100 protein-coding genes and 3 tRNA genes (1 of these 103 running past the window's edge) are annotated in these 115,343 nt (G+C 54.5%); 66 read left to right on the top strand and 37 right to left on the bottom strand.

The window, feature by feature from the left end:
• Positions 1-312: the 3' end of a transporter gene (locus MUU51_RS03005; RefSeq protein WP_258967073.1), read on the top strand. 318 nt of this gene lie to the left of the window's left edge; the window shows 312 of its 630 coding nt (coding positions 319-630); its start codon lies off the left edge, out of view; it ends in the stop codon at positions 310-312.
• A gap of 236 nt (positions 313-548) precedes the next feature.
• Positions 549-1,169 (top strand): LysE family translocator, encoded by a 621-nt coding sequence (locus tag MUU51_RS03000; RefSeq protein ID WP_159773836.1) that lies wholly within the window; start codon positions 549-551, stop codon positions 1,167-1,169.
• Here MUU51_RS03000 and MUU51_RS02995 read toward each other — a convergent pair.
• The 6 genes from MUU51_RS02995 to MUU51_RS02970 all read right to left on the bottom strand — a co-directional run bounded on the left by MUU51_RS02995 (position 1,156) and on the right by MUU51_RS02970 (position 6,598).
• Positions 1,156-1,785, bottom strand: coding sequence for a DUF1109 domain-containing protein (locus MUU51_RS02995; RefSeq protein WP_258967072.1), 630 nt, complete (start codon positions 1,783-1,785; stop codon positions 1,156-1,158). The genes MUU51_RS03000 and MUU51_RS02995 overlap by 14 nt on opposite strands.
• Positions 1,772-2,341: an RNA polymerase sigma factor gene (locus tag MUU51_RS02990; protein ID WP_159758427.1), complete on the bottom strand. Its 570-nt coding sequence runs from the start codon at positions 2,339-2,341 to the stop codon at positions 1,772-1,774. The genes MUU51_RS02995 and MUU51_RS02990 overlap by 14 nt, the downstream gene beginning before the upstream one ends.
• A 54-nt stretch (positions 2,342-2,395) precedes the next feature.
• Positions 2,396-3,619 carry a protein-disulfide reductase DsbD family protein gene (locus MUU51_RS02985; protein ID WP_258967071.1) on the bottom strand — a complete coding sequence of 408 codons (1,224 nt, stop codon included), beginning with the start codon at positions 3,617-3,619 and terminating at the stop codon, positions 2,396-2,398.
• A gap of 35 nt (positions 3,620-3,654) precedes the next feature.
• Positions 3,655-4,218: a peroxiredoxin gene (locus tag MUU51_RS02980; protein WP_159773830.1), complete on the bottom strand. Its 564-nt coding sequence runs from the start codon at positions 4,216-4,218 to the stop codon at positions 3,655-3,657.
• 163 nt (positions 4,219-4,381) lie between these two features.
• The gene (locus tag MUU51_RS02975) at positions 4,382-5,260 is read right to left on the bottom strand and encodes an aldo/keto reductase family oxidoreductase (RefSeq protein WP_258967070.1); all 879 of its coding nucleotides are present in this window, start codon (positions 5,258-5,260) and stop codon (positions 4,382-4,384) included.
• A 108-nt stretch (positions 5,261-5,368) separates the two neighbouring features.
• Positions 5,369-6,598: an amino acid permease gene (locus MUU51_RS02970; RefSeq protein WP_258967069.1), complete on the bottom strand. Its 1,230-nt coding sequence runs from the start codon at positions 6,596-6,598 to the stop codon at positions 5,369-5,371.
• A gap of 218 nt (positions 6,599-6,816) precedes the next feature.
• On the opposite strand from MUU51_RS02970, the gene MUU51_RS02965 reads away from it, so the two are divergent.
• From MUU51_RS02965 to wzz(fepE), 4 genes are all read left to right on the top strand, one after another.
• Positions 6,817-7,998, top strand: a complete 1,182-nt coding sequence (locus MUU51_RS02965; protein ID WP_159773818.1) for an acetyl-CoA C-acetyltransferase — start codon at positions 6,817-6,819, stop codon at positions 7,996-7,998.
• Between the two features lie 333 nt (positions 7,999-8,331).
• Complete coding sequence (gene kduI / locus MUU51_RS02960; RefSeq protein WP_159773816.1) at positions 8,332-9,168, top strand: 5-dehydro-4-deoxy-D-glucuronate isomerase; 837 nt, start codon at positions 8,332-8,334, stop codon at positions 9,166-9,168.
• 60 nt (positions 9,169-9,228) lie between these two features.
• Positions 9,229-9,990, top strand: coding sequence for a 2-dehydro-3-deoxy-D-gluconate 5-dehydrogenase KduD (gene kduD, locus MUU51_RS02955; protein ID WP_159773814.1), 762 nt, complete (start codon positions 9,229-9,231; stop codon positions 9,988-9,990).
• Positions 9,991-10,335: 345 nt separating this feature from the next.
• A complete protein-coding gene (gene wzz(fepE) / locus MUU51_RS02950) occupies positions 10,336-11,460 on the top strand; it encodes an LPS O-antigen length regulator Wzz(fepE) (protein WP_258967068.1) in 1,125 nt (374 codons plus the stop codon).
• 58 nt (positions 11,461-11,518) lie between these two features.
• Here the strand turns inward: wzz(fepE) and MUU51_RS02945 are convergent, their stop codons facing one another.
• Positions 11,519-11,842, bottom strand: a complete 324-nt coding sequence (locus MUU51_RS02945; protein ID WP_159773810.1) for a cupin domain-containing protein — start codon at positions 11,840-11,842, stop codon at positions 11,519-11,521.
• A 135-nt stretch (positions 11,843-11,977) separates the two neighbouring features.
• On the opposite strand from MUU51_RS02945, the gene MUU51_RS02940 reads away from it, so the two are divergent.
• The gene (locus MUU51_RS02940) at positions 11,978-12,670 is read left to right on the top strand and encodes an aspartate/glutamate racemase (protein ID WP_258967067.1); all 693 of its coding nucleotides are present in this window, start codon (positions 11,978-11,980) and stop codon (positions 12,668-12,670) included.
• On the opposite strand, the gene MUU51_RS02935 is transcribed toward MUU51_RS02940, so the two are convergent.
• Positions 12,657-13,604 (bottom strand): LysR family transcriptional regulator, encoded by a 948-nt coding sequence (locus MUU51_RS02935; protein ID WP_159773806.1) that lies wholly within the window; start codon positions 13,602-13,604, stop codon positions 12,657-12,659. The two genes, MUU51_RS02940 and MUU51_RS02935, sit on opposite strands and share 14 nt — an antisense overlap.
• Positions 13,605-13,849: 245 nt before the next feature.
• On the opposite strand from MUU51_RS02935, the gene lysA reads away from it, so the two are divergent.
• Positions 13,850-15,112: a diaminopimelate decarboxylase gene (gene lysA, locus MUU51_RS02930; protein WP_159773804.1), complete on the top strand. Its 1,263-nt coding sequence runs from the start codon at positions 13,850-13,852 to the stop codon at positions 15,110-15,112.
• Here the strand turns inward: lysA and MUU51_RS02925 are convergent.
• Entirely contained in the window at positions 15,082-16,116 is a 1,035-nt protein-coding gene (locus MUU51_RS02925; protein WP_258967066.1) for a LacI family DNA-binding transcriptional regulator, read from the bottom strand. The two genes, lysA and MUU51_RS02925, sit on opposite strands and share 31 nt — an antisense overlap.
• 300 nt (positions 16,117-16,416) lie before the next feature.
• Here MUU51_RS02925 and MUU51_RS02920 point away from each other — a divergent pair, with 300 nt between their 5' ends.
• From MUU51_RS02920 to MUU51_RS02905, 4 genes are all read left to right on the top strand, one after another.
• Positions 16,417-17,748 (top strand): PTS sugar transporter subunit IIC, encoded by a 1,332-nt coding sequence (locus MUU51_RS02920; RefSeq protein WP_258967065.1) that lies wholly within the window; start codon positions 16,417-16,419, stop codon positions 17,746-17,748.
• 7 nt (positions 17,749-17,755) lie between these two features.
• Positions 17,756-19,183: a glycoside hydrolase family 1 protein gene (locus tag MUU51_RS02915; RefSeq protein ID WP_258967064.1), complete on the top strand. Its 1,428-nt coding sequence runs from the start codon at positions 17,756-17,758 to the stop codon at positions 19,181-19,183.
• Positions 19,184-19,285: 102 nt separating this feature from the next.
• On the top strand, positions 19,286-20,059 hold the full coding sequence (locus tag MUU51_RS02910; protein ID WP_159774047.1) for a GntR family transcriptional regulator: 774 nt from the start codon (positions 19,286-19,288) through the stop codon (positions 20,057-20,059).
• Positions 20,056-20,508, top strand: a complete 453-nt coding sequence (locus tag MUU51_RS02905) for a GNAT family N-acetyltransferase (protein WP_159758394.1) — start codon at positions 20,056-20,058, stop codon at positions 20,506-20,508. Before MUU51_RS02910 ends, MUU51_RS02905 begins: the two co-directional genes overlap by 4 nt.
• On the opposite strand, the gene galR is transcribed toward MUU51_RS02905, so the two are convergent.
• Entirely contained in the window at positions 20,496-21,512 is a 1,017-nt protein-coding gene (gene galR / locus MUU51_RS02900) for an HTH-type transcriptional regulator GalR (RefSeq protein ID WP_159773796.1), read from the bottom strand. The genes MUU51_RS02905 and galR overlap by 13 nt on opposite strands.
• 622 nt (positions 21,513-22,134) lie before the next feature.
• Between galR and aas the strand changes: the two genes are divergently transcribed.
• Both aas and lplT read left to right on the top strand, forming a co-directional pair.
• Positions 22,135-24,294, top strand: a complete 2,160-nt coding sequence (gene aas / locus MUU51_RS02895) for a bifunctional acyl-ACP--phospholipid O-acyltransferase/long-chain-fatty-acid--ACP ligase (RefSeq protein ID WP_258967063.1) — start codon at positions 22,135-22,137, stop codon at positions 24,292-24,294.
• On the top strand, positions 24,287-25,480 hold the full coding sequence (lplT, locus tag MUU51_RS02890; protein ID WP_258967062.1) for a lysophospholipid transporter LplT: 1,194 nt from the start codon (positions 24,287-24,289) through the stop codon (positions 25,478-25,480). The genes aas and lplT overlap by 8 nt, the downstream gene beginning before the upstream one ends.
• Positions 25,481-25,532: 52 nt before the next feature.
• Here lplT and MUU51_RS02885 read toward each other — a convergent pair whose 3' ends face one another.
• The 4 genes from MUU51_RS02885 to mutH form a co-directional block, all read right to left on the bottom strand.
• A complete protein-coding gene (locus MUU51_RS02885) occupies positions 25,533-26,573 on the bottom strand; it encodes an NADP(H)-dependent aldo-keto reductase (RefSeq protein WP_159773790.1) in 1,041 nt (346 codons plus the stop codon).
• Between the two features lie 140 nt (positions 26,574-26,713).
• On the bottom strand, positions 26,714-26,932 hold the full coding sequence (locus tag MUU51_RS02880; protein ID WP_110511502.1) for a YgdI/YgdR family lipoprotein: 219 nt from the start codon (positions 26,930-26,932) through the stop codon (positions 26,714-26,716).
• A 127-nt stretch (positions 26,933-27,059) separates the two neighbouring features.
• On the bottom strand, positions 27,060-27,770 hold the full coding sequence (locus MUU51_RS02875; RefSeq protein ID WP_159773788.1) for a TerC family protein: 711 nt from the start codon (positions 27,768-27,770) through the stop codon (positions 27,060-27,062).
• Between the two features lie 68 nt (positions 27,771-27,838).
• On the bottom strand, positions 27,839-28,525 hold the full coding sequence (mutH, locus tag MUU51_RS02870) for a DNA mismatch repair endonuclease MutH (protein WP_258967061.1): 687 nt from the start codon (positions 28,523-28,525) through the stop codon (positions 27,839-27,841).
• A gap of 684 nt (positions 28,526-29,209) precedes the next feature.
• Between mutH and rppH the strand changes: the two genes are divergently transcribed.
• The 12 genes from rppH to recD all read left to right on the top strand — a co-directional run bounded on the left by rppH (position 29,210) and on the right by recD (position 47,537).
• On the top strand, positions 29,210-29,743 hold the full coding sequence (rppH, locus tag MUU51_RS02865) for an RNA pyrophosphohydrolase (protein ID WP_258967060.1): 534 nt from the start codon (positions 29,210-29,212) through the stop codon (positions 29,741-29,743).
• A gap of 12 nt (positions 29,744-29,755) precedes the next feature.
• Positions 29,756-32,002, top strand: coding sequence for a phosphoenolpyruvate--protein phosphotransferase (gene ptsP, locus MUU51_RS02860; RefSeq protein WP_159773784.1), 2,247 nt, complete (start codon positions 29,756-29,758; stop codon positions 32,000-32,002).
• 180 nt (positions 32,003-32,182) lie between these two features.
• Positions 32,183-33,058 carry a prolipoprotein diacylglyceryl transferase gene (gene lgt, locus MUU51_RS02855; RefSeq protein ID WP_159773782.1) on the top strand — a complete coding sequence of 292 codons (876 nt, stop codon included), beginning with the start codon at positions 32,183-32,185 and terminating at the stop codon, positions 33,056-33,058.
• A gap of 6 nt (positions 33,059-33,064) precedes the next feature.
• Positions 33,065-33,859, top strand: coding sequence for a thymidylate synthase (gene thyA, locus MUU51_RS02850; RefSeq protein ID WP_159773780.1), 795 nt, complete (start codon positions 33,065-33,067; stop codon positions 33,857-33,859).
• Positions 33,860-34,022: 163 nt separating this feature from the next.
• Positions 34,023-34,493 (top strand): prepilin peptidase-dependent protein, encoded by a 471-nt coding sequence (locus tag MUU51_RS02845; RefSeq protein WP_159773778.1) that lies wholly within the window; start codon positions 34,023-34,025, stop codon positions 34,491-34,493.
• A complete protein-coding gene (locus MUU51_RS02840; protein WP_258967059.1) occupies positions 34,484-35,041 on the top strand; it encodes a prepilin peptidase-dependent protein in 558 nt (185 codons plus the stop codon). The genes MUU51_RS02845 and MUU51_RS02840 overlap by 10 nt, the downstream gene beginning before the upstream one ends.
• Before the next feature lie 14 nt (positions 35,042-35,055).
• Positions 35,056-35,445 (top strand): DUF2509 family protein, encoded by a 390-nt coding sequence (locus tag MUU51_RS02835; protein WP_235033666.1) that lies wholly within the window; start codon positions 35,056-35,058, stop codon positions 35,443-35,445.
• Positions 35,430-35,750 carry a prepilin-type N-terminal cleavage/methylation domain-containing protein gene (locus MUU51_RS02830; RefSeq protein WP_159773772.1) on the top strand — a complete coding sequence of 107 codons (321 nt, stop codon included), beginning with the start codon at positions 35,430-35,432 and terminating at the stop codon, positions 35,748-35,750. The genes MUU51_RS02835 and MUU51_RS02830 overlap by 16 nt, the downstream gene beginning before the upstream one ends.
• A gap of 29 nt (positions 35,751-35,779) precedes the next feature.
• Positions 35,780-39,148, top strand: a complete 3,369-nt coding sequence (gene recC, locus MUU51_RS02825) for an exodeoxyribonuclease V subunit gamma (RefSeq protein WP_258967058.1) — start codon at positions 35,780-35,782, stop codon at positions 39,146-39,148.
• A 126-nt stretch (positions 39,149-39,274) separates the two neighbouring features.
• Positions 39,275-42,163, top strand: coding sequence for a pitrilysin (gene ptrA / locus MUU51_RS02820; RefSeq protein WP_258967057.1), 2,889 nt, complete (start codon positions 39,275-39,277; stop codon positions 42,161-42,163).
• A complete protein-coding gene (recB, locus tag MUU51_RS02815; protein WP_258967056.1) occupies positions 42,160-45,699 on the top strand; it encodes an exodeoxyribonuclease V subunit beta in 3,540 nt (1,179 codons plus the stop codon). The genes ptrA and recB overlap by 4 nt, the downstream gene beginning before the upstream one ends.
• On the top strand, positions 45,699-47,537 hold the full coding sequence (recD, locus tag MUU51_RS02810; RefSeq protein ID WP_159773764.1) for an exodeoxyribonuclease V subunit alpha: 1,839 nt from the start codon (positions 45,699-45,701) through the stop codon (positions 47,535-47,537). The genes recB and recD overlap by 1 nt, the downstream gene beginning before the upstream one ends.
• 54 nt (positions 47,538-47,591) lie before the next feature.
• Here the strand turns inward: recD and argA are convergent, their stop codons facing one another.
• Positions 47,592-48,923, bottom strand: coding sequence for an amino-acid N-acetyltransferase (gene argA / locus MUU51_RS02805; RefSeq protein WP_258967055.1), 1,332 nt, complete (start codon positions 48,921-48,923; stop codon positions 47,592-47,594).
• A gap of 226 nt (positions 48,924-49,149) precedes the next feature.
• Here argA and amiC point away from each other — a divergent pair, with 226 nt between their 5' ends.
• Positions 49,150-50,403: an N-acetylmuramoyl-L-alanine amidase AmiC gene (gene amiC, locus MUU51_RS02800; protein ID WP_159773760.1), complete on the top strand. Its 1,254-nt coding sequence runs from the start codon at positions 49,150-49,152 to the stop codon at positions 50,401-50,403.
• A 117-nt stretch (positions 50,404-50,520) separates the two neighbouring features.
• Here the strand turns inward: amiC and MUU51_RS02795 are convergent.
• From MUU51_RS02795 to MUU51_RS02785, 3 genes are all read right to left on the bottom strand, one after another.
• A tRNA-Met gene (locus MUU51_RS02795) sits at positions 50,521-50,597 on the bottom strand.
• Between the two features lie 51 nt (positions 50,598-50,648).
• Positions 50,649-50,725, bottom strand: a tRNA-Met gene (locus MUU51_RS02790).
• Positions 50,726-50,784: 59 nt separating this feature from the next.
• A tRNA-Met gene (locus MUU51_RS02785) sits at positions 50,785-50,861 on the bottom strand.
• Positions 50,862-51,058: 197 nt separating this feature from the next.
• Here MUU51_RS02785 and mltA point away from each other — a divergent pair.
• Entirely contained in the window at positions 51,059-52,162 is a 1,104-nt protein-coding gene (mltA, locus tag MUU51_RS02780) for a murein transglycosylase A (RefSeq protein WP_159773758.1), read from the top strand.
• A gap of 18 nt (positions 52,163-52,180) precedes the next feature.
• Positions 52,181-52,987, top strand: coding sequence for a tRNA cyclic N6-threonylcarbamoyladenosine(37) synthase TcdA (gene tcdA, locus MUU51_RS02775; protein ID WP_110511444.1), 807 nt, complete (start codon positions 52,181-52,183; stop codon positions 52,985-52,987).
• Here the strand turns inward: tcdA and csdE are convergent.
• On the bottom strand, positions 52,984-53,427 hold the full coding sequence (csdE, locus tag MUU51_RS02770; RefSeq protein ID WP_159773756.1) for a cysteine desulfurase sulfur acceptor subunit CsdE: 444 nt from the start codon (positions 53,425-53,427) through the stop codon (positions 52,984-52,986). The genes tcdA and csdE overlap by 4 nt on opposite strands.
• Positions 53,428-54,633 (bottom strand): cysteine desulfurase CsdA, encoded by a 1,206-nt coding sequence (gene csdA, locus MUU51_RS02765; protein ID WP_258967054.1) that lies wholly within the window; start codon positions 54,631-54,633, stop codon positions 53,428-53,430. It lies immediately after the preceding gene.
• Positions 54,634-54,824: 191 nt separating this feature from the next.
• Here csdA and MUU51_RS02760 point away from each other — a divergent pair, with 191 nt between their 5' ends.
• The 4 genes from MUU51_RS02760 (at position 54,825) to rlmM (ending at position 57,831) form a co-directional block, all read left to right on the top strand.
• Entirely contained in the window at positions 54,825-55,052 is a 228-nt protein-coding gene (locus MUU51_RS02760) for a YgdI/YgdR family lipoprotein (protein ID WP_159773751.1), read from the top strand.
• Positions 55,053-55,405: 353 nt separating this feature from the next.
• Entirely contained in the window at positions 55,406-56,323 is a 918-nt protein-coding gene (gene gcvA / locus MUU51_RS02755; protein ID WP_125352118.1) for a glycine cleavage system transcriptional regulator GcvA, read from the top strand.
• 19 nt (positions 56,324-56,342) lie between these two features.
• Complete coding sequence (locus tag MUU51_RS02750; protein WP_258967053.1) at positions 56,343-56,738, top strand: DUF423 domain-containing protein; 396 nt, start codon at positions 56,343-56,345, stop codon at positions 56,736-56,738.
• Positions 56,731-57,831 (top strand): 23S rRNA (cytidine(2498)-2'-O)-methyltransferase RlmM, encoded by a 1,101-nt coding sequence (rlmM, locus tag MUU51_RS02745; protein WP_258967052.1) that lies wholly within the window; start codon positions 56,731-56,733, stop codon positions 57,829-57,831. The genes MUU51_RS02750 and rlmM overlap by 8 nt, the downstream gene beginning before the upstream one ends.
• A gap of 72 nt (positions 57,832-57,903) precedes the next feature.
• Here rlmM and xni read toward each other — a convergent pair whose 3' ends face one another.
• From xni to queF, 5 genes are all read right to left on the bottom strand, one after another.
• Positions 57,904-58,659 (bottom strand): flap endonuclease Xni, encoded by a 756-nt coding sequence (xni, locus tag MUU51_RS02740; protein ID WP_258967051.1) that lies wholly within the window; start codon positions 58,657-58,659, stop codon positions 57,904-57,906.
• A 112-nt stretch (positions 58,660-58,771) separates the two neighbouring features.
• Positions 58,772-60,139, bottom strand: a complete 1,368-nt coding sequence (locus tag MUU51_RS02735) for an L-serine ammonia-lyase (RefSeq protein ID WP_159773744.1) — start codon at positions 60,137-60,139, stop codon at positions 58,772-58,774.
• Positions 60,140-60,190: 51 nt separating this feature from the next.
• A complete protein-coding gene (locus MUU51_RS02730; RefSeq protein WP_159773742.1) occupies positions 60,191-61,477 on the bottom strand; it encodes an HAAAP family serine/threonine permease in 1,287 nt (428 codons plus the stop codon).
• A gap of 457 nt (positions 61,478-61,934) precedes the next feature.
• Entirely contained in the window at positions 61,935-63,299 is a 1,365-nt protein-coding gene (gene ppnN / locus MUU51_RS02725) for a nucleotide 5'-monophosphate nucleosidase PpnN (protein WP_159773740.1), read from the bottom strand.
• Positions 63,300-63,415: 116 nt separating this feature from the next.
• Entirely contained in the window at positions 63,416-64,261 is an 846-nt protein-coding gene (queF, locus tag MUU51_RS02720) for an NADPH-dependent 7-cyano-7-deazaguanine reductase QueF (protein WP_258967050.1), read from the bottom strand.
• 68 nt (positions 64,262-64,329) lie between these two features.
• Here queF and syd point away from each other — a divergent pair, with 68 nt between their 5' ends.
• The 4 genes from syd to MUU51_RS02700 all read left to right on the top strand — a co-directional run bounded on the left by syd (position 64,330) and on the right by MUU51_RS02700 (position 67,089).
• Positions 64,330-64,875, top strand: coding sequence for a SecY-interacting protein (gene syd, locus MUU51_RS02715; RefSeq protein ID WP_258967049.1), 546 nt, complete (start codon positions 64,330-64,332; stop codon positions 64,873-64,875).
• A 642-nt stretch (positions 64,876-65,517) separates the two neighbouring features.
• The gene (locus MUU51_RS02710; protein ID WP_159773734.1) at positions 65,518-65,847 is read left to right on the top strand and encodes a YqcC family protein; all 330 of its coding nucleotides are present in this window, start codon (positions 65,518-65,520) and stop codon (positions 65,845-65,847) included.
• Positions 65,847-66,629, top strand: a complete 783-nt coding sequence (gene truC / locus MUU51_RS02705) for a tRNA pseudouridine(65) synthase TruC (protein ID WP_159773732.1) — start codon at positions 65,847-65,849, stop codon at positions 66,627-66,629. The genes MUU51_RS02710 and truC overlap by 1 nt, the downstream gene beginning before the upstream one ends.
• 16 nt (positions 66,630-66,645) lie before the next feature.
• Complete coding sequence (locus MUU51_RS02700) at positions 66,646-67,089, top strand: flavodoxin (RefSeq protein ID WP_258967048.1); 444 nt, start codon at positions 66,646-66,648, stop codon at positions 67,087-67,089.
• Positions 67,090-67,179: 90 nt separating this feature from the next.
• Here the strand turns inward: MUU51_RS02700 and barA are convergent, their stop codons facing one another.
• A complete protein-coding gene (gene barA, locus MUU51_RS02695) occupies positions 67,180-69,927 on the bottom strand; it encodes a two-component sensor histidine kinase BarA (protein ID WP_159773730.1) in 2,748 nt (915 codons plus the stop codon).
• A 57-nt stretch (positions 69,928-69,984) separates the two neighbouring features.
• Between barA and rlmD the strand changes: the two genes are divergently transcribed.
• The 6 genes from rlmD to queE all read left to right on the top strand — a co-directional run bounded on the left by rlmD (position 69,985) and on the right by queE (position 78,495).
• Complete coding sequence (rlmD, locus tag MUU51_RS02690; RefSeq protein ID WP_159773728.1) at positions 69,985-71,283, top strand: 23S rRNA (uracil(1939)-C(5))-methyltransferase RlmD; 1,299 nt, start codon at positions 69,985-69,987, stop codon at positions 71,281-71,283.
• 51 nt (positions 71,284-71,334) lie between these two features.
• Positions 71,335-73,566: a GTP diphosphokinase gene (gene relA, locus MUU51_RS02685; protein WP_159773725.1), complete on the top strand. Its 2,232-nt coding sequence runs from the start codon at positions 71,335-71,337 to the stop codon at positions 73,564-73,566.
• Positions 73,567-73,651: 85 nt separating this feature from the next.
• A complete protein-coding gene (gene mazG / locus MUU51_RS02680) occupies positions 73,652-74,443 on the top strand; it encodes a nucleoside triphosphate pyrophosphohydrolase (RefSeq protein WP_159773723.1) in 792 nt (263 codons plus the stop codon).
• Between the two features lie 223 nt (positions 74,444-74,666).
• Positions 74,667-76,304: a glutamine hydrolyzing CTP synthase gene (gene pyrG / locus MUU51_RS02675; RefSeq protein WP_159758308.1), complete on the top strand. Its 1,638-nt coding sequence runs from the start codon at positions 74,667-74,669 to the stop codon at positions 76,302-76,304.
• 80 nt (positions 76,305-76,384) lie between these two features.
• The gene (gene eno, locus MUU51_RS02670; protein ID WP_159773721.1) at positions 76,385-77,680 is read left to right on the top strand and encodes a phosphopyruvate hydratase; all 1,296 of its coding nucleotides are present in this window, start codon (positions 76,385-76,387) and stop codon (positions 77,678-77,680) included.
• A 143-nt stretch (positions 77,681-77,823) separates the two neighbouring features.
• Positions 77,824-78,495 carry a 7-carboxy-7-deazaguanine synthase QueE gene (queE, locus tag MUU51_RS02665; RefSeq protein WP_159773719.1) on the top strand — a complete coding sequence of 224 codons (672 nt, stop codon included), beginning with the start codon at positions 77,824-77,826 and terminating at the stop codon, positions 78,493-78,495.
• A gap of 38 nt (positions 78,496-78,533) precedes the next feature.
• On the opposite strand, the gene MUU51_RS02660 is transcribed toward queE, so the two are convergent.
• Together MUU51_RS02660 and MUU51_RS02655 are read right to left on the bottom strand one after the other, a co-directional pair.
• A complete protein-coding gene (locus tag MUU51_RS02660) occupies positions 78,534-80,012 on the bottom strand; it encodes an FGGY-family carbohydrate kinase (RefSeq protein WP_258967047.1) in 1,479 nt (492 codons plus the stop codon).
• Between the two features lie 27 nt (positions 80,013-80,039).
• Positions 80,040-81,341: an MFS transporter gene (locus MUU51_RS02655; RefSeq protein ID WP_258967046.1), complete on the bottom strand. Its 1,302-nt coding sequence runs from the start codon at positions 81,339-81,341 to the stop codon at positions 80,040-80,042.
• 344 nt (positions 81,342-81,685) lie between these two features.
• Here MUU51_RS02655 and MUU51_RS02650 point away from each other — a divergent pair, with 344 nt between their 5' ends.
• The 5 genes from MUU51_RS02650 to MUU51_RS02630 all read left to right on the top strand — a co-directional run bounded on the left by MUU51_RS02650 (position 81,686) and on the right by MUU51_RS02630 (position 87,017).
• Positions 81,686-82,471 carry an SDR family oxidoreductase gene (locus MUU51_RS02650; protein ID WP_159758298.1) on the top strand — a complete coding sequence of 262 codons (786 nt, stop codon included), beginning with the start codon at positions 81,686-81,688 and terminating at the stop codon, positions 82,469-82,471.
• A gap of 85 nt (positions 82,472-82,556) precedes the next feature.
• Positions 82,557-84,011, top strand: coding sequence for an FAD-binding oxidoreductase (locus tag MUU51_RS02645; RefSeq protein WP_258967045.1), 1,455 nt, complete (start codon positions 82,557-82,559; stop codon positions 84,009-84,011).
• 54 nt (positions 84,012-84,065) lie between these two features.
• Positions 84,066-85,421 (top strand): MFS transporter, encoded by a 1,356-nt coding sequence (locus MUU51_RS02640; protein ID WP_258967044.1) that lies wholly within the window; start codon positions 84,066-84,068, stop codon positions 85,419-85,421.
• Positions 85,399-86,181: an adenine nucleotide alpha hydrolase family protein gene (locus MUU51_RS02635; protein WP_258967043.1), complete on the top strand. Its 783-nt coding sequence runs from the start codon at positions 85,399-85,401 to the stop codon at positions 86,179-86,181. The genes MUU51_RS02640 and MUU51_RS02635 overlap by 23 nt, the downstream gene beginning before the upstream one ends.
• Positions 86,178-87,017: an FAD-binding protein gene (locus tag MUU51_RS02630; protein ID WP_258967042.1), complete on the top strand. Its 840-nt coding sequence runs from the start codon at positions 86,178-86,180 to the stop codon at positions 87,015-87,017. The genes MUU51_RS02635 and MUU51_RS02630 overlap by 4 nt, the downstream gene beginning before the upstream one ends.
• Here MUU51_RS02630 and MUU51_RS02625 read toward each other — a convergent pair.
• The 4 genes from MUU51_RS02625 to queD all read right to left on the bottom strand — a co-directional run bounded on the left by MUU51_RS02625 (position 87,014) and on the right by queD (position 89,584).
• Positions 87,014-87,589 (bottom strand): glycerol-3-phosphate responsive antiterminator, encoded by a 576-nt coding sequence (locus tag MUU51_RS02625; protein WP_258967041.1) that lies wholly within the window; start codon positions 87,587-87,589, stop codon positions 87,014-87,016. The genes MUU51_RS02630 and MUU51_RS02625 overlap by 4 nt on opposite strands.
• Before the next feature lie 19 nt (positions 87,590-87,608).
• Positions 87,609-87,881, bottom strand: coding sequence for a ferredoxin family protein (locus tag MUU51_RS02620; protein ID WP_258967040.1), 273 nt, complete (start codon positions 87,879-87,881; stop codon positions 87,609-87,611).
• The gene (locus tag MUU51_RS02615) at positions 87,872-89,140 is read right to left on the bottom strand and encodes an FAD-dependent oxidoreductase (protein ID WP_258967039.1); all 1,269 of its coding nucleotides are present in this window, start codon (positions 89,138-89,140) and stop codon (positions 87,872-87,874) included. Before MUU51_RS02615 ends, MUU51_RS02620 begins: the two co-directional genes overlap by 10 nt.
• A gap of 81 nt (positions 89,141-89,221) precedes the next feature.
• Complete coding sequence (gene queD / locus MUU51_RS02610; RefSeq protein WP_110511417.1) at positions 89,222-89,584, bottom strand: 6-carboxytetrahydropterin synthase QueD; 363 nt, start codon at positions 89,582-89,584, stop codon at positions 89,222-89,224.
• A gap of 443 nt (positions 89,585-90,027) precedes the next feature.
• Here queD and cysJ point away from each other — a divergent pair, with 443 nt between their 5' ends.
• From cysJ to cysH, 3 genes are all read left to right on the top strand, one after another.
• Entirely contained in the window at positions 90,028-91,833 is a 1,806-nt protein-coding gene (gene cysJ / locus MUU51_RS02605) for an NADPH-dependent assimilatory sulfite reductase flavoprotein subunit (RefSeq protein ID WP_258967038.1), read from the top strand.
• Positions 91,833-93,545, top strand: coding sequence for an assimilatory sulfite reductase (NADPH) hemoprotein subunit (cysI, locus tag MUU51_RS02600; protein WP_258967037.1), 1,713 nt, complete (start codon positions 91,833-91,835; stop codon positions 93,543-93,545). The genes cysJ and cysI overlap by 1 nt, the downstream gene beginning before the upstream one ends.
• Before the next feature lie 98 nt (positions 93,546-93,643).
• Entirely contained in the window at positions 93,644-94,378 is a 735-nt protein-coding gene (cysH, locus tag MUU51_RS02595; RefSeq protein ID WP_258967036.1) for a phosphoadenosine phosphosulfate reductase, read from the top strand.
• Positions 94,379-94,416: 38 nt separating this feature from the next.
• Here the strand turns inward: cysH and MUU51_RS02590 are convergent, their stop codons facing one another.
• Positions 94,417-95,469, bottom strand: a complete 1,053-nt coding sequence (locus tag MUU51_RS02590; RefSeq protein WP_258967035.1) for an aminopeptidase — start codon at positions 95,467-95,469, stop codon at positions 94,417-94,419.
• Between the two features lie 236 nt (positions 95,470-95,705).
• Here MUU51_RS02590 and cysG point away from each other — a divergent pair, with 236 nt between their 5' ends.
• The 11 genes from cysG to MUU51_RS02535 all read left to right on the top strand — a co-directional run bounded on the left by cysG (position 95,706) and on the right by MUU51_RS02535 (position 104,559).
• Complete coding sequence (gene cysG / locus MUU51_RS02585) at positions 95,706-97,121, top strand: siroheme synthase CysG (RefSeq protein WP_509908844.1); 1,416 nt, start codon at positions 95,706-95,708, stop codon at positions 97,119-97,121.
• Between the two features lie 22 nt (positions 97,122-97,143).
• Positions 97,144-98,052, top strand: coding sequence for a sulfate adenylyltransferase subunit CysD (cysD, locus tag MUU51_RS02580; protein ID WP_258967034.1), 909 nt, complete (start codon positions 97,144-97,146; stop codon positions 98,050-98,052).
• Positions 98,053-98,061: 9 nt separating this feature from the next.
• Positions 98,062-99,492, top strand: a complete 1,431-nt coding sequence (cysN, locus tag MUU51_RS02575) for a sulfate adenylyltransferase subunit CysN (protein WP_258967033.1) — start codon at positions 98,062-98,064, stop codon at positions 99,490-99,492.
• Entirely contained in the window at positions 99,492-100,097 is a 606-nt protein-coding gene (gene cysC, locus MUU51_RS02570) for an adenylyl-sulfate kinase (protein WP_258967032.1), read from the top strand. Before cysN ends, cysC begins: the two co-directional genes overlap by 1 nt.
• A gap of 42 nt (positions 100,098-100,139) precedes the next feature.
• Positions 100,140-100,466, top strand: coding sequence for a DUF3561 family protein (locus MUU51_RS02565; RefSeq protein ID WP_110511409.1), 327 nt, complete (start codon positions 100,140-100,142; stop codon positions 100,464-100,466).
• Positions 100,467-100,617: 151 nt separating this feature from the next.
• Positions 100,618-100,941: a cell division protein FtsB gene (gene ftsB, locus MUU51_RS02560; protein WP_159758264.1), complete on the top strand. Its 324-nt coding sequence runs from the start codon at positions 100,618-100,620 to the stop codon at positions 100,939-100,941.
• Positions 100,942-100,961: 20 nt separating this feature from the next.
• Entirely contained in the window at positions 100,962-101,672 is a 711-nt protein-coding gene (ispD, locus tag MUU51_RS02555) for a 2-C-methyl-D-erythritol 4-phosphate cytidylyltransferase (RefSeq protein WP_258967031.1), read from the top strand.
• Positions 101,672-102,154, top strand: a complete 483-nt coding sequence (gene ispF, locus MUU51_RS02550; protein ID WP_159773687.1) for a 2-C-methyl-D-erythritol 2,4-cyclodiphosphate synthase — start codon at positions 101,672-101,674, stop codon at positions 102,152-102,154. The genes ispD and ispF overlap by 1 nt, the downstream gene beginning before the upstream one ends.
• Positions 102,148-103,197: a tRNA pseudouridine(13) synthase TruD gene (gene truD, locus MUU51_RS02545; protein WP_258967030.1), complete on the top strand. Its 1,050-nt coding sequence runs from the start codon at positions 102,148-102,150 to the stop codon at positions 103,195-103,197. The genes ispF and truD overlap by 7 nt, the downstream gene beginning before the upstream one ends.
• The gene (gene surE, locus MUU51_RS02540) at positions 103,178-103,939 is read left to right on the top strand and encodes a 5'/3'-nucleotidase SurE (RefSeq protein WP_258967029.1); all 762 of its coding nucleotides are present in this window, start codon (positions 103,178-103,180) and stop codon (positions 103,937-103,939) included. Before truD ends, surE begins: the two co-directional genes overlap by 20 nt.
• Entirely contained in the window at positions 103,933-104,559 is a 627-nt protein-coding gene (locus MUU51_RS02535) for a protein-L-isoaspartate(D-aspartate) O-methyltransferase (protein WP_159773683.1), read from the top strand. The genes surE and MUU51_RS02535 overlap by 7 nt, the downstream gene beginning before the upstream one ends.
• A gap of 105 nt (positions 104,560-104,664) precedes the next feature.
• Here the strand turns inward: MUU51_RS02535 and MUU51_RS22165 are convergent, their stop codons facing one another.
• On the bottom strand, positions 104,665-104,796 hold the full coding sequence (locus MUU51_RS22165) for a peptidase (protein WP_246316661.1): 132 nt from the start codon (positions 104,794-104,796) through the stop codon (positions 104,665-104,667).
• Here MUU51_RS22165 and nlpD point away from each other — a divergent pair.
• Together nlpD and rpoS are read left to right on the top strand one after the other, a co-directional pair.
• The gene (gene nlpD, locus MUU51_RS02530; protein WP_374684782.1) at positions 104,738-105,856 is read left to right on the top strand and encodes a murein hydrolase activator NlpD; all 1,119 of its coding nucleotides are present in this window, start codon (positions 104,738-104,740) and stop codon (positions 105,854-105,856) included. The genes MUU51_RS22165 and nlpD overlap by 59 nt on opposite strands.
• Positions 105,857-105,914: 58 nt before the next feature.
• Positions 105,915-106,907, top strand: coding sequence for an RNA polymerase sigma factor RpoS (rpoS, locus tag MUU51_RS02525; protein WP_159773679.1), 993 nt, complete (start codon positions 105,915-105,917; stop codon positions 106,905-106,907).
• A 129-nt stretch (positions 106,908-107,036) separates the two neighbouring features.
• Here rpoS and mutS read toward each other — a convergent pair whose 3' ends face one another.
• Positions 107,037-109,598 (bottom strand): DNA mismatch repair protein MutS, encoded by a 2,562-nt coding sequence (gene mutS / locus MUU51_RS02520; protein WP_159773677.1) that lies wholly within the window; start codon positions 109,596-109,598, stop codon positions 107,037-107,039.
• Between the two features lie 217 nt (positions 109,599-109,815).
• On the opposite strand from mutS, the gene MUU51_RS02515 reads away from it, so the two are divergent.
• Together MUU51_RS02515 and MUU51_RS02510 are read left to right on the top strand one after the other, a co-directional pair.
• A complete protein-coding gene (locus MUU51_RS02515; protein ID WP_159773675.1) occupies positions 109,816-111,093 on the top strand; it encodes a tyrosine-type recombinase/integrase in 1,278 nt (425 codons plus the stop codon).
• Positions 111,094-111,615: 522 nt separating this feature from the next.
• Positions 111,616-112,647 (top strand): LacI family DNA-binding transcriptional regulator, encoded by a 1,032-nt coding sequence (locus MUU51_RS02510; protein ID WP_159773673.1) that lies wholly within the window; start codon positions 111,616-111,618, stop codon positions 112,645-112,647.
• A gap of 152 nt (positions 112,648-112,799) precedes the next feature.
• Here the strand turns inward: MUU51_RS02510 and MUU51_RS02505 are convergent, their stop codons facing one another.
• Positions 112,800-113,840: a nuclear transport factor 2 family protein gene (locus tag MUU51_RS02505; RefSeq protein ID WP_159773671.1), complete on the bottom strand. Its 1,041-nt coding sequence runs from the start codon at positions 113,838-113,840 to the stop codon at positions 112,800-112,802.
• Between the two features lie 177 nt (positions 113,841-114,017).
• Positions 114,018-115,064: an ester cyclase gene (locus tag MUU51_RS02500; RefSeq protein WP_159773669.1), complete on the bottom strand. Its 1,047-nt coding sequence runs from the start codon at positions 115,062-115,064 to the stop codon at positions 114,018-114,020.
• Positions 115,065-115,343: the final 279 nt, after the last annotated feature.

Raw genomic sequence — 115,343 nt, 5'->3', positions numbered from 1 at the left:
ATTGTGATTGCTTACACAGCAAGACATCCTCGCAGGACATTGGCTGAACTTTCACGCTATCCGCTTACGCCTTACTACGGAATGATGATTTCCGGGTTGCTATGTATTTTAGTCTTTTCAAGATTGTTCGGTATGCACTCGCTATGGGAATCGGCGCTCGGAGATGAGTATCTTCGGGTGGTGAAAAACATGGTTGAAGAAGGCGCTGAGTCGTTCGGTTATACGTTGTGCCTGACAGCAAGCATCGCTTATTACTTCTACCAGCTTAGAGCAGAGCGTAGTTTGAACGAGCAACCACCAACGGTCTCATAGAAAACAGGGGACATTGCGCCCCCTGTTGTCATTTCTTTAAGCGATACGCCCGCCAACCACTAACAGTTTTTAAATCGCACATGATGCGCGCAGCGAATCTGTGAACGCCGAATGAGATAGAAAAACGACGTTTTCTGTCGGGCATGATGACGACATTTTCGCGATATCATTCTTGAGTTTTGATGTTGCCACATTGTTAATTTTTGCGTAATCTCCACGCTTTCGGAGACGTAAAAATGTCCGTCACAGATTCCCTCCTCGCATTCACTTTCGCCGCAGCGTTATTAACGCTGACCCCCGGGCTTGATACTGCATTAATTCTACGAACGTCGGTTGCCGAAGGCGGCAAAAAAGCCGTCCATGCGGCGCTGGGCATCGATCTGGGCTGCTTTATCTGGGGGGCTCTGGTGGCGTTTGGCCTTGGCGCGTTGCTGGCGGTGTCGGAGCTGGCATATACGGTGCTGAAATGGTGCGGAGCAGCATATCTGTGCTGGCTGGGTATTCAGCTGCTGCTGCGCCCGCGACAGCGTTTTACCTTGCAGGTTGAAGGCGATGTGCGCAGTAGTAACTGGTTTTTGCGCGGAATGTTGGGCAATGTGCTGAACCCAAAGATGGGCGTGTTTTACGTCTCGTTTCTGCCGCAGTTCATTCCTGTCGGGCACTCGCCGATTGTCTGGACCTTCCTGCTGGTCTCAATTCACGTCTGTCTGGGGACATTGTGGTCGCTGACGCTGATTGTGGCATCGGGCTATGCGGCAGATGTGCTAAAAAAACAGGCGGTGGTGAAATGGATGGATCGCGCAACCGGCGCCGCGTTCCTGCTGTTCGCGGCGCGTCTGGTGCTCAGTAAGCGCTAACCCAACGCCAGCCTAGCGCTACCGTTGCACCGATGATGGTGACAATCGCCGCAAGGTGCATCAGGAAATCTTCCGGGTGCAGATGCACCGGATGGCAGAACGTCAGCAGCGCGAGCGCCATCGCCGCCACGCCGGTGCCGGATAGCGCCAGGCTGCGCAGCGGATTTAACGTGCGGGTCCTGCGCAGATAGCCAATGACCAGCGCTACCATCGGCACGCTGACCGTGACCATAAATGTGTAGCAGTGGGTATCATGCAGGCTGCTGGCGGACAACGGCGGGTGGCCAATATTCACCAGTACCGACCCCAGCCACACCATCGCCAGCACCATCAGCCAGCGCATATTCAGCGGGCGGCGTCCGGCAATACTCAGAGTGAACGCCGCATTGATCGCCAGCAAGCCAAAGGTAAACGCCAGCCCCAGTTGCGTCATCGCCCACGCCGCACCCGGCTGCGACCAGTCGGTGGCGGTGCGCTGAAGCAACAGGCTCGCCAGGGCACCCGTGGGCAGGGCCAGCAGTACCCAACTCACCACGCGCCAGCGTACCGGCAGAGTGCGTTTTATGGGGGCCGCGCTTCGGCTGAGTTTTTCGATTAACGCCTCATGACTGTCCATGATGGGCTCCATAACGACGAAGATTGTTCAACGCCCGGTGTAGCAGCGATTTGACCGCGCCGACCGTCAGATTATTGGCCTGAGCGGCTTCGGCGAGGCTCATTTCCTGTAAATGCACATCTTCCACCAGCTGACGCTGGCGCGCGGGCAGCTGGTTTAAAAATCCGTCCAGCTCCTCGCCGACGTCCAGCATCTCAGCCTTGAGGGCCAGTGCGTTGTCGGGCACGTTCAGCGTTGCCTCATCCTCAACCACTTCCCTTCGGTCGCGGCGTCCGCGACGGCGCAGGGCATCAATGGCGCGGGCCTGAGAAATCGCCATCAGCCAGGGCAGAAAAGGGCTGGCGGGATCGTAGGTATGCCGAATCCGGTGCAGAGTGAGCAGCACGTCCTGAATCACGTCTTCGGTCAGCACCTCGTCGTCCACCTGTTTGCGGACTATCGCGCGAATGACCGGCACCAGCGTCTGCAACAGCTGCGTATACGCCTGCCGGTCACCTGCCTGGGCGCGCGCCATAAACGCAGGCCACGCATCGCGCGGGACTTCCACCTTACCCATATTCCGCCTTGCTGCTTGACGCCGGAACGGTCTGGCGCGCCGCTGCTGCGGAGATCACGCCTTTTTCCCGGCCGCCTGATTAAGGGCGTTGACCACAATGCTCGGGGTCAACACCTGAGGCAACACTTTCGGTGCGCCGCCGTCGGCAGGATATACCACGTACATCGGCAATCCGCCCTGACCGAACTGGCTGAGCGCGTCATCGACATCAGCATTAAACTTAGTCGAATCTGCCACCATATACAGCGTGCCGGTGCGCGCCAGTGCCTCTTTCACGGCCTGGGTCGACAGCGAGGTTTTATCGTTCACTTGACAGGTGATGCACCACGACGCGGTAAAGTTAACGAAAATGGCTTTACCGTGCCCCCGCTGATCCGCCACGGTTTGCGGCGTCCATTTGATTGGCGCGGTGCTGACGGTGGTTTCGACGGATTCAACTGGCTTCATCACGCCCGGGAGCGGCAGCAGAATCGCAACCAGCAGCGCGACAGTGACGGCGTACATCACCCGATAACCGCGTCCGGCGAGATGCCGACGCTGGGCAATCCCGTACAGCCAGGCGGCGAAACTCAGCACCACCGAACCAGCCAGCAGAGTGCCGAGCGCCGTAGTACCAGCCTGTTGCGCCAACACCCACACCAGCCACGCAAACGCCCCCAGCATCGGGAACGCTAACGCATGTTTGAGGGTGTTCATCCACGCCCCAGGGCGCGGCAGACGTTTGGCCAGCGCCGGGAACAGTGAAATCAGCGTAAACGGCGCGGCAAACCCCAGCGCCAGCGCAAAGAATATCGCCAGGGAAACGACCGGAGGTTGAACCAGCGCGTAGCCGATAGCGCTCGCCATGAATGGGGCCGAGCACGGCGTGGCGACGATGATCGCCAGTGCACCGGTCAGCGCCGAGCGCATAAACGCCCCGCGTCCGAGGGAAATTTCCCCCGCGCGCTGGAGCGATAAGCCGACTTCAAACACGCCGAGCAGGTTCAGCGCCGCACCGAGAATGACCAACGCCAGCAGGGCAATCACCAGCGGCGACTGAAGCTGAAAGCCCCAGCCAACCGCCGCGCCACCGGCCCGCGCCGCCAGTAATATTCCGGCCAGCATCATCATGGTGACGATGACCCCGAGCAGGAAGCCGAGGCCCTCGCGGCGGGCGCTGGAAAGATCGCCGTCATGGCGGATCAGGCCGAACGCCTTTAGCGAAATCACCGGAAATACGCACGGCATAAAGTTGAGAATAATGCCGCCTAAAAAGGCGGCGAACAGGGCGGTTAGCATAGCGCGTCTCTATTTGCTTTCAGGAGTGCCAGCGCTCAGGAGTGCGACTGGGCGTACTGTTTCACCGCATCCATGGTTTTCTGGATGTGGGCGTCCGGGTTACGGTCGGTGTAGCTCAGCAGGATTTTTCCGTCCGGCGCAATGACAAACGAAGTGCGGTCAGACAGCGTTTTACCGCCCATTTGCATTTGCGTCTGGTACTCCGCGGCGACTTTCGCGCCCGGATCGGCGGCGACCGCAAATTTGTTACGGCATTCCAGCTGGGAGAATTTCCCGACCTGATCGACGTTCCCGGCGGTGACACCAATCACCGTCGCGCCCAGCTTTTTAAAATCATCGGTAGCTTCAGCGAAATCATGGGCTTCCAGCGTACAGCCTTTGGTGAATGCCGCCGGGAAGAAGTAGAGCACCACCGGGCCTTTTTGCAGGGCCTGCTGCAGTGAGAAGGTCAGCGGTTTACCCGCCAGCGCACCTTGCAGCTGGAAAGTGGGCGCCTGAGCACCCGCCGGTAGAGCGGCGTCAGCGTTGAACGCCATCAGCGAAAGGCCAAAGGCCGCGGCGGCGGTCAGCAGAGATAAGCGATGTTTTACAGCAATCATGGTCAGCTCCAGTCACGTAAGGGAAAAGGTCTTCTCCTACAGTTCGCCGGAGGTGATGAAAAAGTTACGCTGGCGTAAAAAAATAGTGGGCGAGGGCGTTGGGATGCGGAAATAAACGTGTGCCGTCGGCATGTAAACCAGACGGCACAACGGGGGGAGTGACTTAGTGCTGCGCTGCCTGTGGCAGGTTATTCAGCACGTCCAGCGCCTCTGACCGCAGCGTGAGCGCGGCGGCGGCAAGGTTCTCATTCAGATGACCGAGTGAGGACGTGCCTGGGATCAGCAGGATGTTTGGCGAACGTTGTAGCAGCCAGGCTAGCGCGACCTGCATTGGCGTGGCATCGAGGCTGGCCGCAATGTCGTTGATTTCCTGAGATTGCAGCGGTGAGAAACCACCGAGCGGGAAGAACGGGACGTAGGCAATGTTCTTCGTCGCAAGGCTGTCGATCAGTGCGTCATCGTGACGGTTCGCCACGTTATAGAAATTTTGCACGCAGGCGATGTCGGTCATTTTCATGCCGTCTTCCACCTGTTTTGCGGTGACGTTGCTCAGACCGATATGGCGAATCAGGCCACGGTCTTTCAGTTTAATCAGCGTTTCCAGCGGTTCTTCCAGTGAACCTTCTGCCGGGCCATGCACGCTAATCATGCTGCGCAGGTTGACCACGTCCAGCACATCCAGACCGAGGTTACGCAGGTTGTCTTCGACTGCCTGAGTCAGCTCCGGCGCAGACAGTGCGGGCAGCCAGTTCCCTTGTTCATCACGACGGGCGCTGACTTTGGTCACGATGGTCAATTCCTGCGGATAGGGATGCAGCGCTTTTTTGATCAGCTGATTGGTCACGTGCGGGCCGTAGAAATCGGAGGTATCAATGTGGTTCACGCCTGCGTCGATCGCAGCCTGCAGGACTTTTACCGCCATCTCAGGGTCTTTCGGCGGGCCAAACACACCCGGACCGGCGAGCTGCATCGCACCGTAACCCAAACGCCAAATTTCGCGATTGCCAAGAGTAAAGCTGCCGGACTGTTTAACGCTGGACATATTAGTTTCCTCATTATGGCTTTAGCGGTTAAGTGTAAACCGATTGCCTGAGGAAAGTGGGTAAGAAAGTTTAACGGAATGTGCGGCAGTCACCTGCCGCATCAGAGATTAGCCGAAGAACATCACCGAGACGCAGAGTAAACCGACAATCAGGGTGATAAAGCTGCCGACCGAGCGATACGGTTTTAGGGCCGGGATCAGGTACGTGGAGAGCGTTGGCATGATGAACAGGATCATCGCAATCAGCGGGCCACTGATGGCATAAATCATCGAGATGGCATTCGGATTAATGCAGCACACCACGAAGGTCAGGGTAGACACCAGCAGAATCGAGGTCGCGCGGTTGAAGGCGCGGCTTTTACGAATGCCCGCCTGGTTCAGCGTCGCCCGCACGATTTCACTCGCTCCTTCAATCACGCCAAAATAGGTACCGAGGAATGATTTCGACATCGCCACGATAGCCACAATAATGCCGGATACCGCCAGCCAGTGCGGTGCCGCAGGCATCATTGCCAGCGCGGAAAGAATGGTCACACCCTCGTTTTTGGCGTTGGTGATGTAGCCTTCCGGAATCGCCAGCAGGCAGCTGATTACGAAGAACAGCACGCTCAGGCAGATGATGAGATAGGCAACCCGCATAATTTTTTTGCATTTATCCATTGCCTCATCGCCGAACTTTTCGCGTCTGTCGATGGCGAATGTCGAGATAATTGGCGTATGGCTAAAAGCGAAAACCATCACGGGGATTGAGATCCACACCTGGTGCAGCGTGTGTGGGGTGAACGTCAGTTGGCCGCTGAACATCGCCGGTTGCCAGGAACTGGTCAGATACAGCGACAGGAACAGGAAGTAGCCAATCAACGGGAATACCAGGAAACCCATCACTTTTAGCGTCGCGTGGCGGCCCATCAGGAAAATCAGATTCAGCACCAGCACCACCGCCAGACTCACCAGCATCCGCACCCCGAGCGTCACCGTTATATGCTGAGCCAGCTGTTCGGTGAGGGAGTTAGTAATGGCGACCGCATAAATCAGCACCACCACGAAGAAGGCGATGAAATACAGGGCAGTGATCAGATTGCCAATTTTCTTGCCGTAGTAGTGGTTCACCGCACCGGTGATCCCGATGTTGGCTGGCAGGTTAGCGGAGAGAATAAAGCGACACAGCGCGCGGTGCGGCCAGTAGGTTAATGGCCACGCGACCAGGGCCGTAATCAGGAGCACCATTGCCCCTGCGGAGCCTAACTGAATCGGTAGAAACAAGGTGCCCGCACCCACCGCAGTACCATATAACGCGAAACTCCACAGAGTTTCGTCTTTTGACCATAGTTTTGACATTTTTTGAATATTTAAACCGGATAACTAAAAAACAGCGGCGAGTTTACCTTATTTCAACCAGGGCGGGGGAGGGAGAATTGGGGTTAGTTATTCAAGGTAAAATGAATGTTATATGACGGTCATTTTCTTTGTGATAAAACTCACTTTTTTTAAACAATTACGATAATTGTTGATAACAACGCTCTACTATAGCGCTGATTATTTGCGCTGAGGTCGGGATGAAAGATGTCGTTATCGTAGGTGCAGTTCGAACGCCGATTGGTTGCTTCCAGGGCGCATTGTCGTGCTTTACGGCCGTTGAACTGGGAAGTGTGGTGGTGAAAGCGCTGGTGGAACGTACCGGACTGGATCCCATGGAAGTGGATGAAGTGATCCTCGGACAGGTGCTGACGGCAGGCGCCGGGCAAAACCCTGCGCGCCAGTCCGCAATTAAAGGCGGCCTGCCCAATACCGTTTCTGCGATAACCATCAACGACGTTTGCGGCTCGGGGCTGAAGGCGCTGCATCTTGCGACCCAGGCCATTCAGTGCGGCGAAGCCGATGTAGTCATTGCAGGTGGCCAGGAGAACATGAGCCGCGCGCCGCACGTGTTAACCGACAGTCGCACCGGTGCGCGTCTGGGCAACAGCCAACTTATCGACAGCCTGGTCCACGATGGGTTGTGGGATGCATTCAACGACTATCATATGGGTGTGACGGCGGAAAACCTGGCGCGTGAATACGGTATTTCACGCGAGCTGCAAGACGCCTGGGCGCTCAGCTCACAGCAGAAGGCACGCCGGGCGATTGATTCCGGGCGTTTCCGCGATGAAATTGTGCCGGTGGTAAATCTGCAGAAAAACGGTCTGGCTCAGGTGGTGGATACCGATGAGCAGCCGCGCACCGACGCCAGCGCCGAAGGGCTGGCGCGCTTGATGCCGGCGTTCGACACACTCGGCTCGGTCACTGCGGGCAACGCATCGTCCATTAACGACGGCGCGGCGGCGGTGATGATGATGAGTGAATCCAAAGCGATGGCGCTTAATCTGCCGATTCTGGCGCGGATCCGCGCGTTCGCCAGCGTCGGCGTTGACCCAGCGTTAATGGGCATTGCCCCGGTTTACGCCACGCGTCGTTGCCTGGATCGCGTGGGCTGGCAGTTGAACGACGTTGATCTGATTGAAGCCAACGAAGCTTTTGCCGCGCAGGCGATTTCGGTCGGCAAAGTGCTGGAGTGGGATGAAAAACGCGTCAACGTCAACGGCGGGGCGATTGCGTTGGGCCATCCGATTGGCGCATCCGGCTGTCGTATTCTGGTGTCGCTGGTGCATGAGATGATCAAGCGTGATGCCCGCAAAGGGCTGGCCACGCTGTGCATTGGCGGCGGGCAGGGTGTGGCGTTGGCCGTCGAGCGCGAATAGCGTCTCCTTTATTGATTGCCCGGTGGCGCTCCGCTAACCGGGCCAACGACTTTCCTCTTCTGTACACATCTTTGTTTTTACACTCTCTTTCTTTAATGCGTGCGATCTCTTTTAAAGATTGCATAACGTAATGTTTTTAAATCAATTTACTAATTTCGTGTTGCTGGCTATTCGCCCGTAACGTGATCGCATTTGCATTTCTGGTATTTTAATGCAGAAAAAATGAAACGCTGTTTTATTTGCAATTGAAAAGACTCTGGCAGAGGATTAAGATGACCTCAACGGAAAAGCAAAACCGCTTTTCAAAATGAATCACTTTTGCTGGAGGTTAACGTGGACATCAGACAAAGCATCCACAGCGCGCACGCCAAAACCCTCGATACCCAAGGGCTGCGCAACGAATTTTTAGTTGAACAAGTATTTGTCGCGGATGAATACACGATGGTTTACAGCCACATCGATCGCATCATCGTGGGCGGGATTATGCCGGTGGCGAAGACCGTCTCCGTCGGTGGCGAAGTGGGCAAGCAGCTGGGTGTTAGCTATTTCCTCGAACGCCGTGAACTGGGTGTGATTAACATTGGCGGGCCTGGCACTATCACGGTCGACGGCAAGTGCTACGAAATCGGCCATCGCGATGCGCTGTACGTCGGTAAGGGGGCGAAAGAAGTGGTGTTCGCCAGCGTCGATTCGGTAAAACCGGCGAAGTTTTACTATAACTGCGCGCCAGCACACAGCACCTTCCCGACCAAAAAAGTGACCCCTGCCGATGTGGCACCGGTGACGCTCGGCGATAACCTCACCAGTAACCGTCGCACGATCAATAAATACTTTGTACCGGACGTTCTGGAAACCTGTCAGCTCAGCATGGGCCTGACCGAACTGGACCCGGGCAATCTGTGGAATACCATGCCGTGCCATACCCATGAACGTCGGATGGAAGTCTATTTCTATTTCAACATGGCCGATGACGCCTGCGTGTTCCACATGATGGGACAGCCACAGGAGACGCGGCATATCGTGATGCACAACGAACAGGCGGTGATTTCACCGAGCTGGTCTATTCACTCAGGCGTGGGCACTCAGGCTTATACATTCATCTGGGGTATGGTTGGCGAAAACCAGGTCTTCGATGATATGGACCACGTTGCTGTGAAGGATCTGCGCTAGGTCGCGGACAGCCAATAAACTTGCCTGTCTGAAACAGGCGCGAAATGATAAGGACTTACTATGATTCTCGACACATTCTCACTGGCAGGCAAAGTCGCGGTAGTCACCGGCTGTGACACTGGTTTAGGGCAGGGCATGGCGATTGGTCTGGCAGAAGCGGGCTGCGATATCGTCGGTATTAACATCGTCGAGCCGACTGAAACGATGGAGCAAGTCACCGCCCGCGGTCGTCGCTTCCTGAGCCTGACCGCCGATCTACGTAATATCGACGGCATTCCTCAGCTGCTGGAGCGCGCGGTGACCGAGTTTGGTCATATCGATATTCTGGTTAATAACGCCGGTTTGATTCGTCGTCAGGACGCGATTGAGTTCAGCGAGAAAGACTGGGATGACGTCATGAACCTGAACATCAAAGCCGTGTTCTTCATGGCGCAGGCAGCGGCGAAGCACTTCATCAGCCAGGGTAACGGCGGCAAAATTATCAACATCGCCTCAATGCTCTCTTTCCAGGGCGGGATCCGTGTGCCGTCTTACACCGCATCGAAAAGCGGCGTGATGGGCGTCACTCGTCTGCTGGCTAACGAATGGGCAAAACACGGGATCAACGTGAATGCGATTGCGCCAGGTTACATGGCGACCAACAACACTCAAATGCTGCGTGCCGATGAACAGCGCAGTGCCGAAATCCTCGACCGTATCCCTGCGGGCCGTTGGGGTTTGCCATCTGATCTGATGGGCCCGGTCGTCTTCCTGGCCTCCAGCGCCTCAGACTACATCAACGGTTATACCGTTGCGGTAGATGGCGGCTGGCTGGCGCGATAATCTCTCAGATTTTGAATGATAGCCCCACTGAATAGTGGGGTTTTTCGTATATTCACACGATAAATGCAATGGGCGTAAATCGACGGTGCGAATTTATACGCATTTTTATTGACAACAAGGGTCTGATTTTTGCGCACAGAGCTATGTGCATTAAAACAAGTAGCGGTATTAATCAACTACGTATTTGCGTAGGTATTCTCCGGGGCACGGAAAACAAAGCGCCAGTGCCTGGCTTGCCCCTGTGTAGTGTGCAATAGCGGATTTTCTGAAATTAAATGTTTTCAGAAAATTCTTGAGGGGATATATTGGAGCGAAATTACCTCCCTACGCAACGACCCGTACACTATGTCAACTATGGATATTAAACCGCAATCGGACGCTATTATTCCTTTCCCCCGTCCTGACAATGGGCATGAAATCGATCTCCTGGCGCTAGTAGACATCCTATGGCGCGCGAAAAAACGCATTCTGGGAACCGTCTTCAGTTTTGCGCTGATGGCGCTGGCGATTAGCTTCTGTGTGCCTCAAAAATGGACCAGCAGCGCGGTGATCACCTCGGCTGAGCGTACCCAACTGGTTCCGCTCAACACGCTTCTCGCCACGCTGAAGGTGCTGAACGTGGATATCAGCGTCGACAGCGCCAGTATTTTTAATCTCTTCATCAAGAAATTTAACTCTTCCGTAATGCTGGAAGAGTTCGTGAAATCATCACCGCAACTGATGAGCCAGTTCGACGGTGTCGACGTTGAACCCGCGGAGCTGTATCGCGCTGTGGTGGCGGTTTCTGAGAAAATGAAAGCCGTAGATGATGCGAGCAATAAGAAAGAACCCACGACGCCGTATCATACCTGGACGCTCTCTTTTACCGGTCCGCAGCCTGAAGAAACGCAAAGTATTCTGGCTGGCTACATGAAGTTCGTCGCGGATAAAGTGGTCAAACAGACCATGTCGAATATCAACGAAACCGTGGCGATGAAAATCCAGGTCGAAAAACAGCGTCTGGAGTTGGATCGCGCGAAGCTGGAATATGAAAAAGAGACCAAAATAAAACGTCTCAATTATTCTTTGCAGGTGGCAAAAGCGGCGGGAATTAATAAACCCGTGTACAGCAATGGCCAGACGATAAAAGACGATCCGGATTTCTCAGTGACCCTCGGCACCGACGGGATCAATAAGAAGCTGGAAATCGAAAAAGCCATGAGCGATGTCTCCGAGCTGAATGCCGAAATTCTTAACCGCGACTATCGCTTAAAAAAAATTGAGCAGCTGAATATTCAGAACGTTCAGTTCCCTGTCGTCAATTATCAGCTGTCACCGTCTTTGCCGGTGAAAAAAGATGGCCCAGGAAAATCGCTGATCGTACTGCTGGCGGCTCTGCTGGGCGGGATGATTGGCTGTGGCGTGGTGCTGTTCCAGCACGCTCGTGAATCTCGTCTGGCGCCACGGCTACTTGAGGAAAAAACGGCATAAGCGCGCGTTTTTCCCGGGTAAAAAAATCAGCAAAAAGAGAAGGGTAACCTTCTCTTTTTTATGACAGAAAATCTTCACGTATTGGCGTGAAGGTATCGAGCAGCACACCGGCTTTCAGGCACACGCAGCCGTGCATTATGTGGGGCTGTTTGTAGAGCGTATCCCCGGCGCGGACAATCTGCGTTTCATCGCCAATAGTAAATTCAAATTCGCCGGACAGCACGGTGGTCAGTTGCTCATGAGGATGATTGTGCATCGGCCCTACGGCCCCGGTCTCAAAATGCACTTCTACCGCCATCATTTTGCCACCGTGGGCCAGGATCCGACGGCTCACGCCGCTGCCCAAATCTTCCAGTATGGTGTCTTTATGCTGTACAAACATAGTCTGAACCTCAGAGTGAAACATTGTTTCATTCAACTTATCGCAGCCAGCCAGAAATGAAAACTTATGCGTGGAGAAGTGGAAAGTTGATCACAACTCTGTTTCACTGTCGAAAACACTGAAAAAGGAGATTCCATGAAAACGATTGGCCTGCTTGGCGGTATGAGCTGGGAATCGACGATCCCTTACTATCGTCTGATTAATGAAGGGATCAAGCAGCGCCTGGGCGGCCTGCATTCGGCGAAGATCCTCATGCACAGCGTTGATTTTCAGGAAATAGAAACCTGCCAGTCATCGGGTCAATGGGATAAAGCGGGCGAGATCCTCGCTGAAGCGGCGGCAAATCTGGAAAGCATTGGCGCCGAAGGCATCGTGCTTTGTACCAATACCATGCACAAAGTGGCCTCACACATCGAGCTACGCTGCGGCGTACCGTTTTTGCATATCGCTGATGCCACCGGGCGTGCGATTGAAAAACAGGGCGTTAAAAACGTGGCGCTGTTGGGCACGCGCTACACCATGGAACAGGATTTCTATCGAGGACGCCTCGAACAGGCATTTTCGCTGAACACGATTATTCCCGATGCCGACGAGCGCGCGCGTATTAACCAGATAATCTTTGAAGAGCTGTGCCTGGGTCAATTCACCGAGGTGTCACGCGCATACTATTTACAGGTGATTGAACGTTTGGTCGGTGAGGGCGCTGAAGGCGTCATCTTTGGCTGTACCGAAATTGGTCTGCTGGTGCCGACAGAACGCAGCCCCATTCCCGTGTTTGATACTGCGGCGTTGCACGCCTCCGACGCCGTTGACTTTATCCTTTCCTGACGCGGTTGAGCATCTCCTCCAACGGCGTGACCAGCGACGGCATGCCGTTTTGCAGGTGCGTGATAAACGCATCGACAAGCGCTGAGCCCGGTCGGTGCAGTGGACGAATCAGGCTGACGGTGAAGGGGACATCCACGCTGAATCGGCGGATCGCGATGCCACTGTTGTCTCCACCGTAGGCATAGTCCAGCGCGGTAAACGGGTTGACGACGGAAATCCCTGTGCCCGCCCGCACCATCGCGCAAATGGATGCCGCGCTGTGGGTTTCTACTACCATCCGCCGGTGCACGCCGTGTTCGGTAAACAGGCCGTCGAGCAACTGGCGATAGCTGTCCGTTCTGGACAGGCTGATGTAATTCTGGCCTTCAAAATCCTGCGGCGTGAGAACGGTTTTCTGGGCTAACGGATGCGCCGCAGGCAGCACGCATACTTCATTCATACTCAACAGCGGCGTACGTTCGGTGCCCGGCGGCGTGTGCAATGTTTCTGTCAGCCCTAAATCGTGGCGCTGAGCCGATAGCCACTCCTCCAGCAACGGCGACTCTTGGGGGACAATTTGCAGGCTGACATCCGGGTAGCGAGCGAGAAATGGCTGCAACAACGCCGGGAGAAAAGACTGCGAAAATACCGGCAGACACACCACCGATAGCTCGCCCTGACGAAATTCCCGCAGGCTTTCCGCGGTGCTGAGAATTCTGTCCAGCCCGTACCACGAGCGTTGCACCTCTTCGAATAGCCGCAGCCCCTGCACCGTCGGGTGCAAACGTCCACGGTTGCGCTCAAACAGTTTTAGGCCCAGCACTTTCTCAAGCCTGGCAAGCTCCCGGCTGACGGTTGGCTGAGAGGTGTGCAGCATCGCCGCGGCTTCCGTCAGGTTGCCAGTGGTCATCACCGCATGAAAAATTTCGATGTGGCGCAAATTTACGGCGGGCATGGTAATTCCTTTCATGACGTTATCTATACCCGTCGCCCTTCAAGTTGCAGGGGTGTTGGCTGCTCTCATTCACCCGAATCACTTACTTGAGTAAGCTCATCGGGATTCATTCGATTGCCGCCTACCTGCATCTTGAAGTTACTTGGGTCTATATCAATTTTGCATGAAGTCTGGATAAAACGATATTTTTTATTCGACAAGCGCTGTGGCGTAATCGGTTAAAAGCAAATACACCGGAGTTCACCATGCCACGCCCACTGAATACGACTGAAACTGACCTCAATGCCGAGAACCTGCTGCGCCTGCCTGCCGAGTTTGGCTGTCCGGTGTGGGTTTATGATGCGGAGATTATCCGCCAGCAAATTGCGCAGTTGAGCCAGTTCGACGTGGTGCGCTTTGCGCAGAAAGCCTGCTCCAATATCCACATCCTGCGCCTGATGCGTGAGCAGGGCGTGAAGGTGGATTCCGTTTCATTGGGTGAAATCGAACGAGCGCTGGCGGCGGGATACGATCCTGAATCACACCCGGACGATATCGTGTTCACTGCCGATATGATTGACAACGCGACGCTCGCCCGCGTAGCTGAGCTGAAAATTCCGGTGAACGCCGGTTCGGTGGATATGCTGGCGCAGCTCGGGGACGTTTCGCCGGGGCATCGCGTATGGCTGCGTGTGAACCCGGGCTTTGGCCACGGTCACAGCCAGAAAACGAACACCGGCGGCGAAAACAGCAAGCACGGCATCTGGTACAGCGACCTGCCGGATGCGCTGGAAGTCATTCAGCGTTATCAACTGACGTTGGTGGGCATTCACATGCACATCGGCTCCGGGGTGGACTATGGTCATCTTGAGCAAGTGTGCGGCGCGATGGTGCGTCAGGTTGTTGAGTTTGGGCAGGATCTGGAAGCCATCTCAGCTGGCGGCGGCCTGTCGATCCCTTATCGTTACGACGATGAGACCATCGATACCCAGCACTATTTCGGTCTGTGGAATGCTGCCCGCGAGCAAATCGCTAAACATCTTGGTCACCCGGTGAAACTGGAAATCGAGCCGGGGCGTTTCCTGGTGGCGGAATCCGGCGTGCTGGTGGCGCAGGTGCGTAGCGTGAAAAACATGGGCAGTCGTCATTTTGTGCTGATTGACGCAGGCTTTAACGATTTGATGCGTCCATCGATGTATGGCAGCTATCACCATATTTCCGCTCTGGCGGCGGACGGTCGCGATTTGTCGCAGGCTGAGAAGGTTGAAACGGTGGTGGCAGGCCCGCTGTGTGAATCCGGCGACGTATTTACCCAGCAGGAGGGCGGGAAAGTGGAAACGCGTGAACTGCCGCAGGTGGTACCGGGAGATTATCTGGTGCTGCATGACACCGGGGCGTACGGCGCGTCGATGTCTTCCAACTACAACAGCCGCCCGCTGTTGCCGGAAGTGCTGTACGACAACGGCAGCGCGCGGCTTATCCGTCGTCGTCAGTCCATTCAGGAACTGCTGGCGCTGGAACTGTTCTGATAAAACGGGCCAGTTGTGACCGAGTCGCGCAGCACCAGTTTTCCGGTGAACGGCGGCAGGGTTTCGATAGGCAAATTGTTGGCGAGTTTAATTGCCTGATCGATAGCGGTGGTTATCATGTTGTCGATAGGCAAATAGACCGTTGAAAGCCCCGGCTCAAGCCATTTTGCGCTGGGGGCATCATCAAATCCGAACAGAGAAATATCCTGCGGAATTCGTAAGCCCGCCTGATGCAGCGCCTTCGATGCCCCTAACGCCATATCATCGTTACAGGCAAACAGCGCGCTGAACGTCGCGTTTTCCTCCAGCAACTGCAGGCACAGCTCGTAGCCGCGCGTCATCCCCGAATCTCCGTATTTCACTTTGTCAGGATCCCAGGCAATGCCGTGCTTTTCCAGCGCGCTGCGGTAGCCTTGCAAGCGTGCTTTACCGGTTGGCGTATGAATTGGCACGGTAATACAGGCGATATCGCGATGGCCCTGAGAAATCAGGTATTCCACTGCCTGAAATGCGGCCTCCTGCTGCTCGAAGAACACGCAGCGATCGCGGGCCTGGCTCAGGTCGCGGTTGATAACCACCACCGGCATGTCGATGGAGTTAATCAGCTTCATGATTGCCTTTTCGCTCATAAAGCGGGTGTAGAGCACAATGGCGTCACACTGGCGGTCGGCGAGCATTTGCACCGCCTGTTCTTCACGTTCTGGCGTGTCGTGGCCATCGGTGACGATAAGCTGTTTACCGTGAGTTTCCGTCTGACGCGAGGCCTGTTGCAGCAAACGTCCGAAGTAAAAACCATCAAACGTCGAGACCACCAGGCCGATGCTGTTACTGGTGCGATTCGCCAACGAGCGCGCCAAAAAATTAGGGCGATACCCCAGTTCTTCCATGGCTTTATACACCTGCTTACGGGTGCTTTCTTTTACCTGACCTGTGCCGTTCAGTACGCGGGAAACGGTCGCTTTTGACACGCCAGCGCGTAGTGAGACATCCAGCATTGTTGCCATTGTTGATTCCTGATACGCCATGATGGTTGCAGTTTATCACAGACATTCAGGGGCATATCGTCTGCGTTCGTTACAAATAACCATCGCGATCACGCTTTTGACAGCGTTTCGCTGAAATATCCCTGCCAAAAACTGCGTGGTATGCCAATGCTGTGAATTGGTATTTATTTGGAATGCCACATCGCTCTGTGAGACCTCAGTCACAGAACTTTGTCCAACACCTCGCTATTTTTGGTATGCCAAATGGACCAAGGCTGTAAACCCATTTTGATAAAAGCCCACATTTGAGGTATCACCTTTATGGCATTTCAGGAAAAGCTCATCGATTCTCTGGGAAGTTTCGCCACAAAATTCAATAGCTACCGCTATATCATGGCGATTAAATCTTCCTTTATAACCCTCATGCCGGTGATCATCGTCGGCGCCTTTTCAGTACTGATTTCCAATATGGTGCTGGACCCGAAAAACGGTCTCGCCAGCTTCCAGTCCCTGTCATTCCTGGCGGCACTCAAGCCGATAACGGGGGCTATAAACTACGCCACGCTTAATTTTCTCAACATCGGCGCGGTGTTTTTAATCGGCATCGAACTGGGCCGTATCAACGGTATCAAAACGTTGTTCCCCGGCCTGCTGGCGGTGATTTGCTTTATTTGTGTGACGCCGACCACCGTAGAAATGATGGTCGACGGGCAAATGCATCAAGTGAAAGACGTTCTGCTGCGTCAGTTCTCTGACACCCGCAGCCTGTTCCTCGGCATGTTCATCGCGATTCTGTCGGTAGAAATCTACTGCTGGCTGGAAAAACGCCCGGGCCTGAAGATCAAAATGCCGGATACCGTGCCGCCGAACGTTTCGGCGTCGTTTTCAGCGCTGATCCCGGCGATCATCACCACCACCGTGATTGCCACCTTTGGTTTCGTTTTCCATCAACTGACCGGTATGTATCTTTATGATGCGGTGTATCAGGTGGTGCAGCAGCCGCTGGAACGCGTGATGCAAAGCCTGCCAGGTATTCTGCTGCTGATGTTTGTCGCCCAGCTGTTTTGGGTGATCGGCATTCACGGCAATCAGATGATTAAGCCTATCCGCGAGCCGCTTTTGTTAGGGGCGATCACCGTCAACATGAGTGCGTTCGAGCAGGGCAAAGAGGTGCCAAACATCATCACCATGCCGTTCTGGGATGTGTACATGAGCATCGGCGGGTCCGGCCTGACCATTGGCCTGCTAATTGCGGTGATGATTGCCAGCAAACGCAAAGAGATGAAGGAAATCGCCAAGCTGTCGATGGGCCCCGGCCTGTTCAACATTAACGAACCGGTAATTTTCGGCATGCCGATTATGCTCAACCCGATCCTGGCGATCCCGTTCATTATCACTCCGCTGGTGACCGGCTCCATTGGCTATTTCGCTACCGCCGCGGGGTTCGCCGGCAAAGCCGTCGTGATGGTGCCATGGACCACGCCGCCGTTGATCAACGCCTGGCTGTCCACCGCCGGTTCCATGGGCGCGGTCATTACCCAGCTGATTTGTATTGTCACCTCGATCATTATTTATCTGCCGTTCGTGAAAATCGCCTCCCGCCGTGCCGAACAGGCGCAGTTACAGGCGCAACAGGCCACCGAGAACGCATGAGGACGCCATGAGCCAGAAAACAGTTACTATCCCACAGGATTTCATTCTCGGCGCTGCGGCTTCCGCATGGCAAACGGAAGGCTGGAGCGGCAAAAAAGAGGGCCAGGATTCCTGGCCAGACCTTTGGTACAAAAACGACAGGCATGTCTGGCACGACGGCTACGGCCCGGCGGTCGCCACCGATTTCATCAACCGTTTTCGTGAAGATGTGGCGCTGATGAAACAGGCTGGGCTGACCCACTATCGCACCTCGATTAACTGGTCGCGCTTCCTCATCGATTATGAAAATGTCACCGTTGATGAAGAGTATGCCTCTTATTACGATGCGCTGTTTGAGGAGCTGAACGCCAACGGCATCACGCCGATGATTTGCCTCGAGCACTATGAGCTGCCGGGCTATTTGCTGGAAACGTATGGCGGATGGGCGTCGAAAAAAGTGGTCGACCTTTTTGTGGGCTACGTCGAAAAAGTCTTCGAACGCTATCATCATAAAGTGACGCGCTGGTTTACCTTCAACGAACCGATTGTGGTGCAAACGCGGGTCTATCTCGACGCGCTGCGTTGGCCGTACGAGCAAAATACCGGCACCTGGATGCAGTGGAATCACCACAAAGTGTTGGCGACGGCGCGGGTGGTGAAACTGTTCCGTGAGAAAGGCTATCGCGGCAGCGTAGGCTGTATCCTGAATCCGGAAGTGACGTACCCGCGTTCGCGAGCGATGCACGATGTGCGTGCCGCTGAGCGCTATGACTTGTTCTACAACCGGGTGTTTCTTGACCCGATGGTGAAAGGCGAGTATCCGCCTGAACTGCTCACGCTGCTGGAGCAGCACCATGTGGCGTGGGATCACACTGAGGAAGAGCTGGAGATTATCCGCGCTAACACCGTCGACGAGCTGGGGATCAACCTCTATTACCCACATCGTGTCAAAGCACCGTCGCGCGCGTGGCATCCGGAAACCCCATTCCATCCGGCGTATTACTATGAGCCGTTTGAACTGCCGGGGCGGCGGATGAACAAATCGCGCGGCTGGGAAATCTACCCGCAAATCGTGTACGACATGGCGATGCGTATCAAAGATGAGTACCGCAATATTCCGTGGTTCGTGGCGGAAAGCGGGATGGGTATTGAAAACGAAGGCCAGTTCCGCAACAGCGATGGCGTGATTGAAGACGACTACCGCATCAATTTCATTAGCGAACACCTCTGGCAGACGCTGCGGGCAAAACAGGACGGTGCCAACTGTCACGGCTACATGCTGTGGGCGTTTACCGACAACGTTTCACCAATGAATGCCTTCAAAAATCGCTATGGGCTGATTGAAATTGACCTCGCCAACAACCGGGCGCGGCGTGCGAAAAAATCAGCGAGCTGGTTCCGCAAGCTGCGTGATTCCCGATCGCTCACGCTAAATATCGACGATGAACTGAAATAGCGGCGCTCCTGCAGTTGCATGAATTTTGCTACTATAGCCGCCGGTCAGACCGTCAGGAGCGGCGGTCTGTGCATCCACCCGCAAGCAGACACAGGTGATATTGTGGAAAAGGCCGCTGTTCCGCCGGAAAAAAAACCTTACCAGGAAATTGGTGAAGACTTACGTGCCCAGATTATGCAGGGCCTGTACCCGGTGGGTTCCCGGCTGCCGCCCGAGCGTAACATTGCGGAAAAGTATGGCGTCAGCCGGACTATCGTGCGTGAAGCGCTGCTGATGCTGGAGTTGCAGGGAACCGTTGATATTCGCCAGGGGTCGGGCGTGTACGTAATGCGTATTCCGCAGGAAAACGACAGCGAAGAAGAGCAGATGCTGAACAGCGACGTCGGGCCGTTTGAGATTTTGCAGGCGCGTCAGCTACTTGAAAGCAACATTGCGGCTTTCGCCGCGAAAATGGCCACCCGGGCTGACATCGACAATCTCAAGCGGATTATCGAGCAGGAACAGCGCGCGATTGCGGCTAACGACACCACCCAGGACAACAGTAAAATGTTCCACCTGGTGCTGGCTGGCGCGACGCAAAACCAGATGCTGCTGACCACCGTTGAGAAAATCTGGCTGCAAATGGACAGCAGCCCGCTGTGGCAACAGTTCAACGTGCATATTGCCAGCCGCGCCTACCGCCTGAAATGGCTCGGCGACAGGCAAACCATTCTGGCGGCGCTGCGCCGTCGCGACGTAATGGGTGCCTGGCAGGCAACGTGGCAGCACCTCGAGAATGTGAAAAACAGCCTGTTGGAACTCTCTGACGAGGATGCGCCCGATTTCGACGGCTATCTGTTTGAATCTGTACCCATTTTTCAGGGGAAATTGATGTGAAAGTCCAGCCGCTGCATGACGTACCGCAGCACAGCCGCCAGGTCATCGACTGGCTCTGGCAGGCGTTTGGTGGCGTGGCAATGCCGCGCGAGTTTTTCGCCAGTATCATTGAGCACAGTCAGACGCCCGATGCGCTGCCGCTCACCTTTGTGCTGACCGACGGCGACACGCTGTTGGCGACGGTGGGTTTATGGCGCTGCGACCTGATCAGCCGTCAGGATCTTTTCCCATGGATGGCGGCGCTGTACGTCGATGAATCGGTGCGAGGGCAGGGCATTGCGGGCAGGTTGCAGTCGCATGTGATTGATTACGCGCGTGGCAAAGGCTATTCGCAGCTGCATCTCTATTCGGCGTGTCGTGATTTCTACGAGCGTTTTGGCTGGCAGTACATCGGTGATGGCATTGAGTATCCGGCCACCACCGTGCATCTGTATCGCTACGAGCTTTGAGTTTCCACTGGTGAAATCACTGAATGACGGCGCACCAGCGTCGGGCTGAACAGGTGGGTGATTTCCGGCAGGGGGCGTTTATCAGCCAGCGCCAGCGCCAGTTCTGCGGCCTGAGTCGCCATGGTGACGATCGGATAGCGTACGGTGGTCAGGCGCGGCCGCACATAGCGTGAAATCAGCACGTCATCGAATCCAATCAGCGAAATTTCCCCCGGAACATCAATGCCGTTGTCATTCAGCACGCCCATCGCTCCCGCGGCCATCGAGTCGTTATAGCAGGCGACAGCAGTAAAGTTTTTGCCGCGGCCCAGTAGTTCGGTCATCGCTTGTTCGCCGCCGCTTTCATCCGGCTCGCCGAACGTCACCAGCCGCTCATTGCACGGTAAACCGCTCTCTTTCAGCGCATCGTAATAGCCCTGCAAACGGTCTTCGGCGTCGGAAATAGCGTGGTTAGAACAGAGATAGCCAATTCGCGTATGACCTTGTTGGATCAAATGACGGGTGGCGAGCCAGGCGCCGTAACGATCGTCGAGCGCCACGCAGCGCTTTTCGAAACCGGGCACGATCCGGTTGATCAATACCATGCCAGGGATCTGTTTCATCAGTCCAATCAGTTCTTCATCGGGCAGTACTTTGGCATGTACAACCAGCGCCGCGCAGCGATGGCGAATCAATTGCTCTATGGCCTGGCGCTCTTTTTTCTCGTTATGGTAGCCATTGCCAATTAACAGGAAGTTACCGGTGTGATACGCCACCTGTTCAACGGCTTTTACCATCGCACCAAAGAAGGGATCGGACACATCGCCTACCACCAGACCGACGGTTTCCGTCGACTGCTGCGCCAGCGCGCGTGCGTTGGCGTTTGGATGATAGCTGAGCGTTTCCATGGCGGAAAATACTGCCTGACGCGAGGCATCGCTGGCTTTGGGAGAGTTATTGATAACCCGGGAAACGGTGGCAACAGAAACACCTGCCATCCGGGCCACATCCTTTATTGTCGCCATAACATGCCTTTTAAGAGGGAAAACGGTTACACCTGTTCAGTGTTACGGAAAATCCAGTGTTGTTCAAGGTTAAGCGCGGGCCGTCTGCTGCAAATGTGATGCGAAAGGGCGTATGGCGTGAAAAGTTACACAGCACGTCACTGGCAATTGAAAATGGAAAAGATGAATCCAAACCTTTAGTTACACTTTGCGATTAGCTGTTGCGATTGATCGCTGGAGGATTCATCAATCTGATTGATACTCTGATTATCCCAGAGGTATTGATAGGTGAAGTCGACCCTTAGGGGAAGGCCACTTGATTACACCAACCTGCGCAGATGCGCAGGTTTTTTTTGCCCTAAATTTCATATCTGTAACAGTAACCGATGTTCGTAACACATCGTTGCACTTCGGCTCATTCCTTTGCGTTTTCCCGGTGGCGAGCTTTGCGCGCAAAAGCCACAATCAAAGTCCCAGAGGTATTGATTGGTGAGAATTTTTTAGTACGATTTTCGTACTTCTCTACTTGCACCGACCTGCGCAGATGCGCAGGTTTTTTTTACCCAAAATTCAGCCCCCTCCTGCTTTCCTGTCGCATCTCATGTACCCTGCAAAAAGTGATTTTTTGCAAAATGGAGTTGATATGCTGTTGGGCTTTTTTCGATTTCTTTTCAGAGTGATGTTTCGGGTTAAAGTCACAGGAAATGCGGCTGCTTTGCGTCAGCCGAAGGTGCTTATCACGCCGAACCATGTCTCTTTTATTGACGGCATTTTACTGGCGCTGTTTTTACCCGTGCGTCCGGTATTTGCGGTCTATACCTCTATCAGCCAGAAGTGGTTTATGCGCTGGCTGGCACCGCTGATTGATTTTGTGCCGTTGGACCCGACCAAACCGATGTCTATCAAGCATCTGGTGCGTCTGGTTGAGCAAGGGCGCCCGGTGGTGATTTTCCCGGAAGGGCGCATTTCCATCACCGGCTCGTTGATGAAAATCTACGATGGCGCGGGCTTTGTGGCGGCAAAGTCGCAGGCGGTAGTGGTCCCGATTCGTATTGAAGGTGCGGAACTGACGTTTGCCAGCCGACTGAAAGGTCTGGTGAAACGCCGCTTCTTCCCGCAAATCCATCTGCATATTTTGCCCCCGACGTCACTGCCGATGCCGGAAGCGCCGCGTGCGCGCGATCGTCGTAAAATCGCCGGGGAAATGCTGCATCAAATCATGATGGAAGCCCGCATGGCGGTGCGTCCGCGTGAAACGCTCTATGAAGCGCTGCTGACTGCCCAGCATCGCTATGGCGACAGAAAACCGTGCATAGAAGACATCAATTTCCAGCCGGATAACTACCGCAAGCTGCTGACCAAAACGCTGTTCGTGGCGCGTATTCTGGAAAAATACAGCGCCAAGGGCGAGAAAATTGGGCTGATGTTACCGAATGCCGGGATCAGCGCGGCGGTGATTTTCGGGGCCATTGCCCGCGGGCGTATCCCGGCAATGATGAACTACACCGCTGGCATCAAAGGGCTTTCCAGCGCGATTACCGCGGCAGAAATCAAAACCATATTTACCTCCCGACAGTTCCTCGATAAAGGGAAACTGTGGCATCTGCCGGAGCAACTGACCCAGGTGCGCTGGGTGTTTCTGGAAGATTTAAAAGGCGACGTGACGCTGACTGACAAGCTGTGGATCTTCGGCCATCTGCTGGCCCCGCATCTTGCGCAGGTAAAACAGCAACCGGAAGACGCGGCGATGGTGCTCTTTACTTCGGGTTCAGAAGGTCATCCGAAGGGCGTGGTGCACAGCCATAAAAGCATTCTGGCCAACGTCGAGCAGATTAAAACTATCGCCGACTTCACCGCCCGCGACCGCTTTATGTCGGCGCTACCACTGTTCCACTCTTTCGGCCTGACCGTGGGGCTGTTTACGCCACTGCTGACAGGGGCGGAGGTGTTCTTGTATCCAAGCCCGCTGCATTATCGCATTGTGCCGGAGCTGGTCTACGATCGTAACTGTACGGTGCTATTCGGAACGTCCACGTTCCTTGGCCACTACGCGCGTTTTGCCAATCCGTATGATTTCCATAAAGTGCGTTACGTGGTCGCCGGTGCCGAAAAGCTCCAGGACAGCACGAAGCAAATCTGGCAGGACAAATTTGGCCTGCGCATTCTGGAAGGCTACGGCGTAACCGAGTGCGCACCGGTGGTGTCGATCAACGTGCCAATGGCGGCAAAACCGGGCACGGTTGGCCGCATTCTACCGGGCATGGATGCGCGACTGCTGGCGGTGCCGGGCATTGAAGAAGGCGGGCGTTTGCAGTTGAAAGGTCCGAACATCATGAACGGCTATCTGCGAGTGGAAAACCCCGGTGTACTGGAACAGCCGACGGCGGAAAATCATCTTGGCGAGCTGGAAAATGGCTGGTACGACACCGGCGATATCGTGCTGTTTGACGAGCAGGGCTACGTGAAAATTCAGGGTCGTGCCAAACGCTTCGCGAAAATCGCCGGAGAAATGGTATCGCTGGAAATGGTCGAGCAGCTCGCGCTGTCGGTATCGCCAGACAAGCTTCACGCCACGGTGATAAAGCAGGATGCGAGCAAAGGTGAAGCGCTGGTGCTGTTTACTACCGACACAGAACTGACGCGTGACAAACTGCAGCAGCAGGCACGGGCCAGCGGAATACCGGAACTTGCGGTGCCGCGTGATATCCGCTGTCTTAAACAGTTACCGCTTCTCGGCAGCGGCAAACCCGATTTTGTCGCCCTTAAAGAGCAGGTTGATCAGGTGGAAAAACCGAATGAGTGAGTCAGTGCACACTAACACTTCACTACGCTCGAAAGGGATGATGGCGGTGCTCTGCGCCCAGTTTCTGTCTGCCTTTGGCGATAATGCGCTGCTATTCGCCACCCTGGCGCTGATGAAGGAGCAATTCTACCCGGACTGGAGCCAGCCGGTTCTGCAAATGGTGTTTGTGGGCGCTTACATTCTTTTCGCGCCATTTGTCGGGCAGTTTGCCGACAGCTTCCCGAAAGGCCGGGTGATGATGGTCGCCAACGGTATGAAATTGATCGGCGCGGCGTCTATCTGCGTGGGTGTAAACCCGTTTATCGGGTACACGCTGGTGGGCGTGGGCGCGGCAGCCTATTCACCAGCGAAATATGGCATTCTTGGCGAGCTAACCACCGGTGACAAACTGGTTAAAGCTAACGGGATGATGGAATCTTCGACTATCGCCGCGATTTTGCTGGGCTCAGTCGCGGGTGGCGTGCTGGCCGACTGGCACGTGCTGGCGGCGCTGGGCGTATGTGCGCTGGTTTACGCTGGAGCGGTTGTCGCCAACCTGTTCATCACTCGTTTACCTGCGGCGAGAAGCGGGCAGTCCTGGCGTTTCAATGCCATGACCCGCAGTTTCTTCTCGGCCTGTAAAACGCTGTGGCACAGCCCTGAAACCCGTTTTTCGCTAGTGGGCACCAGCTTGTTCTGGGGCGCGGGCGTCACGCTGCGTTTCCTGTTGGTGCTGTGGGTGCCGGCTGCGCTGGGGATAACCGACAACGCGACGCCGACGTACCTGAATGCGATGGTTGCCGTCGGGATTGTGGTCGGTGCGGGGGCTGCGGCGAAACTGGTGACGCTGGAAACCGTGGCGCGCTGTATGCCTGCGGGCATTTTGATTGGTATTGCGGTGGTGATTTTTGCGCTACAGCACGCGCTGCTACCGGCGTACGTTCTGCTGTTGCTGCTGGGGATCTGCGGTGGCTTCTTCGTGGTGCCGCTGAATGCGTTGCTGCAGGAGCGCGGGAAACACACGGTGGGCGCGGGGAATGCGATAGCGGTGCAAAACCTCGGCGAAAACAGCGCGATGCTGATTATGCTCGGCCTTTACTCGCTGGCGGTGATGGTGGGGATTCCGGTGGTAGGCGTTGGGATTGGTTTCGGTACGCTGTTCGCGGTCGCGATTATCGTGCTGTGGGCCTGGAAAGGTAAGGTGTAGCTTCTCTCTCTAACCCTCTCCCGATGGGAGAGGGTATCAGGCCACACAATGTTTACGGTGCCGGGTAGGTATAGACCTTATGCACCGCGTCAATTTCTGCCAGAACCTCTTCGCTCAACTCAAGGTGCAGACTTTCCACGTTGGTTTTCAGCTGCTCCATGGTGGTCGCACCCAGCAGGGTGCTGGCGACGAACGGCTGACGACGCACGAAGGCTAACGCCATCTGAGCCGGATCGAGGTTATGACGTTTCGCGATATCCACATACGCCGCTACCGCTTTCTGCGACTGCTCGCTGCTGTAACGCGTAAAGCGGCTGAACAGCGTGTTGCGCGCTCCGGCCGGTTTCGCACCGTTCAGGTATTTTCCTGTCAGCGTACCGAAAGCCAGGCAGGAATACGCCAGCAACTCCACCCCTTCATACTGGCTCACTTCTGCCAGAGCCACTTCATAGCTGCGGTTCAGCAGGCTATATGGGTTCTGAATCGTGACGATACGCGGCAAGTCGTGTTTATCGGCAAGGTGCAGATAGCGCATCACGCCAAACGCGGTTTCGTTAGAGACGCCGATATAGCGGATTTTTCCCGCACGCTGGAATTCGGTCAGCGCTTCGAGAGTTTCCAGCAGGGTGATAACGGGCTGTGACTCCGTCCACTCGTAGCCAAGCTTACCGAAGCAGTTGGTCGCACGCTGAGGCCAGTGCACCTGATACAGGTCGAGATAGTCGGTTTGCAGACGAGTCAGGCTGTTATGCAGCGCATCGCGAATATTTTTGCGATCGAGCGCCTGGTTCGGGCGAATACCGCTGTCGTTATTGCGCGTTGGGCCGCTGACTTTTGAAGCCAGCACTATTTTTTCACGGTTGCCGTGCTTCGCCAGCCAGTTGCCGACGTAGGTTTCGGTCAGACCCTGCGTTTCCGGGCGCGGTGGTACGGGATACATCTCTGCTACGTCAATCAGGTTAATGCCCTGAGCAACGGCGTAATCGAGCTGTGTATGGGCGTCGGCTTCGCTGTTCTGTTCACCAAACGTCATAGTGCCCAACCCAAGAGTACTGATTTCCAGTGAGCTGTGGGGGATACGGTGATAGTGCATAGCCGTTTTCCTTTTTTTAAATCAACAACGTCAGGAAGGGCGCAACAGGCGTCCTGACAAAGGAACATAAACATGGCAGATGCGAGGAAAAAGCGGAAGTAAAAAATCAAAAAAGGCCAGACGAGCTGACCTGTATTCTTTTAGCGCTTAATGATTTGAGAAACATCGTCACGGTTGATCTGCATGCTGTTACCTTGCTGATCTTCGTAACTGATAAGGCCGGTGTCGTCATCCACTTCTGGTTTTCCATCCGTCAGAATCATTCGGCCATCTTTCGTTGCCATCACGTAGTCACTGCTGCAACCGGAAACGGCAAATGCCAGTCCCACTGCAGAAATCAAAACTGCCCATTTTTTCATCATTATTACCCCTTATATGACCGCAACTCATACCATTCTAGATATAACCCGGTAAGGAGTAAGTAAAAAGCAGTAAAATCTTAAAAAGATTGCGGGACAACCCTCATTTTGAAGGCTGTCCTTGAATTTAAAGCGGATTTTTTTTATTTCGCAGCAAATTGAGGCTCTCCACGGCAATGGAGAAAAACATCGCGAAATAGATATACCCCTTCGGTACATGAATAGAAAAACTTTCCAGCATTAATGTAAAGCCGACCAGGATAAGGAATGCCAGCGCCAGCATCTTGACCGACGGATGCCTGTCGACAAATTCGCCAATCGGACGTGCAGCAAACATCATCACGCCCACGGCAATCACCACTGCAGCCATCATAATGAACAGATGATCGGACAGACCCACCGCTGTAATAACCGAATCAAGGCTGAAGATAATGTCGAGCAGCATGATTTGAACGATAGCACCGAAGAATGAGTGGACGTTGGTTTTCAGCCCTTCTTCTTCGCCTTCAATCGATCCGTGGATCTCTTTGCTCGCTTTCCAGATAAGGAACAGGCCGCCAGCCAGTAGAATCAGATCGCGGGCTGAGAACGAGTGGTCGAAAAGCGTAAACAGCGGATTGGTCAGCCTGACGACCCAGGCGATTGACGCCAGCAGCGCCAGTCGCATTATCATCGCCGCAAACAGACCGATTCGGCGCGCGTGATTGCGCTGAGCCGTCGGCAGTTTAGCCACTACCAGAGAGAGAAAAATAATATTATCGATGCCCAGAACGATCTCAAGGATCGTCAGCGTCCCAAGCGCCATCCACGCGTTAGGATCGGTTACCCATGCAAACATTGTAAATCCTGCCAAAAACGAAAAGCGCAATTATAAGCCACGGACGGCCTCACCCCAAACGAATCATGTCAGAGCAGAAAATGCTGGGCCAGAAGGGCGGCGGTGAAATGCTTCTTCAGATAAAAACCACGTGGGAGAGTAAGAATAGGTTCGCCGTGTGTGCCGACTGCTTCCGTCAAGGCTTTACTGTTGGCTGCTTTCGGACGTAGCTGCAGCACTTCTCCGTGGCGAGCGGTAATGCGTTCCACCTGACCGAGCACAATCAAATCCATTAGCTCTTCCCAATCCATGCGCAGCTGATGCTCCTCTTCTACGCTCGGGCTCCACAGCAATGGCGCACCGACGTGGCGTTCAGCCAGCGGGATAGTGCGTTCGCCTTCGACTGGGATCCACATCACGCGCTTGAGTTTATGCCGGACATGGCTAGTTTCCCAGGTGACACCGCTGTTGCCGGTCAGCGGGGCGACGCAGACAAACGTGGTTTCCAGCGGACGGCCGTTGCGGTCGACGGGGATCGTTTTCAGCTCGACGCCCAGCGCGGCGAAATCCTGCTCGGGTTTACTCCCTGCGCTGGCACCCAGCCAAATTTCAAGCAGCACACCAATCCAGCCTTTATCCCGCTTTAAATCGGGCGGAATGGGCAGGTTTGCCATCGCCGCCAATTCACCCAGCGTATAACCCGCCAGCTGCTGCGCCTGAGCTAAAAGCTCGGCTTCAGACTGAGGGGATTGACGCAGGGGAGACAGCAGGGACATAACGGCACGCCTTTGGTTGAAAAGTGAGCGGGGTTTATCCCCATTGTGGAAAGAGTTTACCCGTTTCTGAATAACTACGCCAATATGATGATTTAATAGCGTTTTTTAATTGAAAAAAGCCAACATTTTTTGCGCTGCAAAATGTTTTCCCATTCTGGTCACTGACAATGAACAGGATCTTACACCCTGTTATCCACAGAAAAGTGGGATAACTGGGGAAAACCCTCACTACTGTTTCCATTTACAGGCTTGACGTGCGATGAAAATCCAATTTTCACACAAAAAGTGTTTAAGTTAGTGGCACAATCTGTGGATAAAAACGACGTTGTTCGATCTTTCATCAGTGCAAGGATTACCTATGTGATGATCGTCACGTTATGGCATATTTAATGAAAAGGAACTATTCTAAATAGATGAATAACATCATTTTATTTTAATGATAAAAAATGGTGTTTTTAAGACGAATCAAGGTTTTCCCATGGTAACTCGCGACTTCTTCACAACTCTATCCACAGAAAAAGTGAATAAAATGGTCCCGGGACGGTCCTATCTGTTTATAACTTTGATGATAGCTGTGAGTTATTCAATTGTTATCCGGTGTTATCGCCGCAAGAGAGTGGTTTACCGTTTCCAGCGAGTGTGAAACAATCATTCACATTGAAAATTGTTTTTAGAGGTAGTCCGGTGATTGATGACGATGGCTACCGCCCAAATGTTGGAATTGTAATCTGCAACCGCCTGGGCCAGGTAATGTGGGCCAGGCGTTACGGTCAACACTCCTGGCAATTCCCTCAAGGAGGGATAAACCCAGGCGAGTCCGCTGAGCAGGCGATGTATCGGGAATTGTTCGAAGAAGTGGGGTTAAGCCGTAAAGATGTGCGGATCCTGGCTTCTACCCGGAACTGGTTGCGTTACAAGTTACCGAAACGTTTGGTGCGTTGGGACACAAAGCCGGTTTGTATCGGCCAGAAACAAAAGTGGTTTCTCCTGCAGTTGATAGGCAACGATGATGATATCAACATGCAAACCAGCAGTACCCCGGAATTCGATGGTTGGCGCTGGGTAAGTTACTGGTACCCGGTGCGTCAGGTGGTGTCGTTTAAACGTGATGTCTACCGTCGGGTGATGAAGGAGTTTGCAGGCGTTGTGCTGGCGCTGACGGAAAGTACCCCCAAACCGCAGAACACCGCCCCTGCTTATCGACGTAAAAGAGGTTAAGCCACGCACATTATGCTCACCCGGTTGCGAGAAATAGTCGAGAAAGTGGCCAGTGCGCCCCGTGTGAACGAGGCGCTCGATATTCTGGTAACGGATATCTGTCAGGCAATGGAAACCGAAGTGTGTTCGGTTTATCTCGCTGACCATGACAGGCGCTGCTATTACCTGATGGCCACTCGCGGGCTGAAAAAGCCACGCGGCCGAACGATTACACTCGCCTTTGATGAAGGTGTCGTTGGCCTGGTGGGACGCCTCGCGGAGCCCATTAACCTCGCGGATGCGCAAAAGCATCCGAGCTTCAAATATATTCCTTCCGTAAAGGAAGAAAAGTACCGCGCATTTCTTGGCGTGCCGATCATCCAGCGTCGCCAACTGCTTGGCGTGCTGGTGGTTCAGCAGCGCGAACTGCGTCAGTTCGACGAAAGTGAAGAATCCTTCCTCGTCACGCTTGCCACTCAAATGGCGGCGATCCTCTCTCAGTCTCAGCTTACGGCGCTGTTTGGTCAGTACCGTCAAACGCGCATTCGCGCACTGGCGGCTGCATCCGGGGTGGCGATTGCTCAGGGCTGGATGGATTCTACACTGCCGTTGATGGAGCAGGTGTACGAAGCCTCAACGCTGGACACTGCGCTTGAGCGCGAACGTCTGACCGGTGCGTTGGAAGAGGCGGCTGGAGAATTTCGTCGTTACAGCAAGCGTTTTGCGGCCGGAGCCCAGAAAGAAACCGCGGCTATCTTTGATCTCTATTCACACCTGTTATCAGACGCGCGACTGCGCAAAGAGCTGTTCGCTGAAGTGGACAAAGGCTCGGTAGCAGAATGGGCGGTCAAAACCATCATCGAAAAATTTGCTGCGCAGTTCGCGGCCCTGAGTGATGGTTATCTTAAAGAGCGTGCGGGCGATCTCCGGGCGCTGGGTCAACGTCTGCTTTTCCATCTCGATGACTCTGTGCAGGGCCCAAACGCCTGGCCGGAGCGCTTCGTGCTGGTGGCTGATGAGCTTTCGGCGACCACGCTTGCCGAAGTGCCGCAGGACAGACTGACGGGCGTCGTGGTGCGCGACGGCGCAGCGAACTCTCATGCCGCCATTATGGTGCGCGCGTTGGGTATCCCGACGGTGATGGGCGCCGATATTCAGCCTTCGGTGCTGCATGGCCGAATGCTGGTGGTCGATGGCTATCGCGGTGAATTGCTGGTCGATCCCGAGCCGGTACTCCTGCAGGAATACCAACGGCTGGTGACCGAAGAAAATGAACTCAGCCGAATCGCGGAAGATGACGTTGATCGTCCGGCGCAGCTGAAAAGCGGCGAACGCGTGAAAGTAATGCTGAATGCCGGTTTAAGCCCAGAGCACGAAGAAAAGCTTGGTAGCCGCATCGATGGCATCGGGCTCTATCGCACTGAAATCCCGTTCATGCTGCAAAGCGGTTTCCCGTCAGAAGAAGAGCAGGTGGCCCAGTATCAGGGCATGTTGCAAATGTTCAACGACAAACCGGTGACACTGCGAACGCTGGACGTCGGGGCCGACAAACAACTGCCGTACATGCCCATCAGCGAAGAAAACCCATGTCTCGGTTGGCGCGGGATCCGCATCACGCTCGATCAGCCGGAGATCTTCCTGGTTCAGGTTCGCGCGATGCTGCGTGCCAATGCCGCGACGGGTAATCTCAGCATTTTGCTGCCGATGGTCACCAGTATTGATGAGGTCGATGAGGCAAAACGCCTGATTGAACGTGCTGGACGCGAAGTGGAAGAGATGATCGGCTACGAGATCCCGAAACCGCGGATCGGCGTGATGCTGGAAGTGCCATCAATGGTATTCATGTTGCCGCATCTGACTCGCCGCGTTGATTTCATCTCCGTGGGAACCAACGATCTGACGCAATATTTACTGGCGGTCGACAGGAACAATACCCGTGTAGCCAGCATGTACGATAGCCTGCACCCGGCGCTGCTTCGCGCACTGTCGATGATTGCTCAGGACGCCGAGCGCCTCGACATCGACTTGCGCGTATGCGGCGAAATGGCGGGTGACCCGATGTGCGTGACTATCCTGATTGGCCTGGGTTTCCGCCATCTGTCGATGAACGGACGCTCGGTGGCTCGCGTGAAATACTTGCTGCGTCACATCGAGCTGGAAGATGCGAAAAACCTGGCACAGCGCAGCCTGGATGCGCAACTTGCGACTGAAGTGCGCCATCAAGTGGCGGCATTCATGGAACGCCGGGGCCTTGGCGGCTTGATTCGCGGCGGCAGATAAACGTCAGTTCCCGGCGGCGCCTCTGCCTGCTGGCCCCGTGTTTATACATATCTTTTACATCTTTCAGCGCCTCCCAGCCGACTGCCTTGTGCTATCATTCGCACCTTTGGGGCAGTCTTCAGGCTGCACGTCTCTACCGCTGACCACTTTCGGCGGAATAACAAGCACTTGTGGTGACAGATGAATAGTGGTTATCTGCATTTCCCGGAATTTGATCCGGTGATTTTTTCCATTGGACCGGTTGCGCTTCACTGGTACGGACTGATGTATCTCGTCGGCTTTATCTTCGCAATGTGGTTGGCGTCTCGCAGGGCGAACCGACCGGGCAGCGGCTGGACGAAGAACGAAGTTGAAAACCTGCTGTACGCCGGATTCCTCGGGGTATTCCTCGGCGGGCGTATCGGCTATGTCCTGTTCTACAACATGCCGGTGTTCCTCAGCGATCCACTGTATCTGTTCCGTGTCTGGGATGGCGGCATGTCGTTCCATGGCGGCCTGATTGGCGTTATCGTCGTCATGATTGTCTTTGCCAGGCGCACGAAACGCACCTTCTTCCAGGTTGCTGACTTTATTGCACCATTGATCCCGTTTGGTCTCGGCGCTGGTCGTCTGGGCAACTTCATCAACGGTGAATTGTGGGGCCGCGTTGACCCTTCCTTCCATTACACCATGCTGTTCCCGGGCTCCCGTGCGGAAGACCTGGCGTTACTGCCGTCGCATCCTGAATGGCAGTCTCTGTTCGATCAGTACGGCGTGCTGCCGCGTCATGCATCGCAGCTTTACGAACTGGCGCTGGAAGGCGTGGTGCTGTTTATCATCCTCAACCTGTTTATCCGCAAGCCACGCCCGACGGGCTCTGTTTCAGGCCTGTTCCTGATTGGCTACGGTCTGTTCCGCATCATCGTCGAATTCTTCCGCCAGCCGGATGCGCAGTTCACCGGTGAGTGGGTGCAGTACATCAGCATGGGGCAGATCCTCTCCATTCCGATGGTTCTGGCAGGTATCATTATGATGGTTTGGGCGTATCGTCATCGCCCACAGCAACAAGTCTCCTGAGGAAGCATGAAACAGTATCTTGAACTGATGCAGAAGGTGCTCGACGAGGGCACCCCAAAAAATGACCGTACCGGTACCGGCACGCTATCAATTTTCGGCCACCAGATGCGCTTCAACTTGCAGGATGGTTTCCCGCTGGTGACGACCAAGCGCTGTCATTTACGCTCCATCATCCATGAGCTGTTGTGGTTCCTGAAAGGTGACACTAACGTTGCGTATCTGCATGAAAACAATGTCTCCATCTGGGATGAATGGGCAGACGATCAGGGAAACCTGGGCCCGGTATATGGTAAGCAATGGCGCGCATGGCCAACGCCAGATGGCCGCCATATTGACCAAATCACCACGGTCATCGAACAGCTGAAAAATGACCCCGACTCGCGTCGAATCATTGTGTCAGCCTGGAACGTCGGCGAGCTGGACAAAATGGCGCTGGCTCCGTGCCACGCGTTCTTCCAGTTCTACGTGGCAGACGGCAAGCTGTCATGCCAGTTGTATCAGCGTTCTTGCGATGTGTTCCTCGGCTTGCCGTTTAACATCGCAAGCTACGCGCTGTTGGTGCATATGGTGGCCCAGCAATGTGACCTCGAAGTCGGTGACTTCGTCTGGACCGGGGGCGACACGCACCTGTACAGCAATCACATGGACCAGACGCATCTGCAACTGAGCCGTGAGCCTCGCGCGCTGCCGAAGCTGGTTATCAAACGTAAGCCGGCGTCTATCTTCGATTATCAGTTCGATGATTTCGAGATTGAAGGCTACGACCCGCACCCCGGTATTAAAGCGCCTGTGGCGATTTAAATCACCTGAAATCAACCGGCCCACGTGGCCGGTTTTCATTTTCTGAAGCACTCTTCCTGTTTTTCTGTAACCCGCTGCAACCCGATAAATTTCCCCTGAACCATGCCCGTAAAACGCGGAATTCCCGTTCGCGTTGATTAACCTTCCACTGCATATTGCGGCCATGAAACGAGAACAGGGTTACACCCTTATTGAAATGCTGGTTGCGCTCTCGCTGATGATTATTCTCAGCGGTGGAGGGCTGTACGGCTGGCAGCGTTGGCAGCAGCAGCAGCGTCTATGGCAAACCGCAGGCCAGGTCAGAGATTATCTGGTCATGCTGCGTAACGATGCGAGCTGGCATCGTCGCGATCGCCTGCCTCGCTTACAGCGCGCGGAGGAAGGCTGGTGCCTGAATGCCCTGAGTGAAGAGGGGGCTGGCTGCGCAGCGCAAAGCGTTTATGTATTACGCCCACGTTGGCCGGAAGTGACACTTAGCGAGATGACGCCTGGTCTGGGTTTCTACGGTTTGCGAAGCACCGCCTGGCCCGGGCATATCACCCTCAAAAGCAGTGCAGGAAGTTGGAGTTTGATTGTCTCTGGCTGGGGACGCGTACGTTTATGTCAGGGAGGAAGCGACAAATCATGTCAGTAAATCAGCAGGGTTTTTCGTTAGTTGAAGTCCTGATAGCCATGGCGATTGGTAGCATCCTGCTGCTTGCGACGGCGCGTTTCTTACCTGCACTGCAAATGGCTACTCTACGACAGACCCAGCAACAGGTGCTTGAAGAGGAAATCTGGCAGCGCCTGTTTACCGTATCCCGGCATCTACAACGGGCCGGTTTTTGCCGGGGAGCCTGTAGTGGTGAAGCTGTGCTTATTGAAAATCAGTGCCTGCGGGTTCGTTGGGACAGCAATCTCAACGGTGTCTGGGAGGATGCCCCCGCAGCAAATTCTGACGTAACAGGTTTCAGGCTGAATAATGGCGCTCTGGAAACGCTGCGCGGCGCGACAGATTGCAACGCTAAAGGGTGGGACAAAATGACCGATCCCGATTTCCTTGTCATCGATGAGTTTAAGGTTCAGCGACATAACATTAGCGGGTTTTCGCCTGAGTTTGACGTGACTCTTTCCGCACATCTGAAGAGCCGTCCTACAGTTCAGGTGAGTGCCAGCCATAGCGTAACGGGGCACAATCTATGAACCGGGAAAAAGGGATGTCGTCACTCATGCTGGTGTTACTGATGCTCATCCTCGGCAGCCTGATGCTGCAAGGTATCAGCATTCAGCATCAGGCCCGTTTGTCGCAGGCAAGTCTGGAAAAACAGGCAATTCAGGACAGCATGGAAGCGGAGTCATTGCTTGAGTGGGGGCGCGTGTTTGCCTGGCCGCTGTCGCCGGTCTTGCAATGCCAGACCCTGCCTGGTTTCGCCGGGCGAGTGTGCTTACGGTTTTTCGCTGATGGTACCGCGTTGTTGATTGCCCGTTGCAGGGAGCAAATCCGGTGGCAAACGGCTTCAGTTAACGACAATTCCCTGCACGTTGACCGCAACGGCTGGAGTGATTTTTGTCCGCGCAAAGAGGCCTCACAATGCCAGAATCCTTGAATCGACAGCAGGGTTTTAGCCTGCCCGAAGTGCTGTTGAGTGTGGTGTTGATGATGATGGTGGTTACGGCGCTATCAGGTTTACACAGCCAGCTTGCTGTCGGTGGTGCGCAGTTGAGTTTGTATCAACAACTTTGGCGCGAAGGATGGAACCACAGCCAGTTCCATACCGCCGCGATGCCCGAAGGCTGGCAGCTTAACCGTGTGCAGACAAGCCGCCAAAGATGTGTCAGCATCACGGTAACGATCACCACCCCCGTGGGGAGGCAGGGACAAATGTCTCGCCTTCATTGTCCACAAAGTTAATGGCTTAACCGCGAGCGTCAGGAGCGAATATGTTACGGGTCTACCACTCCAACCGTCTGGATGTGCTGGAAGCATTGATGGAGTTTATTGTTGAGCAGGACCGGCTTAACGACCCCTTCGAACCTGAAATGGTGCTGGTGCAAAGTACCGGTATGGCCCAATGGCTGCAGATGACACTGTCAAAGCGTTTCGGCATCGCGGCTAACATTGATTTTCCGCTTCCCGCCAGCTTTATCTGGGACATGTTTGTTCGCGTATTGCCGGAAATCCCCGAGCAAAGTGCCTTTAATAAACAAAGCATGAGCTGGAAGTTGATGACACTGCTGCCCGGAATGCTTGAGCAGGAAGCGTTCACGCCGTTGCGCCAGTATCTGTCAGACGATAGCGACAAACGTAAGCTGTTCCAGCTGGCTTCTCGCGTAGCCGATCTCTATGACCAGTATCTGGTTTACCGCCCGGAATGGTTAACTCGCTGGGAAGCCGACGAGCGCATTGACGGCATTGATGAGGCGCAGCTTTGGCAGGCACCATTGTGGAAAGCGCTGGTGGAACACACCGCCGCGTTGGGGCAGCCTCTCTGGCATCGTGCCAACCTGTATCAACGCTTCATTACCGCGCTGGAAAACAGCGAACAGCCTCCGACGGGTTTACCGTCCCGGGTGTTTATCTGCGGGATTTCAGCCCTGCCGCCGGTCTATCTGCAGGCACTTCAGGCTCTGGGCAAGCATGTTGACGTTTATGTGCTGTTCACCAACCCCTGTCGTTATTACTGGGGAGACATTAAAGATCCGGCGTTTCTGGCGAAGCTTCTGGCTCGTCAGCGTCGGCATCACCGTGAACAGCGCGAGCTGCCCTTATTCCGCGACAGCCAACAGGCTCCTGCGTTGTTTAATGCCGATGGCGAACAGGATATCGGTAACCCGATGCTGGCCTCATGGGGCAAGCTTGGCCGGGATTACATCTACCTGCTGGCGGGGCTCGAACGCTATCAGGAACTGGATGCCTTCGTCGATATTGAGCCGGATAACCTGTTGCACAATCTGCAATATGACATTCTGGAGTTACAGAACAGCGCGGTCGCCGGGCGTACTGCGGAAGAATTTGCTCGCAGTGACAGCAAACGCACGCTGGATCCAGACGATCGCAGCCTGAGCATTCACGTCTGTCACAGCCCGCAGCGCGAAGTGGAAGTGCTGCACGATCGCCTACTGGCGATGCTGGAAGAAAATAAAGAGTTGTCCCCGCGCGACATCATCGTGATGGTCTCTGACATTGACAGCTACAGCCCGTTTATTCAGGCCGTGTTCGGCAGCGCCAGTGGCGATCGTTATGTGCCGTGGGCCATCTCTGACCGTCGGGCGCGCCAATCCCATCCGGCACTACAGGCGTTTATTACACTACTCTCGCTGCCAGACAGCCGATTCGTCAGTGAAGATATTCTCGCCCTGCTGGATGTGCCTGTCCTGGCGGCTCGCTTTAATATCGATGAAGAGGGGTTGCGTTACCTGAGACTGTGGGTAAACGAGTCTGGCGTTCGCTGGGGCATGGACGACGATAACGTTCGTGAATGGGATTTGCCTCCGACGGGCCAGCACACCTGGCGCTTTGGCCTGACGCGCATGCTGCTCGGCTACGCCATGGAAAGCAGTCAGGGCGAGTGGCAGGCAATTTTGCCGTACGATGAGTCCAGTGGATTAATCGCCGAACTGGTTGGCCATCTGGCGTCGTTGCTGATGAAACTGAACCAGTGGCGCCTGCGCCTGACGCAAGAGCGGGCGCTCTCCGACTGGCTGCCTGTCTGCCGTGAAATGCTCAATGACTTCTTCCTGCCGGATCCGGATACCGAAGCGGCGCTGGCGCTAATTGAACAGCAGTGGCAGGGCATTATCGAGCAGGGACTGGAATCCCACTACGGTGAAACTGTGCCGCTGTCGCTGCTACGTGACGAGCTGGCGCAGCGCCTCGATCAGGAGCGTATCAGCCAGCGTTTCCTCGCAGGCCCGGTGAACATCTGTACCCTGATGCCAATGCGTTCTATTCCCTTCAAGGTGGTTTGCCTGCTGGGCATGAACGACGGCATTTATCCACGCGCACTTGCGCCACTGGGCTTTGATTTGATGAGTCAGAAACCGGTACGGGGCGATCGTAGTCGCCGGGATGATGACCGCTATCTGTTCCTGGAAGCGCTGATGTCCGCCGAGCAAAAGCTGTATATCAGCTATATAGGCCGGTCTATTCAGGATAACAGTGAGCGCTATCCGTCAGTGCTGGTGCAGGAGCTGGTCGATTACATCGGACAGAGCCACTGCCTGCAGGGCGACGAAATGCTCAACTGTGATGAAAGTGAGCAGCGGGTGAAAACGCATATTCTCCATCAGCACAGTCGAATGCCGTTTGATGCCGTCAACTTCATGCCGGGCGAGAAGCAAAGCTACGCCCGCGAATGGCTAAAAGCGGCGAGCCTGGAAGGTGAAGCGCACAGCGAATTTATCCAGCCTTTACCGCCAGTGCCTATCGAGACGCTGCCTTTCGAACAGCTGCAGCGTTTCTGGCTGCACCCTGTCAGGGCTTTTTTCCAGATGCGCCTACAGGTGAATTTCCGCATTGAAGAGAACGAAATTCCTGAAACGGAGCCGTTCACTCTCGAAGGTCTGTCACGTTATCAGCTGAATCAGCAACTGGTAAATACGCTAGTGGAAGAGCAGGACGCCAGCCTGATGTTCCGTCGTTTTCGTGCCGGGGGCGAGCTGCCATACGGCGCGTTTGGCGAAATTGCCTGGGATGACCAACGTCAGGAGATGCAGGCCCTGGCCGACCGGGTAAGCGTCCAGCGAAAACCCGGGAAAAGTCTGGAAATTGACCTGCAATGTGACGAGGTCAATATCACTGGCTGGCTGCCGCAGGTACAGTCAGACGGCCTGCTGCGCTGGCGTCCGTCTTTGCAGAACGTCTCACAGGGGATGCAACTTTGGCTGGAGCATCTTGTCTACTGCGCCAGTGGCGGAGACGGTGAAAGCCGCCTTTTACTGCGTAAAGAAGGTGAGTGGCGCTTTCCACCGCTGGCCGCGCAGGAGGCAATGAAATATTTATCTGAGCTGGTGGCGGGTTATCGTGAAGGTCTGTCTCAGCCACTGCTGTTCCTCCCTGAAAGTGGGGGGGCATGGTTGAAAGCCTGTTATGACAGCGAAAATAATGTCATTTTATGGGATGAAGAAATACAACAGAAAGCGCGCAGTAAGTTCATGCAAGCCTGGGAAGGCAATATGGTGATTCGCGGTGAAGGGGCCGATGTCTGGTACCAGCGCCTGTGGCGAACCCTTGAACCTGAAAGTGTTGAAGCGATTATCACGCAGGCAGAACGTTACCTGCAGCCTGTTTTTCGTTTCCATCAGTCATAGTCGCTGTATAAAAATTGCGCAGGTATCGGGATTCCATTATCATGCGCAACTTGTCACGGACTGATGTTTACAAGTGAGGCTGCCATTCAGAGCAGCACAGAAGTTTGTTAATGATGAGGTCCGTGAATGCCCCGCAGCACTTGGTTGAATGTCGTATTTATCGTTTTGTTCGCCCTTTGGGCACCCATGAGTCAGGCCGACAATGGATGGCAACCGATAAAGGAAACCATCCGCAAAAGTGAGAAAGACCCCCGCCAGTATCAGGCGATTAAGCTTGATAACGGGATGGTTGTGCTATTGGTTTCCGACCCGCAGGCGGTGAAGTCGCTGTCTGCGCTGGTGGTGCCAATTGGCTCGCTGGAGGATCCGGATTCCCATCCGGGGCTGGCTCATTTCCTCGAACATATGACGCTGATGGGATCCAAAAAATACCCGCAGCCGGATAGCCTCGCTGAATATCTCAAAATGCACGGCGGCAGCCACAATGCCAGCACGGCACCTTATCGCACTGCGTTTTATCTCGAAGTAGAAAACGATGCGCTGGAAGGTGCGGTTGATCGCCTGGCAGATGCCATTGCCGAACCGCTTCTTGATAAGAAATACGCCGACAGAGAACGCAACGCTGTTAACTCAGAGCTGACCATGGCCCGCAGCCGTGACGGTATGCGTATGGCACAGGTGAGTGCCGAAACCATTAACCCGGCGCACCCGGGAGCCCGCTTCTCCGGTGGTAACCTTGAAACGCTGAGCGACAAACCGGGCAGCCCCGTGCTCGATGCGCTGCTGTCGTTCCGCGATAAATACTACTCCGCCAACCTGATGAAAGCGGTTATCTACAGCAATAAGCCGTTGCCAGAACTGGAAAAAATGGCCGCAGAAACCTGGGGCCGCGTACCAAACAAAAACATCACCCGTCCGGAGATTACCGTTCCGGTGGTGACCGATGCGCAGAAAGGCATCATCATTCACTACACGCCAGCGGTGCCTCGTAAAGTGCTGCGCGTTGAGTTTCGTATTGATAACAATACCACCCAGTTCCGCAGTAAAACCGATGAGCTCATCACCTATCTGATGGGGAATCGTAGCCCGGGAACGCTGTCCGACTGGCTGCAAAAGCAGGGGCTGGCAGAGGGCATTCGCGCCGATTCTGATCCGGTGGTCAATGGTAACAGCGGCGTGCTGGCAATTTCAGTTACCCTGACCGATAAAGGCCTGGCCCATCGCGATCAGGTTGTCGCCGCCATTTTCAGTTACCTCAATCTGCTGCGTGAGAAAGGCGTGGATAAGCATTATTTTGATGAACTGGCCCACGTGCTGGATCTCGATTTCCGCTATCCGTCGATCAATCGCGATATGGATTATGTCGAATGGCTGGCTGACACTATGATCCGCGTGCCGGTCGAGCACACGCTTGATGCGGTGAATATTGCTGACCAGTACGACGCAAAAGCTATCCAGGATCGTCTGACGATGATGACGCCGCAAAACGCGCGCATCTGGTATATCAGCCCGAACGAGCCGCACAACAAAACCGCCTACTTTGTCGATGCGCCGTATCAGGTCGATAAAATTAGCATGCAGACCTTCAGCAAATGGCAGCAGGAATCCGCCAAAATCGCGTTGCAGTTACCGACGCTCAACCCGTATATCCCGGACGACTTCACGCTGATTAAGCCTGAGAAAGTCGCCGATAAGCCACAGCTGATTGTCGATGAGCCGCAGCTGCGGGTGGTGTACACCCCGAGCCGCTATTTTGCCAGCGAGCCGAAAGCCGACGTGACCCTGGTGCTGCGTAACCCGAACGCCATGGAAACCGCCCGTAATCAGGTTATTTTCGCGCTGAATGATTATCTGGCTGGTATCGAGCTTGACCAGCTCAGTAACCAGGCCGCAGTGGGCGGAATTAGCTTCTCGACTGGTGCCAATAATGGCCTGATGGTCAACGCCAACGGTTATACCCAGCGTTTACCGCAGCTGTTTGATGCCCTGTTACAGGGCTATTTCAGCTATCAGCCAACCGAGGAACAGCTGGAACAGGCTAAGTCCTGGTACGCGCAGATGCTGGATTCCGCCGAGAAAGGCAAAGCCTTCGATCAGGCGATAATGCCGGTGCAGATGCTGTCTCAGGTGCCTTACTTCCAGCGCGAAGAGCGCCGTAGTTTACTGCCGTCGATCACGCTGAAGGACGTTCTGAGCTGGCGTGATGCGCTGAAAGCAGGCGCACGCCCTGAGTTTCTTATCGTCGGTAACATGACGGCCGATAAATCTGTTTCGCTTGCCCGCGAGGCGCAAAAACAGCTCAACGCACACGGCGCTGAGTGGTGTCGTAACAAAGATATCGTGGTAGAGAAACAGCAGAACGCCATCTTTGAAAAAGCGGGTAGTACCAGTGATTCCGCGCTTGCTGCGGTGTTCGCGCCACCAAAAGCTGATGAGTTCAGCAGCTCTGCCGCCAGTGCTATGCTGGGGCAAATTATCCAGCCATGGTTCTACAACCAACTGCGGACGGAAGAGCAGTTAGGCTACGCGGTGTTTGCTTTCCCGATGAACATCGGCCGTCAATGGGGCGTCGGTTTCCTGTTGCAGAGCAGCGACAAACAGCCTGGCTTCCTGTGGGAGCGTTTCAAAGCCTTCTTCCCGACTGCCGAAGTGAAGCTGCGAGCCATGAAGCCAGAAGAGTTTGCGCAAATCCAGCAGTCGGTGATTGCCCAAATGCAGCAGCCGCCGCAAACATTGGGTGAAGAGGCTTCAAAGCTCAGCAAAGATTTTGATCGCGGCAATATGAGTTTTGATTCACGTGATAAAGTAGTGGCTCAGATAAAACTGCTGACGCCGCAAAAACTTGCTGACTTCTTCCATCAGACGGTGGTGGAACCGCAGGGCATGGCGCTTCTTTCTCAGGTCTCCGGTAGCCAGAACGGGAAAACAGAATTTGTTCACCCGAAAGGCTGGAAGGTCTGGAAGAGCGTTAGCGCGTTGCAGCAATCCATGCCGTTGATGAGAGAGAACGAATGACCGAGACCGCCGAGTCCCTAAATCCCCTGCGCTTGCCGTTAATCGGTGAGCGCCTGATTGAAGCCTCAGCGGGCACCGGAAAAACCTACACCATTGCCGCACTCTATCTGCGGCTGTTGCTTGGACTGGGCGGCGAAGCCGCTTTTGTCCGCGCGGTCGATGTCGAAGAGTTGCTGGTGGTGACCTTCACCGAAGCCGCCACCGAAGAACTGCGTGGCCGTATTCGCAGCAACATCCACGAACTGCGCATTGCTTGTCTGCGTAACCACACCGATAACCCGCTTTATGCCAGCCTGCTAGCCGAAATTGCTGACACTCAACAGGCGGCAGATGTGCTGTTGCTGGCCGAACGGCAGATGGATGAAGCGGCGGTGTTTACCATTCACGGTTTCTGTCAGCGAATGTTGAGCCTCAACGCGTTTGAGTCGGGCATGCTGTTCGAACAGCAACTGATTGAAGATGAGTCTCGCTTGCGCTTCCAGGCCTGTGCCGATTTCTGGCGGCGCCACTGTTACCCGCTTCCGCGTGAGGTGGCCGAGGCCATTCATGCCAGCTGGAAAGGGCCGCAGGATCTGCTGAAATCCATCGATCGCTATCTTCAGGGCGAAGCCCCGCAGCTCAAAACCCCGCCATCGGATGAAACGCTTATTGCCCGCCATCAGCAGATTGTGGCGCAGCTGAGTGCCCTGAAAGCGCAATGGCAGGCGGCGGTCGGGGAAGTCGCCGATATTATCGAAAGCTCCGATATCAACAGAAGCAAGTTCAACCGCGGTAATCAGGGTAAATGGATAGAGAAGATTAGCGCGTGGGCCGAGACGGAAAATACCGGCTATCAGCTACCCGATTCGCTGGAAAAATTTGCTCAATCGTTCCTGATTTCACGCACTAAAGCGGGCGGAAACCCGCCGCTGCATCCGCTGTTCGACACCATCGAAACGCTGCTGGCGGCACCGCCGTCGCTCAATGATTTGGTCATCTCCCGGGCGATGGTTGAAATACGTGAAGCCGTGGCGCGGGAGAAACAGCGTCGAGGTGAGCTGGGCTTTGACGACATGCTGAGCCGTCTGGACGATGCGTTGCAGGGTGAAAGCGGTGACGCGTTGGCGGCCGCTATTCGTCAGCGTTTCCCGGTGGCGATGATCGATGAATTCCAGGATACCGATCCGCAGCAGTACCGCATTTTTCGTCGGATCTGGCGGCAGCAACCCGATACTGCGCTGCTGCTGATTGGCGATCCTAAACAGGCTATTTACGCGTTTCGCGGCGCGGATATTTTTACCTATATGCGCGCGCGCGGCGATGTGGCTGCCCATTATACCCTCGACACCAACTGGCGTTCGGCTCCGGGCGTGGTAGAAAGCGTCAACCGTCTTTTTGGCCTGACTGATAATCCTTTCATGTTCCGCGATATACCCTTTTTACCGGTGAAGCCAGCGCCCAAAAATCAGGGGCTGCGCTTTGAGATGAATGGGGAAGACCAGCCCGCAATGAGCTTCTGGTTGATGCCCGGCAACAACGTCAGCGCCGGGGATTATCAGGCGTTCATGGCGCAGATGTGCGCCGGGCAAATTCGTGACTGGCTGAGCGCCGGTCAGCGTGGTGATGCGCTGCTGTGGCGCGGCGAAACGTCGCGTCCGGTTCAGGCTTCAGACATTACCGTCCTGGTGCGTAACCGACAGGAAGCGGCGCTGGTGCGTGATGCGCTGAATGCGCTGGGCATTCCGTCGGTATATTTATCTAACCGCGACAGCGTGTTTGAAACGCCGGAAGCCCAGGAACTGTTGTGGCTATTGCAGGCAGTGCTGGCCCCGGAAAGGGAAAGCAGCCTGCGCACCGCGCTCGCCAGCTCGCTGTTTGGTCTGAATGCACAGGACATCGAGCGCCTGAATTTAGATGAGCTTGCCTGGGATGCGCTGGTGGAAGAGTTCAGTGAGTATCGCCTGCTCTGGCAAAAGCGGGGCGTGATGGCAATGCTGCGTGCGCTGATGGCGGCGCGTAATATCGCGGAAAATTTACTGGTGACGCATGGCGGTGAACGCCGTCTGACCGATATTCTGCACCTGAGTGAACTGTTGCAGGAAGCCGCCGGGCAACTCGAAAGTGAACATGCACTGATGCGCTGGTTGGGACAGCAGATTGGCGGCCCGGACAGCGGATCGTCGAGCCAGCAAATGCGCCTTGAAAGCGACAAACACCTGGTGCAAATCGTCACGGTGCATAAATCGAAAGGGCTGGAGTATTCGCTGGTCTGGCTGCCGTTTATCGCCCGCTATCGTAAACAGGATCAGGCGTTTTACCACGACCGGACTTCCTTTGCGGCGGTGCTCGATTTGCACAAGGGCGAGGAAAGCCTGGAACTCGCCGAGGCCGAGCGTTTGGCAGAGGATTTACGCCTGCTGTACGTGGCGCTGACGCGTGCGATTTGGCATTGTAGTTTAGGCATTGCGCCGCTCAGCCCGCGTCGCAGCGATAAAGCCACCGACACTGAATTGCACCAAAGTGCGCTGGGCCGCCTGGTTCAAAAAGGCGAAGCCAAAGACGCTGCGGGCCTTGAAAACTGTCTGCGTGAACTCTGTAACGAACACATTGCCCTGCATATCCCGACGCTCCCGGAAGGGGGACGCTGGCAGGCGATTGCGCCTGAAATGCCGGAGCTGCGCGCCAGAGAGATGCAGCGACGCATCATCGACGACTGGCGGGTCACCAGCTATTCCGGGCTTCAACAGCGAGGGCACAGCGTGGCGCAGGATCTGCTGCCGCGTCTGGACATCGACGCCGCGGGCGTGGCTGACGTTTCTGGCGAGCCGGTACTGACGCCACATCACTTCCCGCGCGGAGCATCGCCGGGCACCTTCCTGCATAGCCTGTTTGAAGAAATCGATTTTACGCAGCCGGTCGATGAACCGTGGATGCAGGAACAGCTTGAGCGCAATGGCTTTGAGGCCAAATGGGCGCCGGTATTAACGCAGTGGCTGACCACTGTGCTGCAAACGCCGCTCTCCGGCGCGGGCATTTCTCTGAACCAGCTCACGGCCAAAAATAAGCAGGTCGAGATGGAATTCTATCTGCCGATTGAACAACTGCTACAGCCGCAGGAGCTGGATGCGTTAATCCGTCAGCATGACCCGCTTTCCGCGGGCTGCCCGCCGCTCGACTTCCGACAGGTGAGTGGCATGCTGAAAGGTTTTATCGACCTGGTGTTCCGTCATGATGGACGTTATTACCTGCTTGACTACAAATCCAACTGGCTCGGCGAAAACAGCGAGGCTTACACCCAGGCCGCAATGGCGCAGGCGATGCAGTCGCATCGCTACGACCTGCAATATCAGCTTTACAGCCTCGCGCTGCACCGTTATCTGCGCCACCGGCTGTCGGATTATGATTTTGATGCTCACTTCGGCGGCGTGATTTATCTGTTCCTGCGCGGCGTGGACGGCGGCGACGGCGGGCAGGGGATCTTTACGACCCGGCCCGATCGCGCGCTGATCGACGTTCTGGATGCGCTGTTTGCGGGTGATGCACAGGAGGTGATGTGATGACCATGGAAGCCTGGTTGATGGAAGCGGCCCAGCAAAAACTACTGCGCCATTTGGACGTACAGTTTGCGCTGATGGTGGCTGAGCACGACACGGCGGGCGTGATGCTGGCGGCGGCGTTGCTCAGTCGTGATGCCGGAGACGGTCACGTATGCCTGCCGCTTTCGCGTTTCCATGCTGATGAACAGACCACCGGGCGAGCACAGGCGCTCTGGCAGCAGTTATTTGCCCTGGCCGGTCCCGTGAATGACATTGAAGCACAGCTGCTGGCCTCTCCGGCCGTAAGCGATGGTACGCAAGCGACGCCGTTGGTGCTGTGCGGCGACCGTTTGTATCTCAATCGCCTGTGGCGCAATGAACTCACGATTGCCCGCTTTTTCAGCCAGAGCGAACTGGAAGCGTCCGGAGATGATGCGCTGCTGACCACCACGCTCGCGGCGCTGTTTCCCCCAACGGATGAGGTCGACTGGCAGAAAGTCGCTGCGGCTGTGGCGCTGACCCGCCGGATCTCGGTGATCTCTGGCGGCCCCGGCACCGGGAAAACCACCACCGTGGCGAAACTGCTGGCGGCTCTGATCCAGACAAATACCCAGCCGAAATGCCGTATCCGCCTGGCCGCGCCAACCGGTAAAGCCGCCGCGCGCCTGACGGAATCGTTGGGTTCTGCCCTGCGTCAGCTGTCGTTAACCGATGAGCAGAAAAAACTACTGCCTGCGGAAGCGGGCACGCTGCATCGTCTGTTAGGCGCGCAGCCGGGCAGCCAGCGGCTGCGCTATCACGAGGGTAACCCGCTGCATCTGGACGTGCTGGTGGTGGATGAAGCGTCGATGATTGACCTGCCAATGATGGCGCGGCTGATTGCGGCCCTCCCGGCGCACGCCCGGGTGATTTTTCTTGGCGACCGTGACCAGCTGGCGTCGGTGGAAGCGGGCGCGGTGCTGGGTGATATCTGTGCCTGGGTGAACGCCGGTTATACGCCGACGCGCGCGCAGGAGCTGAGTCGACTGACCGGTACCCCTGTACCCGCAGGCGAAGGCTCTGAGGCGGGTGCGTTGCGTGACAGCCTGTGTCTGTTGCAAAAAAGCTACCGTTTCGGCAGTGATTCCGGCATTGGCCAACTGGCGCGCGCGGTGAACAACGGCGATGCGAAAGCGATGAAGCAGGTCTTTGCACAAGACTTTTCTGATATCGCCTTAAAACCGCTGCGCACCACGGCGGAGTACGAATCCATGCTGGAAGAGGCCGTAACAGGTTATGCAGATTACCTGGCGCTGCTGAAAGCGCGCGCGGAGCCAGCTGATATCCTGGCTGCCTTTTCGCAGTATCAAGTGCTCTGTGCGCTCCGTGAAGGGCCATATGGCGTGAGCGGAGTGAATGAACAGCTCGAACAAACGCTGGCCCGTAAACGGCGTATCCTTCCGTCGCGGCACTCTCGGTGGTATGAGGGGCGTCCGGTGATGATTGCCCGCAACGACAGCGCGCTGGGGCTGTTCAATGGGGATTTAGGCATTGCGCTCGACCGGGGAACCGGGCTACGCGTGTGGTTCCCGATGCCGGATGGCAGCATTAAATCCGTGCAGCCGAGCCGTTTGCCGGAGCACGACACCGCGTGGGCCATGACGGTGCATAAATCACAGGGCTCGGAATTCAATCATGCGGCGCTGATTTTACCGTCGCAAAGCGTGCCGCTGGTGACGCGAGAGCTGGTATATACGGCGATCACGCGTGCCAAACAGCAGCTCTCACTGTACGCCGACCCGGCACTGCTGGCGCAGGCAATCACCGTCAGAACCGAACGACGTAGCGGGCTGGCAGCGCTATTCGCGCAGTTGGGATAAGCAGAATAATGCCGGGCAAGACGTAACGCTGCCCGGCGATTTTTAGAAGGGTAATCAGGAGAGATCGGCCATCAGTACTTTCGATTTTCGCTGATAGTTGTACATCTCTTTTTTACTTTCCGGCAGTAAATCCACTTCCACAGGCATAAACCCGCGTTCCTGGAACCAGTGAATGCTGCGAGTCGTCAGCACAAACAGTTTGCTGAGGCCCATCTGTCGGGCCTGTGCAGCAATGCGCTCCAGCAGCACTTCGCCGCGCGATGAGCTGCGATAATCCGGATGTACCGCCACGCAGGCCATTTCGCCAATGCGTTCTTCCGGGAACGGATATAGCGCAGCGCAGGCGATGGTGGTGTTATCGCGCTGAATCACGGTGAACTTGTCGATTTCCATTTCCAGCTGCTCGCGAGAGCGGCGCACCAGAATCCCCTGTTGTTCCAGTGGCTCGATAAGTTCGAGGATCCCACCGATGTCATTGATGGTGGCGCGGCGAATTTGCTCGGCGCTTTCCATCACAATCTGGGTGCCGATCCCGTCGCGCGAGAACAGTTCCTGTAGCAGTGCGCCGTTTTCCTGGTAACTGAGGAGATGACAACGACGCACGCCGCTGCGGCAGGCTTTCACTGCGCCACGCAGGAAACGTACGGTGCCAGAGTAATACTCGCCGTCGTTTTCCAGCGTTTCGACACGCGCCTGTGCTTCATTAGGGAACAGCTCGGAAATTATCTCACCCTGGGAATTCAGCACGCCCTGCGAAGAGCAGAAGCCAATCATCTTTTCCGCTTTGAGCTTAATGGCTAGTTGGGTGGCAATCTCTTCTGAGGTCAGATTGAAGCTTTCGCCGGTCACGGAGACGGCCACTGGCCCCATCAGCACAATGGCGCCGCTGTCGAGTTGACGGTGAATCGCTTCTTCGTCTATGCGACGAATGCGGCCGCTGTGGCAGTAATCAATGCCGTCATCGACGCCCAGCGGCTGCGCGATAATGAAGTTTCCGCTCACTACATTGATGTGTGCGCCCTGCAAAGGCGTGTTATTGAGGCTCATCGACAGCCGGGCAGTTATATCGAGTTGTAACATTCCGGCGGCCTGTTTCACCATGTCGAGCGTTTTGGCGTCAGTCACGCGGGTATTTTTATGATAAATAGGCTCGTGATGATGCTCCGCCAGATTGGCGTCAATCTGTGGACGCGCGCCATACACCAGCACCAGGCGAATGCCCAGACTGTGAAGAAGGCCTATGTCATTGACGATGCTTGAGAAATTCTCATGCTCAATGGCTTCTCCGCCGAGCATAATGACAAACGTCTTGCCGCGGTGGGCGTTAATGTAGGGAACAGAATGACGAAATCCCTCAACCAGTTCGGTTTTACGTTCCTTCACCACAGTACAACCTCGATGCATGATTATTCGTAATTAGTGTATTTTTATTCTGTTTTGCATCTCAGTGCAAGCATCAATTTCACCGAATGTCCTCAACAAGTCAGTTAGAAATTAGAACGAATCAGGATTGTTTACCCTTTTATAGATGACAGTTTATGCGGGTTTGGTTAAAGTTTTCGGTCAAACCAGCCGTACAAATTGCTAAATTGATTTTTTGCTTGGGAGAGGCATGTCTGGAAGTCAGTCAGGATTAACACGTCGTCGCTTATTAAAAGGGGCGGGGGCGATGTGGTTGCTCAGCGTAAGTCAGGTGGGTCTGGCCGCTGAAAGTCGAGTGGTGGCGGTGCGCGTCTGGCCTTCGTCTACCTATACCCGCGTGACGATAGAATCCAGCCATGAGCTGAAATATAAGCAGTTTGCGCTTAGCAACCCTGAGCGGGTGGTTGTCGATCTCGAAGGCGTGAATCTCAACTCGGTGCTTAAAGGCATGAGTGCGCAGATCCGTGATGACGATCCGTATATCAAATCCGCGCGCGTCGGGCAGTTCGATCCGCAAACCGTGCGCATGGTGTTTGAGCTTAAGCAAAACGTTAAACCGCAGCTGTTTGGCCTGGCGGCAGTCGCGGGTTTTAAAGAACGTCTGGTGATGGATCTTTACCCGTCCACGGCGACGGAAGTGCAGGATCCGCTGTTGGCACTGCTGGAAGATTACAACAAAGGCGATCTGGATAAGCAGGTTCCTCCAGCCCAGAGCGGCCCACAACCGGGTAAAGCAGGGCGCGACAGGCCGATTGTCATCATGCTCGACCCGGGCCATGGCGGTGAAGACTCCGGCGCAGTGGGGAAATATCACACCCGCGAGAAAGACGTGGTGCTGCAAATCGCCCGTCGCCTGAAGGCGCTTATCGAGAAAGAAGGCAACATGAAAGCGTATATGACGCGTAATGAAGACGTGTTCATTCCGCTGAAAGTGCGCGTGGCCAAGGCGCAAAAACAGCGCGCCGACCTGTTTGTCTCGATTCATGCCGATGCGTTTACCAGCCGCCAGCCGAGCGGTTCATCGGTGTTTGCGCTCTCGACCAAAGGGGCCACCAGTACCGCAGCGAAATATCTGGCACAAACTCAGAATGCCTCGGATCTCATCGGGGGTGTCAGTAAAAGCGGCGATCGCTACGTCGATCACACCATGTTCGACATGGTGCAGTCCCTGACCATTAACGACAGCCTGAAATTTGGTAAAGCGGTACTGGGGAAACTCGGTAAAGTTAACAACTTGCATAAAAATGGGGTTGAGCAGGCCGGGTTCGCCGTACTGAAAGCGCCGGATATCCCGTCGATTCTGGTTGAGACCGCGTTTATCAGTAACGTTGAAGAAGAGCGTAAGCTGAAGACCGCCACCTTCCAGCAGGAAGTGGCGGAGTCGATTCTGGCTGGGATCAAAGCGTACTTTGCTGATGGGGCAACGCTCGCGCGACGTGGGTAAGTGCATCAGGAAAGAAAAGAGTGGCGCCGGAAGGCGTCATTTTTTTGGCTTTTAGGTGGGAATGCTGAATTTTAGATACAAAAAAACACCCGTTAAGGTGCTTAATGTTTTATGAAGTGGTTGCGGGAGCCAGATTTGAACTGACGACCTTCGGGTTATGAGCCCGACGAGCTACCAGGCTGCTCCATCCCGCGTCCGGTTGTTTACCCTCAAATCAGGTAAACCTTCTACTTCATATTATGTGTTGGTTGCGGGAGCCAGATTTGAACTGACGACCTTCGGGTTATGAGCCCGACGAGCTACCAGGCTGCTCCATCCCGCGTCCGATTGTTCACCCTTCCATCAGGTAAACCTTTCTACACACTTTCTATATATCTTAATTGGTTGCGGGAGCCAGATTTGAACTGACGACCTTCGGGTTATGAGCCCGACGAGCTACCAGGCTGCTCCATCCCGCGTCCGTGGAAGCGCACTATACGCTGGTCGCGTTTTGATGCAACCCTTTTTTGCAGAAATGATGAAGAGTGTATGAAAATGCTACAAGTGGCGTATTTTTTGCTCAAAATGGGCCGCGTGGCACGTTATCACATTTCAATAGCCCTGGCGGTTTGTTATCTTCATCACGCATTCAGCTGATGAAAGAAGATGAGAGACCATGAAAGGACGTTGGACAAAAATTCTGGCAACAGGCGCGCTGATGACCATGCTCGCCGCCTGTTCCTCCAAACCGACCGATCGCGGTCAGCAATATAAGGACGGAACGTTCAACCAGCCTTTTTCCCTGGTGAACCAGCCGGATGCTGTTGGCGCACCGATTAACGCCGGTGACTTCTCCCAGCAGGTTAATGAGATACGTAATGCATCGCCGCGCCTTTATGGTAGCCAGAGCGGTGTGTTCTCAGCTATTCAGCAATGGCTGCAGGCCGGAGGCGATACCCGCACTCTGAAACAGTATGGTCTGGACGCCTGGCAGATGCAGGGCGCCGATAACTACGGCAACGTGCAGTTCACCGGCTATTACACGCCGGTCGTAGAAGCACGCCACACGCGTCAGGGTGAGTTCCAGTATCCGATTTACCGGATGCCGCCGAAACGCGGCCGTTTGCCGTCCCGTGCGGAAATCTACGCCGGTGCGCTGAGTGACAACTATATACTCGCTTACAGCAACTCCCTGATGGATAACTTCATCATGGACGTGCAGGGTAGCGGATACATTGATTATGGTGATGGCTCCCCGCTTAACTTCTTTAGCTACTCCGGTAAAAACGGCTGGCCGTATCGCAGCATCGGTAAAGTGCTTATCGACCGCGGTGAAGTGAAGAGAGAAGATATGTCGATGCAGGCCATCCGTCACTGGGGCGAAACCCATAATGAAGCGGAAGTGCGTTCTTTATTAGAAGCGAACCCGTCGTTCGTGTTCTTTAAACCGCAGTCGTTTGCACCGGTGAAAGGGGCGAGCGCGGTGCCGCTGATTGGCCGCGCGTCCGTCGCGTCGGATCGCAGCGTTATCCCACCGGGCACCACCCTGCTGGCTGAAGTGCCGCAGCTGGACAATAACGGTAAGTTTAACGGTCACTACGAACTGCGTCTGATGGTGGCGCTGGATGTTGGCGGCGCAATCAAAGGTCAGCACTTCGACATCTATCAGGGTATTGGTGCCGACGCCGGTCATCGTGCAGGCTGGTACAACCATTACGGTCGCGTTTGGGTGCTGCGTGGCGCACCAGGAGCCGGGAACGGTAACGTCTTTAGCGGTTAACAAGTAGTTTGAGGTTTTATGTCAGTCGTTCTTAGCGATGCCTGGCGCCAGCGTTTTGGCGGCACGGCACGTTTATATGGTGAAAAAGCGCTGCAGGTGTTTGCCGAAGCGCATGTGTGCGTCGTAGGGATAGGCGGCGTAGGCTCGTGGGCGGCGGAAGCGCTGGCGCGTACTGGTATCGGGGCGATTACGCTGATTGATATGGACGACGTTTGCGTCACCAATACCAATCGGCAGATCCACGCGCTCGGTGGCAACGTCGGGCTCGCTAAAGCCGAGGTGATGGCGGAGCGTATTCGTCAGATCAACCCGGAATGCCGTGTCACCGTCGTCGATGATTTTGTGACGCCAGATAACGTTGCTGAATATATGGGCGTGGGTTTTAGCTACGTGATTGATGCCATCGACAGCGTGCGTCCGAAAGCGGCGCTGATCTCATACTGTCGTCGCTACAAAGTGCCGCTGGTCACCACCGGCGGGGCGGGCGGACAAATCGATCCAACGCAGATCCAGGTCGCCGACCTGGCGAAAACCATTCAGGATCCGCTGGCGGCAAAACTGCGCGAGCGTCTGAAGAGTGATTTCGGCGTGGTGAAGAACGGTAAAGGCAAGCTCGGCGTAGATTGTGTGTTTTCTACTGAAGCGCTTGTGTATCCGCAATCTGATGGGTCTGTGTGCGCGATGAAAAGCACCGCTGAAGGCCCGAAGAGAATGGATTGCGCCTCCGGCTTTGGCGCGGCGACGATGGTGACCGCGACGTTCGGCTTCGTCGCGGTGTCCCATGCGCTGAAGAAAATGTTAGCGAAGGCGGAACGCCAGAGTTAAACCGATTGCGCGGCGTTGAGTACGGCGTCGCGCAGCGCGTTCAGCCCCTGATTGCGGGACGCGCTGAGCTGGGCGCGTAGTCCTAGCTCATCGAAAAAGGTCAGTGGATCGCACTCCAGCAGTTGATCCGCGCTTTTGCCTTCAATGGCCGTCAACAACACGGCTAATAATCCCCGAACGATCCTGCCTTCGCTGTCGCCGTAAAAATGCAACGCGCCCTGCGGCAGACGCGTGTGGCCGAGCCAGACACGGTTTTCACATCCGGCAATTTCGTCCGCTTCAGCCTTAAATTCATCCGGCAGCGCAGGGAGCTGTTTTCCGAGCAGGATCAGCTGACGGTATTTGTCTTCCCACTGGTTCAGTGGGACAAAAATCTGACGCAATGTCTCTTGCGTGACGGTCGTGCCGAACGGGTGTCCGGCGAGAGCGGGGCTTGTCATTCAATCCACCAGTAAATCAAGAGCGCGGTCAACGGCGTTCACCAACGCATGAACATCTTCCTGCGTATTATACGGTGCAAATGAGGCGCGCAGTGTGCCGTTGACGCCTAACGCTGCCAGTAACGGTTGGGCGCAGTGCTGCCCGGCACGCAGGGCGATGCCGTACTCTGCCAATAATGTCACCATATCGCTATGGTGCACGCCGTCGAAATCGAACGCCAGCAGGCTGGAATCCTGACAGCGGAACGAGCGAAAGCCGGGGCGGCGCGAGAGTTCCTCTTCGGCAAGCGTCGCCAGTCCGCGACTCCAGCTTTCCGCCTGCACAATATCGATTTCATTCAGCCACTCCAGCGCGGCGCTGAGTCCAATGACGCCAGCGACGTTGGGCGTTCCCGCCTCAAGACGATACGGCACTGGCTGGGTTTTGAATCCGTCGAAAGTGACTTCGGTGATCATCTTGCCGCCGCCGAGCCACGGTGTCATGTCGTCCAGCAATTCCTGTTTACCGTACAGTACGCCGATGCCGGTCGGGCCATACAGCTTGTGACCGGAAAAGGCGTAGAAGTCGATATCCAGCGCCTGAACGTCGGCCGGGAAATGCACCACACCCTGGGCGCCATCAACCATGACCACCATGCCTGCGGTGTGAGCCAGTTGGATTGCGCGGGCAAGATCCGGACAGCCGCCGGTGACGTTTGACATCTGGCCCAGCGCCAGAATTCGGCTTCGGGAGGTGATTAATGAGGAAAGCTGTTCGACGTCCGGCAGATGGTCTGCGCCGAGCGGCAATTTAATGACCTGCGCGCCGGTTTGTTCCGCCACCATCAGCCACGGAACCAGATTCGCATGGTGTTCAGCCTCGCTGACAATAATTTCATCGCCTGGCTTGAGGCGTGGGCGGGCATAACATTGAGCGACCATGTTGATAGCCTCAGTGGTGCCACGAGTCCAGACAATGTTTTTGCCGTCAGGCGCGTTAATCAGCGCGGCGACCTGCGTGCGGGCCTCCTCATAGCGCGCAGTCAGCTTTTGCGCGGCGGCAAACTGGCTGCGGTGTACGTTGCCTGCGCTCAGGCTGTAAAACTGATGGCTGGCGTCAATGACGGCCTGCGGTTTTAGCGCGGTGGCGGCGCTGTCGAGATAGACCCCGGCATCGCTCAGCGCCGGAAACTGGGCGCGAAACTGCGCCGGGTTGAATGCGTTCATGGTTTTCCTCATTCCAGTCCTGGGATCGTCGCGCATATTTCGTGGCAGAGCAAGGACAGGAGTAACCATCAGAATTCTCCGGTATGTGTGGCGAAGTACTGACAGTGCGTTATGCTGAATTATGTTAGGCGATTGTTTTAGCCTGTTAATTGAAGCTTTGAATCCAGCATTAAACGCTAAAGGAGAAGAACATGAACAAGACTGCCGCAATCATTTCTGCCTGTATGCTGACGTTTGCCCTGAGCGCCTGTTCTGGCCCTAACTATGTGATGCATACCAATGATGGCCGTACCATTATTGCTGATGGTAAGCCGCAAACGGACAATGATACCGGGATGATTTCGTATAAAGATGCGAACGGTAACAAGCAGCAAATCAACCGTACCGACGTGAAAGAAATGGTCGAGATGGATAACTAACCCTTGAATTTAAAGCAAAAAAAAGCACCGCAATTTGGCGGTGCTACATTAATCACTATGGACAGACAGGGTAAATGTACAGGAAGTGAAAAGGGGGTAGTCTCGCTACCGAGGTCTGAACTCCAGACCAATTGCAAACACAACAACACAACATCACAACCGTAAGCCAAAAGCTCATCAGAACACGCATTCCGAAAAAAGCTTCTCGTTCCGGCTCAGGAAGTGCCGCCACTATAGGTATTTGCTGGTAGAAGCTCAACGGACAAATTATAATGGCTCAGATAAAAAAAACTAATAGGTTACATGATGTAATCTAATTGTTAAAACTAGTTAACATCTAAGCTAAAACAACTATGTCGAAGCGTTTACCACCTCTGAATGCATTACGTGTATTTGATGCCGCCGCCCGCCATCTCAGCTTCACTCGCGCCGCCGATGAGCTCTTTGTGACTCAAGCCGCAGTAAGCCATCAGATCAAGTCACTCGAGGATTTCCTGGGCCTGAAGCTCTTTCGCCGCCGCAATCGTTCGCTTTTGCTGACCGAAGAAGGGCAGAGCTATTTCCAGGATATCAAAGAGATCTTTTCGCAATTAACCGAAGCAACGCGTAAACTGCAGGCGCGCAGTGCCAAAGGCGCACTGACGGTCAGTATGTTGCCAAGTTTTGCCATTCAATGGCTGGTGCCGAGACTGGCAAGCTTTAACTCAGCTTATCCGGGAATCGACGTCAGGATCCAGGCCGTGGACCGTCAGGAAGATAAGCTGGCGGACGATGTCGACGTGGCGATATTTTATGGGCGCGGTAACTGGCCCGGTCTGCGTGTTGAAAAATTGTACGCCGAATATCTGCTCCCCGTTTGCTCGCCGTTGTTACTCACCGGTGAGAAGGCGTTGAAGACGCCTGCGGATCTGGCGCAACACACGCTATTGCATGATGCTTCTCGTCGCGACTGGCAAACGTATACTCGCCAGTTGGGCTTAAATCATATTAATGTTCAACAGGGACCGATTTTCAGCCACAGCGCGATGGTGCTGCAGGCGGCTATCCATGGACAAGGGATCGCACTGGCCAACAATGTGATGGCGCAGTCCGAAATTGAGGCGGGCCGTTTGGTCTGCCCGTTTAATGATGTGCTGGTCAGCAAGAACGCGTTTTACCTCGTTTGCCATGACAGCCAGGCGGAACTGGGTAAAATAGCTGCATTCCGTCAGTGGATACTGGCGAAGGCGGCAAGTGAGCAAGAAAAATTCCGCTTCCGTTACGAACAATAAATGAATTTAGGGTAATGACATGACCAGTCGCTTCATGCTGATTTTTACCGCTATCAGTGGTTTCGTTTTTGTTGCCTTGGGTGCGTTCGGCGCACATGTATTAAGTAAATCGCTCGGCGTGGTTGAGATGGGCTGGATCCAGACCGGTCTCGAATATCAGGCGTTCCATACCCTGGCGATTTTCGGTCTGGCGGTCGCTATGCAGCGCCGGATCAGTATCTGGTTCTACTGGAGCAGCGTATTTATGGCGCTGGGAACCGTATTTTTCAGCGGCAGCCTGTATTGTCTGGCGCTGTCGCATTTACGCCTGTGGGCATTTGTTACTCCGGTAGGTGGCGTATGCTTCCTCGCCGGTTGGGTGCTGATGCTCATTGGTGCTATTCGTTTAAAGCGTAAAGGTGTCGCGCATGAATAAGGTTGTCCTCTACAGCCGTCAGGGTTTTGAGAAAGAGTGCGCAGCAGAGATTTCTGACAAGGCGTCTCGCCTTGGCGTATTTGGTTTTGCCCGAGTTAAAGAGAACTCGGGCTATGTGATTTTCGAGTGCTATCAGCCGGACGACGCGGAGAAACTGATCCGTGAATTGCCGTTCAGCTCACTGATTTTCGCCCGTCAGATGTTTGTGGCTTGCGAACTGCTGACTGACCTTCCGCCGGAAGACCGCATCACTCCGGTGGTCGGAATGCTAGTGGGTGTGGTTGAGAAAGGTGGCGATCTGCGTGTTGAAGTCGCTGATACTAACGAAAGCAAAGAGCTGATGAAGTTCTGTCGCAAGTTCACTGTGCCGCTGCGTTCAGCGCTGCGTGAAGTGAAAGTACTGGCTGGCTATGACACGCCTAAGCGTCCGGTGGTGCATGTGTTCTTTATCGCGCCGGGTTGCTGCTACGTCGGTTACTCGCTGACGACCAACAACTCCCCGTACTACATGGGTATTCCGCGCCTCAAGTTCCCGTCTGAAGCGCCGAGCCGCTCTACGCTCAAACTGGAAGAAGCGTTCCACGTGTTCATTCCTGCCGATGAGTGGGACGAGCGTCTGGCAAACGGCATGTATGCAGTGGATTTAGGGGCGTGCCCAGGTGGCTGGACCTATCAGCTGGTTCAGCGCAACATGTGGGTGTCGTCTGTCGATAACGGCCCAATGGCGCAAAGCCTGATGGACACCGGACAGGTGACCTGGCTGCGTGAGGATGGTTTCCGCTATCGCCCAACCCGCAGCAACATCTCGTGGATGGTGTGCGATATGGTTGAGAAACCGGCTAAAGTTGCCGCGCTGATGGCGCAGTGGCTGGTCAATGGCTGGTGTCGTGAAACCATTTTCAACCTGAAGCTGCCGATGAAAAAGCGTTATGAAGAAGTGTCGCAGAATCTGGCATACATTCAGGCGCAGCTCGATGAGCACGGAATTAATGCGCACATTCAGGCGCGTCAGCTTTACCACGATCGCGAAGAAGTGACGGTTCACGTCCGTCGTCTTTGGGCCGCCGTGGGCGGACGTCGCGACGAGCGTTAATTTTACCCCTGAACCTTCTTTGCCCGGCGGCGCTATGCTTGCCGGGCTTAAAAAAGACAGCGGAAGAGGATGCTACTTCACCAACCGCAGTTGCTGCAAATTCCCATCTAGCTGAATATCCGTCTGTAGCCTCGCAATGTCGCGACAGATAAACGCCATCTCCTGATGTTCACTCAGCTTTTTACGCCACTTCTCCGGCACGTCATCCAGATGCTGATAAATCGCTTCGAGCGTGGGAAATTGTGCCAGCAGTTCGGTGGCGCTTTTCGGGCCAATGCCCGCCACGCCCGGCACTTTTGAACTGCTGATCCCGGCGAGACCCCAATAGTCCGGGAGCTGTTGCGGCGTAACGCCAAACTCCTGGGCAATAAACGGTGCGTCGAGCCAGCGTTTCTGGAAGTAATCACGGATGCGAATAGTGGGCGAAAGTATCTGGCAGTAGCCTTTGTCCGTTGACACGATGGTGGCCTGATGTCCTGCGCCGGCGACTTTCACGGCAAGCGTCGCGGCGAGATCGTCGGCTTCATTGCCGGCAGAGCCCCAGCAGCGCACGCCGTGCTGCTCAAAGACGCTGCGAATATTGTCCATTTCCGCATACAAATTCTCTGGCATCGGTGAGCGTCCGGCTTTGTAATCCGGCAAACGTTGGTGGCGCCAACTCTGGTTGCGGGCTTCGTCGTCAAACACTGCGACGGCGTGCGTCGGCTGGCTGTGTACAATCAGCTGCTGCAGCGCGTGCAGGCAGGTATCCGCGCAGGGTGAACCCTGGACCGCATGAATACGGCGAATGAGATTCAGTGCGTCGACAATAAGCAGATGAACGGCCACGGTTACCCTCCTTGATAGCAATGCGCGTAGGGTAACACTGTGACGATAATGAGGCTATGTAACGGCGGGAATTCGGGAAGGCGCCTCGCAAAACGAGGCGTCTGATGCGCGTTTAATCGCAGGTAACAATCTTCATCGCCAGGCCGCCGCGAGAGGTTTCACGGTATTTGGCGTTCATGTCTTTACCGGTTTCGTACATGGTTTCGATGACTTTATCGAGGCACACGCGCGGCTCGCTGGTACGGCGCAGAGCCATACGCGCGGCGTTGACCGCTTTCACCGAGGCAATCGCATTACGTTCGATACACGGCACCTGAACTTGACCCGCGACCGGGTCGCAGGTTAAACCAAGGTTATGTTCCATGCCGATTTCAGCCGCGATGCACACCTGTGTCGGGCTTCCGCCCAGCAGTTCCGCCAGGCCCGCCGCCGCCATTGAACAGGCCACGCCGACTTCGCCCTGACAGCCCACTTCCGCACCGGAAATAGAGGCATTCATTTTGTAGAGTGAGCCAATCGCGCTGGTCACCAGCATGTAGCGCGCCAGCGAATTCGCATTCACTTCACGGATAAACTTGTCGTAGTACGCCAGAACCGCCGGAACAATCCCGCAGGCGCCGTTCGTGGGGGCAGTCACGACGCGGCCACCGGCGGCGTTCTCTTCGTTCACCGCCAGCGCAAACATATTGATCCAGTCCACTACTGCCATGGGGTCGCTGGTGGTTTTGTCCTGGCTCACTAACATCCGGCGCAGGGCGGCCGCCCTGCGAGGCACGCGCAGTTTACCCGGCAGCACGCCCTCGGTGGTGATACCGCGTTCAATGCCGTTGCGCATCACATCCCACACCGCATTAAAGTGCTGCTCAAGCTCTTCTTTACTGTGCAGCGCCAGTTCGTTTTGCATCATCAGGCCGGACAGCGACAGACCGCTTTCCTGGCAATGACGCTGCAAATCGGCGGCATTTTTGTAGGGATAAGGAACCGAAACCGGCGCGCTGTTGCTCTGGCCGAAATGGTCTTCATCAACGATAAAACCACCGCCGATGGAGTAATAGGTCTGGCTGTAAACGACGTTTTCGCCGCTCAGCGCGGTAATGCGCATCCCGTTTTCATGCAGGGAAAGATTGTCGGCATGGAAGTTCATGCACTGATCTACCGGGAACTCGACTTCGTGTTCACCGTTTGCCAGCAGCAGTCTGCCATGCGTGTTCACATCCTGAATGAATGACGGAATGGCATCGATATCAACGGTGTCCGGCAGGTTACCCGCCAGGCCCATAATAATGGCGATATCGGTGTGGTGGCCCTTTCCGGTCAGGGAGAGAGAACCGTATACATCTACCACCACGCGGGTGATGTCGGTCAGGATCTCGCGCGAAATGAGGTCATCCGTGAATTGTTTACCCGCTTTCATTGGCCCCACGGTGTGAGAGCTGGAAGGACCAATACCGATTTTGAAAATATCGAATACGCTGATCATGATGCGTCCATTGCTAGAAAGAAAAGCGCCGCCCGTAGGCGGCGCGGGGGATTAACCGAACAGGGAGTAGAAAATCGCGGAGATGGCGATGAGGCCCATGATGACCACAAATACGTTGCTGACGTGGCCGCTGTATTTGCGCATCGCAGGGACTTTCTGGATGGCGTACATCGGCATCAGGAACAGGATCATCGCGATAATCGGACCACCCAGGGTCTCGATCATGCCAAGGATGCTTGGGTTCAGCGTCGCGACAATCCAGGTCGTTACCAGCATGAACACCGCAGTCATCTTGTTCAGACGATTTACTTCAATGGTTTTACCGCGGCTACGCAGAGATTTAATCACCATGCCGTTAAAACCTTCACGTGCGCCCAGGTAGTGGCCAAGGAAGGATTTGGTGATGGCGATGATGGCGATAATCGGTGCCATCCAGGCAATCAGCGGAGCGTTAAAGTGGTTTGCCAGATAAGACAGAATCGAGATGTTCTGTTCTTTCGCGGAAGCCAGGTCCACCGGGGACAGGCTCAGCACGCAGCTGAACACGAAGAACATGACGGTCAGAACCATCATGATGTGCGCGAAGGCCAGAATTTTGGAGCACTTCTTCTCAGCATCGTCGCCGTACTCTTCACGTTTTGCTACAGCAAAGGAAGAGATGATCGGTGAGTGGTTAAAGGAGAACACCATGACCGGAATGGCGAGCCACAGAGTCATCCACAGGCCTTTGCCGGTGGTTTCGCTGCTCAAAGATAGCGTTTCCAGCGCCGCGCCGTTCCACTGTGGGATCAGGTAGCACGCCAGCACCATCAGCGCGATAACAAACGGGAACACCAGGATGCTCATCGCTTTAACGATCATCTGCTCGCCGAAGCGCACGATGGTCATCATGCCGACAATCAGAATCAGAGACAGAATGGCACGCGGTGGCGGCGTCATTCCCAGCTGGTGGGTCATGAAGCTTTCAACGGTGTTAGTGATAGCCACGCTGTACACCAACAGGATTGGGTAGATAGCAAAGAAGTACAGCAGGGTAATCAGTTTACCTGCGCCGATACCAAAGTGTTCTTCAACGACTTCGGTGATGTCTTCGCCTGGGTTTTTACCCGACAGCACGAAGCGAGTCAGGCCACGGTGGGCGAAATAGGTCATTGGGAAGGCAAGAATTGCCATGATGATCAATGGGATCATACCGCCGACGCCGGCGTTGATCGGCAGGAACAGAACGCCCGCACCGATAGCAGTGCCGTAAAGGCCCAGCATCCACATCGTATCCGTCTTACGCCATCCGGTACGACTTTCTGTCGACACTATGGTGCTGGTTTGAATGGTTTCCATCTATATCTCCTGGAGGAAGCAATTTGTCAGTTTTTTAGTCAAATCCAATGAATAAGTGGCTGACGGTAAAATAAATTCGTGTAAAACGGGGTTTTCTTATGATTTTTGCCCGTGATTGTTTGCGGCCGGAAAGATACATTTAAGTTATCAATGTATCAGTGATCTCGATCCCAAATGCAATAAAACACTTCCAGAAAGAAGGTTATTAGACCATCAGACTGCTTTTTTAAAATAAACGGGAATTTATGGGCGCGAAGGCTACCATCGGCAGTGTTAAACAGGAATGTTTGGCATGACTAAAGCGTATCTTTTGCTGAAAAAAGTGACGTAAACAGATGTTTAGTGCGCATTAACATAATTTAAATGAATATTTGCCGCTTAGTTCGTGGACGCAATCGATTGGCATTGGAGAAAAAAGAAGGGCGGCTATGCGCCGCCCTGGGTCAGTAAGAGAGGATCAGGAACAGATTTCGTAGCAGGGAATGTAGGCTGAGCCTGGTAGTTTCATACGATGCTGCGCGACGAAGCTTTGCAGCATGTTGTCCATCCGGCGCATCATTTCGCTGTCACCGTGAATTTTGTATGGCCCGAACTGTTCAATCGCTCGAATGCCCACTTCTTTCACGTTACCCGCCACAATGCCCGAGAAGGCGCGGCGCAAGTCAGCGGCCAGCACTTCCACTGGTTGGTCCGGATAAAGTTTCAGGTTCGCCATGTTTTCGTGTGTCGGTTCGAATGGTTGTTGCAGGTCCGGCGCGATACGGATTGACCAGTTGAAGCTGTACGCATCTCCGGTGTCGCGGCGATTCTCTTTTACCAGCGGCATCGCTTTTTTCATCTGACGCGCCACTTCGACGGCGTCATCCACAATTATGCGGTAGTGGCGGCGGGCTGCTTCACCGAGCGTATGCACGATGAAATCGTCCAGCACGCGGAAGTAGTCCGCGCTTTCTTTCGGACCTGTGAGGATAAGCGGCAGAACCTGGTTTTTGTTGGCCGGGTTCATCAGTATCCCCAGCAGGTACAGCAACTCTTCCGCAGTGCCCACGCCGCCCGGGAAGATGATTATCCCGTGGGCAAGACGCACGAATGCCTCCAGACGCTTTTCGATATCCGGCATGATGATCAGTTCGTTCACCAACGGGTTCGGTGGTTCTGCGGCGATGATCGACGGCTCGGTCATGCCGATAAAACGTCCTTCTTTGTAACGCTGCTGAGCATGGCCAACGGCGGCGCCTTTCATCGGCGCTTCCATGGCACCCGGGCCACAGCCAGTGCAGATGTTCAGTTCGCGCAGGCCAAGCTGAGTGCCGACACGGCGAGCATAGAGATATTCGTTTTCATTGATGGAGTGACCGCCCCAGCACACCACCATACTCGGCGCTTCACCGACATGCAGCGCCCGGGCGTTACGCAGGATCGAGAACACCAGGTTGGTAATGTGGGTCGAACTTTCCAGGTCGAGGTTCGGGAAGCGGACGGTATTATGGATTTGTCCGTAAACAAACAGAATATCGCGTAAGACGGCAAACAGGTTCGCCTGCAGGGAGCGGATGATGCGCCCGTCAACGAAGGCATCTTCCGGCGGATTAATCAGTTCCAGTTTTACACCGCGCTCGCGGCGCAGCACGTTGATTTCAAAACTTTCAAAGCGAGACAGCAGTTCTTTGCTGTTGTCGGTCAGACTGCCTGAGTTGAGCACTGCCAGTGAACAGTTGCGGAACAACTGATACAAATCGCTGCTGGCGTTGCTTTTCAGCATATCGACTTCCAGCTGCGACAGCATATCCATTGAGCCAAGCGGGCTAATATGTGTAATCAAGTGAACTCCTTACGGGACGAATAACGTCTTCCCTAATGATTACAATAGCCTTGCCGATCAGATTTTAACAAGAGAAAGCGCGACCGAAGCCGCGCTTTATTTTGAAATTATTTATGTTACTGGCGAACCAGGCGCCCGATGGCCGGGACGAAATCGGTATTGCTACGCCACGGGTTGATGTCGAGCCCGCCGCGACGTGTGTAACGCGCGTATACGCTGAGAGTTTCCGGCTGACAGAAGCGCTGAATGTCGTTGAAGATACGCTCGACGCACTGCTCGTGAAACTCGTTGTGATGGCGGAAAGAGACCAGGTAACGCAGCAGTTTTTCACGGTTGATTTGAGGCCCACGATACTGGATTTGCACCGAACCCCAGTCTGGCTGATGGGTAATCAGGCAGTTGGATTTCAGCAGATGGCTGACTAACGTCTCTTCTACCACTTTCCCGCTGGCGGCATCCTGCAGGTAATCGGCGCTGAATTCGTAGCTGTCGATTTCGATGTCCTGTTCGTCAATGCACGCCCCGTGGAAATGGGCAATCGGCTGACCTTCCATTTCATCTATACGGTATAATGCGACGGTGACATCGCCCTGGGCGCAATGGCGCAGGTCACGCTCCAGCGTGGCGCGAACCTCTTCCCAGTTGGCGAAGCGGGTCTGGTTGAAGCTATTCAGATACAGCTTAAAGCTTTTGGATTCCACCAGATTGATGCTGGTGTCGCTCAGCTCAACGTGGCCGACGGCAACCTGCGGTAATCCTTTTGTATTCAGCCAGGAAAGCTCGTACAGCGTCCAGATATCGCCTCCGTGGAAAGGCAGGTTACCGGCGTGCAGCCCGAGTGGATCGCGGTTCAGACTGCGTGGAACCGGCTGCAGCAGGCTGGCGTCATAAATATCGCGGTAATCAGTTGATTTACCGAGCGTAAGGCCAGACAGCGCCTGGTGGTTTTCATAAGAAGACATGTTTCACCGTCATAAAGCAGGTAGACTATGGACTGAGTTTATCCTGGTTGACCTGGAGAGAGAAAGCAGTGGATCAGCAGACCGCGAGAGCCTTACAGGCATTTACCCAACGTTATTGCGACGCATGGCGGCAGCGCCATGGCACGCAGCCGCGAAGCGAAGAGCTGCACGGCGTTCCTTCACCCTGCGTGACGTCCACCGATGATGACGCGGTCTTCTGGCAGCCTCAGCCGTTCAACCTTGAACCGACTCTGGAAGCGGTTGAAAGGGCGATGGATATTGTGGTACAACAGCCGCTTCAAACTTATTATACCAGCCAGTTTGCCGGCGACATGCCCGCAACGTTCGGCGAGCGTAAGCTTACGTTGCTGCAGGTCTGGAGCCCGGATGATTTTCAGCGAGTACAGGAAAATCTGATTGGTCACCTGGTCACGCAGAAACGCCTGAAGCTTCCACCGACGTTGTTTATTGGCACGCTCGACAGCGAACTGGATGTGGTTTCCGTCTGTAATCTCACGGGTGAAGTGGTCCTTGAGACCCTTGGTACCCGTAATCGCACCACGCTTTCTGCGTCTGTCGCGAGTTTCCTCTCCCACCTTGAGCCTCTTTTGTAATCCATATGCCTGGCGTCCTTGTGAGACATCTCTTACAAACTCTGTGAGAGATCGCCAGCGTGTAAGCCCAGGATTACCGCTTCGTCTAATACCTGTTCTATTTGTATCAAAGGTTTAGAGTTAAAAACCTTAGCTTTCATATGAAAAGAGACAGGTGTGTTGTCTTACAAGAGGCTTGTAAGACGAAGCGTAATAGAGGATTCTATACACGTCGACAGGGAGTCGCGAAACGAAACGAACATCAGGATGATGACGTTTCAGCGGGATACACCAGGATGGTGCTGCAAGGACAGGCTTCTGGATCGAAGCAAAAGGATTACGCAGGATGCGTTAACGGACACCTCCAGGATGGAGAAAGAGAACCGGTCAGGATGCCCGGCGGATCAGGAAGATCAGGACAAACTTACGGATAAGTCGAATCGCATCGGGGTGGTGCGAGCAGGATGCAATAGTTTATGGATGAACAGGTCAGGAGACCATAGGAAAAGTTTTCACGGATGAGCAGGGAGCAACAAAGGTAGCTGGATTGCTGCGAAACGAACCGGGAGCACTGTGCAAACAGTGCTCCCTTTTTTTATTTCCTCGCCACCGATGATATCCTGCGCCACAGATTTTCATTTCGACGTATTTTCCGAGGTTTTCATGACCCATCACGACCGCGTTCGCCAGCGCCTGAATGCTATTGAAGCGCAGCTGCGCGAGCATCAGCACTGGCAGGACACCGCACCTGACGCCAGCGTTTTCGAAAGCACACAACCTTTCTGCATGGATACGCTGGAGCCACTGGAGTGGCTGCAATGGGTGCTGCTTCCACGCATGCACCAGCTAATCGACAACGAGCAGCCGCTGCCGCAGAGCTTCGCCGTTGCGCCCTATTATGAAATTGCCATGGATGCGAGCCATCCTTTCCGCGCCATCATCCTGCCGGAGCTTGAGCAGCTTGATACCCTATTTGCGGGTGTGGATGACTGATGATCGAGATCCTCTATCAGGACGAATGGCTGGTCGCCGTTAATAAACCGTCAGGCTGGTTAGTTCACCGCAGTTGGCTCGATCGCGATGAAAAAGTGGTGCTCATGCAAACCGTGCGCGACCAGATTGGTCAGCATGTTTTTACCGTTCATCGTCTCGACAGACCTACGTCCGGCGTCCTGCTGATGGGGTTATCGAGCGAAGCGGGCCGTCGTCTTTCACAGCAGTTTGAGCAACACCAGATCCAGAAACGCTACCACGCCATCGTGCGCGGCTGGCTGATGGAAGAGGAATTGCTCGACTACCCGCTGGTGGAAGAACTGGACAAAATCGCGGATAAATTTGCCCGTGATGACAAAGAAGCCCAGCCTGCGGTGACGCACTATCGCGGTCTGGCGACGGTTGAAATGCCGGTGCCGACCGGGCGTTACCCGACGACGCGATACGGTCTGGTCGAGCTGGAACCGAAAACTGGCCGCAAGCATCAGCTGCGTCGCCACATGAGCCATCTGCGTCACCCGATCCTCGGCGACAGTAAGCACGGCGATTTGCGCCAGAACCGAAGTGCGGCGGAAAACTTCGGCTGCGATCGCTTAATGCTGCACGCCAGCGAATTGCACCTCACGCACCCGTTTACCGGCGAGCCACTGGTTATCCGTGCGAGCCTCGATGATGTCTGGATGCAGGCAATGTCACATTTCGGCTGGCGTGGACTTCTCCCCGACGTTGAAAGGGTTGAGTTTACGCCGGACAACGGTCAGGATGACCTCATAACTCAATGATTCAGGGAGAAAAGTAATGGCGGATGTAGGCATTTTTGTCGGCACCATGTACGGAAACGCGCTGCTGGTGGCGGAAGAAGCGCAGACGATCCTCGCGGCTCAGGGTCACAAAGCACAGGTATTTGAAGATCCTGAAGTCAGCGACTGGGAAGCTTACCAGGGGAAATATGCGCTGGTGGTCACCTCCACTACCGGCCAGGGCGACCTGCCGGACAGCATTGTGCCGCTGTATCAAGGCATTCTCGATATGTACCAGCCGCATCTGCGTTACGGTATTATCGCTCTCGGCGATAGCACCTATTCGCATTTTTGCGGTGGCGGCAAGCGCTTCGATGCGTTGTTGCAAGAGCAGGGCGCCCAGCGTATCGGCGAAATGCTGATGATCGACGCCAGTGAAGATCCTGAACCCGAAACGGTCTCCAACCCGTGGGTTGAACACTGGGCCACGCTGCTTAGCTGATCCGTTTGCCCTTCAGCCGAAGGGCAAAACGCGCCACCCATTCCTGAATCCGTGAACCAGCCCCATCCTCTTGGGCATCAGCGTACTCCGTCACCCCAGAATCAATTTTGCTTCCCTTGCCACGTTATCCATCTCGTCCAGCAGTTCTAGAAACTCCGGCTCCAGTTCGTCTGGCGCAACGCCATTGCGCAGCTGGCCTTCTATCAAATGGCAAAGATTTTTTAAACGCGGCACGCCGCTATAACCACAGCTGCCATGCAGTTTGTGAATCGCGTCCACCAAATCCTCAGGCTTCTCACCCACCAGTTGCTCTTCCACTTTGTTGCGGATTTCTGGCAGGAAATCGACCAGCATATGCAGCATGTCTCGCGCCAGATTTTGCTTATTGGCCGCCTGACGCAGCGCCAGCGACCAGTCGAGGGTGGTATTCAGATTCACCGGCGGGTGCGGCTCGTTCACTTCAGGCTGCGGAATGCTCAGCCCTGGCTTATAGCGCAGCAGCAGGTTTCGCAGTTTGCTCTCTTCGATAGGCTTCGCCAGATAGTCGTTCATCCCGGCACTCAGCAGTTTCTCCTTTTGCCCGGCCATGGCGTGGGCAGTCACCGCAATCACTGGCGTTTGCTGCTGATGTGGCAGCTGGTGTATCAGTTCGCAGGCGCGAATGCCGTCCATATCTGGCATCTGAATATCCATCAGAATCAGGTCGAACTGCATCTGTTTGGCGCGGTTAATCGCTTCCTGACCGCTGTCGCACAGCTCAACGTTTTGCACCTGATCTTCCAGAAGCGCGCCGATAAGCTTTAAGTTCGCCGGGTTATCATCTACCGCCATCACCGTCATACCCAGCCGCGCGGCCTGACCGTTGGGAACAGCCAGGGTCTGATTCACACGGCAATATTCCGTCAGCGCAGGCAGCAGGCGGGTGGAGGTTAACGGTTTTAGCAGACAAGCCGCCGCGCCGTTCTGTTTGAGCTGTTCGGCGTTCACCTGCGCGTGGCACGGTAGCGCCAGCAGCAGGAAGTCGGTCATGCGATAGGCCTGTTCGAGTTTGTCAGCGTGCAGGTTTAAATCACGCATCGATACCGGCACCGCAATCAGCAGAATATCGTAACGGTCTTCTGGTAGCGCCGAGAAGGTCGGGCTGTATACCACCTCCAGCGGCGTAGTCGCCAGAATATCCAGCGTGCACTGCGCGGCGGAGGCGTTGGCTTCGACATAGGCCAGGCGTTTCCCCGTCAGGCAGGCGGTCGTCAGGCTTTCGGATACGACGTTCGGATTGAGATCCAGATTGATGTGGAACCAGAACGTTGAACCGCGATTTGGCTGGCTGTGGAAGGAAATATCGCCACCCATTTCTTTCACTAAACGCTGGGTGATCACCAGGCCCAGGCCTGTCCCGCCGTGGCGCCGTGAAATGCTGGCATCTGCCTGGCGGAAAGCCTGGAACAGACGCGACTGATCGCGCTCAGGAATACCGATGCCGGTATCGCGGATCTGCACTTCAATTTGCACTTTGGTGTTGCTCAGCGCGCGTTTTTCTACCAGCACGTCGATGTTGCCATTTTCGGTAAATTTAATCGCGTTACCAACCAGATTGGTAATGACTTGCTGCAGTCGTAGCGGGTCGCCAATGACGTTATCCGGCACGTCGCTTTTGATGTTCAGCGTCAGCTCAAGCCCTTTATCATGAGCTGAATGAGCGAGCAGTGTCACCACTTCATCCAGCGAATTGCGCAGCGGGAACGGAATGCTTTCCAGAACCAGCTTACCGGCTTCCAGTTTAGAGAAGTCCAGCACATCGTTGATGATGGCCAGCAGGTTGTTCGCTGAGCGTTCAATGGTATTGAGGTGGTCGCGCTGGGTCGAATTGAGGTCGGTTTTGAGCGTCAGTCGGGTAAACCCAATCACGCCGTTGAGCGGGGTACGCAGTTCGTGTGACATGTTGGCGAGGAATTCAGATTTAATACGTGCCGCTTCCTGGGCGCGTTTCTTCGCCAAATCCAGTTCGACGTTCTGAATTTCCATCTGCTCAAGAGTTTCCCGCAGATCGGACGTGGCCTGGTCGACGTTGTGCTGCATCTCTTCGTGATAGGCCGCCAGCGACATCGCCATCGAGTTGATGCCATTCTTGAGCATATCGAGTTCGCCGAGCATGAAGCCTTCCACACGACTGTCGAGCTGGCCACGACGAATGCGGTCAACGGTATTCACCATGTTGCGAATCGGGCCGGTGACGTCGCGCATCAGACGCCAGCCGAAAATCAGCGCAATGCCGATACAGAACAGCATCATTACGCTGGAGATGAAAATCTCTTTGTATTGTTGCAGCCGCACGGACCGCAGATCGAGTTCCAGCGCTACGTAGCCGAGCGTATTGATCGGCGTTTTAGCTTCCGAATTCGGCGATTCATCCGGGGAATAACTTTCGGACACAATTGGCGTACGCAGGATCATCGTATCGCCGCTGCGCGAGACGCTGAGGCGGTTCGGGAGCGGCGCGCCTTTCGGCAGCTGCAATTCACTCGGGTCAAGATGGTAGTTGGAGGTAACGAACAGTCTGTTGTGCTCGTCATACACCGAAATTGCCCGCACGATGTCAGAATGGCGGCGATGCAGGACGCTGATTAGCTGTCCTATTGACTCACGGTTTTGTAAGTTCATGACATATTCACTGGAGACCGCGAGCGGCTCAATGATGCTGGCCCCGGCGTCTTCCAACTGACGCTGCAGATCATGATAGCGGTGAACGACAAAGAAGATGCTGAGCAGCAAACCGATCAGGACGGTCGGGGCCAGGATCAGGATCATCATGCGAGCGCGCAGGCTGTAGTTGGTCATGGAGGTCCGTTATGGGAGAATCAGGGTTAACATACTTCGTTTGAGAAAAATCTCTGAATGGCGCAATTCTACTCTGCAAAACGCCGCGTGACGACGCGCGAGATCATAACCGTGACGGTGAGCGACCTTGACCCTTTCGGCCAGGGGGTAGCGCACCATAACGGGAAAACACTGTTTATCAACGGCTTGCTGCCCGATGAGGGCGCGGAAATTCGCATCACCGAAGATAAAAAACAGTATGCGCGCGGACAGGTAAAACGTCGACTGAACGACAGCCCGGAACGCGAAAAGCCGCGCTGCCCGCATTTTGGCGTATGCGGTGGGTGCCAGCAGCAACATGCCAGCGTGGCACTGCAACAGCGCAGCAAGCAGGCGGCGCTGGCACGTATGATGAAACATGACGTGGATGATGTACTCTCGGCGACGCCGTGGGGCTACCGCCGTCGTGCACGTCTAAGCGTGAATTATCAACCGAAGACCCAGCATTTGCAGATGGGTTTTCGTAAGGCTGGCTCGAACGATATCGTCGAGGTCACGCAATGCCCTGTGCTGGTGCCCACTCTTGAGGCACTGCTGCCTGCACTGCGCGACTGCCTGGCATCGCTTTCGGCTGTTCGTCATTTAGGGCACGTGGAATTGGTGCAGGCTGATAACGGTCCGCTGATGGTGTTGCGCCATACCGCGCCACTTTCGGCGGCCGATAAAGCAAAACTGGAACAGTTTTCGCATTCACACCAGCTGGCCCTGTGGCTGGCACCGCAAAGTGATAGCGTTGAACACGTTAACGGTGAATTGCCCTGGTACAGTTCAGACGGGCTACGCTTAACGTTCAGTCCGCGCGATTTTATTCAGGTCAACGACGGCGTGAATCAGCGGATGGTTGAAACGGCGCTGGCGTGGCTTGATGTTCAGCCCCAGGACCGCGTTTTGGATCTGTTTTGCGGGATGGGCAACTTTACGCTGCCGCTAGCAAAACGCGCGGCAAGCGTGGTGGGCGTGGAAGGCGTGCCCGAGCTGGTTGAGAAAGGCCAGCAGAACGCAGTACAGAATAACCTGCACAATGTGACCTTCTTCCACGAAAATCTTGAAGAAGACGTCATCCAGCAGGCCTGGGCGCAAAACGGTTTTGACAAAATTTTACTCGATCCTGCGCGCGCGGGCGCACCGGGCGTGATGCAGCATGTCGTAAAATTAGCCCCCGCACGGGTGGTGTATGTATCCTGTAATCCGGCGACGCTGGCGCGTGATAGCGAAGTGCTGCTGGCGGCGGGCTATCAAATTCAGCGTCTGGCAATGCTGGACATGTTCCCGCACACTGGGCACCTGGAGTCGATGGTGCTGTTCGAGCACAAATAATGAATCAAGGCTTGTCGAATCCGACAGGCCCCGTCCCTAAAGGAGAGGACAATGGTTGCGGTACGCAGTGCACATCTCAATAAAGCTGGTGAGTTTGATCCAGTTAAATGGATAGCAAGCCTGGGAATTTCCAGCCAGCAGTCGTGTGAACGCTTAGCCGAGACATGGACCTATTGTCGCGAACAAACCCTTGATCATCCTGATGCCGGGCTGCTGCTGTGGCGCGGCGTTGAGATGGTTGAAATCCTCTCCATGCTGAACATGGATATCGATTCACTGCGGGCGGCGCTGTTGTTCCCGCTGGTGGTGAGCGACGTGGTCAGCGAAGAAAAGCTGGAAGAGAGCGCCGGTAAATCTATCGTCACGCTTATCCACGGCGTGCGCGATATGGCCGCCATTCGCCAGCTGAAAGCCACCCATAACGATTCCGTCTCTTCAGAACAGGTCGATAACGTTCGCCGCATGCTGCTGGCGATGGTTGACGATTTCCGCTGCGTGGTCATCAAGCTCGCCGAGCGTATTGCGCACCTGCGTGAAGTGAAAGATGCGCCGGAAGATGAACGCGTGCTGGCGGCGAAAGAATGTACCAACATCTACGCCCCACTGGCCAACCGACTCGGTATTGGTCAGTTGAAATGGGAGCTGGAAGATTACTGCTTCCGCTATCTGCATCCCGCGGAATACAAGCGCATTGCCAAGCTGCTGCACGAACGCCGTATCGATCGCGAACATTACATCGATGAGTTCGTCGGCACGCTGCGTGCCTCAATCAAGGAAGAGGGCGTGAAGGCGGAAGTGTACGGCCGACCGAAACACATCTACAGCATCTGGCGCAAAATGCAGAAGAAGCATCTGGCGTTTGACGAGCTGTTCGATGTGCGCGCGGTGCGTATCGTCGCCGAACGTTTGCAGGACTGCTACGCGGCGCTGGGCATCGTCCATACCCTTTTCCGCCATCTGCCAGATGAGTTCGACGATTACGTGGCGAACCCGAAACCGAACGGCTATCAGTCGATTCACACCGTGGTGTTAGGCCCCGATGGGAAAACGGTGGAGATTCAAATCCGTACGCGTCAGATGCATGAAGAGTCTGAGCTTGGCGTGGCGGCGCACTGGAAATACAAAGAGGGCGCGGCGTCCAGCGGCGCGCGCGGTCACGAAGACCGTATTGCCTGGCTGCGTAAGCTGATTGCGTGGCAGGAAGAGATGGCCGATTCAGGCGAAATGCTCGACGAACTGCGCAGCCAGGTGTTCGACGACCGGGTTTACGTATTTACCCCGAAAGGTGACGTGGTTGACCTGCCTGCAGGCTCCACGCCGCTCGACTTTGCCTACCACATCCACAGCGATGTGGGGCACCGCTGCATCGGTGCGAAAATCGGCGGTCGCATCGTGCCGTTTACCTATCAGTTGCAGATGGGCGATCAGATTGAAATCATCACACAGAAGCAACCGAACCCAAGCCGCGACTGGCTGAACCCGAACCTGGGCTACGTCACGACCAGCCGCGGACGTTCAAAAATTCACGCCTGGTTCCGCAAGCAGGATCGCGACAAAAACATCCTCGCCGGACGTCAGATCCTCGACGACGAACTGGCGCATCTCGGGATCAGCCTGAAGGAAGCAGAAAAGCAGCTGCTGCCGCGCTATAACTTCAACGATCTCGACGAACTGCTGGCGGCCATTGGCGGCGGCGATATTCGTCTCAACCAGATGGTGAACTTCCTGCAGTCGCAGTTTAACAAGCCGAGTGCCGCCGAACAGGATGCCGCCGCGCTGAAGCAACTGCAGCAGAAAACCTACAATCCGCACAGCCGTAAAAAAGATGACGGTCGCGTAGTGGTGGAAGGCGTCGGTAATCTGATGCATCACATTGCGCGCTGCTGCCAGCCCATTCCTGGCGACGAGATTATCGGCTTCATCACCCAGGGCCGCGGGATTTCCGTGCACCGTGCCGACTGCGATCAGCTGGTGGAACTGCAATCCCACGCGCCGGAGCGCATCGTTGATGCGGTCTGGGGGGAAAGCTATTCCTCAGGCTATTCGCTGGTGGTGCGCGTGCAGGCCAACGACCGCAGCGGTCTGCTGCGTGATATCACCACCATCCTCGCCAACGAGAAGGTCAACGTACTTGGCGTGGCGAGTCGCAGCGACACCAAACAACAGCTCGCCACCATCGACATGACCATCGAAATCTACAACCTGCAGGTGCTGGGCCGCGTGCTTGGCAAACTGAACCAGGTACCGGACGTGATCGACGCGCGTCGTTTGCACGGCGGTTAATTTTCTCTGCAATCAGCGCCGCCGGACGCCGTACAAAATGTCCGGCGGCGCGTTTTTTTCCGGACCTACTTTTCAAGGACTTACCATGACTCAAATCGACCGCCTGCTCGGCATCATGAAACGCCTGCGTGACCCGGAAACCGGCTGTCCGTGGGACAAAGAGCAGACTTTCGCGACTATCGCGCCTTACACCCTCGAAGAAACCTACGAAGTGCTGGATGCCATCAGCCGTGAAGATTTTGAAGATCTACGTGGTGAGCTCGGCGACCTGCTGTTTCAGGTGGTGTTTTATGCGCAAATGGCACAGGAAGAAGGGCGCTTTGATTTTAACGATATCTGTGCCGCCATCAGCGACAAGCTGGAGCGCCGTCATCCACACATTTTTGCGGATGCCACCGCCGCGAACAGCACTGAAGTGCTGACGCGTTGGGAGCAAATCAAAACCGCCGAGCGTGCGGAGAAATCGCAGCATTCAGCTCTCGACGACATCCCGCACAGCCTGCCTGCGTTGATGCGTTCCCATAAAATCCAGAAACGCGTGTCGACGGTCGGTTTTGACTGGACAACGCTGGGCCCGGTACTCGACAAAGTCTATGAAGAAATCGACGAAGTGATGCATGAAGCTAAACAGGCTGTGGTCGACGAAGCAAAGGTCGAAGAGGAAATGGGCGATCTGCTGTTTGCGACGGTCAATTTATCGCGTCATTTAGGGGTCAAAGCTGAAGTTGCGCTGCAAAAAGCGAACCTCAAATTTGAGCGTCGTTTCCGCGAAGTGGAAAGGATTGTTGCTGAGCGAGGCCTTGAAATGACCGGGATCGACCTGGAAGTGATGGAAAGTGTATGGCAAGAGGTAAAACGGCAGGAATCTGATCTCTAACAGTTTTTTGCGATCAAGCGCGATTTGTGTGATTTTTAAAATGACAAGCGCTTGATTTACGTCAAAAACATTTACGCAAAAGGGGCTATTTTCTCACTCCTTATGTTTGTCTGAGCCTGGAATGGAGACGGAGAATGAATGTTTGTGGCACTCGCCGTGTTCGGGTATACTACTTTCCCGTCTTGGTTATTCCATCATTCCAACCTAACTTCTCAGGTTCAGCATGACAACGAACTATATTTTTGTGACCGGCGGGGTCGTATCCTCTCTGGGTAAAGGCATTGCAGCCGCATCCCTCGCAGCTATTCTCGAAGCCCGTGGCCTTAACGTGACCATGATGAAACTGGATCCGTATATCAACGTCGATCCGGGGACCATGAGTCCTATCCAACACGGGGAAGTGTTCGTTACTGAAGACGGCGCTGAAACCGACCTGGACCTGGGCCACTACGAGCGTTTCATTCGCACTAAAATGACGCGTCGTAACAACTTCACTACTGGTCGTATTTACTCTGACGTTCTGCGTAAAGAGCGCCGGGGTGATTATCTGGGCGCAACCGTCCAGGTTATTCCGCACATCACTAACGCCATTAAAGAGCGTGTCATCGCCGGGGCCGAAGGCCACGACGTGGTGCTGGTTGAAGTCGGTGGTACCGTCGGTGATATTGAATCACTGCCGTTCCTCGAAGCGATTCGCCAGCTGGCGGTTGAAGTCGGCCGTGAAAACACGCTGTTTATGCACCTGACCCTGGTGCCATACATGGCCGCTGCGGGTGAAGTGAAAACCAAACCGACTCAGCACTCTGTAAAAGAGCTGCTCTCCATCGGTATTCAGCCGGATATTCTGATTTGTCGCTCCGATCGTGCCGTTCCGGCCAACGAACGTGCGAAAATCGCTTTGTTCTGTAACGTTCCAGAAAAGGCTGTTATTTCTCTGAAAGACGTCGATTCCATTTATAAAATCCCGGGCCTGTTGAAATCACAGGGTCTGGACGATTATATTTGTAAACGATTCAGCTTGAACTGTCCGGAAGCTAATCTGTCAGAATGGGAACAGGTTATCTACGAAGAAGCTAACCCGGCAGGCGAAGTGACTATCGGTATGGTCGGCAAGTACATTGAACTGCCGGACGCCTATAAGTCAGTTATCGAAGCGCTGAAACACGGTGGCCTGAAAAACCGCGTTACCGTCAACATCAAGCTTATCGATTCGCAAGATGTTGAAACACGTGGTGTCGAAATTCTGAAAGGTCTTGATGCTATTCTGATCCCTGGCGGCTTCGGCTACCGTGGTGTTGAAGGCAAAATCGCCACCGCACGCTTTGCGCGTGAAAACAATATTCCTTATCTGGGCATCTGCCTGGGTATGCAGGTTGCGTTGATCGAGTTCGCTCGTAACGTAGTCGGGATGGAAAACGCCAACTCGACGGAATTTGTGCCAGACTGTAAGTACCCGGTTGTGGCCCTTATCACCGAATGGCGTGATGAAAACGGGAATGTCGAAGTGCGTACTGAGAAAAGCGATCTCGGCGGCACAATGCGTCTGGGGGCTCAGGCCTGCCAGCTCAGCGACGACAGCCTGGTTCGCAAGATGTACGGCGATGAGACCATCACCGAGCGTCACCGTCACCGCTATGAAGTCAACAATATGCTGTTGAAACAGATTGAAGCTGCGGGTCTGCGTATTGCAGGCCGTTCCGGGGATGATCAGTTGGTCGAGATCATCGAGGTTCCGAACCACCCATGGTTCGTTGCCTGTCAGTTCCATCCGGAGTTTACTTCTACGCCGCGTGATGGGCATCCGCTGTTTGCAGGCTTCGTGAAAGCCGCTAGCGAGTATCAGAAGCGTCAGGCGAAGTAAAAAAGTTAGAACGGCAGCGCCCCTGATTTGGGGCGTTGTTTGTCTGGAGTTTTAGTTTAACTTGTACTGAGGAAAACCTAATGTCCAAAATCGTTAAAGTCATCGGTCGTGAAATCATCGACTCCCGTGGTAACCCGACTGTTGAAGCCGAAGTACACCTGGAAGGTGGTTTCGTCGGTATGGCAGCTGCGCCATCAGGTGCATCTACTGGTTCCCGCGAAGCTCTGGAGCTGCGCGATGGTGACAAATCCCGTTTCATGGGTAAAGGCGTACTGAAAGCTGTTGGTGCTGTAAACGGCCCAATCGCTCAGGCTATCCTTGGCAAAGATGCCAAAGATCAGGCTGGCATCGACAAGATCATGATCGATCTGGACGGTACTGAAAACAAATCTAACTTCGGCGCTAACGCGATCCTGGCTGTGTCTCTGGCTAACGCCAAAGCTGCTGCAGCTTCTAAAGGTCAGCCGCTGTTCGAACACATCGCTGAACTGAACGGCACCCCAGGCAAATACTCCATGCCGGTTCCGATGATGAACATCATCAACGGTGGTGAGCACGCAGACAACAACGTTGATATTCAGGAATTCATGATTCAGCCAGTTGGCGCGAAATCCCTGAAAGAAGCCGTTCGTATGGGTTCCGAAGTGTTCCATAACCTGGCTAAAGTTCTGAAAGCTAAAGGTATGAACACTGCAGTTGGTGACGAAGGTGGCTATGCGCCAAACCTGGGTTCCAACGCTGAAGCACTGGCTGTAATCGCTGAAGCAGTTAAAGCAGCGGGCTACGAGCTGGGCAAAGACATCACTCTGGCGATGGACTGTGCTGCTTCTGAATTCTACAAAGACGGTAAATACGTTCTGGCTGGCGAAGGCAACAAAGCTTTCACCTCCGAAGAATTCACCCACTTCCTGGAAGATCTGACCAAGCAGTATCCGATCGTTTCCATCGAAGATGGTCTGGACGAATCTGATTGGGATGGTTTCGCATACCAGACCAAAGTGCTGGGCGACAAAATCCAGCTGGTTGGTGACGATCTGTTCGTAACCAACACCAAGATCCTGAAAGAAGGCATCGACAAAGGCATCGTTAACTCCATCCTGATCAAATTCAACCAGATCGGTTCCCTGACCGAAACTCTGGCTGCAATCAAGATGGCTAAAGACGCTGGCTACACTGCAGTTATCTCTCACCGTTCCGGTGAAACTGAAGATGCAACCATCGCTGACCTGGCGGTGGGTACTGCTGCAGGCCAGATCAAAACCGGTTCCATGAGCCGTTCTGACCGTGTTGCTAAATACAACCAGCTGATTCGTATCGAAGAAGCACTGGGCGAAAAAGCACCGTACAACGGTCTGAAAGAGATCAAAGGTCAGTAATTCATTACTGTCGCTTTACTCTAATAAAACCCGCTTCGGCGGGTTTTTTTATTGCCTGGAAAACGCGGCGGGGCAGCTGCTTGTCTCGCCGTGGCGCGCCAAATCTGCGATACTTACTCTTTACTCCCTTCTTAGAGATGACTATGCAGTACCCGATTAACGAAATGTTCCAGACCCTGCAAGGCGAGGGTTACTTCACCGGCGTTCCCGCCATTTTTATTCGACTGCAGGGATGCCCGGTTGGCTGTGCGTGGTGTGATACCAAACATACCTGGGACATGCTTGAAGATCGGGAAGTGTCTCTGTTCAGCATTCTGGCGAAAACCAAAGAGAGTGACAAATGGGGCGCCGGTACGCCGGAAGACTTGCTGACCGCTATCACCCGTCAGGGCTGGACCGCGCGTCATGTGGTGATCACTGGCGGCGAGCCGTGCATTCACGACTTAACGCCGCTGACGTCGCTGCTCGAGCATAATGGCTATAGCTGCCAGATTGAAACCAGCGGCACCCATGAGGTGCGTTGTTCACACGCGACCTGGGTTACGGTGTCGCCGAAGGTGAATATGCGGGGTGGATACGAAGTGCTGTCCCAGGCGCTGCATCGCGCTGACGAGATTAAACACCCGGTTGGCCGCGTGCGCGACATCGAAGCGCTGGACGAACTGCTGGAGACCCTGAGTGACGATAAGCAGCGCGTTATCGCCCTGCAGCCCATCAGCCAGAAAGATGACGCGACGCGTCTGTGCATTGAAACCTGTATCGCGCGCAACTGGCGTTTGTCGATGCAGACCCACAAATACCTCAATATCGCCTGACAAAAAACGCCGGGTTTTGCCCGGCGCTTTTGCCTTCTTTACGCGTTCGACCAACTCTGAATGGCATCGACCTTATCCAGCTTGCCATGAAACACCGCGTACGATTTTTTCAGAATAGGATCGGTGTGTTGAGTCAGTTCTTGAAAGATGCCTTTATTCATCGCTTCGTAACGTGCAGCATGCGCGGCGACCGGCGTAAACACATCTTTGACCCGCACCATATTTTCGACCGCCTGCTGATAAGACGAATACAGCCCCAGACCTACCGCCGTATTGATAGCCGCTCCAAGGCTGGCACAGCCGTTAATCACGTTGCGTTTGGTGGGTAGGTTAAAAACGTCAGCAAAAATCTGCATAAACAAATCGCTGTTTGAGCCGCCGCCGGTGATGATCACCTGCTTCGCAACATGTTGACGTTCGTGACACATATTGTCGTAGTTGTTTTTCAGCGTCAGGGCGATGCTTTCCAGAATCGAGCGATAAATCCACGCGTAATCCATGGTGGCGTTAAAGCCTATCATGATCCCGCGTTTGTACGGCTCCCACGGGTTGGTCAGCCAGTCGAGGACGGTCATCAGGCCGTCGCAGCCCGGCGGTACGTGGCAGGCTTTCTGGTTGAGTAAATCTTCCGGCGAAATACCCTGCGAATGAGCATCCTGAATCAGCGAGTCGCCGAGCATGTCGCGCAGCCAGCTCACCGTCCACATCCCTTTGCGAATGCCGTAGCCCTCATACAGCAGGGTTTCCGGAATCGACGACATAATCGGCCAGTACGCCTGCGGGTCTTTCGGTAGCGCTTTGCCGTTCATCATCAGCGCGATATAGGTACCTAATGAAATCACCGCGGTTTCATCATCCAGCAGGCCCGCGCCGAGTGCTTCTACCGCCTTATCGCTGGTGCTGCACACCACCGGAAGACCCTGTGGGAAGCCGGTCAGTCTTGCGGCTTCGGCGGTGATGTGGCCCAGAACCGTGCCCGGCATTTGCACATCAAACAGCATTTCACGCGGGATATTAAATTTCTCAAATACCGCTTTGTCGTCGCTCCAGTCCCAGGTTTTATAATCAACCGGCCACTGGCCAAAGTAATTGGCTATATTGTCTTTGCGTTCGCCGGTTAAGCGGTGCGAGAGATAGCCGGAAAACGATGTCACATAGGCTACATCTTTCTGCGTGTGCTCATAAGGACGCGTCACCCTCGCATCCTGCCAGCTAATTAGCTGCGCGGCAGGCGTGCCATCGGCTTTTAACAGCGCGCGACAGCAGCGAATCGATCCGAGCCCAATGCCGACAATCTCTTCGGGCTTACCGCCAAACTGGCGCATCAAATCTTTCCCGGCCGCGCACAGTGAGGTCCAGAGGTCATCGTCAGGATGCTCAACAGTATCGGCATCCGGAGTAAACATAGGCTGCAGCAGGCCTTTGCCTTCGCACACCACGTTCCCCTTGAGGTCGTACATCACTACCTTCGTACTCTGACTCCCGCCATCAATTCCAATGATGTATTGCTTAGACATTGTCCTTCTCCTTTAACATTGCCACCGTCACTTGCCAGCCATTTCGGTTGTCAGCGACAGTACGTTTTCGGGCTCACGGCTCACGGCACGGATTTTCCTGAACAACAGGAAAGTAAAGACGATGACCAGACACACCGCGGCCAGGCCCATTAGCCACATATTGCGATAGGCCTCGGCGGCGGGCAGGGTATCCTGCCAATGACCGACGATAGGGTACACAAAGACATCCGGCAGGAAGCCAACCACCGAGCAAATCCCGACAGTAGTGCCCATAATGAACGTCGGTGTCCTCGCTTCACCCGGGCAGGCGAAATAGAGTCCACGCGAGGCGTAGCAAGTAAAAGCCAGCAGCAAAATAAGGCCAATTCCGACTGCCACCGACTGCGGATTGTTGTTGGTCGTCAGCAATGCCAGCAGCGTCAGGGCGCTAACCACTGACAGGATCTGGATGACGCGCGTCGGCGATTTCACCCGGCTGTAGGTGGTAATGATCCCGCCCAACGGGCCGCAAAAAGCGCGGAAAATTTTATTGATGACGATCCCCATATAGCTCGCCGCCACCAGCGTCATGCCGTACATTTCGGTCAGGTAGTTAGTGGAATAACTGAGGATCGCGTAGATGGTGTAGACGCCGAAGATGATCATGCTGCAATACCAGGTGGTGCTGATGCGCAGCACGGAAAGGATATCGCTGAGCTGGAAGGCTTTTTTCTGCGGTGATGATGCAGAAACGCCTTTTTCCACGCCGTCAGTGACGAAGAACCAGCACAGGATCCCCAGCAGAATATAGACCACGCTGTAAATCAGAATCACCGTCTTCAGGCTGTTCGGGTCGTCCGCCGCAAAGCGAGAAAAGGCCCACATTGTGAACACTGCCAGCGACATCACGCCGACGCCACGCAGACCTTCCATCCAGCCCATGATCTTACCTTGTTCACTGCAGTCACCGAGCATCGACGCGGCTTTGATCGACACCGACCACAGCATCAAAATGGTGGTAATGGCGAATGCCACCTGTATCAGCAGCATCATCCACAGCGGCGGGTAGGTCGCCATCACCAGGCCAAGCAGGCCGGTGATAATCATCGCTGAGGTAATCATTTTTCGATGTGAAAATTTGTCGGCAATAATCCCGCTTGGGGCATAAAGAATAATTGCGGTTATTCCGAAAGTACTCATTATTAGCCCGATTTCTGTATTGCTAAATCCCATAAATTTTGCCATGGGTATTTGATAGATATAGCGTAAATAGGCAAGATCAAAACTCACGCCACCGCTAAAACTAATAATGGTAAGCGTTATCCAACGGCGCCAGGATGATTGTTGCATAGCACTCTCTCGTATGATTAAGGCTTGTTAGCTGGATGAAAAAAAGACAAAAAAAAGAGAAAAGTAAGCCGCCCTTTCAGGTGGATTACTTTTCTCATGGTCTCTAGTAATTGGTATAACAAATAACATGGATGCGCCGATACGAGTGTGAGAATAATCACGCTTCTCACTATTTATTATTTTATCAGATGAATACCATCTCTGTGATTTTCGTCACATTTGTACCTTGAGGGCTGTGCTAAAAATCATCTCCAGTTACCAGAGAATATGAGAAAGGTGACTTCCCTCCAGTTGGGGGGAAGTCACCTTTCTTTTTTTTTGCCTAAAGGATTATGGAGCCAAATATGTCTATTGAGTCACTTAACGCATTTTCCATGGATTTCTTCTCCCTGAAGGGAAAAACCGCTATCGTCACCGGTGGCAACAGCGGGCTGGGCCAGGCATTCGCCATGGCACTGGCAAAAGCTGGCGCAAATTTGTTTATCCCAAGCTTCATTAAAGACAACGGCGAAACCCGAGAACTGATTGAACAGCAGGGCGTGCAGGTTGAGTTTATGCAGGTGGATATCACCGCTGAAGGCGCGCCGCGCAAGATTATCGCCGCTTGTTGCGAACGCTTTGGCACAGTGGACATTCTGGTGAACAATGCCGGGATCTGTAAGCTGAACAAAGTACTGGATTTTGGCCGTGCCGATTGGGACCCGATGATCGATGTCAACCTGACGGCGGCGTTTGAATTAAGCCATGAAGCGGCAAAAATCATGATCCCGCAAAAGCACGGGAAAATTATTAATATCTGTTCATTATTTTCTTATTTGGGTGGTCAATGGTCACCTGCATATTCTGCAACCAAACATGCGCTGGCGGGCTTCACTAAAGCCTATTGCGATGAATTGGGTCAATACAATATTCAGGTCAACGGTATCGCACCGGGTTATTACGCCACGGAAATAACGACCGCAACCCGCAGTAATCCCGAAACGAATCAGCGCGTATTAGATCATATTCCCGCCAATCGTTGGGGAGATACCCAGGATTTAATGGGGGCAATGGTTTATTTGTCCAGTCGCGCATCTGATTACGTCAATGGGCATTTATTAGTCGTCGATGGTGGATATCTGGTCCGCTAACTTATCAGCAAAGCTTAACGAAATTGTCCTGCTTAATTAGGTGGTTTCTGCTGTTTCTTTACGTTTAAATCAGAAAGGAAATGCTATGTCTTTATCCCGCGAAGCAATTGTTGAACAGATCAAAGAGATCGTTGGCCCTGAGCGAGTGGTCACCGACGAGAACGTGCTGAAGAAAAACAGCGTCGATCGTTTCAGAAAATATGCTGATATTCACGATGTGTTCACACTGCCACTGCCTGCGGCGGTGGTCAAACTGGGTTCAACCCAGCAGGTGTCGCAGGTACTGTCGTTTATGAATCAGCACAAGATCAACGGCGTACCACGCACCGGGGCTTCCGCGACGGAAGGCGGACTGGAAACGGTGGTCAAAAATTCGCTGGTACTCGACGGTTCCGGGATGAACAACATCATCGATATTGATATCGAAAACATGCAGGCCACCGCGCAGTGTGGCGTGCCGCTGGAAGTGCTGGAAAACGCCCTGCGCGCCAAAGGTTACACCACCGGTCATTCTCCGCAGTCCAAGCCACTGGCGCAAATGGGCGGCCTGGTGGCGACCCGCAGTATCGGCCAGTTTTCTACTTTGTACGGGGCGATTGAAGACATGGTGGTCGGGCTCGAAGCCGTACTGCCGGATGGCACCATCACCCGCATCAAAAACGTGCCGCGCCGTGCAGCCGGGCCAGACATTCGTCACATCATCATTGGGAACGAAGGTGCACTGTGTTACATCACCGAAGTGACCGTGAAAATCTTCAAATTCACGCCAGAAAACAATCTGTTCTACGGCTACATTCTTGATGAGATGAAAACCGGCTTTGAGATCCTCCGCGAAGTGATGGTGGAAGGATATCGTCCGTCGATAGCCCGCCTGTATGACGCCGAGGATGGTACTCAGCACTTCACCCATTTTGCCGAAGGCAAATGTGTGATGATCTTCATGGCTGAAGGTAACCCGCGTATGGCGCGCGCTACCGGGGAAGGTATCGCCGAGATTGTGGCCCGCTATCCGCAGTGCACTCGCGTAGACAGCAAACTCATCGAAAACTGGTTCAATCACCTCAACTGGGGTCCGGAGAAAGTCGCCGCTGAACGCCAGCAGATCCTGAAAACCGGCAACATGGGATTTACCACTGAAGTCTCCGGCGACTGGAGCAGTATCAACCAGATTTACGAGCGCGTTATCCACCGTATCCGCAGCGAGTTCCCGCACGCGGATGACATCACCATGCTCGGTGGTCACTCGTCTCATAGCTACATCAATGGCACCAACATGTACTTCGTATACGACTACAACGTGGTGGACTGCAAGCCAGAAGACGAAATCGACAAGTACCACAACCCGCTAAACAAAATCATCTGTGAAGAGACCATCCGCCTCGGCGGTTCGATGGTGCATCACCACGGGATCGGTAAACACCGCGTGCACTGGAGTAAAGCGGAGCACGGCACCGCATGGACGCTGCTGGAAGGGCTGAAAAAACAGTTCGATCCGAACGGCATCATGAATACCGGAACTATCTATCCGATTGAAAAATAACGGCTATGACGGCTTCTCCTCCGGGGGGGCCGTTCTTTTCCTGAAGGGGGAGCTATGAGCGCGTCACCCGTACGTATGGACGATCTGCCGCTAACCCGCTTTCACTGGCGTATTGCCGGGCTGACTTTTGGGGCCCACCTGACCGACGGCTACGTGCTGGGCGTCATCGGCTACGCGATTATTCCGCTTCAAACACAAATGAGTCTGACGCCGCTGCTGGAAGGTCTGATCGGCAGTTCTGCGCTGTTCGGGCTGTTTCTCGGTAGTCTGATCCTCGGCTGGGTTTCCGATCTCATTGGCCGCCAGCGGATCTTCACTTTCAGCTTTTTGTTGATAACCCTCGCGTCTTTCCTCCAGTTTTTCGTGACCTCTCCGGAGCAGCTGATTTTCCTGCGGGTGCTGATTGGCTTCGGCCTCGGCGGAGATTACTCCGTCGGCCACACCCTGCTGGCGGAATTCTCGCCGAAGCGTTATCGCGGCATGCTGCTCGGCGCATTCAGCGTGGTGTGGACCATTGGTTATGTGATGGCGAGCGTGGCTAGCCATGCGTGGATCCACAGCGAACCCGAAGCCTGGCGCTGGTTGTTGGCCTCTGCGGCGTTACCCGCGCTGGCGATAACCTTACTGCGCATGGGCACGCCGGAATCTCCACGCTGGCTGATGCGCCAGGGCAGAATCGGCGAGGCTCACGCAGTAGTGCGGCGTTTTCTGGGCGCGAACGTTCTGCCCGGAGATGAAATCGCCAGTGCCACCACCCGCCATATCAGCACGCTTTTTTCTGCGCGCTACTGGCGACGTACGGCGTTTAACAGCCTGTTCTTCATCTGCCTGGTCGTGCCATGGTTCGTGATTTACACCTGGCTACCGACTATCGCCCAGACCATCGGTCTGAAAGATGCGTTAACCGCGAGCCTGATCCTCAACAGCCTGCTGATAGTTGGCGCGCTGCTTGGCCTGGTTTTGACCTGGTGGCTGTCCCGGCGTCAGTTTTTAATCAGCAGTTTCCTGCTGCTGGCAGTCACGCTGGCGGCGCTGGCCTTCACTTCCGCCAGTAATACCACGCTGATTTTGTCGTTGTTTGTTCTGTTCAGCACCATGATTTCTGCGGCGAGTAACCTGGTGGGTATTTTGCCCGCTGAAAGTTTCCCGACCGATATCCGTTCGTTGGGTGTCGGGTTTGCCACGGCGATGAGCCGTCTGGGGGCGGCGATTGCTACCGGACTGTTGCCGATGGCGCTGCTTTCCTGGGGAATGCGCCACACGCTTCTGGTGCTGGTTGTCGTGCTGTTGGTGGGATTTGTGGTTTCGCTACTATGGGCGCCAGAAACCAAAAATCTCACGCTCGTGGAGGCGGCCGACCTGTCATCAAAGCCTCAGGAGGCGGTGAATGAACATTCTGTTGGCGTTTAAAGCGGAGCCGGATTTGTCGATGCTGGCGGAAGCTGACTGGCTGACGGCAACAGACAGTGGAAACGGGCCTAATCCTGCCCTGATGCGGGTAATGATGGGGAGCGACGAACAGGGTGCGGCGGAATTAATGCTGCATGCGCGGGATGTTAACCCAGCGCTGACGCTGAATGCCGTCACGCTCGGAGATGAACGCGCATTACCTGCGCTGCGCCATCTGGCGGCCCTTGGGTTTGTCCGACAAACGCTGCTGTGCAGTAAAGAGGATACGCGTTTTAATCCAGCGTACATTGCTGAACAACTGGCATTGCAGGTGAAACAGCAGAACGCCGGACTGGTGCTGTTGGGCAGCCAGAGCAGCGAAGGGCAGAATGGTCAGACAGGCTGGCTGCTGGCGGAGAAGCTCGGCTGGCCCTGTTTATCGCAGGTGTGTGGGCTGGAGGCCGACGGCGAAGATTTTGGGGTACAGTGTGAAAATCTGCACCAGCGCAGTCGGTGGCGTGTACAGCAGCCTGCGGTGCTACGGGTGCAGAATCGCGGGCAGTTAGCGCTACGTGTACCGGGCATGCGGGCGAGGCTGGCGGCGGCGCAAGCGGAAGTTGTCCAGTTACAATGCGAACCAGCGGAAACCGCGACCGTTTCCTGCGTATCGCTGGCACGCAATATCACCCGTCGCAGCGGCATTATTATTGATGAGGCCACGCCGCAGGCCGCCGTGCAGCGTTTGTGGCGTGAATACCTGGCAGAAAGGATGAAGCCATGAGTATCGCGATAGTGTTACTGACGCCAGAGGATGAAGGCGCGATGGCGGATTTTTTGGTACAAAATGCGCTGTCGGCGCAGGTTATCTGGCGGGTAAAGGGGGCGACACTCACAGCTGAATCGCTGTTGCCTGCGCTGGCGTCTGCGTTTCATTCCGCACCTGTCGAAACCGTTATCTTCCCGGCTTCTGTTCAGGGTGACGAACTGGCCACCCGGCTGGCATGGCGCCTGCGTGGAAGCGCGGTGTGTCAGGCGATAAGTTGGGACGCGGCAACGTGCTGCGTTCAGAAGGCGGTGTACGGCAATGCGCTGACGGCAACTCTGCGCCCTGAAGGTATTCCGCTGTGCCTGTCGCTGTCGCCGGTCCTTACGCGACAAAACGCGATGCTGGCTGCACATCTACCGATAAACGATATTCTCCCCGTCGCTGTTGAAGGCGGATTACCGCAGCCGGAAATTCTCAATAAACTGGCGCACCCGCTTCAGACCGCCAGCGTAGTGCTGGCGACCGGGCAGGGTGCCACGGGTGAGGCATGTGCAAAAATGGCCACCGCGCTCAACGCCGAGCCGGGTTTTACCCGTCAGCGGGTGATGGCCGGAGGCTGCGATGAACAGCGGATGTTGGGCATTTCCGGGCTACGCGTTGCGCCCAATGTCTGCCTGATTGCCGGCGCGTCCGGCGCATCGGCGTTTATGGCGGGCGTGGCGCAAAGTCGGTTTATCGTGGCAATCAATACCGATGCCGCAGCGCCGGTTTTTGCCGCTGCGGATGTCGGGATTGTGGGGGATGCGCAGACTGTTTTGCAGGCGCTGGCGGAGTGCGTTAGCCAGGCTTAGTTCAAGATTTTCGCCAGTTTCCACACTTCGGTATTGGTGGTGGAAAGCGCCAGCACGCCCGCGGCAATCGCGTTGCGGGCATCTTCTTCATCGCACACCAGACCCCCGGCAATCAGCGGCTGACGCACTTTTTCCGTAACCCAGTTCAGCACTTTCGGCATACAGCCGGGCAGAATTTCGATGCAGTCGGCATTCGACTGCGCTACCTGTTTATCAATGTTGTGGAATGAAATTGAATCGACGATAAACAGGCGATGAATGCAAAAGTAGCCTTCCGCGCGGGCCGCTTTCAGCATATTCGGCTTGGTGCTGATAATGCCGTCGGCCTGCGTTACCAGTTTCAGAAACTGAATTACCACTTCTTTATTCGACGCGCCTTCCAGTAAATCGACGTGGATAAACGCCATTTTCCCCGCCTGCTTTATCTTTTGTACGATGCCGGTGATGGTGCAGATGTTGCCGTAAAGCACTGAGATAAACTGACAGTCCGAGGCGATGGCCAGCTGCAGACTGGCGTTATCTTTGACCGCGGCGATTACCGGGTTTTGTCTCAGCAGGTGAAGTAGTGGCACGCAAAAATCCTTAGATGAATTAGCCAAAACGCAGGGTAATACCCGCGCCAGAAGGGGGATAGCACCACGATTGCAGAATGTCGCTGCCTGCGATAAGCCGACAGCAGCCACATTCCAGGCAGCCCTCAACATGCACTTTTACCCTGCCATTTGCGTCGCGTTGAAACAACCCGGCAGGGCAAACTTTTTCCAGCAGCGCTGCCTGCTCATCGCTGAGCAATTGCCGGAGCTCAATGTGTGCGTCGTTGGCAGGATGATAGCAATTCCGGGCGAGGCTTTCGTTTACAGACATCTCAGACTCCTCAGAATATCTGCGCTCAGGTGCGCATAACCGAAGCGTCGCCCATGACGCAGCAACATGCGCCACAGCGGAGGATTCGCGCTGGCGTCCGCGCGGGTGAGATCGGTCATTACCGCATGAACGAATTGCGGCCATTGGTGATACCCACTTTCTCGCTGCAATAGCGCGGGAACGTTGCGGTAGCGCTGAAGCAGCGGCCATAGTGCGTTACGCTGCAGCGCCCGGTCGAACAACGTTTGCAGTGGTTTATCTGGCTGCTGAACATGTGCAATAAGCGCCTGACTGGCTGCCGCCGCGCTCAGGATGGCGGTGTCTATGCCCCGGACCGTCACGCCGGTATTCATGCAGGTGCGCAGGGCATCGCCGACCAGCAGCCAGCCATCTCCGGCCCGCTGCAGCGGCACGCTGTTGAGACCGCCTTCCGGAACCAGATGCGCCGCGTACTCCAGCGTTTCAGCGCCACGAATCAGTGGGCGAATCGTCGGGTGCAGTTTCAGTTTCGCCAGTAGCGAAGAGGCTGTCCCCGGGCCGTTTTGCAGTGAGGCCAGCGGCGCGACGATACCTAACGACAGCGACTGTTGATGGGTATACAGGAACGCTCCGGCCGGTCTGGTGCCACAAATGTGCCCGCTGAACAGCCAGGCCGCGCCTTCGTCATCTTCAAGATGGAAGCGCTCCTGCAACCGCGATTTGTCGAGCGACAGCGTTTCTTTAATGCCCAGCGCCATGTTTTCCAGAGTCGGGCGCGGAGTGAGATTGTGCTGTTCAGCCAGTAAGCTATTGGCACCTTCGGCCAGCACCACCACTTTTGCCCGCAGTACTTCGCTCTCGCACCGCACGCCTCTGATGTGGCCCTTTTCGCGATGCAATGCGTCCACCGTGACACCGCAAAGCAGTTGCGCACCCGCCGCTTCAGCCTGCGCCGCGAGCCACGGATCGAATCGTGCGCGTAATACGCTCCACGACGGGCTTGCCGGGTGTTGACTGCTCAAGGTGGTGCCGCTGGTGGCGGTCAGTAACGAAAAATGTTCGTGAGTGATGCGCCGCTCAAGCGGGGCCGAAAGATGAAAATCAGGAAGGATATCGGCAAGCGCGTAGCTGTAGAGCCTGCCGCCAGAGAGGTTTTTGCTGCCGGGTTGTTCGCCGCGTTCGACAAGCAGAACCGACAATCCCGCACGCGCACAGAGCAGGGCGCAGGTCGAACCTGCTATCCCTGCGCCAATGATAATAAGATCAAAATCTTCCGCCACCCTGCGCTCCTTTTCCTGAGAACGCATAACCCTAACATGGCGGAATTAAACAGAATCAGACCCCTGCCGCAAAGGTAGAAATCACTCGCCGCGATAGACGCAGCCAGCAGTGCAGGTTTCTTTGATGGTGATGGCGCTCAGCAGCGGAACCAACGGCTTCATCTGATCCCAAATCCACTTGGCCAGCACTTCGCTGGTCGGGTTTTCGAGGCCCGGGATATCGTTCAGATAATAGTGATCGAGACGATCATAGGTCGGTTTGAACGCCGCTTTCAGTTCGGCAAAATCCATGATCCAGCCCGTGTGCGGATCCACCTCGCCGGTAATTTCCAGACGGACCATAAATGAGTGTCCGTGCAGGCGACCGCACTTGTGGCCTTCCGGCACATGCGGCAGGTGGTGAGCAGCTTCAAACATGAAATCTTTAAACAGGGTGGTGGACATCGTTAACTCTCGAAAATGCGGAAAAAACCGGCGAATCTTACAGCAAAGCGCCTTTTTTCGCATTAACTAAAACCGCCATTAACGGTGAGGGCGCAAGTGGGGGACGGAGGTCGCTGAAAAACACTTATAAATCATAATATTAATTAACCTGTTTTGCCGATAGTTATGACAACTAAAAGCGGTTAGTCCATTTGGTTATTTATTATTTCCAACCCTTATTTAGTGGTTATTATTGCCACCGTTAACCTTGACCAGAATCGAACTCTCTTTTCTGTTTTTGCATGTATACCCAAAATAATTCGAGTTGCAGGAAGGCGGTAAGTGAGTGAATCCCCAGGCGCTTACTGAAGTAAGTGACTGGGGTGAACGAGCGCAACCAACGCACATGCAACTTGAAGTATGACGGGTATAAAACATGCTTTGCTACTGGAACATAACGACGCATGACGACACAGGCCCCACCTTCCGCTTTGCTTCCGCTGAACCCGGAGCAACTGGCTCGCCTGCAGGCGGCCACCACCGATCTTTCACCGACCCAGCTTGCCTGGGTTTCTGGTTATTTCTGGGGCATGCTCAATCAGCAGCCGGGCAGCGTGATGACCGCCGCGCCTGCGGCCGTTGAAGCGCCAGCCATTACCCTGATTTCTGCATCGCAAACCGGCAACGCCAGGCGCGTGGCTGAACAGCTGCGAGACGATCTGCTGGCAGCAAAACTGAACGTAAAACTGGTGAACGCGGGCGACTATAAATTCAAACAAATCGCCCAGGAAAAACTGCTGGTGGTGGTGACGTCCACGCAGGGCGAAGGCGAACCGCCGGAAGAGGCCGTGGCGCTGCACAAGTTCCTGTTCTCGAAAAAAGCGCCGAAGCTTAACGGCACGGCGTTTGCAGTGTTTGGCCTCGGCGACACATCCTACGAATTCTTCTGCCAGTCGGGCAAAGACTTTGACAACAAGCTGGCCGAACTGGGTGGTGAACGCCTGCTGGATCGCGTCGATACCGACGTGGAATATCAGCCAGCGGCAGCAGAGTGGCGTGAACGCATCGTCGAGGTGCTGAAGGCCCGTGCGCCGAAAGAGACGCCAGCCCAGGCCGCCGCTTCGGCAACCGGCGTGGTGAATGATGTTCACTCCAGCCCGTATACCAAAGAAGCGCCGCTGACCGCGTCTCTTGCCGTAAACCAGAAAATCACCGGCCGTGATTCTGAAAAAGACGTGCGCCATATCGAAATCGATCTGGCGGATTCCGGTCTGCGTTATCAGCCGGGCGATGCGCTCGGTGTCTGGTATCAGAACGATCCGGCGCTGGTGAAAGAGCTGGCAGAGCTGGTGTGGCTGAAAGGTGATGAGCCAGTGACCGTCAACGGCCAGACTTTGCCATTGAGCGAAGCGCTGGAATGGCACACTGAGCTGACGGTAAACACCGCCAATATCGTGGAAAATTACGCCACTCTGACCCGCAGCGAATCACTGCTGCCGTTGGTGGGCGACAAAGTCAAACTGCAGCACTACGCCGCGACCACGCCGATTGTTGATATGGTGCGTTTCTCGCCAGCCCAGCTGGACGCTGACGCCTTAATCGGTCTGCTGCGTCCGCTGACGCCACGTCTGTATTCCATTGCCTCGTCGCAGGCCGAAGTCGAAACCGAAGTCCACATTACCGTCGGTGCCGTGCGCTTTGATATTGAAGGGCGCGCACGGACCGGAGGCGCATCCGGCTTCCTCGCTGACCGCGTAGAAGAAGACGGGGAAATCCGCGTCTTCATCGAACATAACGACAACTTCCGCCTGCCCGCGAACCCGGAAACGCCGGTTATCATGATTGGCCCTGGGACCGGCATTGCGCCGTTCCGCGCCTTCATGCAGCAGCGTGCCGCTGACGGGGCGGAAGGTAAAAACTGGCTGTTCTTCGGCAACCCGCATTTCACCGACGACTTCCTGTATCAGGTGGAGTGGCAGCGCTATGTTAAAGAAGGCGTCCTGACGAAGATCGACCTGGCCTGGTCCCGGGATCAAAAAGAAAAAGTCTACGTACAGGACAAACTGCGCGAACAGGGCGCAGAGCTGTGGCGCTGGATTAATGACGGTGCCCACATTTATGTCTGCGGCGACGCCAATCGCATGGCGAAAGACGTTGAGCAGGCTTTGCTGGAAGTGATTGCCGAGTTCGGTGCGATGGATACCGAAACGGCAGATGAATATTTAAGTGAGCTGCGCGTTGAGCGCCGTTATCAGCGAGATGTCTACTAATGAGCGAAAAACATCCCGGCCCTTTAGTGGTCGAAGGTAAGCTGTCCGACGCCGAGCGTCTGAAGAAAGAGAGCAATTATCTGCGCGGCACCATCGCGGAAGATTTGCATGATGGCCTGACGGGCGGCTTTAACGGCGATAACTTTCTGCTGATCCGCTTTCACGGTATGTATCAGCAGGATGACCGCGATATTCGTGCCGAACGCGCTGAGCAAAAACTCGAGCCGCGCCACGCGATGATGCTGCGCTGCCGCCTGCCGGGTGGGATTATCACCACCAAACAGTGGCAGTCGATCGACACGTTCGCTGAAAACAACACGATTTACGGCAGCATCCGTTTGACCAACCGCCAGACATTCCAGTTTCACGGCATTCTGAAAAAGAACGTCAAACCGGCGCACCAGATGCTGCACGAAGTGGGCTTAGATGCGCTGGCGACCGCCAACGACGTCAACCGTAACGTGCTGTGTACCTCAAATCCAATTGAGTCTGAGCTACACGCGGAAGCGTACGAGTGGGCGAAAAAACTGTCAGAACACCTGCTGCCGCGTACCCGCGCCTATGCCGAAATTTGGCACGACCAGGAAAAAGTCGCGACCACTGACGAAGAGCCGATCCTCGGTGAAAAGTATCTGCCGCGTAAATTCAAAACCACGGTGGTTATTCCGCCGCAGAATGATGTCGACCTGCATGCCAACGACCTGAACTTTGTCGCAGTGGCAGAAAACGGCAAACTGGTAGGCTTTAACCTGCTGGTGGGCGGTGGATTGTCCATCGATCACGGTAACAAGAAAACCTACGCCCGCACTGCGAGCGAGTTTGGTTTCCTGCCGCTTGAGCACACGCTGGCGGTCGCCGAAGCGGTGGTGACAACGCAGCGCGACTGGGGTAACCGTACCGACAGGAAAAACGCCAAAACCAAATACACTCTGGAGCGCGTCGGTGTTGACGTGTTCAAAGCGGAAGTGGAACGTCGCGCGGGCATGACCTTCGCGCCGATTCGTCCGTACGAATTTACCGGCCGCGGCGACCGCATCGGTTGGGTAAAAGGCATCGACAAGAAATGGCACCTGACGCTGTTTATTGAGAATGGCCGTATTCTGGATTACCCGGACCGTCCGCTGAAAACCGGTCTGCTGGAAATTGCTAAGATTCATAAAGGTGATTTCCGTCTGACCGCCAACCAGAACCTGATTGTGGCGGGCGTGCCGGAAAGCGAAAAAGCGAAGATTGAGAAGCTCGCGCAGGAACACGGTTTGATGGACGCGGTGAAGCCGCAGCGTGAAAACTCTATGGCCTGCGTGTCGTTCCCAACCTGTCCGCTGGCGATGGCCGAAGCCGAACGCTTCCTGCCGTCGTTCGTCGACAAAGTGGAAGCGGTGATGGAACGTCACGGCGTGGGCGATGAGCATATCGTTCTGCGTGTCACCGGCTGCCCGAACGGTTGTGGCCGTGCGCTGCTGGCTGAACTGGGCCTGGTGGGCAAAGCGCCAGGGCGCTACAACCTGCATCTCGGCGGTAACCGCATGGGAACGCGTATCCCACGGATGTATCGCGAGAACATCACCGAATCGGAAATCCTCGATTCGATTGATGAGCTGGTGGGACGCTGGTCCAAAGAGCGCGAAGCCGATGAAGGCTTTGGTGATTTTACCGTGCGCGCAGGGATCATCCGTCCGGTGCTCGATCCGGCCCGGGATTTCTGGGAATAATGTTTTAATGCCCGGTGGCGCTATGCTTCCCGGGCCTACCGGTTTTGTAGGCCGGGCAAACGCAGTGCCGCCCGGCAAAACAGGCAAATGAGGTGTCTATGTCCATACTCGATCTGAATGCGCTTAACGCTCTGCCAAAAGTCGAGCGCGTGCTCGCGCTGGCGGAAACCAACGGTCAGCTGGAGAAACTGAGCGCGGAAGAGCGCGTGGCCTGGGCGCTGGAAAATCTGCCGGGTGAATATGTACTCTCATCGAGCTTTGGTATTCAGGCTGCGGTGAGCTTGCATCTGGTGAATCAGCTGCGCCCGGACATCCCGGTTATCCTCACGGACACCGGTTATCTGTTCCCGGAAACCTACCAGTTTATCGATGAACTGACCGACAAGCTCAAACTTAACCTCAAGATTTACCGCGCCGAACAAAGCCCGGCGTGGCAGGAAGCGCGCTACGGCAAGCTGTGGGAGCAGGGCGTTGAGGGCATCGAGAAATACAACGAAATCAATAAAGTCGAGCCGATGAACCGAGCTCTGGAAGAACTGAACGGTCAAACCTGGTTTGCAGGCCTGCGCCGGGAGCAGTCCGGCAGTCGGGCGAATTTACCGGTGCTGGCTATCCAGCGTGGCGTGTTTAAAATCCTGCCGATTATCGACTGGGATAACCGCACGGTTTACCAGTACCTGCAAAAACATGGCCTTAAATACCACCCGTTGTGGGACCAGGGCTACCTTTCCGTCGGCGATACCCACACCACCCGTAAATGGGAACCTGGAATGGCAGAAGAAGAAACCCGCTTCTTTGGCCTGAAACGGGAATGTGGATTGCACGAAGGGTAATAAAGAACCGGTGGCAGAGATGCCACCGGATAATGAAATTACGCTTTGCCTGCTTTCCCCGCCTTCGCCAGTTCTTTCACCAGCGGCAGCAAGATTTTTACGACGTCGCGGCCGCGGCGCTCAATGCGGCCGGGCAGGGCTTTGTCGATGTTTTGCAGGTTGTCGAGGCGCACGTTATGCCAGCTGGTGCCATCCGGGAAGGAGCGGGATTTCGCCCGCTGCTGAAAACCGTCTTTTTTGCCGAGTGACCAGTTGGTGGCTTCGACGGAAAGGACCGGGATCCCCGCGTTATCAAACACTTCTGCGTCGTTGCAGCAGCCCGTGCCTTTCGGATAGTTGGCGTTCAGACCCGGATTGATAGCCGCCTGAATGCCATGCCTGTGGGCGATGCTGAGTGCGCGATCTCGGGTCAGTTTACGGACCGAGGCAGGCGTTGATTTCCCGCTATTGAAATAGAGTTTGTCGCCCACGACCAGGTTATCGAGATTGATAACCAGCAGCGTATTTTTCCTTTCCGCGGCGCTCATGCGTTGCAGCAGGTTCTCTGCGCCCAGTTTGCCTTCCTCTTCACCGCTGGTGGCGATAAAGCGGATGCTGTACTCGGTAGGGATATTCTTTAAACGTTCCGCCAGTTCCAGCAATACGCCCACGCCCATCGCGTTATCGTCGATACCTTGCAGCGTCAGGCCGCCGAGATTGTTTTCGACATCCGTATCACTGTGCGGCGCGTAAGTGTCGAGATGCGCCATGACGATAATCTGCTGGCTGGCTTTGCCTTCATGCGCGGCGATAACCGTACTGCCGGTGATTTTGTGCCAGTTCTGGCGCTTATCTTTAGTGGTGTAAAGATAGCGGCTGTTAAAGGTGCGAATATCGCTTTCATAACCCATCTGCGCAAACTGCTGGCGCACGTAATCCGCTGACAGCATTTCAGCCGGGCTGCCGGTCATGCGGCCGGGAAAATAAGTGGCGATATAACGGGCTTGCTGGTTGGCAATGGCGCCAGTGGGAGTCGATGCGGCAAAGGCAGACGCCGTAAAGCATGCGCCTAACGCCAGAGGAACAAGGCGGCGGCACAAGGCGGAAAACATAGAGTGTCCTTACAATGGGGATCAAATAATCACGGCATAGTATGAAACTGTGACCGGTCTAACACAATTTCAATTCTTCCTAAAGTGGCGAAATATCGCGCGTTAAGCACTTTTTGGCATTTGTATTTTCGGGCTGTTATTCCATTGCGGAACTACTCATTCCTTTTCGTAATTTCATTTGCTCAGTGCCTCCCCCTATAGTCCCCCTATGCTGAATGTGAATGAGTTGTAGCGCCGTGGACTATTTGCCTCTTTTTGCCTCCCTGAAAAACCGTCCGGTTCTGGTTATCGGCGGGGGCGATATTGCTGCCCGAAAAATCCTGCTGTTACGGCGGGCCGAGGCAAATGTGCGCGTCGTCGCGCAACAACTCTCTCCCGAACTGGCCGAACTGGCCAATCAGCAGTCGATTGAATGGCTGGCGACCGAGTTCGACGACGCGCAGATAGACCCGGTGTTTCTGGTGATTGCCGCCACTGACAACAGCGAACTTAACCAGCGCGTCTATGAGGCGGCGAATGCCCGTCAACGTCTGGTGAACGTGGTTGATAATCAGCCGCTGTGCTCCTTTGTGTTCCCGTCAATTGTCGATCGTTCTCCGCTGCTGGTGGCGATTTCCTCCAGCGGAACGGCTCCTGTGCTGGCGCGTCTGCTACGGGAAAAAATCGAAGCATTGTTGCCTACGAACCTCGGGCGTATGGCTCAGGCAGCGAGCTACTGGCGACATCATATTCAAACGCGTTTGCACACCACGGCCGAGCGCCGTCGTTTTTGGGAGCGCGTGTTTACCGGACGTTTTGCCAGCCTGATGGTGGCGGGCAATGAAGCCGCGGCCCAGCAGGCGCTGGAAGATGAGCTGAATCAGCCTGAACGCCAGATGGGTGAAATCGTTCTGGTGGGCGCAGGGCCGGGCGATGCGGGCCTGCTGACGCTGCGCGGTTTGCAGGTTATCCAGCAGGCCGACGTGGTGTTTTATGACCATCTTGTCAGTGAAGGTGTGCGTGAGCTGGTGCGCCGCGACGCAGAGCTGATTTGCGTTGGCAAACGGGCGGGCACCCACAGCGTGCCGCAGCATGAAACCAACCGTCTGCTGGTGGAAGCCGCGCTGGCAGGCAAAAACGTGGTGCGCCTGAAAGGCGGTGACCCGTTCATTTTTGGTCGTGGCGGCGAAGAATTACAGGCTGCAGCAGAAGCGGGCGTGCCTTTCCAGGTGGTGCCGGGCGTGACCGCCGCGGCAGGCGCAACGGCCTACGCGGGTATTCCGCTGACCCACCGCGATTATGCCCAGAGCGTGACCTTTGTTACCGGACATTACAAAGCCGATAGCACCCCGTTTGACTGGGCGCAGCTGGCGCAAAGCCGTCAGACCCTGGCGATTTACATGGGCACCATGAAGGCCGCCGAAATCAGCCAACAGCTCATCGCCCACGGTCGTGACAGTCAGACCCCGGTGGCCGTTATCAGCTGCGGTACGCGCGCCGATCAGCAGGTGACCGTTGGCACATTACAACAACTCGAAAGCCTCGCGAAAGACGCTCCGATGCCAGCGCTGCTGGTGGTGGGTGAGGTGGTGCATCTGCATCATCAGCTCGCCTGGTTTCAAAACAACTTACAGCAGGAGGGGTTTAACTCTTCTGTGGTGAATCTGGCTTAGATCTGGCTTATAAGGAATGGTTATGGACCATCAACGACTCACTCACCTGCGGCAGCTGGAAGCGGAAAGCATCCACATTATCCGCGAAGTGGCGGCTGAATTTTCCAACCCGGTGATGATGTATTCCATCGGTAAAGATTCCAGTGTGATGCTGCATCTGGCGCGTAAAGCCTTTTATCCGGGCACGCTGCCGTTCCCGCTGCTGCACGTGGATACCGGCTGGAAATTCCGTGAGATGTACGAGTTCCGTGACCGGACCGCTAAAGCCTACGGCTGCGAACTGCTGGTGCATAAAAACCCGGAAGGCGTGGCGATGGGCATTAACCCGTTCGTGCACGGTAGCGCCAAGCACACCGACATCATGAAAACCGAAGGCCTGAAACAGGCGCTGAACAAATACGGCTTTGACGCCGCGTTCGGCGGGGCCCGTCGTGATGAAGAGAAATCCCGCGCCAAAGAGCGTATTTACTCTTTCCGCGATCGTTTCCACCGCTGGGACCCGAAAAACCAGCGTCCGGAGCTGTGGCATAACTACAACGGCCAGATTAATAAAGGCGAAAGTATTCGCGTGTTCCCGCTCTCCAACTGGACCGAGCTGGATATCTGGCAGTACATCTATCTGGAAAATATTGAAATCGTTCCGTTGTATCTGGCGGCACCGCGTCCGGTTCTGGAGCGCGACGGTATGCTGATGATGATCGACGACGATCGTATTAATCTGCAGCCTGGTGAAGTGATCAAACAGCAGATGGTGCGTTTTCGTACCCTCGGCTGCTGGCCGCTGACCGGTGCGGTGGAATCGAACGCACAGACATTACCGGAAATTATTGAAGAGATGCTGGTGTCCACTACCAGTGAACGACAAGGCCGCATGATCGACCGCGACCAGGCAGGCTCCATGGAGCTGAAGAAACGCCAGGGTTATTTCTAAGGAGCCGCCATGAACACAACGATTGCACAACAAATTGCCGATGAAGGCGGCGTGGAAGCGTATCTGCACGCCCAGCAGCACAAGAGCCTGCTGCGCTTTCTGACCTGCGGCAGCGTGGATGATGGCAAAAGCACCCTGATTGGTCGTTTGTTGCACGATACCCGCCAGATTTACGAAGATCAGCTGTCTTCGCTGCACAATGACAGTAAGCGTCACGGTACGCAGGGCGAGAAACTCGACCTGGCGCTGCTGGTGGATGGCTTGCAGGCCGAGCGTGAGCAGGGCATTACCATCGACGTGGCGTACCGTTACTTCTCCACCGAAAAGCGCAAATTTATCATTGCCGACACCCCGGGCCACGAGCAGTACACCCGCAACATGGCGACCGGCGCATCCACCTGTGACCTGGCGATCCTGCTGATGGACGCGCGAAAAGGCGTGCTCGATCAGACCCGTCGTCACAGTTTTATCGCCACGCTGCTGGGCATTAAGCATCTGGTGGTGGCGGTGAACAAAATGGATATCGTTAACTACAGCGAAGAGACGTTTAACGAAATTCGTGAAGCTTATCTGACGTTTGCCGGGCAGTTGCCGGGCGAGCTGGATATCCGCTTTGTACCATTGTCTGCCCTCGAAGGCGATAACGTTGCCAGCCAAAGTGCAAACATGCCGTGGTACAGTGGCCCGACGCTGCTGGAAGTGCTGGAAACCGTTGAGATCAAACGCATTGTCGAAAGCCAGCCGCTGCGCTTCCCGGTGCAGTACGTGAACCGACCAAACCTCGATTTCCGTGGCTATGCGGGAACCCTGGCGTCCGGTACGGTCAGCGTCGGCCAGCGCGTGAAAGTGCTGCCGTCGGGCGTGGAATCTGCGGTGGCGCGGATTGTGACCTTTGACGGTGACTTGCAGAAAGCCGCTGCGGGCGAAGCCATCACCCTGGTGCTGAAAGATGAAATTGATATCAGCCGTGGTGATTTGCTGGTCGACGTGAGCGACACGCTGCCTGCGGTGCAAAGCGCCAGCGTGGACGTGGTATGGATGGCTGAACAGCCGCTCCAGCCGGGTCAGAGCTATGAAATTAAAATTGCCGGGAAGAAAACCCGGGCGCGCATCGACCGGGTTCAGTATCAGGTGGATATCAACAATCTGACCCAGCGTGAGGTGGCGAATCTGCCGCTGAACGGGATCGGGCTGGTGGACGTCACCTTTGACGAACCGCTGGTGCTCGACAAATATCAGCATAATCCGGTCACGGGCGGCCTTATCTTCATCGATCGTCTGACTAACGTCACCGTCGGCGCAGGCATGGTGCGCGAGCCGCAGCAGGACACGGCCGTTGCGGGCAGCAGCGATTTTAGTGCCTTTGAACTTGAGCTGAATGCGCTGGTGCGCAAACACTTCCCACACTGGGGCGCACGCGACCTGCTGGGAGGCAAGTAATGGCGCAGCATGACGAAAACGTCGTCTGGCACCCGCATCCTGTAACGCAAGAGCAGCGCGAACAACTTCACGGTCACCGTGGGGTTGTGTTGTGGTTTACCGGGCTTTCGGGCTCGGGTAAATCGACGGTAGCAGGCGCACTGGAAGAGGCGCTGCATCAGCATGGCGTCAGCACCTATTTGCTGGATGGCGATAACGTTCGCCACGGTTTGTGCAGCGATTTGGGCTTCAGCGATGACGACCGGAAAGAGAATATTCGTCGGGTAGGCGAAGTCGCGAACCTGATGGTGGATGCGGGTCTGGTGGTGTTAACGGCTTTTATTTCGCCGCACCGTGCTGAAAGGCAGATGGTGCGCGACAGGGTCGGCGTTGGCCGGTTTGTGGAAGTTTTCGTCGACACGCCGCTGTCGGTGTGTGAAACCCGCGACCCGAAGGGGCTGTATAAAAAAGCCCGCGCCGGTGAACTGCGCAATTTCACCGGTATTGATTCGGTTTATGAAGCGCCTGAAAAGGCCGAAATTCACCTTGATGGCGAACAATTGGTAACAAATTTGGTTAACCAATTATTAGACCTGATGAGACAGGGCGATATTATCAGATCCTGAGACCAGGCCGGTTTTCCGGTTAGTCAGGAAACAGGATTTGATATGCGCAATACCCAGAACATTACCATTACTCGTACAGAACCCATGATTACCGAAACCGAAGAGACCACCTGGTCTTTATCCGGCGCGGTCGTGGGTTTTGTTGCATGGCTATTGGCGCTGGGTATTCCTTTTTTGTTTTACGGCAGTAACACGCTGTTCTTCTTCCTTTACACCTGGCCTTTCTTCCTGGCGCTACTGCCCGTCTCCGTGGTTATCGGCATTGCGCTCCATTCGCTGATGAACGGCAAACTCCTCTACAGTATTGTGGTGACACTGATAACAGTCGCGGCGCTATTTGGCCTGCTGTTCCTGTGGCTGCTGGGTTAGTCGTGGGCGGAAGTACGTTCGTTTCTATTGAGGCCTACGACTCAACGGGCAAAATGTGGTACATTCCCCGCGATATGCGGCATCGTCCGCAGGCCAGGGTAGAGCACTCCGGCAAGTTATGGGATGATGATGCCGTTTTTCAGGGGGCAGGATGGGTAAATTAACGCTGCTGTTGCTGGCATTGCTGGTCTGGCTACAGTACTCGCTGTGGTTCGGCAAGAATGGTCTTCATGACTACAGTCGCGTCAATGATGACGTGGCGGCTCAGCAGGCAACAAACGGCAAACTTAAAGCGCGCAACGATCAGCTTTTCGCCGAAATTGACGATCTCAATGGCGGTCAGGAAGCGATCGAAGAACGCGCTCGCAACGAACTCAGCATGACTCGCCCGGGCGAAACGTTTTATCGTCTGGTGCCGGATGCGTCTAAACGCAATCAAGGGCAGAATCAGGGTTCGCGGCAGAACAATCAATAAACTCAAGCCAGGATAACCGCATGGCAGCCACTTTTCCGGGCGTTTGCGCCGTGGTGCCGGCAGCCGGATTTGGCCGCCGTATGCAAACGGAATGCCCGAAGCAATATCTCTCAATCGGTAACAAAACGATTCTCGAACACGCGGTCGCCGCTTTGCTGGCGCATCCGCGTGTTGAACGCGTCATTATCGCCATTAGCGACGGTGACGCCCGCTTTCAGCAGCTCCCGCTTGCTAACCATCCACAAATCACCGTCGTTGAAGGTGGTACCGAGCGTGCCGATTCCGTTCTGGCTGGCCTGAAAGCGGCGGGCGATGCGCAGTGGGTGCTGGTGCACGATGCGGCGCGTCCATGCTTGCATCAGGATGATTTAGCGAACCTGCTGGCGCTGAGCGAAACCAGCCGCGTGGGTGGCATTTTGGCAGCACCGGTGCGCGACACCATGAAGCGCGCCGAGCCAGGTATTGCGGCGATTGCCCATACCGTTGACCGAAACGATCTCTGGCACGCGCTGACGCCGCAATTCTTCCCGCGCGAACTCCTTTTTGACTGCCTGACGCGGGCGCTCAACGAAGGGGCGACGGTGACTGATGAAGCATCGGCGCTGGAATATTGTGGCTTCCATCCACAGCTTGTCGCCGGACGGGCTGATAATATCAAAGTGACTCGCCCGGAAGACCTGGCGTTGGCAGAATTTTACCTCACTCATTGCGGATTTCAGGAGCAGGCATAATGCGAATTGGACACGGTTTTGACGTACATGCTTTCGGTGGCGTTGGCCCGATTATCATTGGCGGCGTGCGCGTGCCTTACGAAAAAGGCCTGCTGGCTCACTCTGATGGCGACGTTGCGCTGCATGCGTTGACGGACGCTCTGCTCGGTGCGGCGGCGATGGGGGACATCGGCAAACTGTTCCCGGACACCGATCCGGCCTTCAAAGGCGCCGACAGTCGCGAGCTGCTGCGTGAAGCCTGGCGTCGTATTCAGGCCAAAGGCTACACGCTCGGTAACGTCGATGTAACCATCATCGCGCAGGCGCCGAAGATGCTGCCGCACATTCCGCAAATGCGCGTGTTTATCGCAGAAGATTTGGGCTGCCATATGGATGACGTCAATGTGAAAGCCACCACTACCGAAAAGCTTGGCTTTACCGGTCGCGGGGAAGGCATTGCCTGCGAGGCCGTGGCGCTGCTGCACAAGGCTCGCCCATGCTAATGTTCAATGAGCTGACTTACCTGCACGGCAAACCGCAGGGCCAGGGGTTACTGAAGGCCAATCCAGAAGATTTTCTGGTGGTCGAAGACCTGGGCTTTTCACCCGATGGCGAAGGTGAACAGCTGCTGGTACGCATCCTGAAAAATGGCTGCAATACCCGTTTTGTGGCCGATGCGCTGGCGAAATTCCTCAAAGTGCACGCCCGTGAAGTGAGCTTTGCCGGGCAGAAGGATAAGCACGCCGTTACTGAACAATGGCTGTGCGTCCGTCTGCCGGGCAAAGACATGCCGGACTTAAGCAAGTTTGAGCTGGAAGGCTGCCAGGTGCTGGAGTACGCGCGCCATAAACGCAAGCTGCGCCTCGGGGCGCTGAAGGGTAATGCATTTACCCTGGTGCTGCGTGAAGTCAGCAATCGCGAGGAAGCGGAAGCACGTCTGCAAATCATTGCCGAAAAGGGTGTGCCGAACTATTTTGGCGCACAGCGTTTCGGTCTTGGCGGCAGCAATCTGCTTGGCGCGCTGCGCTGGGCACAAAGCGATGCGCCGGTGCGAGATCGTAATAAACGCAGTTTTTGGTTGTCTGCGGCCCGCAGTGCGTTGTTTAATCAGTTGGTGAGCGAACGTTTAAAAAAACCGGACTTTAATCAAGTTGTTGACGGCGATGCGCTACAATTAGCGGGACGCGGCAGCTGGTTTGTGGCAACGGATGAAGAGATGCCCGAGCTTCAGTCCCGCGTTGATCATCGCGAGCTCATGATTACTGCATCGCTGCCGGGCAGCGGTGACTGGGGAACGCAGCGTGCGGCTCTGGAATTTGAACAGCAAACGCTGGCGGAAGAAACGCAGCTGCAGTCGTTATTGCTGCGCGAAAAAGTCGAGGCAGCGCGACGCGCAATGCTTCTCTACCCGCAACAGATGAGCTGGAACTGGTGGGATGACGTCACCGTCGAGGTGCGTTTCTGGCTGCCGGCAGGCAGTTTTGCCACCAGTGTTGTAAGGGAACTTATCAACACCACAGGTGATTATGCGAATATTGCTGAGTAACGATGACGGGATCTACGCGCCGGGGATCCAAACCCTGGCGAAGGCCTTGCGCGAGTTTGCCGAGGTTCAGGTTGTTGCACCCGATCGTAACCGCAGTGGGGCGTCTAATTCTCTGACCCTGGAATCTTCTCTCCGTACTTTCACTCTGGAAAATGGTGACATTTCAGTGCAGATGGGCACTCCGACGGATTGTGTTTTCCTCGGCGTGAATACCCTGATGCGCCCGCGGCCCGATGTGGTCGTTTCCGGCATTAACGCCGGACCAAACTTGGGTGATGACGTGATTTACTCCGGCACGGTGGCTGCGGCGATGGAAGGCCGTCATCTCGGTTTTCCTGCGCTCGCCGTTTCGCTGAATGGGCATAAGCATTACGACACCGCTGCGGCGGTAACGTGCTCTATTCTGCGAGCTCTGGCCCGTGAGCCGCTGCGCACCGGACGAATCCTCAATATCAACGTACCGGACCTTCCGCTTTCGGAGATTAAAGGTATCCGCGTGACGCGCTGCGGCAGCCGTCATCCGGCCGATACCGTTATCCCGCAGGAAGATCCGCGCGGCAATATCCTTTACTGGATTGGGCCGCCGGGTGATAAGTGCGACGCCGGACCGGATACGGATTTTGCCGCGGTGGATGAAGGTTACGTTTCCGTCACGCCGCTGCACGTTGATTTGACCGCTCACAGCGCGCAGGAGGTTGTCTCCGGTTGGCTGGAGCGTGCAGGAGTCGGTGTGCAATGGTAAGCAAACGCGTACAAAGCCTTCTCAATCAACTGCGAAACCAGGGCATTCTGGACGAGCATGTGCTCGAGGCCATTGCTCAGGTGCCGCGCGAAAAATTCATTGATGAAGCCTTTGAACACAAGGCGTGGGAAAACGTCGCGCTGCCCATCGGTCAGGGGCAAACCATCTCGCAGCCGTATATGGTGGCGCGAATGACCGAACTGCTTGAACTGACGCCGGAGTCACGGGTGCTGGAAATCGGCACCGGTTCTGGCTACCAGACCGCTATCCTTGCGCATCTGGTGCATCACGTCTGTTCCGTTGAGCGAATCAAAAGCCTGCAATGGCATGCGCGACGTCGTCTCAAGCAGCTTGATTTACATAATGTTTCAACTCGCCACGGCGATGGATGGCAAGGATGGCATGCAAGAGCGCCATTTGATGCCATTATTGTCACGGCAGCGCCGCAGGAAATTCCGGCAGCACTCATGTCGCAGCTGGATGAGGGCGGCATTCTCGTTTTACCCGTGGGCGAGGAACACCAGGTTCTTAAACGTGTTCGTCGGCGGGGAGACGAATTTATCATCGATACCGTGGAAGCGGTTCGCTTTGTGCCCTTGGTCAAAGGTGAACTGGCGTAATACAGGAGTTTTCTTGTTTCTTTCGAGGCGTCTTTTGGCGTAGGGTGAGCACACTTTTTTTGTGTGATTTACCGTCGACTTTCACGGTTTTTAAGTCACTGGCAGTTAACATATTCCTGGGGGATAAATGAGCGCGGGAAGCCCAAAATTCACCGTTAGTCGCGTTGCGGCTTTATCACTGGTTTCACTTTGGCTGGCAGGATGCACAACGACCAGCAATGCGCCTGCTCCGGTCAGTTCCGTGGGCGGCGCGTCGTCCAGTACCGATTCCGGAATGTTAATTACGCCTCCGTCGTCCATGAACACCGCGACTCAGACGGCCCCACAACCGCAGCCGGTACAAACCGCACCGGTTCAGACTGCACCTGCTCAGCCGCAGATCCAGTCCGCTCAGCCGGTCGCGACGGCGCAGCCAACCACTGCCGAGCCAACTGTCCAGATTGTGGATGGTCATGCTGTCTACAACCGCAAATATGGTGACATTCCAAAAGGTAGCTACGCCGGTGGCAGCACCTATACCGTGAAGCGCGGCGACACGCTGTTCTATATTGCATGGGTTACCGGGAACGATTTCCGTGACCTGGCGCAGCGTAACAACGTTGCTGCACCGTACGCTCTGAATGTCGGTCAGGTTCTGCAGGTGGGGAATGCTTCCGGACAGCCAATCACCGGGAATAACGCCGTAGCACAGGCTAGCGAACAGGCCAGTACCGCCTCGGCTGGATTAGTCTCAAAACCTGCACAAAATTCCTCCGCAGTGGTTGCGTCTCAACCAACAATTACGTATTCTGAGGATTCAGGTGAACAAGGTGCTAACAAAATGTTGCCTAACAACCAGCCTGCGACTACGGTCACAGCGCCTGTTACGGCACCCGTTGCGAGCACTGCCCAACCGACTGCAAGCAGTACGTCTACCAGTTCGCCGATCTCTTCCTGGCGCTGGCCGACTGACGGCAAAATCATCGAAAACTTTAGTGGCGGCGACGGCGGCAACAAAGGTATCGATATTGCAGGCAGTAAAGGACAGGCTATCGTCGCGACCGGAGATGGGCGCGTCGTCTATGCCGGTAACGCACTGCGCGGTTACGGTAATCTTATTATCATCAAACACAACGATGATTACCTGAGCGCCTACGCCCATAACGATACAATGCTGGTCCGGGAACAACAAGAAGTGAAGGCGGGGCAGAAAATCGCTACCATGGGTAGCACCGGAACCAGTTCAACACGCTTGCATTTTGAAATTCGTTACAAGGGGAAATCCGTCAACCCGCTGCAGTATTTGCCGCAGCGATAATTTGGCGAAACAACCGTGAGGTGTGTTTCGTCCAGGGATCACGGGTAGGAGCCACCTTATGAGTCAGAATACGCTGAAAGTTCATGATTTAAATGAAGACGCGGAATTTGATGAGAACGGAGCAGAGACTTTCGATGAGAAAGCCTTAGTAGAAGAGGAACCCAGTGATAACGAAGTAGCTGAGGAAGAGCTGTTATCGCAGGGTGCTACACAGCGTGTGTTGGATGCGACTCAGCTTTACCTTGGGGAGATTGGTTACTCTCCACTGTTAACAGCCGAAGAAGAAGTCTATTTCGCACGACGTGCGTTGCGTGGTGACGTAGCGTCCCGCCGCCGGATGATTGAGAGTAACTTGCGTCTGGTGGTTAAAATTGCTCGCCGTTACAGCAATCGTGGTCTGGCTTTGCTGGACTTGATTGAAGAGGGCAATCTGGGGCTGATTCGTGCTGTCGAAAAATTCGACCCTGAGCGCGGATTCCGTTTCTCGACCTATGCAACCTGGTGGATTCGTCAGACCATTGAACGGGCTATCATGAACCAAACCCGTACGATTCGTCTGCCAATCCATATCGTCAAAGAGCTCAACGTTTATCTACGAACCGCGCGTGAGTTATCCCACAAGTTGGATCACGAGCCGAGCGCAGAAGAGATTGCTGAGCAGTTGGACAAACCGGTTGATGACGTAAGCCGTATGCTGCGTCTCAACGAGCGCATCACCTCGGTCGACACCCCACTTGGTGGCGATTCTGAAAAAGCGTTGCTGGACATCCTGGCCGATGAAAAAGATAACGGCCCGGAAGACACCACGCAGGACGATGATATGAAACAAAGCATCGTCAAATGGCTGTTCGAACTGAACGCCAAACAGCGTGAAGTGCTGGCACGTCGATTCGGTTTACTGGGGTATGAAGCAGCAACGCTGGAAGATGTCGGCCGTGAGATTGGCCTGACTCGTGAACGCGTTCGCCAGATTCAGGTAGAAGGTCTGCGTCGTCTGCGTGAAATTCTGCAGGGACAAGGTCTGAACATCGAAGCGCTGTTCCGCGAATAACACAGCCCGCGAGAAATCAGTTTCTATCCAGAAAGGTCCGTCGTTACGACGGGCCTTTTTCTTGTCTATAGAAAACAAAAAAGCCGAAAGCATGATGCTTTCGGCTTTTTTGTTGTTCACTTTGAGGGGTTACACCAGACTTTTCAGGCGGTAAATCCACTCCAGCGCCTGACGCGGAGAGAGTGAATCCGGGTCGAGATTCTCCAGCGCTTCAACGGCGGGGGCTGTTTCCTCTGGTACGGAAAGCAGGGACATTTGCGTGCCGTCGACCTGAGTTGCCCCCGCGCCTGGAGACAGGCTTTCCAGCTCGCGCAGTTTTTGCCGCGCACGCTTAATCACGTCTTTCGGCACGCCAGCCAGTGCGGCAACCGCCAGGCCATAGCTCTTGCTGGCCGCACCGTCCTGCACGCTGTGCATAAAGGCGATAGTGTCGCCGTGCTCCAGCGCGTCGAGATGGACGTTGGCTACGCCTTCCATTTTCTCCGGCAGTTGCGTGAGCTCGAAGTAATGGGTGGCAAACAGCGTCATTGCTTTGATGCGATTGGCCAGGCTTTCGGCACACGCCCACGCCAGCGATAGCCCGTCGTAAGTCGACGTGCCGCGTCCAATTTCATCCATTAGCACCAGGCTTTGCTCGGTGGCGTTATGCAGAATATTGGCCGTTTCTGTCATTTCGACCATGAACGTCGAGCGGCCACTGGCCAGATCGTCCGCTGCGCCAACGCGAGTGAATATCCGGTCGAGCGGGCCAATCTCCACCTTCTGTGCTGGCACGTAGCTGCCTATATACGCCAGCAATGCAATCAGCGCAGTCTGGCGCATATAGGTACTTTTACCGCCCATGTTTGGACCGGTAATGATCAGCATTCGACGTTGCGGAGACAACGTCAGCGGGTTGGCAATAAACGGCTCATTCAGCACCTGCTCGACCACCGGATGACGACCTTCAGTGATGCGAATACCCGGTTTATCGGTGAAGGTTGGGCAGGTGTAGTTCAGGGTATATGCACGCTCGGCCAGGTTCACCAGCACGTCGAGTTCAGCCAGCGCCGCGGCACTTTGTTGCAGGTCCGCCAGATGCGGCAGCAGCAGGTCGAAGAGCTCGTCGTACATCTGTTTTTCGAGCGCCAGGGCTTTGCCTTTCGACGTCAGAACTTTGTCTTCGTACTCTTTCAGTTCTGGGATGATGTAGCGTTCAGCATTTTTCAGTGTCTGGCGGCGAACATAATGGATAGGCGCCATATGACTCTGGCCACGGCTTATCTGGATGTAGTAACCGTGCACGGCGTTGTAGCCGACTTTCAGGGTATCCAGGCCCAGACGTTCGCGTTCGCGGATCTCAAGCTTATCGAGATAGTCGGTTGCGCCATCGGCCAGTGCCCGCCATTCGTCCAGTTCGGCGTTATAACCCGGCGCAATCACGCCGCCATCGCGTACCAGAACCGGTGGGGCATCGATGATTGCACGTTCAAGCAGTTCGCGCAGTTCGGTAAATTCACCCATCGTTTCGCGCAGTTTTTGCACGGGCGCGCTGTCGACGTTCGCAAGCTGTTCGCGTAGTTCAGGAAGCTGCTGGAAGGCGTGGCGCATTCTCGCGAGATCGCGCGGACGTGCAGTACGCAGTGCCAGACGTGCCAAAATACGTTCCAGATCGCCAACCTGACGCAGCACGGGCTGCAGTTCATCGCAGCGATCCTGCAGTGCCCCCAAAGTTTGCTGACGTTCGGTTAATACCTGCGTATCGCGCACCGGCATATGCAGCCAGCGTTTCAGCATGCGGCTGCCCATCGGCGTGACGGTACGGTCGAGAACCGCTGCCAATGTGTTTTCGATGCCACCAGCCAGGTTCTGGGTAATCTCCAGATTACGACGGGTGGCCGCATCCATAATGATGCTGTCCTGTTGGCGTTCCATGGTGATGGAGCGAATGTGTGGCAGGGAGGTGCGCTGAGTATCTTTGACGTATTGCAGCAAACAGCCTGCAGCACACAGGCCACGTGGCGCATTTTCCACGCCAAAACCGACCAGGTCGCGGGTGCCAAACTGCAAATTCAGCTGTTGGCGAGCAGTGTCAATTTCGAACTCCCAGAGCGGGCGACGGCGAAGGCCACGACGGCCTTCAATCAGCGCCGTTTCGGCGAAGTCTTCGGCGTACAGCAGCTCAGCCGGGTTGGTGCGCTGCAGTTCGGCGGCCATCGTTTCACGGTCTGCCGGTTCACTCAGGCGAAAACGTCCGGAGCTGATATCCAACGTGGCGAAGCCGTAGCCTTTCGCGTCCTGCCAGATGGCGGCCAGCAGATTATCCTGACGCTCCTGCAACAGTGCTTCATCGCTGATGGTGCCAGGTGTCACGATGCGCACAACTTTACGCTCTACGGGACCTTTGCTGGTAGCCGGGTCGCCAACCTGCTCGCAGATGGCGGCAGATTCACCCAGATTAACAAGCTTTGCGAGATAGTTTTCGACCGCATGGTACGGAACGCCCGCCATCGGGATCGGCTCACCCGCTGAAGCGCCGCGTTTGGTCAGAGAAATATCAAGCAGCTGCGAAGCGCGTTTGGCGTCGTCATAAAACAACTCGTAAAAATCGCCCATACGGTAAAACAGCAGGATCTCCGGATGCTGAGCTTTCAGCTTCAGGTACTGCTGCATCATTGGCGTGTGATTGCCTAAGTCATCCATTGTTTTCATTTGCCTTTGATTGTAATGCTGTTTGTTTTTAATGAGTTGGTGTCTTTTGTTGTTCTCTTTTTACTTCACGTGATCTCATTAGATTTCATTCAATCCCACAATTAAGTGTAGGTCAAAGTGTAGCTTTCTGAGCAGTAGATTGATAAAGTATGGCTAGCTATAGCCACAACCTACATTTATAGTTCATGAGTACATAGAACATGATAACGGAGTCTTTATGGCAGGAAAACAAGAGGGGAAGCCTCTGGCGTTTAAAACGATAGAAACGATGAAACCTGGTGACAAAGATAAAGCCGATGTTGGTGAAAACCGTGGTTTACGAGTGTCTTGTGGGGCAACTGGAATGAAGACTTTTTTCTATCGTTACACCAGTCCTCTTACGGGCAAACTTACTCAGGTTAAAATCGGTAATTTTCCACAGACATCACTTGCTGCAGCCCGTCTGAAACTCAACGAACTAAAACTTATTCGCCAGGGAGGCAGGTGTCCGGCAACTGAGCTCAAACAAGAAAAGCAGCAGCAAGCCAAAGATGCTGAAGAAAAGAAGATCCCCGAATTGACTGTTCAAGGGTTGGTTGAGCTGTATCTAACCGAGCGCATTGAAGATCGTAAAACGAAAGAGGGGAAGATTATCTCTGGTGCCAGAAAGCAGAAAGGGCAGGCTGAGGTAAGGCGTACCCTTTATGGTGATGCAGTAAAGAGTTTAGGAACAAAGAATGCCGCAGAGATTACCCGTAAAGATGTCATAGATTTGATTAATGGTATTGTAGCCCGAGGCGCAACAGTACAGGCTGGCAATGTGCTGAGGGAGTTATCACTTGCTTATGAGTTTGCAATTGGTTTAGGGCGCTTTGATGCTGCCTTCGCTAATCCAGCCCTGTTAGCCAAATCCAGTTTACGCCAGACTCGAATTAAGCTTACTAATGGTCGTGGCACTCGCTTTCTTAGCGATGCGGAGTTGGCAAAATTCCTCAAATGGCTACCAGGTTCAGCATACTCACTAACGATAAAAAACGTTCTGCGTATTACCCTCTGGACGGGGTGTCGAACCGGTGAAGTCTGCAATATGGCATGGAAGGATGTTGACCTCGATAAGGGAACAATACATCTACGTGAAACTAAAACAGGCGTTGAACGCTATGTTCAGTTGTCTACCCAGGCTATCGATTTCCTAAAAATTCTGCGTCTTAATTCAGATGTTTATCTCTTTCCCTCATCTCGAACGAAGTTACCAATACAGCAAAAGTACCTGACTGAAAATGCCTGGCGTATGCGCGAGGCAGGGCAGATGCTAGATATCCCGAGCTGGACTCCACATGATTTGAGGAGGACCGTTCGTACTGGATTATCACGTTTGCAATGTCCTAATGAAGTAGCCGAGGCCATCCTGGGACATACTCGTGGAGGTGTCGAAGGAATATACAATCTGTATAAGTATGATCGCGAGTGTAAGTATTGGCTCCAGAAATGGGCAGATTATTTGGGGTGTTTATAATGTTGAATTTTAAATGGTTTAACTGAGCGTATCCCATGACAATATACATTTCCTGTCCTCACGACGAGGCCTGTTCGACAACTTCCGGACTGATGTTGACTAAGTGGCTGTGGCGGTTGGTCAGTTATAGAGCACTTCAACGTAATCGAATATATTCGCGACCTTGGCCCAAAATCAGTTCAGCGTCCTTGGCAGTATCTCACTAAAAAGAGAGATGTCTTGCCTGATATATACAACAAGCGCCAGGCGTTTCTTGTCCTCGTTTTCGACCTGTTTATAAGAAAACCGATGGGCTTTCCGGAAAGCCCAACTCACTTGGATGGCAAGGACTCTGTACTGTTACTCCCGAATATGGCTGCGGGTTAAGCAACATCCCACCACTGCATTCTTATGCAGCGACAGTGTTGAGAAAATAAGCACCAGAGTTTACTATCTCAGATATCAATAAATTATAATGATGCACCGACGTTGAAGACTGGCATTGACCCCGGTGAGGGGTTCAAAAGGAAATGGCTGTACAAAATGGCAATAAAAAATCAACCAGATGAAGACAAGCGATACTTAAGAGCATCCTCCTACGATGTGGCACGAGCGGCAGGCGTAGCGCAATCGACTGTTTCCAGATGCTTTAAGCAAGATAGCAATATTTCGGAATCCACTCGCTCTCGAGTACTCAAGATTGCAGCCGATCTGGGCTATACCCCGAACAGTCTCGCGCGTTCTTTAATTACACAACGTTCACATATGGTCGGAGTATTTTGCTCCGAGTTTACGTTATGCAACAACCCCGAACTGGTAAATGCGATTTCCAGCGCTCTGAAACATTCCGGTATTAGCATGTTACTTATGATTGTTGAGAACGATAGTTCTATAGAAGCTACGCTACCAGAAGCCCTTGCCTATCCTCTTGACGGCCTTATTTCATGTGTCTTCATGACCGAAGAGCAAATTCAGTTGTTTGGTAAACGTAGAGTACCCATTGTCTTCTTTAATCGGAATATTCGCTCAAAAGGAATAGACTGTATTTTAACCGACCAGGCCGAAGGGGCAGCATTGATGGCATCAAAACTCCATGCGTCAGGCCATCGTCGAATTTTATGTGTCGGAGGGCCATCTGATGCGCCAGAAGATTCAGTGGGCTATACCCGATTGAAAGGGTTTCTTGAAGCCATCAACAAACTTGGTGGTATAGAAATCACCTGTATCCACGCCGACTATTCTTACGAGAGCGGCCGAAAGCAATTTTTGTCATTTTTCGCTAAATCCGCTTTGCCTGATGCAATATTTTGTGTCAACGACCAACTCGCACTTGGTGTGATGGATGCTTGCCGCTATGATTGTGGCATAACAATTCCCAAGGATGTATCAGTCGCAGGATTCGATAATGTTTCAGATGCTGGTCGACCGGTCTATAATCTGACGACGATACATCAACAAATAGTCCCGATGGCGACACGGGCGGTTGATTTGATTTTAAGGCGAATTGCGCAACCAGAATTACCGGAAGAAACCGTCCTTTTTCGTGGCATACTAATCGAGCGAACTTCAGCATAGGAATAATGGGCACCTTAACAAAAGGTTCCCATTATTTCTATGTGTGAACATTGTTCTTAATATCAGCTGTTATTGAACTTAATTGCTTGTCTTATCAATAAAAGTAACTGGCTGTTATCAGCTTAATTGCTGTGGAAGCTGTGAGCTAATAATTAATTACCCACTGTGTCATTACGAATAATCTGAGCGATAATAGCAACTTCATCGAAGATTCGCCATTCGCGAATTATCTTTCCATTTCGAAACTCAAAATGACTGGCTCCAAAAACATTTATGGGAACATTATTGGTTGGCCCATAGACAGGAGAGCCAGAATATGTCCCTTTCAACAACCAAATAGTGGCTACTCGCAATCCTAAATCCTCTGAATCATGAATACATATATCTTTTACCTCCAGTTTTCCATCAGGAATAAATGATAGCAATTCCATCGTTTCCATCTGATAAGCATTTACACCCATAACTCGACGCATTCGGACGGTCTGGCAAACAATATTATCTGCGCAATATTCGGTCACCTCGTCAAAAAATTTTTTATTCCACACGCGGTCGAATAGTGCCAGCACACTCTTACACTCTGCCCGACCAATATCTGGTCGAGGGCCTGATATTCCCTCCGTCAGGACATTATTAATCCTGCCGATCGAGGTAAAGGACGCGTTATCTGCATTTATTGGCGTTCCTAATACCGGTGATTTTTTCGCTAAATCAGAGGCAATTTTATATGGATCTAAACCAAGATTCTCAAGAACTGCAAATTCATCCCGAATAACCCACTCCTCTACGACTAGGTTATCTTTTACTAAACAATGAGCGACGCTACGGTTTACCCAATCTTTTCCTGTTGGTGGGCCGTATGTCCAGTATCCACTGTGCGTTGCATTATTTAGTACTCTGTGTGAAGAAATAAATCCATGTTCTCCGCGCTTTTCCCAAATGACATCATCATGACCGCCACCGCGATTAGGAAACGCCACCATCTTCTGCAACGAGTTGCTAATGACATTATCCATTCCATATGTTTCACCATAAGCTGTATGAACTTTTACATTTGGTGAATAGTGATCATGGATGTGACCGAGACCACGAGAAATCCATATTTTATCAGTCCAGCTGGTAATGTATTCTCGTGGGTTACGATAGGGAGCATAAGACGCTGGGTTGACTCTTGCTATTTCTTTATCAATAGTCATGGCTCTCTCGATATTAATTAGTATGAGGTATTTCAGATAATACGCTTGCCCTCATCAAAACTTAACGCCAAATAATTTAAGATAGATCATGGCTCATTCATTAATAACATGTGGGCGCAGATTCTGACTCATGTCAAATGATATTATTTGAACGCTGAGGGCGCTATAAATTTATCATTAAGCATCATTAATGGTCTGACTGCTGTTACGAGCCCGGATGATTTGCGCCATGACCGCTATCTCATCATAGATTCGCCACTCACGCAGGATTTTTCCATCTCGCATCTCATAATGTGAGGTTCCGAGAATTGTTACCGGGCTATATGTTGGTGGACCATAAAGAGGTACACCACAATAAGTCGCCTTCATAACCCAGATAACAGCAATTCGCATTCCGAGGTCGGGTGACTCATTGACGACAATATCCCGAACTTCAATCTTCCCGTCAGGAAAAGCAGCAAGCATATTTATAATTTCACGTTGGTAACACTCAATTGTCTGTTCTCTGTGCATTCTGACGGTGTGAGAAACAATTTTTGGATCACAATACATGGAAGTGCGATTAAATAGCCTCTGGTTCCAAACCTCTTCAAACATGTTTTCGATTAATTCACATTCTTTCATATAGCGATTTGGTCGCTTGCCAGACACACCTTCTATCGCAGGATTGCTAATCTTACCCACAAATGCTCCACCAGAGCCTAAATCAAGTAATTTTCCGGTTACTGGTGACGCTGCGGCCAGTTCGGTTGCAACGACTTCGGGATCCAGACCAAGTGACTGAAGTACAGCATATTCATCCCGTACGAGCCACTCCTCCACAATTTTTCCATCACGTACCAGGCAGTGGGCGACCGTACGAGAAACCCAGTCACGACCCGTTGGCGGACCATATGTCCAGTAGCCGCTATGCGTGCCCGTCTTTAAAACCCGATGTGAGGATATAAAGCTATTTTCCCCACGTTGTTCCCATACGACATCTTCTCCTGTACCACCACCGCCGTTTGGGAATGCGCTCATCTTCATGACGCTATTCTGGATCACATGCTCAATGTCGTAAGTCTCACCATAGGCAGAGTGAACCTTGATGTCATCAGCATAGTGTTCCCTAATTCGCCCAATACCGCGCTCGATCCAGATTTCATCCGTCCAGCTGAGAATATAATCCCGGGGGTCTCGATACGGAGCATAAGCAGTAGGTGAAAGATACTCGTCTAATAGCATAATCTGAACCTCAGTCTGTGAAATGATCGACAATCAAACGTATTGATGCTGTTTGTCTGACATCTAATTCCTGTAACAGCGCTTTTCCGGCCCTGCACATACCGCACTGTAGAAGAGAGCCTGCTGTAAACCCGCAGCAAGTGCTGTATATGCAGGATTACTGTCATCCGGTATCAACTAATAGCGCATACGAATGCACACTAGCACCACTTTTTGCCTTGTACAAGAACACGCGTATCAAACCCGAGAATAAAACTAACATTTCATTGACAATTATCC

Origin of the sequence: Scandinavium manionii (assembly GCF_024764775.1) — a bacterium.
In the GTDB taxonomy this organism is placed as follows: Bacteria; Pseudomonadota; Gammaproteobacteria; order Enterobacterales; family Enterobacteriaceae; genus Scandinavium; species Scandinavium manionii.
The sequence above is the reverse complement of the archived record's forward strand: the minus strand, read 5'-3'. Positions and strand labels throughout refer to the sequence as shown.

Excerpts from the sequence above, each read along its gene's own strand:
- MUU51_RS03000 (WP_159773836.1), top strand. The coding sequence starts at position 549 with ATGTCCGTCACAGATTCCCTCCTCGCATTCACTTTCGCCGCAGCGTTA.
- MUU51_RS02995 (WP_258967072.1), bottom strand. The coding sequence starts at position 1,785 with ATGGACAGTCATGAGGCGTTAATCGAAAAACTCAGCCGAAGCGCGGCC.
- MUU51_RS02990 (WP_159758427.1), bottom strand. The coding sequence starts at position 2,341 with ATGGGTAAGGTGGAAGTCCCGCGCGATGCGTGGCCTGCGTTTATGGCG.
- MUU51_RS02985 (WP_258967071.1), bottom strand. The coding sequence starts at position 3,619 with ATGCTAACCGCCCTGTTCGCCGCCTTTTTAGGCGGCATTATTCTCAAC.
- MUU51_RS02980 (WP_159773830.1), bottom strand. The coding sequence starts at position 4,218 with ATGATTGCTGTAAAACATCGCTTATCTCTGCTGACCGCCGCCGCGGCC.
- MUU51_RS02975 (WP_258967070.1), bottom strand. The coding sequence starts at position 5,260 with ATGTCCAGCGTTAAACAGTCCGGCAGCTTTACTCTTGGCAATCGCGAA.
- MUU51_RS02970 (WP_258967069.1), bottom strand. The coding sequence starts at position 6,598 with ATGTCAAAACTATGGTCAAAAGACGAAACTCTGTGGAGTTTCGCGTTA.
- MUU51_RS02965 (WP_159773818.1), top strand. The coding sequence starts at position 6,817 with ATGAAAGATGTCGTTATCGTAGGTGCAGTTCGAACGCCGATTGGTTGC.
- kduD (WP_159773814.1), top strand. The coding sequence starts at position 9,229 with ATGATTCTCGACACATTCTCACTGGCAGGCAAAGTCGCGGTAGTCACC.
- MUU51_RS02945 (WP_159773810.1), bottom strand. The coding sequence starts at position 11,842 with ATGTTTGTACAGCATAAAGACACCATACTGGAAGATTTGGGCAGCGGC.
- MUU51_RS02940 (WP_258967067.1), top strand. The coding sequence starts at position 11,978 with ATGAAAACGATTGGCCTGCTTGGCGGTATGAGCTGGGAATCGACGATC.
- MUU51_RS02935 (WP_159773806.1), bottom strand. The coding sequence starts at position 13,604 with ATGCCCGCCGTAAATTTGCGCCACATCGAAATTTTTCATGCGGTGATG.
- lysA (WP_159773804.1), top strand. The coding sequence starts at position 13,850 with ATGCCACGCCCACTGAATACGACTGAAACTGACCTCAATGCCGAGAAC.
- MUU51_RS02925 (WP_258967066.1), bottom strand. The coding sequence starts at position 16,116 with ATGGCAACAATGCTGGATGTCTCACTACGCGCTGGCGTGTCAAAAGCG.
- MUU51_RS02920 (WP_258967065.1), top strand. The coding sequence starts at position 16,417 with ATGGCATTTCAGGAAAAGCTCATCGATTCTCTGGGAAGTTTCGCCACA.
- MUU51_RS02915 (WP_258967064.1), top strand. The coding sequence starts at position 17,756 with ATGAGCCAGAAAACAGTTACTATCCCACAGGATTTCATTCTCGGCGCT.
- galR (WP_159773796.1), bottom strand. The coding sequence starts at position 21,512 with ATGGCGACAATAAAGGATGTGGCCCGGATGGCAGGTGTTTCTGTTGCC.
- aas (WP_258967063.1), top strand. The coding sequence starts at position 22,135 with ATGCTGTTGGGCTTTTTTCGATTTCTTTTCAGAGTGATGTTTCGGGTT.
- lplT (WP_258967062.1), top strand. The coding sequence starts at position 24,287 with ATGAGTGAGTCAGTGCACACTAACACTTCACTACGCTCGAAAGGGATG.
- MUU51_RS02885 (WP_159773790.1), bottom strand. The coding sequence starts at position 26,573 with ATGCACTATCACCGTATCCCCCACAGCTCACTGGAAATCAGTACTCTT.
- MUU51_RS02880 (WP_110511502.1), bottom strand. The coding sequence starts at position 26,932 with ATGAAAAAATGGGCAGTTTTGATTTCTGCAGTGGGACTGGCATTTGCC.
- MUU51_RS02875 (WP_159773788.1), bottom strand. The coding sequence starts at position 27,770 with ATGTTTGCATGGGTAACCGATCCTAACGCGTGGATGGCGCTTGGGACG.
- mutH (WP_258967061.1), bottom strand. The coding sequence starts at position 28,525 with ATGTCCCTGCTGTCTCCCCTGCGTCAATCCCCTCAGTCTGAAGCCGAG.
- ptsP (WP_159773784.1), top strand. The coding sequence starts at position 29,756 with ATGCTCACCCGGTTGCGAGAAATAGTCGAGAAAGTGGCCAGTGCGCCC.
- lgt (WP_159773782.1), top strand. The coding sequence starts at position 32,183 with ATGAATAGTGGTTATCTGCATTTCCCGGAATTTGATCCGGTGATTTTT.
- thyA (WP_159773780.1), top strand. The coding sequence starts at position 33,065 with ATGAAACAGTATCTTGAACTGATGCAGAAGGTGCTCGACGAGGGCACC.
- MUU51_RS02845 (WP_159773778.1), top strand. The coding sequence starts at position 34,023 with ATGAAACGAGAACAGGGTTACACCCTTATTGAAATGCTGGTTGCGCTC.
- MUU51_RS02840 (WP_258967059.1), top strand. The coding sequence starts at position 34,484 with ATGTCAGTAAATCAGCAGGGTTTTTCGTTAGTTGAAGTCCTGATAGCC.
- MUU51_RS02835 (WP_235033666.1), top strand. The coding sequence starts at position 35,056 with ATGTCGTCACTCATGCTGGTGTTACTGATGCTCATCCTCGGCAGCCTG.
- MUU51_RS02830 (WP_159773772.1), top strand. The coding sequence starts at position 35,430 with ATGCCAGAATCCTTGAATCGACAGCAGGGTTTTAGCCTGCCCGAAGTG.
- recC (WP_258967058.1), top strand. The coding sequence starts at position 35,780 with ATGTTACGGGTCTACCACTCCAACCGTCTGGATGTGCTGGAAGCATTG.
- ptrA (WP_258967057.1), top strand. The coding sequence starts at position 39,275 with ATGCCCCGCAGCACTTGGTTGAATGTCGTATTTATCGTTTTGTTCGCC.
- recB (WP_258967056.1), top strand. The coding sequence starts at position 42,160 with ATGACCGAGACCGCCGAGTCCCTAAATCCCCTGCGCTTGCCGTTAATC.
- recD (WP_159773764.1), top strand. The coding sequence starts at position 45,699 with ATGACCATGGAAGCCTGGTTGATGGAAGCGGCCCAGCAAAAACTACTG.
- amiC (WP_159773760.1), top strand. The coding sequence starts at position 49,150 with ATGTCTGGAAGTCAGTCAGGATTAACACGTCGTCGCTTATTAAAAGGG.
- mltA (WP_159773758.1), top strand. The coding sequence starts at position 51,059 with ATGAAAGGACGTTGGACAAAAATTCTGGCAACAGGCGCGCTGATGACC.
- tcdA (WP_110511444.1), top strand. The coding sequence starts at position 52,181 with ATGTCAGTCGTTCTTAGCGATGCCTGGCGCCAGCGTTTTGGCGGCACG.
- csdE (WP_159773756.1), bottom strand. The coding sequence starts at position 53,427 with ATGACAAGCCCCGCTCTCGCCGGACACCCGTTCGGCACGACCGTCACG.
- csdA (WP_258967054.1), bottom strand. The coding sequence starts at position 54,633 with ATGAACGCATTCAACCCGGCGCAGTTTCGCGCCCAGTTTCCGGCGCTG.
- MUU51_RS02760 (WP_159773751.1), top strand. The coding sequence starts at position 54,825 with ATGAACAAGACTGCCGCAATCATTTCTGCCTGTATGCTGACGTTTGCC.
- gcvA (WP_125352118.1), top strand. The coding sequence starts at position 55,406 with ATGTCGAAGCGTTTACCACCTCTGAATGCATTACGTGTATTTGATGCC.
- MUU51_RS02750 (WP_258967053.1), top strand. The coding sequence starts at position 56,343 with ATGACCAGTCGCTTCATGCTGATTTTTACCGCTATCAGTGGTTTCGTT.
- rlmM (WP_258967052.1), top strand. The coding sequence starts at position 56,731 with ATGAATAAGGTTGTCCTCTACAGCCGTCAGGGTTTTGAGAAAGAGTGC.
- MUU51_RS02735 (WP_159773744.1), bottom strand. The coding sequence starts at position 60,139 with ATGATCAGCGTATTCGATATTTTCAAAATCGGTATTGGTCCTTCCAGC.
- MUU51_RS02730 (WP_159773742.1), bottom strand. The coding sequence starts at position 61,477 with ATGGAAACCATTCAAACCAGCACCATAGTGTCGACAGAAAGTCGTACC.
- queF (WP_258967050.1), bottom strand. The coding sequence starts at position 64,261 with ATGTCTTCTTATGAAAACCACCAGGCGCTGTCTGGCCTTACGCTCGGT.
- MUU51_RS02710 (WP_159773734.1), top strand. The coding sequence starts at position 65,518 with ATGACCCATCACGACCGCGTTCGCCAGCGCCTGAATGCTATTGAAGCG.
- truC (WP_159773732.1), top strand. The coding sequence starts at position 65,847 with ATGATCGAGATCCTCTATCAGGACGAATGGCTGGTCGCCGTTAATAAA.
- MUU51_RS02700 (WP_258967048.1), top strand. The coding sequence starts at position 66,646 with ATGGCGGATGTAGGCATTTTTGTCGGCACCATGTACGGAAACGCGCTG.
- barA (WP_159773730.1), bottom strand. The coding sequence starts at position 69,927 with ATGACCAACTACAGCCTGCGCGCTCGCATGATGATCCTGATCCTGGCC.
- rlmD (WP_159773728.1), top strand. The coding sequence starts at position 69,985 with ATGGCGCAATTCTACTCTGCAAAACGCCGCGTGACGACGCGCGAGATC.
- relA (WP_159773725.1), top strand. The coding sequence starts at position 71,335 with ATGGTTGCGGTACGCAGTGCACATCTCAATAAAGCTGGTGAGTTTGAT.
- mazG (WP_159773723.1), top strand. The coding sequence starts at position 73,652 with ATGACTCAAATCGACCGCCTGCTCGGCATCATGAAACGCCTGCGTGAC.
- pyrG (WP_159758308.1), top strand. The coding sequence starts at position 74,667 with ATGACAACGAACTATATTTTTGTGACCGGCGGGGTCGTATCCTCTCTG.
- eno (WP_159773721.1), top strand. The coding sequence starts at position 76,385 with ATGTCCAAAATCGTTAAAGTCATCGGTCGTGAAATCATCGACTCCCGT.
- queE (WP_159773719.1), top strand. The coding sequence starts at position 77,824 with ATGCAGTACCCGATTAACGAAATGTTCCAGACCCTGCAAGGCGAGGGT.
- MUU51_RS02660 (WP_258967047.1), bottom strand. The coding sequence starts at position 80,012 with ATGTCTAAGCAATACATCATTGGAATTGATGGCGGGAGTCAGAGTACG.
- MUU51_RS02655 (WP_258967046.1), bottom strand. The coding sequence starts at position 81,341 with ATGCAACAATCATCCTGGCGCCGTTGGATAACGCTTACCATTATTAGT.
- MUU51_RS02650 (WP_159758298.1), top strand. The coding sequence starts at position 81,686 with ATGTCTATTGAGTCACTTAACGCATTTTCCATGGATTTCTTCTCCCTG.
- MUU51_RS02645 (WP_258967045.1), top strand. The coding sequence starts at position 82,557 with ATGTCTTTATCCCGCGAAGCAATTGTTGAACAGATCAAAGAGATCGTT.
- MUU51_RS02640 (WP_258967044.1), top strand. The coding sequence starts at position 84,066 with ATGAGCGCGTCACCCGTACGTATGGACGATCTGCCGCTAACCCGCTTT.
- MUU51_RS02635 (WP_258967043.1), top strand. The coding sequence starts at position 85,399 with ATGAACATTCTGTTGGCGTTTAAAGCGGAGCCGGATTTGTCGATGCTG.
- MUU51_RS02630 (WP_258967042.1), top strand. The coding sequence starts at position 86,178 with ATGAGTATCGCGATAGTGTTACTGACGCCAGAGGATGAAGGCGCGATG.
- MUU51_RS02620 (WP_258967040.1), bottom strand. The coding sequence starts at position 87,881 with ATGTCTGTAAACGAAAGCCTCGCCCGGAATTGCTATCATCCTGCCAAC.
- queD (WP_110511417.1), bottom strand. The coding sequence starts at position 89,584 with ATGTCCACCACCCTGTTTAAAGATTTCATGTTTGAAGCTGCTCACCAC.
- cysJ (WP_258967038.1), top strand. The coding sequence starts at position 90,028 with ATGACGACACAGGCCCCACCTTCCGCTTTGCTTCCGCTGAACCCGGAG.
- cysI (WP_258967037.1), top strand. The coding sequence starts at position 91,833 with ATGAGCGAAAAACATCCCGGCCCTTTAGTGGTCGAAGGTAAGCTGTCC.
- cysH (WP_258967036.1), top strand. The coding sequence starts at position 93,644 with ATGTCCATACTCGATCTGAATGCGCTTAACGCTCTGCCAAAAGTCGAG.
- MUU51_RS02590 (WP_258967035.1), bottom strand. The coding sequence starts at position 95,469 with ATGTTTTCCGCCTTGTGCCGCCGCCTTGTTCCTCTGGCGTTAGGCGCA.
- cysD (WP_258967034.1), top strand. The coding sequence starts at position 97,144 with ATGGACCATCAACGACTCACTCACCTGCGGCAGCTGGAAGCGGAAAGC.
- cysN (WP_258967033.1), top strand. The coding sequence starts at position 98,062 with ATGAACACAACGATTGCACAACAAATTGCCGATGAAGGCGGCGTGGAA.
- cysC (WP_258967032.1), top strand. The coding sequence starts at position 99,492 with ATGGCGCAGCATGACGAAAACGTCGTCTGGCACCCGCATCCTGTAACG.
- MUU51_RS02565 (WP_110511409.1), top strand. The coding sequence starts at position 100,140 with ATGCGCAATACCCAGAACATTACCATTACTCGTACAGAACCCATGATT.
- ftsB (WP_159758264.1), top strand. The coding sequence starts at position 100,618 with ATGGGTAAATTAACGCTGCTGTTGCTGGCATTGCTGGTCTGGCTACAG.
- ispD (WP_258967031.1), top strand. The coding sequence starts at position 100,962 with ATGGCAGCCACTTTTCCGGGCGTTTGCGCCGTGGTGCCGGCAGCCGGA.
- ispF (WP_159773687.1), top strand. The coding sequence starts at position 101,672 with ATGCGAATTGGACACGGTTTTGACGTACATGCTTTCGGTGGCGTTGGC.
- truD (WP_258967030.1), top strand. The coding sequence starts at position 102,148 with ATGCTAATGTTCAATGAGCTGACTTACCTGCACGGCAAACCGCAGGGC.
- surE (WP_258967029.1), top strand. The coding sequence starts at position 103,178 with ATGCGAATATTGCTGAGTAACGATGACGGGATCTACGCGCCGGGGATC.
- MUU51_RS02535 (WP_159773683.1), top strand. The coding sequence starts at position 103,933 with ATGGTAAGCAAACGCGTACAAAGCCTTCTCAATCAACTGCGAAACCAG.
- rpoS (WP_159773679.1), top strand. The coding sequence starts at position 105,915 with ATGAGTCAGAATACGCTGAAAGTTCATGATTTAAATGAAGACGCGGAA.
- mutS (WP_159773677.1), bottom strand. The coding sequence starts at position 109,598 with ATGAAAACAATGGATGACTTAGGCAATCACACGCCAATGATGCAGCAG.
- MUU51_RS02515 (WP_159773675.1), top strand. The coding sequence starts at position 109,816 with ATGGCAGGAAAACAAGAGGGGAAGCCTCTGGCGTTTAAAACGATAGAA.
- MUU51_RS02510 (WP_159773673.1), top strand. The coding sequence starts at position 111,616 with ATGGCAATAAAAAATCAACCAGATGAAGACAAGCGATACTTAAGAGCA.
- MUU51_RS02505 (WP_159773671.1), bottom strand. The coding sequence starts at position 113,840 with ATGACTATTGATAAAGAAATAGCAAGAGTCAACCCAGCGTCTTATGCT.
- MUU51_RS02500 (WP_159773669.1), bottom strand. The coding sequence starts at position 115,064 with ATGCTATTAGACGAGTATCTTTCACCTACTGCTTATGCTCCGTATCGA.